The organism is Alcanivorax sp. 24 (assembly GCF_004360225.1).
GTDB classification, from domain to species: Bacteria; Pseudomonadota; Gammaproteobacteria; order Pseudomonadales; family Alcanivoracaceae; genus Alloalcanivorax; species Alloalcanivorax xiamenensis.
Genome location: NZ_SNUA01000011.1, coordinates 57,672 through 173,014, shown reverse-complemented (window position 1 = coordinate 173,014; position 115,343 = coordinate 57,672). Strand labels below are relative to the sequence as shown.

The 115,343-nt window shown below is 62.9% G+C and carries 101 protein-coding genes (1 of these 101 only partly in view); 38 read left to right on the top strand and 63 right to left on the bottom strand.

Annotated elements, in window-relative coordinates; all coding sequences use genetic code 11:
• Positions 1 to 640, bottom strand: the 5' portion of a protein-coding gene (locus E0L37_RS15355; RefSeq protein WP_133492595.1) for an ATP-NAD kinase family protein. 503 nt of this gene lie to the left of the window's left edge; the window shows 640 of its 1,143 coding nt (coding positions 1-640); the start codon lies at positions 638 to 640; its stop codon lies off the left edge, out of view.
• A 107-nt stretch (positions 641 to 747) separates the two neighbouring features.
• Here E0L37_RS15355 and E0L37_RS21545 point away from each other — a divergent pair, with 107 nt between their 5' ends.
• On the top strand, positions 748 to 921 hold the full coding sequence (locus tag E0L37_RS21545) for a PA1571 family protein (RefSeq protein WP_166643077.1): 174 nt from the start codon (positions 748 to 750) through the stop codon (positions 919 to 921).
• On the opposite strand, the gene E0L37_RS15350 is transcribed toward E0L37_RS21545, so the two are convergent.
• The 3 genes from E0L37_RS15350 to E0L37_RS15340 form a co-directional block, all read right to left on the bottom strand.
• Complete coding sequence (locus E0L37_RS15350) at positions 854 to 2,020, bottom strand: 4-phosphoerythronate dehydrogenase (protein ID WP_133492583.1); 1,167 nt, start codon at positions 2,018 to 2,020, stop codon at positions 854 to 856. The two genes, E0L37_RS21545 and E0L37_RS15350, sit on opposite strands and share 68 nt — an antisense overlap.
• 38 nt (positions 2,021 to 2,058) lie before the next feature.
• Positions 2,059 to 2,925, bottom strand: coding sequence for a fructosamine kinase family protein (locus E0L37_RS15345; protein ID WP_133492582.1), 867 nt, complete (start codon positions 2,923 to 2,925; stop codon positions 2,059 to 2,061).
• 182 nt (positions 2,926 to 3,107) lie between these two features.
• Positions 3,108 to 4,175, bottom strand: coding sequence for an AraC family transcriptional regulator (locus tag E0L37_RS15340; protein ID WP_133492581.1), 1,068 nt, complete (start codon positions 4,173 to 4,175; stop codon positions 3,108 to 3,110).
• A 201-nt stretch (positions 4,176 to 4,376) separates the two neighbouring features.
• On the opposite strand from E0L37_RS15340, the gene E0L37_RS15335 reads away from it, so the two are divergent.
• Complete coding sequence (locus E0L37_RS15335) at positions 4,377 to 4,805, top strand: SRPBCC domain-containing protein (RefSeq protein WP_133492580.1); 429 nt, start codon at positions 4,377 to 4,379, stop codon at positions 4,803 to 4,805.
• 94 nt (positions 4,806 to 4,899) lie between these two features.
• Positions 4,900 to 7,530: an RND family transporter gene (locus tag E0L37_RS15330; protein ID WP_133492579.1), complete on the top strand. Its 2,631-nt coding sequence runs from the start codon at positions 4,900 to 4,902 to the stop codon at positions 7,528 to 7,530.
• 499 nt (positions 7,531 to 8,029) lie between these two features.
• Here the strand turns inward: E0L37_RS15330 and E0L37_RS15325 are convergent, their stop codons facing one another.
• The 29 genes from E0L37_RS15325 to rpsB all read right to left on the bottom strand — a co-directional run bounded on the left by E0L37_RS15325 (position 8,030) and on the right by rpsB (position 39,508).
• Positions 8,030 to 8,965 carry a cation diffusion facilitator family transporter gene (locus E0L37_RS15325; protein WP_133492578.1) on the bottom strand — a complete coding sequence of 312 codons (936 nt, stop codon included), beginning with the start codon at positions 8,963 to 8,965 and terminating at the stop codon, positions 8,030 to 8,032.
• Positions 8,962 to 9,690 carry a peptidoglycan DD-metalloendopeptidase family protein gene (locus E0L37_RS15320; protein ID WP_133492577.1) on the bottom strand — a complete coding sequence of 243 codons (729 nt, stop codon included), beginning with the start codon at positions 9,688 to 9,690 and terminating at the stop codon, positions 8,962 to 8,964. Before E0L37_RS15320 ends, E0L37_RS15325 begins: the two co-directional genes overlap by 4 nt.
• A gap of 49 nt (positions 9,691 to 9,739) precedes the next feature.
• The gene (locus tag E0L37_RS15315; RefSeq protein WP_133492576.1) at positions 9,740 to 10,663 is read right to left on the bottom strand and encodes a DUF368 domain-containing protein; all 924 of its coding nucleotides are present in this window, start codon (positions 10,661 to 10,663) and stop codon (positions 9,740 to 9,742) included.
• A complete protein-coding gene (locus tag E0L37_RS15310; RefSeq protein WP_133492575.1) occupies positions 10,660 to 11,319 on the bottom strand; it encodes a protein-L-isoaspartate(D-aspartate) O-methyltransferase in 660 nt (219 codons plus the stop codon). Before E0L37_RS15310 ends, E0L37_RS15315 begins: the two co-directional genes overlap by 4 nt.
• A 305-nt stretch (positions 11,320 to 11,624) precedes the next feature.
• Positions 11,625 to 12,701 carry a tRNA pseudouridine(13) synthase TruD gene (truD, locus tag E0L37_RS15305; protein ID WP_236564196.1) on the bottom strand — a complete coding sequence of 359 codons (1,077 nt, stop codon included), beginning with the start codon at positions 12,699 to 12,701 and terminating at the stop codon, positions 11,625 to 11,627.
• Entirely contained in the window at positions 12,694 to 13,176 is a 483-nt protein-coding gene (gene ispF, locus E0L37_RS15300) for a 2-C-methyl-D-erythritol 2,4-cyclodiphosphate synthase (protein WP_205655632.1), read from the bottom strand. The genes truD and ispF overlap by 8 nt, the downstream gene beginning before the upstream one ends.
• Positions 13,173 to 13,907, bottom strand: a complete 735-nt coding sequence (gene ispD, locus E0L37_RS15295; RefSeq protein WP_240687481.1) for a 2-C-methyl-D-erythritol 4-phosphate cytidylyltransferase — start codon at positions 13,905 to 13,907, stop codon at positions 13,173 to 13,175. The genes ispF and ispD overlap by 4 nt, the downstream gene beginning before the upstream one ends.
• Entirely contained in the window at positions 13,891 to 14,205 is a 315-nt protein-coding gene (locus E0L37_RS15290) for a septum formation initiator family protein (RefSeq protein ID WP_133492573.1), read from the bottom strand. Before E0L37_RS15290 ends, ispD begins: the two co-directional genes overlap by 17 nt.
• 43 nt (positions 14,206 to 14,248) lie before the next feature.
• Positions 14,249 to 15,538, bottom strand: coding sequence for a phosphopyruvate hydratase (eno, locus tag E0L37_RS15285; protein ID WP_133492572.1), 1,290 nt, complete (start codon positions 15,536 to 15,538; stop codon positions 14,249 to 14,251).
• A gap of 25 nt (positions 15,539 to 15,563) precedes the next feature.
• Positions 15,564 to 16,400 carry a 3-deoxy-8-phosphooctulonate synthase gene (gene kdsA / locus E0L37_RS15280; protein WP_304503120.1) on the bottom strand — a complete coding sequence of 279 codons (837 nt, stop codon included), beginning with the start codon at positions 16,398 to 16,400 and terminating at the stop codon, positions 15,564 to 15,566.
• Between the two features lie 15 nt (positions 16,401 to 16,415).
• Positions 16,416 to 18,041 (bottom strand): CTP synthase, encoded by a 1,626-nt coding sequence (locus tag E0L37_RS15275; protein WP_133492570.1) that lies wholly within the window; start codon positions 18,039 to 18,041, stop codon positions 16,416 to 16,418.
• Between the two features lie 454 nt (positions 18,042 to 18,495).
• On the bottom strand, positions 18,496 to 19,761 hold the full coding sequence (gene tilS / locus E0L37_RS15270; protein ID WP_133492569.1) for a tRNA lysidine(34) synthetase TilS: 1,266 nt from the start codon (positions 19,759 to 19,761) through the stop codon (positions 18,496 to 18,498).
• The gene (gene accA / locus E0L37_RS15265; protein ID WP_133492568.1) at positions 19,761 to 20,732 is read right to left on the bottom strand and encodes an acetyl-CoA carboxylase carboxyl transferase subunit alpha; all 972 of its coding nucleotides are present in this window, start codon (positions 20,730 to 20,732) and stop codon (positions 19,761 to 19,763) included. Before accA ends, tilS begins: the two co-directional genes overlap by 1 nt.
• A 294-nt stretch (positions 20,733 to 21,026) precedes the next feature.
• Positions 21,027 to 24,530, bottom strand: coding sequence for a DNA polymerase III subunit alpha (gene dnaE / locus E0L37_RS15260; RefSeq protein WP_133492567.1), 3,504 nt, complete (start codon positions 24,528 to 24,530; stop codon positions 21,027 to 21,029).
• A gap of 38 nt (positions 24,531 to 24,568) precedes the next feature.
• Positions 24,569 to 25,207 (bottom strand): ribonuclease HII, encoded by a 639-nt coding sequence (gene rnhB, locus E0L37_RS15255; RefSeq protein WP_133492566.1) that lies wholly within the window; start codon positions 25,205 to 25,207, stop codon positions 24,569 to 24,571.
• A 2-nt stretch (positions 25,208 to 25,209) separates the two neighbouring features.
• Complete coding sequence (gene lpxB / locus E0L37_RS15250) at positions 25,210 to 26,349, bottom strand: lipid-A-disaccharide synthase (protein WP_133492565.1); 1,140 nt, start codon at positions 26,347 to 26,349, stop codon at positions 25,210 to 25,212.
• 1 nt (position 26,350) lies between these two features.
• The gene (lpxA, locus tag E0L37_RS15245; protein ID WP_133492564.1) at positions 26,351 to 27,121 is read right to left on the bottom strand and encodes an acyl-ACP--UDP-N-acetylglucosamine O-acyltransferase; all 771 of its coding nucleotides are present in this window, start codon (positions 27,119 to 27,121) and stop codon (positions 26,351 to 26,353) included.
• A 116-nt stretch (positions 27,122 to 27,237) separates the two neighbouring features.
• Positions 27,238 to 27,675 carry a 3-hydroxyacyl-ACP dehydratase FabZ gene (fabZ, locus tag E0L37_RS15240; RefSeq protein ID WP_201303825.1) on the bottom strand — a complete coding sequence of 146 codons (438 nt, stop codon included), beginning with the start codon at positions 27,673 to 27,675 and terminating at the stop codon, positions 27,238 to 27,240.
• Positions 27,676 to 27,753: 78 nt separating this feature from the next.
• On the bottom strand, positions 27,754 to 28,782 hold the full coding sequence (gene lpxD / locus E0L37_RS15235; protein ID WP_133492563.1) for a UDP-3-O-(3-hydroxymyristoyl)glucosamine N-acyltransferase: 1,029 nt from the start codon (positions 28,780 to 28,782) through the stop codon (positions 27,754 to 27,756).
• A 3-nt stretch (positions 28,783 to 28,785) separates the two neighbouring features.
• Positions 28,786 to 29,283: an OmpH family outer membrane protein gene (locus E0L37_RS15230; RefSeq protein ID WP_133492562.1), complete on the bottom strand. Its 498-nt coding sequence runs from the start codon at positions 29,281 to 29,283 to the stop codon at positions 28,786 to 28,788.
• Positions 29,284 to 29,359: 76 nt separating this feature from the next.
• Positions 29,360 to 31,723: an outer membrane protein assembly factor BamA gene (gene bamA, locus E0L37_RS15225; protein WP_133492561.1), complete on the bottom strand. Its 2,364-nt coding sequence runs from the start codon at positions 31,721 to 31,723 to the stop codon at positions 29,360 to 29,362.
• Positions 31,720 to 33,033, bottom strand: coding sequence for an RIP metalloprotease RseP (gene rseP / locus E0L37_RS15220; RefSeq protein WP_133492560.1), 1,314 nt, complete (start codon positions 33,031 to 33,033; stop codon positions 31,720 to 31,722). The genes bamA and rseP overlap by 4 nt, the downstream gene beginning before the upstream one ends.
• Positions 33,034 to 33,102: 69 nt before the next feature.
• Positions 33,103 to 34,275, bottom strand: coding sequence for a 1-deoxy-D-xylulose-5-phosphate reductoisomerase (gene ispC / locus E0L37_RS15215; protein ID WP_133492559.1), 1,173 nt, complete (start codon positions 34,273 to 34,275; stop codon positions 33,103 to 33,105).
• Positions 34,272 to 35,096 carry a phosphatidate cytidylyltransferase gene (locus E0L37_RS15210; RefSeq protein ID WP_133492558.1) on the bottom strand — a complete coding sequence of 275 codons (825 nt, stop codon included), beginning with the start codon at positions 35,094 to 35,096 and terminating at the stop codon, positions 34,272 to 34,274. Before E0L37_RS15210 ends, ispC begins: the two co-directional genes overlap by 4 nt.
• Positions 35,090 to 35,878 (bottom strand): polyprenyl diphosphate synthase, encoded by a 789-nt coding sequence (gene uppS, locus E0L37_RS15205; RefSeq protein WP_133492557.1) that lies wholly within the window; start codon positions 35,876 to 35,878, stop codon positions 35,090 to 35,092. The genes E0L37_RS15210 and uppS overlap by 7 nt, the downstream gene beginning before the upstream one ends.
• A gap of 142 nt (positions 35,879 to 36,020) precedes the next feature.
• On the bottom strand, positions 36,021 to 36,578 hold the full coding sequence (gene frr, locus E0L37_RS15200) for a ribosome recycling factor (RefSeq protein WP_133492556.1): 558 nt from the start codon (positions 36,576 to 36,578) through the stop codon (positions 36,021 to 36,023).
• A 51-nt stretch (positions 36,579 to 36,629) separates the two neighbouring features.
• Positions 36,630 to 37,391, bottom strand: a complete 762-nt coding sequence (gene pyrH / locus E0L37_RS15195) for a UMP kinase (RefSeq protein WP_236564142.1) — start codon at positions 37,389 to 37,391, stop codon at positions 36,630 to 36,632.
• 397 nt (positions 37,392 to 37,788) lie between these two features.
• Positions 37,789 to 38,670, bottom strand: coding sequence for a translation elongation factor Ts (gene tsf / locus E0L37_RS15190; protein WP_133492554.1), 882 nt, complete (start codon positions 38,668 to 38,670; stop codon positions 37,789 to 37,791).
• A 76-nt stretch (positions 38,671 to 38,746) separates the two neighbouring features.
• On the bottom strand, positions 38,747 to 39,508 hold the full coding sequence (rpsB, locus tag E0L37_RS15185) for a 30S ribosomal protein S2 (RefSeq protein ID WP_133492553.1): 762 nt from the start codon (positions 39,506 to 39,508) through the stop codon (positions 38,747 to 38,749).
• Positions 39,509 to 39,953: 445 nt separating this feature from the next.
• Between rpsB and map the strand changes: the two genes are divergently transcribed.
• The 7 genes from map (at position 39,954) to E0L37_RS15150 (ending at position 49,213) form a co-directional block, all read left to right on the top strand.
• On the top strand, positions 39,954 to 40,748 hold the full coding sequence (map, locus tag E0L37_RS15180) for a type I methionyl aminopeptidase (RefSeq protein ID WP_133492552.1): 795 nt from the start codon (positions 39,954 to 39,956) through the stop codon (positions 40,746 to 40,748).
• 117 nt (positions 40,749 to 40,865) lie between these two features.
• Positions 40,866 to 43,589, top strand: a complete 2,724-nt coding sequence (locus E0L37_RS15175) for a [protein-PII] uridylyltransferase (protein WP_133492551.1) — start codon at positions 40,866 to 40,868, stop codon at positions 43,587 to 43,589.
• A gap of 20 nt (positions 43,590 to 43,609) precedes the next feature.
• Complete coding sequence (dapC, locus tag E0L37_RS15170; protein WP_133492550.1) at positions 43,610 to 44,791, top strand: succinyldiaminopimelate transaminase; 1,182 nt, start codon at positions 43,610 to 43,612, stop codon at positions 44,789 to 44,791.
• Between the two features lie 34 nt (positions 44,792 to 44,825).
• Complete coding sequence (locus tag E0L37_RS15165; RefSeq protein ID WP_133492549.1) at positions 44,826 to 45,170, top strand: ArsC family reductase; 345 nt, start codon at positions 44,826 to 44,828, stop codon at positions 45,168 to 45,170.
• 64 nt (positions 45,171 to 45,234) lie between these two features.
• Positions 45,235 to 46,269: a 2,3,4,5-tetrahydropyridine-2,6-dicarboxylate N-succinyltransferase gene (gene dapD, locus E0L37_RS15160; RefSeq protein ID WP_014994263.1), complete on the top strand. Its 1,035-nt coding sequence runs from the start codon at positions 45,235 to 45,237 to the stop codon at positions 46,267 to 46,269.
• Positions 46,270 to 46,292: 23 nt separating this feature from the next.
• Positions 46,293 to 47,423: a succinyl-diaminopimelate desuccinylase gene (gene dapE, locus E0L37_RS15155; protein WP_133492548.1), complete on the top strand. Its 1,131-nt coding sequence runs from the start codon at positions 46,293 to 46,295 to the stop codon at positions 47,421 to 47,423.
• Positions 47,424 to 47,641: 218 nt separating this feature from the next.
• Positions 47,642 to 49,213, top strand: coding sequence for an aldehyde dehydrogenase family protein (locus E0L37_RS15150; RefSeq protein ID WP_133492547.1), 1,572 nt, complete (start codon positions 47,642 to 47,644; stop codon positions 49,211 to 49,213).
• Between the two features lie 242 nt (positions 49,214 to 49,455).
• Here E0L37_RS15150 and E0L37_RS15145 read toward each other — a convergent pair whose 3' ends face one another.
• Both E0L37_RS15145 and E0L37_RS15140 read right to left on the bottom strand, forming a co-directional pair.
• Positions 49,456 to 50,373, bottom strand: coding sequence for a DMT family transporter (locus tag E0L37_RS15145; protein ID WP_133492546.1), 918 nt, complete (start codon positions 50,371 to 50,373; stop codon positions 49,456 to 49,458).
• Entirely contained in the window at positions 50,355 to 51,218 is an 864-nt protein-coding gene (locus E0L37_RS15140) for a Dyp-type peroxidase (protein WP_133492545.1), read from the bottom strand. Before E0L37_RS15140 ends, E0L37_RS15145 begins: the two co-directional genes overlap by 19 nt.
• Before the next feature lie 211 nt (positions 51,219 to 51,429).
• Here E0L37_RS15140 and plsB point away from each other — a divergent pair, with 211 nt between their 5' ends.
• A complete protein-coding gene (gene plsB / locus E0L37_RS15135; RefSeq protein ID WP_133492544.1) occupies positions 51,430 to 53,940 on the top strand; it encodes a glycerol-3-phosphate 1-O-acyltransferase PlsB in 2,511 nt (836 codons plus the stop codon).
• Between the two features lie 168 nt (positions 53,941 to 54,108).
• On the opposite strand, the gene E0L37_RS15130 is transcribed toward plsB, so the two are convergent.
• The 9 genes from E0L37_RS15130 to trxA all read right to left on the bottom strand — a co-directional run bounded on the left by E0L37_RS15130 (position 54,109) and on the right by trxA (position 65,225).
• On the bottom strand, positions 54,109 to 54,837 hold the full coding sequence (locus E0L37_RS15130) for a class I SAM-dependent methyltransferase (protein ID WP_236564143.1): 729 nt from the start codon (positions 54,835 to 54,837) through the stop codon (positions 54,109 to 54,111).
• Positions 54,834 to 55,649, bottom strand: a complete 816-nt coding sequence (locus E0L37_RS15125) for an undecaprenyl-diphosphate phosphatase (protein WP_133492543.1) — start codon at positions 55,647 to 55,649, stop codon at positions 54,834 to 54,836. Before E0L37_RS15125 ends, E0L37_RS15130 begins: the two co-directional genes overlap by 4 nt.
• Positions 55,650 to 55,654: 5 nt before the next feature.
• Positions 55,655 to 56,092, bottom strand: coding sequence for a thioesterase family protein (locus E0L37_RS15120; RefSeq protein ID WP_133492542.1), 438 nt, complete (start codon positions 56,090 to 56,092; stop codon positions 55,655 to 55,657).
• Complete coding sequence (tsaB, locus tag E0L37_RS15115; RefSeq protein WP_133492541.1) at positions 56,092 to 56,769, bottom strand: tRNA (adenosine(37)-N6)-threonylcarbamoyltransferase complex dimerization subunit type 1 TsaB; 678 nt, start codon at positions 56,767 to 56,769, stop codon at positions 56,092 to 56,094. The genes E0L37_RS15120 and tsaB overlap by 1 nt, the downstream gene beginning before the upstream one ends.
• 49 nt (positions 56,770 to 56,818) lie before the next feature.
• On the bottom strand, positions 56,819 to 58,738 hold the full coding sequence (locus E0L37_RS15110; RefSeq protein WP_133492540.1) for an ATP-dependent DNA helicase: 1,920 nt from the start codon (positions 58,736 to 58,738) through the stop codon (positions 56,819 to 56,821).
• A gap of 1,610 nt (positions 58,739 to 60,348) precedes the next feature.
• A complete protein-coding gene (locus tag E0L37_RS15105; RefSeq protein ID WP_133492539.1) occupies positions 60,349 to 60,735 on the bottom strand; it encodes an SCP2 sterol-binding domain-containing protein in 387 nt (128 codons plus the stop codon).
• 138 nt (positions 60,736 to 60,873) lie between these two features.
• The gene (locus tag E0L37_RS15100) at positions 60,874 to 61,689 is read right to left on the bottom strand and encodes a polyphosphate kinase 2 family protein (protein WP_133492538.1); all 816 of its coding nucleotides are present in this window, start codon (positions 61,687 to 61,689) and stop codon (positions 60,874 to 60,876) included.
• Positions 61,690 to 62,004: 315 nt separating this feature from the next.
• On the bottom strand, positions 62,005 to 63,318 hold the full coding sequence (locus tag E0L37_RS15090) for an ammonium transporter (RefSeq protein WP_205655631.1): 1,314 nt from the start codon (positions 63,316 to 63,318) through the stop codon (positions 62,005 to 62,007).
• A gap of 1,037 nt (positions 63,319 to 64,355) precedes the next feature.
• Positions 64,356 to 65,225, bottom strand: a complete 870-nt coding sequence (gene trxA / locus E0L37_RS15085) for a thioredoxin (RefSeq protein WP_133492537.1) — start codon at positions 65,223 to 65,225, stop codon at positions 64,356 to 64,358.
• Positions 65,226 to 65,647: 422 nt separating this feature from the next.
• On the opposite strand from trxA, the gene E0L37_RS15075 reads away from it, so the two are divergent.
• The gene (locus tag E0L37_RS15075) at positions 65,648 to 68,107 is read left to right on the top strand and encodes an acyl-CoA dehydrogenase (RefSeq protein ID WP_205655630.1); all 2,460 of its coding nucleotides are present in this window, start codon (positions 65,648 to 65,650) and stop codon (positions 68,105 to 68,107) included.
• 96 nt (positions 68,108 to 68,203) lie between these two features.
• Here E0L37_RS15075 and E0L37_RS21930 read toward each other — a convergent pair whose 3' ends face one another.
• Together E0L37_RS21930 and E0L37_RS15065 are read right to left on the bottom strand one after the other, a co-directional pair.
• Positions 68,204 to 68,356 carry a hypothetical protein gene (locus E0L37_RS21930; protein ID WP_205655629.1) on the bottom strand — a complete coding sequence of 51 codons (153 nt, stop codon included), beginning with the start codon at positions 68,354 to 68,356 and terminating at the stop codon, positions 68,204 to 68,206.
• A gap of 476 nt (positions 68,357 to 68,832) precedes the next feature.
• Positions 68,833 to 69,303 carry a Dps family protein gene (locus tag E0L37_RS15065; protein WP_133492535.1) on the bottom strand — a complete coding sequence of 157 codons (471 nt, stop codon included), beginning with the start codon at positions 69,301 to 69,303 and terminating at the stop codon, positions 68,833 to 68,835.
• A gap of 640 nt (positions 69,304 to 69,943) precedes the next feature.
• Here E0L37_RS15065 and minC point away from each other — a divergent pair.
• From minC to minE, 3 genes are all read left to right on the top strand, one after another.
• Positions 69,944 to 70,672 carry a septum site-determining protein MinC gene (minC, locus tag E0L37_RS15060; protein ID WP_133492534.1) on the top strand — a complete coding sequence of 243 codons (729 nt, stop codon included), beginning with the start codon at positions 69,944 to 69,946 and terminating at the stop codon, positions 70,670 to 70,672.
• Positions 70,673 to 70,742: 70 nt separating this feature from the next.
• Complete coding sequence (gene minD / locus E0L37_RS15055) at positions 70,743 to 71,555, top strand: septum site-determining protein MinD (protein WP_014994241.1); 813 nt, start codon at positions 70,743 to 70,745, stop codon at positions 71,553 to 71,555.
• Between the two features lie 3 nt (positions 71,556 to 71,558).
• Complete coding sequence (gene minE, locus E0L37_RS15050) at positions 71,559 to 71,819, top strand: cell division topological specificity factor MinE (protein ID WP_014994240.1); 261 nt, start codon at positions 71,559 to 71,561, stop codon at positions 71,817 to 71,819.
• Positions 71,820 to 72,234: 415 nt separating this feature from the next.
• Here the strand turns inward: minE and E0L37_RS15045 are convergent, their stop codons facing one another.
• The 6 genes from E0L37_RS15045 to E0L37_RS15020 all read right to left on the bottom strand — a co-directional run bounded on the left by E0L37_RS15045 (position 72,235) and on the right by E0L37_RS15020 (position 78,193).
• A complete protein-coding gene (locus E0L37_RS15045) occupies positions 72,235 to 73,029 on the bottom strand; it encodes a 3-hydroxybutyrate dehydrogenase (RefSeq protein ID WP_133492533.1) in 795 nt (264 codons plus the stop codon).
• 26 nt (positions 73,030 to 73,055) lie between these two features.
• Positions 73,056 to 74,294, bottom strand: coding sequence for a branched-chain amino acid ABC transporter permease (locus E0L37_RS15040; RefSeq protein WP_133492532.1), 1,239 nt, complete (start codon positions 74,292 to 74,294; stop codon positions 73,056 to 73,058).
• A gap of 10 nt (positions 74,295 to 74,304) precedes the next feature.
• Positions 74,305 to 75,366, bottom strand: a complete 1,062-nt coding sequence (locus tag E0L37_RS15035; RefSeq protein ID WP_133492531.1) for a branched-chain amino acid ABC transporter permease — start codon at positions 75,364 to 75,366, stop codon at positions 74,305 to 74,307.
• 12 nt (positions 75,367 to 75,378) lie between these two features.
• Complete coding sequence (locus E0L37_RS15030; RefSeq protein WP_133492530.1) at positions 75,379 to 76,104, bottom strand: ABC transporter ATP-binding protein; 726 nt, start codon at positions 76,102 to 76,104, stop codon at positions 75,379 to 75,381.
• Positions 76,101 to 76,880 (bottom strand): ABC transporter ATP-binding protein, encoded by a 780-nt coding sequence (locus E0L37_RS15025; protein WP_133492529.1) that lies wholly within the window; start codon positions 76,878 to 76,880, stop codon positions 76,101 to 76,103. Before E0L37_RS15025 ends, E0L37_RS15030 begins: the two co-directional genes overlap by 4 nt.
• Positions 76,881 to 76,969: 89 nt before the next feature.
• Complete coding sequence (locus E0L37_RS15020; protein ID WP_133492528.1) at positions 76,970 to 78,193, bottom strand: substrate-binding domain-containing protein; 1,224 nt, start codon at positions 78,191 to 78,193, stop codon at positions 76,970 to 76,972.
• Positions 78,194 to 78,581: 388 nt separating this feature from the next.
• Between E0L37_RS15020 and E0L37_RS15015 the strand changes: the two genes are divergently transcribed.
• The 8 genes from E0L37_RS15015 (at position 78,582) to E0L37_RS14980 (ending at position 87,460) form a co-directional block, all read left to right on the top strand.
• Positions 78,582 to 79,208: a TetR/AcrR family transcriptional regulator gene (locus tag E0L37_RS15015; RefSeq protein ID WP_159660882.1), complete on the top strand. Its 627-nt coding sequence runs from the start codon at positions 78,582 to 78,584 to the stop codon at positions 79,206 to 79,208.
• Positions 79,205 to 79,963 carry an enoyl-CoA hydratase/isomerase family protein gene (locus E0L37_RS15010; protein ID WP_133492526.1) on the top strand — a complete coding sequence of 253 codons (759 nt, stop codon included), beginning with the start codon at positions 79,205 to 79,207 and terminating at the stop codon, positions 79,961 to 79,963. Before E0L37_RS15015 ends, E0L37_RS15010 begins: the two co-directional genes overlap by 4 nt.
• A 145-nt stretch (positions 79,964 to 80,108) precedes the next feature.
• Complete coding sequence (locus E0L37_RS15005; protein ID WP_133492525.1) at positions 80,109 to 82,580, top strand: NHL repeat-containing protein; 2,472 nt, start codon at positions 80,109 to 80,111, stop codon at positions 82,578 to 82,580.
• 69 nt (positions 82,581 to 82,649) lie between these two features.
• Positions 82,650 to 84,167: a long-chain fatty acid--CoA ligase gene (locus tag E0L37_RS15000; protein ID WP_133492524.1), complete on the top strand. Its 1,518-nt coding sequence runs from the start codon at positions 82,650 to 82,652 to the stop codon at positions 84,165 to 84,167.
• Positions 84,154 to 84,540, top strand: a complete 387-nt coding sequence (locus E0L37_RS14995) for a MaoC/PaaZ C-terminal domain-containing protein (RefSeq protein WP_133492523.1) — start codon at positions 84,154 to 84,156, stop codon at positions 84,538 to 84,540. The genes E0L37_RS15000 and E0L37_RS14995 overlap by 14 nt, the downstream gene beginning before the upstream one ends.
• Complete coding sequence (locus tag E0L37_RS14990; protein ID WP_133492522.1) at positions 84,537 to 84,920, top strand: hypothetical protein; 384 nt, start codon at positions 84,537 to 84,539, stop codon at positions 84,918 to 84,920. Before E0L37_RS14995 ends, E0L37_RS14990 begins: the two co-directional genes overlap by 4 nt.
• A gap of 17 nt (positions 84,921 to 84,937) precedes the next feature.
• The gene (locus E0L37_RS14985) at positions 84,938 to 85,891 is read left to right on the top strand and encodes an alpha/beta hydrolase (protein ID WP_133492521.1); all 954 of its coding nucleotides are present in this window, start codon (positions 84,938 to 84,940) and stop codon (positions 85,889 to 85,891) included.
• 282 nt (positions 85,892 to 86,173) lie between these two features.
• Entirely contained in the window at positions 86,174 to 87,460 is a 1,287-nt protein-coding gene (locus E0L37_RS14980; RefSeq protein ID WP_159660877.1) for a DUF1835 domain-containing protein, read from the top strand.
• Positions 87,461 to 87,636: 176 nt separating this feature from the next.
• Here the strand turns inward: E0L37_RS14980 and E0L37_RS14975 are convergent, their stop codons facing one another.
• From E0L37_RS14975 to E0L37_RS14965, 3 genes are read right to left on the bottom strand one after another with little or no spacing between them, the layout of a single operon-like run.
• A complete protein-coding gene (locus tag E0L37_RS14975; protein WP_133492519.1) occupies positions 87,637 to 88,512 on the bottom strand; it encodes an alpha/beta fold hydrolase in 876 nt (291 codons plus the stop codon).
• Positions 88,509 to 88,778 (bottom strand): acylphosphatase, encoded by a 270-nt coding sequence (locus tag E0L37_RS14970; protein WP_133492518.1) that lies wholly within the window; start codon positions 88,776 to 88,778, stop codon positions 88,509 to 88,511. The genes E0L37_RS14975 and E0L37_RS14970 overlap by 4 nt, the downstream gene beginning before the upstream one ends.
• A gap of 38 nt (positions 88,779 to 88,816) precedes the next feature.
• The gene (locus E0L37_RS14965; protein ID WP_133492517.1) at positions 88,817 to 90,118 is read right to left on the bottom strand and encodes a YihY family inner membrane protein; all 1,302 of its coding nucleotides are present in this window, start codon (positions 90,116 to 90,118) and stop codon (positions 88,817 to 88,819) included.
• 200 nt (positions 90,119 to 90,318) lie between these two features.
• Between E0L37_RS14965 and arsC the strand changes: the two genes are divergently transcribed.
• The 10 genes from arsC to betT all read left to right on the top strand — a co-directional run bounded on the left by arsC (position 90,319) and on the right by betT (position 100,721).
• Positions 90,319 to 90,675, top strand: coding sequence for an arsenate reductase (glutaredoxin) (gene arsC / locus E0L37_RS14960; protein WP_133492516.1), 357 nt, complete (start codon positions 90,319 to 90,321; stop codon positions 90,673 to 90,675).
• Positions 90,672 to 91,271, top strand: coding sequence for an NAD(P)H:quinone oxidoreductase (wrbA, locus tag E0L37_RS14955; RefSeq protein WP_014994221.1), 600 nt, complete (start codon positions 90,672 to 90,674; stop codon positions 91,269 to 91,271). The genes arsC and wrbA overlap by 4 nt, the downstream gene beginning before the upstream one ends.
• Positions 91,268 to 91,603 carry a DUF2069 domain-containing protein gene (locus E0L37_RS14950; protein ID WP_133492515.1) on the top strand — a complete coding sequence of 112 codons (336 nt, stop codon included), beginning with the start codon at positions 91,268 to 91,270 and terminating at the stop codon, positions 91,601 to 91,603. Before wrbA ends, E0L37_RS14950 begins: the two co-directional genes overlap by 4 nt.
• Positions 91,587 to 92,270 (top strand): RDD family protein, encoded by a 684-nt coding sequence (locus E0L37_RS14945; protein WP_240687480.1) that lies wholly within the window; start codon positions 91,587 to 91,589, stop codon positions 92,268 to 92,270. Before E0L37_RS14950 ends, E0L37_RS14945 begins: the two co-directional genes overlap by 17 nt.
• A complete protein-coding gene (locus E0L37_RS14940; RefSeq protein ID WP_133492514.1) occupies positions 92,267 to 93,232 on the top strand; it encodes a stage II sporulation protein M in 966 nt (321 codons plus the stop codon). The genes E0L37_RS14945 and E0L37_RS14940 overlap by 4 nt, the downstream gene beginning before the upstream one ends.
• Positions 93,219 to 94,712, top strand: coding sequence for a DUF4129 domain-containing protein (locus E0L37_RS14935; RefSeq protein ID WP_133492513.1), 1,494 nt, complete (start codon positions 93,219 to 93,221; stop codon positions 94,710 to 94,712). Before E0L37_RS14940 ends, E0L37_RS14935 begins: the two co-directional genes overlap by 14 nt.
• Positions 94,709 to 96,064, top strand: a complete 1,356-nt coding sequence (locus tag E0L37_RS14930; protein WP_133492512.1) for a DUF4350 domain-containing protein — start codon at positions 94,709 to 94,711, stop codon at positions 96,062 to 96,064. Before E0L37_RS14935 ends, E0L37_RS14930 begins: the two co-directional genes overlap by 4 nt.
• Positions 96,061 to 97,032, top strand: coding sequence for a MoxR family ATPase (locus E0L37_RS14925; protein WP_133492511.1), 972 nt, complete (start codon positions 96,061 to 96,063; stop codon positions 97,030 to 97,032). Before E0L37_RS14930 ends, E0L37_RS14925 begins: the two co-directional genes overlap by 4 nt.
• Positions 97,029 to 98,351 carry a DUF58 domain-containing protein gene (locus E0L37_RS14920; protein ID WP_133492510.1) on the top strand — a complete coding sequence of 441 codons (1,323 nt, stop codon included), beginning with the start codon at positions 97,029 to 97,031 and terminating at the stop codon, positions 98,349 to 98,351. Before E0L37_RS14925 ends, E0L37_RS14920 begins: the two co-directional genes overlap by 4 nt.
• A gap of 336 nt (positions 98,352 to 98,687) precedes the next feature.
• The gene (gene betT, locus E0L37_RS14915) at positions 98,688 to 100,721 is read left to right on the top strand and encodes a choline BCCT transporter BetT (RefSeq protein WP_133492509.1); all 2,034 of its coding nucleotides are present in this window, start codon (positions 98,688 to 98,690) and stop codon (positions 100,719 to 100,721) included.
• A gap of 168 nt (positions 100,722 to 100,889) precedes the next feature.
• Here betT and E0L37_RS14910 read toward each other — a convergent pair whose 3' ends face one another.
• Both E0L37_RS14910 and E0L37_RS14905 read right to left on the bottom strand, forming a co-directional pair.
• Complete coding sequence (locus E0L37_RS14910; RefSeq protein ID WP_133492508.1) at positions 100,890 to 101,573, bottom strand: ABC transporter ATP-binding protein; 684 nt, start codon at positions 101,571 to 101,573, stop codon at positions 100,890 to 100,892.
• Complete coding sequence (locus E0L37_RS14905) at positions 101,566 to 102,801, bottom strand: lipoprotein-releasing ABC transporter permease subunit (protein ID WP_133492588.1); 1,236 nt, start codon at positions 102,799 to 102,801, stop codon at positions 101,566 to 101,568. The genes E0L37_RS14910 and E0L37_RS14905 overlap by 8 nt, the downstream gene beginning before the upstream one ends.
• 199 nt (positions 102,802 to 103,000) lie before the next feature.
• On the opposite strand from E0L37_RS14905, the gene E0L37_RS14900 reads away from it, so the two are divergent.
• The 3 genes from E0L37_RS14900 to E0L37_RS14890 all read left to right on the top strand — a co-directional run bounded on the left by E0L37_RS14900 (position 103,001) and on the right by E0L37_RS14890 (position 105,595).
• Positions 103,001 to 103,510 (top strand): hypothetical protein, encoded by a 510-nt coding sequence (locus E0L37_RS14900; protein WP_133492507.1) that lies wholly within the window; start codon positions 103,001 to 103,003, stop codon positions 103,508 to 103,510.
• Between the two features lie 176 nt (positions 103,511 to 103,686).
• Positions 103,687 to 104,700, top strand: a complete 1,014-nt coding sequence (locus E0L37_RS14895; protein ID WP_133492506.1) for an agmatine deiminase family protein — start codon at positions 103,687 to 103,689, stop codon at positions 104,698 to 104,700.
• 1 nt (position 104,701) lies between these two features.
• Complete coding sequence (locus tag E0L37_RS14890; protein ID WP_133492505.1) at positions 104,702 to 105,595, top strand: carbon-nitrogen hydrolase; 894 nt, start codon at positions 104,702 to 104,704, stop codon at positions 105,593 to 105,595.
• Between the two features lie 196 nt (positions 105,596 to 105,791).
• On the opposite strand, the gene E0L37_RS14885 is transcribed toward E0L37_RS14890, so the two are convergent.
• Positions 105,792 to 106,538, bottom strand: coding sequence for an NUDIX domain-containing protein (locus E0L37_RS14885; protein WP_133492504.1), 747 nt, complete (start codon positions 106,536 to 106,538; stop codon positions 105,792 to 105,794).
• Positions 106,539 to 106,621: 83 nt separating this feature from the next.
• Complete coding sequence (locus E0L37_RS14880; RefSeq protein WP_236564095.1) at positions 106,622 to 107,128, bottom strand: DUF192 domain-containing protein; 507 nt, start codon at positions 107,126 to 107,128, stop codon at positions 106,622 to 106,624.
• Positions 107,129 to 107,308: 180 nt separating this feature from the next.
• On the opposite strand from E0L37_RS14880, the gene E0L37_RS14875 reads away from it, so the two are divergent.
• Positions 107,309 to 108,229: a LysR family transcriptional regulator gene (locus E0L37_RS14875; protein WP_133492503.1), complete on the top strand. Its 921-nt coding sequence runs from the start codon at positions 107,309 to 107,311 to the stop codon at positions 108,227 to 108,229.
• A gap of 392 nt (positions 108,230 to 108,621) precedes the next feature.
• Entirely contained in the window at positions 108,622 to 108,765 is a 144-nt protein-coding gene (locus E0L37_RS21540; RefSeq protein WP_159660869.1) for a hypothetical protein, read from the top strand.
• A 266-nt stretch (positions 108,766 to 109,031) separates the two neighbouring features.
• On the opposite strand, the gene E0L37_RS14870 is transcribed toward E0L37_RS21540, so the two are convergent.
• From E0L37_RS14870 to E0L37_RS14855, 4 genes are all read right to left on the bottom strand, one after another.
• Positions 109,032 to 111,734: a CehA/McbA family metallohydrolase gene (locus E0L37_RS14870; protein ID WP_133492502.1), complete on the bottom strand. Its 2,703-nt coding sequence runs from the start codon at positions 111,732 to 111,734 to the stop codon at positions 109,032 to 109,034.
• A gap of 331 nt (positions 111,735 to 112,065) precedes the next feature.
• A complete protein-coding gene (locus E0L37_RS14865) occupies positions 112,066 to 112,770 on the bottom strand; it encodes a polysaccharide deacetylase family protein (protein WP_133492501.1) in 705 nt (234 codons plus the stop codon).
• Positions 112,770 to 113,945 carry a glycosyltransferase gene (locus E0L37_RS14860; protein ID WP_205655628.1) on the bottom strand — a complete coding sequence of 392 codons (1,176 nt, stop codon included), beginning with the start codon at positions 113,943 to 113,945 and terminating at the stop codon, positions 112,770 to 112,772. The genes E0L37_RS14865 and E0L37_RS14860 overlap by 1 nt, the downstream gene beginning before the upstream one ends.
• A 118-nt stretch (positions 113,946 to 114,063) precedes the next feature.
• Positions 114,064 to 115,230, bottom strand: a complete 1,167-nt coding sequence (locus tag E0L37_RS14855; RefSeq protein WP_133492500.1) for a sulfotransferase — start codon at positions 115,228 to 115,230, stop codon at positions 114,064 to 114,066.
• Positions 115,231 to 115,343 lie beyond the last annotated feature (113 nt).

The following is a 115,343-nucleotide window of genomic DNA, read 5'->3' as shown; positions in this document are numbered from 1 at the left end:
CGCATTTCACCTGCTGCAGGTAACGCCCCTCCTCCGGCACCCTCAGGCTGCCATAGTAACGGGCGCGGACCTGGCCGTGGCGGAACGCCTCTTCGTCGATGTCACGGACCTCCGCGTCCCGCAGCGCCACCAGCCCACCATCGCGCAGGTCCGCCAGCAAATGGCCGGCGGCTTCCGGGTTCACCGCGTACACCGCCGAATGCATTTTGCAGCCAGCTGGCACGCCCAGCACGGGAATGCGCTGTCCCACCGCGTCCACCAGATCCCGGGCGGTGCCATCGCCGCCGGCGAACAACAGCAGGTCGACACCGGCCGCCACCAGAGCCGCCGCCGCCTCGCGGCTGTGCTCGGCTTCGCTGTCTGGCGGCGACCGCCCGACGATCTCCGCCGGGAGGCCGGCGTCCCGGCAGCTGTGCTCGCCCATGTCGCCGCCCCAGGTCAACCAGCGCAGCGGTCGCGCCGCCGATCCCAACGCTTGCAGAGCCCGGGTCATGCGCTCCACCGCCATCGGCCGGGCACCCCGGCGCAGCGCCTCGGCGCGGGTTTCAGCGCCGTCACTGCCTTTCAGGCCCACGGCACCGCCGATGCCGGCGAACGGATTGACCAGCACCCCCACGGTGAGCGGGGATTTTTCCTCCATCGTCATAAAATCATCATATCCAACAACAAGAATGGCCGTGCCGGGGGAGATCACCCCGAACCCAAGGTCAGCCCTCCATGGAGGGTCGGATTAACGGAGAGACTACCATGAGCCGCACTACCCTCTCCCGCTCGCCGGGATCCGGAGATTTCAACGACGCCGCCCTGGTGGACGAACAGGGGCGCGAGATTCCGATCACCGAAGCGATGATTCTCAAAGCCTGTCGAGAACTGGAGCAGGCATGGCGCTACCCGCGCCAGGCGGATCGCAAAGCAGGCTGAGCAAGGCTCTCAGCGCCGGCGCCACCTCACCCTGGTGACGCCAGTAATGCAGTTCGTGGCGCGGCGGATAGTCGCGCCGCAAGGCATCAAACGCCGCCCCCGGGTCGGCTTCCCCGACACTGGCACGCAGGCGACGATCATCCTCGTCAATCCGGTAGACCCGCTGCAACAACGCCAGCAAGTCACCCTCATCCGCCACCGGATGCTCCAGTATCGGCCGCTCCCCGGCCATCACCGGAACCCCGGCACTTTCCCCCCGCCACAGACGGAAGGCCTGGTGGAGCATGGCGGTGCCCAGCCACTTCCCTTCCACGCTGTAACCGGCCACATGCGGGGAACCGAGGCGCACCCTCGCCAGCAGCCCTCCATCGATTCGCGGCTCCCCTTCCCAAACATCCAGCATTACCAGCGGCGCGTCGGCGCCCGCCAGTCTCTCCCGCAACGCCGGGTTATCGATCACCGCGCCCCGGCAGGTGCTGAGCAGCGTTTGCCAGGCACCGAGACGAGCCAGACGTTCCTGGTCGAGCAGATGGAACGTGGCATCCGGTCCTTGACGGGTCAACGGCACGTGTACGGTGATCAGGTCCGCCGCCAGCACCGAGTCCAGGTCGGTCAGCGGCACCACGGTATCGGCTCCAGCGCGTTGCAGCGGCGGATCACAGGCCAGGACCGTCACTCCGAGGGCGCTCAGCCATTGCGCTACCCGGCTGCCCACGTTACCCAGACCGACAATGCCCACGCTGCTGTCGCGCAAGACCCGGCCCTGCTCCCGGCAGGCCAGCAACAGCGCCTGCAGCACGTACTCCGCCACCGCCCGGGCATTACAGCCCGGCGCGTGGGCAAAGGCCACGCCCATGTCCTTGAGCGCCGCCCGGTCCACGTGATCCGTGCCAATGGTGGCGGAGCCAACAAAACGCACCGGTGTTCCCTCCAGCAAGGCCCGGTCCACCCGGGTCACGGAACGCACCAGCAACACCTCGGTGTCGGCCAGGTCGTTCCGGGTCAAGCGGCGGCCATCCACGCGGCGCACCGTTCCCTGCTTTTCAAACAGGGCCAGCCCCGGCATGTTTTCATCAGCGACAATACGAATAGGAGTCAAAGCTCAACACCATCAACAAGACATCATGGATCGCGCTGTCAGTAGGACAGCAAGGTCCGGCAGCTGCGGGTGATGGCATTGAGGTAGCCGCTCCCGAACAGCACGAAATGGTTGAGCAGATGATACAGGTTATAGAGGGTCTTGCGCTGCACCACGGCGGGATCATGGGGATCGATGCCATAACCACGATGGCATTCTTCCGGCACCACGCCAAACAACTCCAACATGGCCAGGTCCACCTCCCCATGGCCGTAGTACACCGCCGGGTCGAACAGCACCAGAGTGCCGTCGGTGAGCGTGCCCAGGTTACCGGACCATAAATCACCGTGTACCAGCGACGGCGTCACCGTCACTTCGGCGAGCCAGTCCATGGCCATCGCCATCACCGCTTCCACCTGACCCGCCTCCGCCGCCGGCAGCCCGCGCTGACAGGCCCGGCGCCATTGTGGCGCCAACCTTTGGTTGACGAAGAAGGTGGCCCAATCCGGCGACGGCGTATTGTATTGGCGGCTGCCGCCGATCCAGTTATCACGGTGGTACCCGAACTGGTCCGAAGAAACGGAATGCAGACGTCGCAACAGCTGTCCCAGTTGCCACCACTGTCCAGCGGACAGGGATTGCCCCAGTTCCAGCCATTCCAAAATCAGAGCCTGGCCGCCCGCCAGCGGGCCGAGGTAGCGCCAGCCCGGCACTCTTACCACTGGCGCCAGCCGGATCAACCCGTCCTGCTCCGCCTCCAACGGGTCGCCGTCACGCATCCATTTGAGGAAGAAACGTTGCGCCGGCGTATGGATGATCGCGGTCAGTCCGGTGTCGCTTTGCCCAAGAAGCCGCAGCCGGCAATCCCGGCCCGGCAGCGACCATAGTATTTCCAGTTCCCGGGCGGCGGCGTCGATATCGATCATAGGCGTTCAGGTTATCGATCCAGGTGATAAAGCCGTTCTCACAGACCGTGCCACGAAGCCGCTGTGGGAAGCTGCCTTGGCAGCGAATGGGTCTGGGATATCACTTACACTGTATTCGCTGGCAAGCCAGCTTCCCACAGCGACTTCGGCGCCACCTTTAAATCCCTGTATCCGGTGCCGTTTCAGCGCTCCATCCGATGGATCGCCATCCGTTCGTTGCGGGCCCGTTCGGTGAATTGCCGGCGCCGGTATTCCCCCGGCGCGCAGCCCTGCCAGCGACGAAAAGCGTGGTAGAAATTGGCGATATCCGAAAAGCCCAGATCCTGGGTCAGTTGCTGCATATCACAGCACGGTTCCACCAGTTTACGGCAGGCGTGCTCGTGCCGCACCTGGTCGCGCAAGTCGGCGAAGCGCAGTCCTTCCTGACGCAGTCTCCGCTGTAGCGTGCGGGTGGTCATATTCAATGAGGAAGCCACCTTCTCCACCGACCAGGCATCTTGTCCCAGCGTTTCATACAGCCGCTCACGCACCTGCAGGCTCACCGCCGCCGCCCGGGTCAGTGCGCCAAGCAGACGATCCGCGGCGCGCTCCAAACGGCGGCGGTAGTCCGGATAAGCGCCGGGCAACGGCGAGGTCAATGCCGCTTCATCGAACAACACGGCATTGCAGGGCGCTTCAAAAACCAGTGGACACTGGAAGAAGACGCGGTACTCGTTCAACTGTGGCGGTGGCGGTGCCGAATGGCGGAAAGCCACTTCCCGCACGGGAAAACGACCACCGGTGAGCGAGCGGCCGATGGCGACGATGGTGGCCACCACCAGTTCGTTATGGGTACGGGTCTGGGTAAATTCCAGGTCCGGATAATGCGGGAAAACTTCCAGGGCCACGGCATCGGCCTCATGTCGCAAGGCGAACCCCAGGTACGGGACCAACAGGTCCTTGTAGCGAAACAGCAGCGCCAGCCCCTGATCCAGGGACGCGGAGGCCGCCATCAGGTTACCGATGATGTCCAGGTTACCGTAATGATTGTCCCTGCCCACATGCAGGCCGAAGAGCGGATCCCGGGTTTCGGCGAAGGCGGTGCTGAACACGGTATCGATCTGCTCCACGCGCACATAGCACTCGGCGCGTCCGACCATATCCGCGTCGATCCCGGCCTTCTGAAACAATGCCTGCACATCCAGACGGCTGCGCAGCGCGATCTCCATTAATGCCGGCAGGTTGGATGCCGGGAACAATTTGCTCGCCATGTGGTTTCCTTACATAGTGGCTTTCGCCTTTGTTATTTTTGGTGCCTGCCGTCATCATTCCCTATGATTTTTTGTTCACGCTAGGCAGAGCGGCCTCTCCGGTCAAGCTCCCCGTGGATAATGGCCCGATTCGCCTCGGCAGTTAACTGGCCGTACCCCATCACGACGGGTACTCTTGGCGCAAACCCTGAAGAGCCTGTCATGCTGAAACGCTATTTCATCGACGACGTCACCGACACCGCCGCCTCCCGCCGTCAGGCTTTTTCGCTGTTCACCCGCGTGGACGACTGGGCCGACTGGTGTTCGGTGGTTCGCTATGCCAGATTGTTCGGCGGATGGCGACCCGGCGCCACCCTGCTGTTCGTTATCGACCTGCCCGGCCTGCCACCCGCGCCGGTGGCGGTAAAAGTGCTGGAAGTGGTGGAGAACGAGCGCATCAGTTGGGGACTGGCGTTGCCGTTGGCACGGATTCAGCACCGCTTTTCCTTCATTGACGACGATGACGGTGGCTGCCGGTTGCATCAGGAAGAATGGTCCGAGGGCGCCATGACATTGCTCACGCTCCCTTTCGGTAAACTGATTCATCGCTTTGATCGCCGTTTCGCCGCCGAATTCGCGGCGATGTTTTAGGGCCTGTTCACGCTATTTGCGTCCCGCCTGCTGGATGCAAATAGCGTGAACAGGCCCTAGAAGGCTGTTAATAATAACCGGTCCGAGAGGTTCCATGACCCACCGACTGTTCTTGAGCTATTGCCGGGTGGTGCTGCGCCATCCGCTGTTCTGGCTACTGATCGTGGCTTTGCTGAGCGCCACCGCCGCCTGGCAGGCACGGCACTTCAAACTGGATGCCTCGGCGGATTCTCTGGTGCTGGAGAACGATCAGGCACTGCAGTATTACCGTGGTATCGCCAAGCGCTATGGCGGCAGCGATTTTCTGGTGGTGACCTACACCCCCAAGGATCGCCCCCTGTTCCAGCGCGACACCCTGGAGCACCTGTCACGGTTGCAGGACAGTCTGAAGAAAGTGGATCGGGTGGCTTCGGTTTACAGCATGCTGGATGTGCCGTTGCTGTTCAGCCCACAGGTGGAATTCACCGACCTGGCCAGCGGCTACCGCACCCTGCTTGAACCGGACACCGACCTGGCCCTGGCGAAGCAGGAATTCACCGAGGAAAACCCTCTCTATCAGGATCTGCTGGTCAGCCGGGACGGCAACACCACCGCGCTGCTGCTGACACTGGAAGACGATCAGCATTACCGCGACTTGCTGGCACAACGTACCGAACTGCGCGAGAAGCGACGTGAAGGCACGCTCAGCGCCGAAGAAGAGAAGCGGCTGGAGACGGTCTCCCGGGAATTCAGCGACTACAGCAGCCAGCTGCAGGCGGAGAGCACCCAGCGTATCGAGCAGGTGCGCGGCATCATGGACCAGTATCGCGATCAGGCAGGGCTGTTCCTCGGCGGTGTGCCGATGATTGCCAGCGACATGGTCAGTTTCATTCGCGCCGATCTGGAGATCTTCGGCATTGGCGTTCTGGTCTTTCTGATCCTGGCCCTGTTTCTGATTTTCCGCCGACCCCGCTGGGTGGTGGTGCCACTGATCTGCTGCGGACTCACCGTGCTGCTCGTCACCGGCTGGCTTGGTTTCATGGACTGGAAAGTCACCGTGATCAGCAGCAATTACATCTCGTTGTTGCTGATCATCACCATGTCCATCGCCATTCACCTGACCGTGCGATACCGGGAACTGCACGAGGAAAACCCTTCCGCGACCCAGGCCTGGCTGGTCCGGGAAACCGCCGCTCACATGATGCGGCCCTGTGTATACATGATCCTGACCACCATCGTTGGCTTCTCCTCCCTGGTGATCAGTGACATCCGCCCGGTGATCGACTTCGGTTGGATGATGACCATTGGCCTGGCGGTGGCGCTGGTGGTGTGTTTCCTGGCGTTCCCCGCCCTGCTGCTGCCGCTGCAACCGGGCACCGCGCCCGGCGGCGGTGATCTGACCCGAAAGCTGACGCTGGGCTTCGCCAACATCACCGAAAAGAGCCGGCTGCCACTGCTGCTGGCGGCGCTGGTAATCATTGCCCTGGCGGTGTGGGGGATGAGCCGCCTGACGGTGGAAAACCGCTTTATTGATTACTTCCAGAAAGACACGGAAATTCACCAGGGCATGCTGCAAATCGACCGTAAGCTGGGAGGTACCACACCACTGGACATCATCATTGATGCACCGCCCAGACCGGAACCCAAAGTACAAAACAACCAGACCGCCTCCTCCGGGCCGGCGTCCGACGATGGTTTCGGCGCGGTGGACGAGGATCCCTTCGCCGCCGGAAGCGACGGCTTCGGCGCGGGCGATCCCTTCGCCGACGACAACACCGACCCGTTCAGCGCCGACCCCTTCGGTGCGGACGACGGCGGCGATCCGTTCAAACAAGCTTCCGCCGGTGAGCGCCGTCTACGCGATGCCTACTGGTATACCCCGCAGCGGCTTGGCCAGTTGATCGAGATCGAGGAATATCTCAAATCCCTGCCGGAAACCGGCAAGGTGCTGTCCATCGCCACCACTTACCAGGTGGCGGAAAAGCTCAATGGTGGCCCTCTCAGTTACATGCAATTGATGCTGCTGGCGAGCTTCATTCCCGATGATCTGCGTTCACAGCTGGTGAATCCATACATGTCCGAGGACGGCCGCCAGGTACGCATCAGTGTGCGGGTGATCGATTCGGACAAGAATCTCAATCGCGATGACCTGCTCAAGAAGATTCGCGGCGATCTGCTGGAGAAGTTTGACCTGCAGCCCGGGCAGGTGAACCTTACCGGTGCCATGGTGCTTTACAACAACATGCTGCAAAGTTTGTTCGATTCCCAGATCAAGACCCTCGGCTATGTGTTCGTGGCGATAATGGTGATGTTGCTGCTTCTGTTCCGCTCGCTGCCGGTGGCATTGATCAGCATGGTGCCGAGCCTGGTCAGCGCGGCGCTGGTACTGGGTTTGATGGGCTGGATCGGTCTGCCGCTGGATTTGATGACCATCACCATTACCGCGATCACCATCGGCATCGCCGTTGACGACACCATCCACTACATACACCGGTTCCATGAGGAGTTGCCGAAGGACAACGACTATGTGGCCACCATGTACCGCTGCCACGGTTCCATCGGCAAGGCGATGTACTACACCTCACTGGTGATTATCGCCGGCTTCTCGATCCTGGCGATATCCAACTTCAATCCCACCGTGTATTTCGGGCTGCTCACCGGCCTGGCCATGCTGGTGGCGCTGCTCAGCAACCTGACCTTGTTGCCAGCCTTGCTGATCAGTGTGAAACCGAAACTGAGGGTGTGAGGTTGGGCCGGACGCCGATAATGCAAAACCAGACCCAACGCCCTGGTAAGCACTAGAACACCTTTTTAGGTTCATCGCGGTTTAGCGGGACACGGCGCTTCAATCACGGGCATGGGTCTGTAACGGAAGCGGTTACCAGCCGCTGTATTCGCCAGCAAGCTGGTCTCCCACGGATCAAGCTACGAAACCGCCGTGGGAAGCTTGCTGGCAAGCGAATATCCCAACACCGGAGGGCCGGAATTCGCCAGCAAGCTGGCCTCCCACAGGTCCGCCACGAAGCCGCTGTGGGAAGCGGCCCGGGCGGCGCTCCCTTTGGCCGCGAATGCCCTGAGCCGTTGGCGATTCGCTTGCCAGCAAGCTTCCCACAGCGGCGCTGTAGCCACCTCTGAAGGGAGGTCTTCGAGGTAACCGGGCAATACGGGAGCCCCGCCGGAGCGACCCTTCCCGCTAAACCGCGATGAACCTTATTTATATCCGCAATGTTCGAAGAGGCGGTGCTCTAAAGCGTCCGGCCTCTGGCGTGCGGCGTCCGGCGCTCATCCACCGGCACCCGGGGCGCTCCGGGTACCGGGTCCTGGTGGATGATCACCTCGGCGTTGGGAAACGCCTTGCGAATATCCAGACGAATGCGCTCACCGAGGGCATGGGCATCGAGCAGGGACATGGTCTGGTCCATATCCACATGCAATTGAATAAACAGTGTGCGCCCCGAGAGACGGGTACGCAGATCATGGAACCCGAGCGCGTCGGTATGGGCTCCGACGATGGCGCCAATACGATCACGGGTATCCCCTTCCACCTCCCGGTCCAGCAACAGCTGGCTGGCTTTCCAGCCGATGTGCCAGGCGGAACGCAGCACGAACACGGCGATCAGCAATGCCACGATGCCGTCCGCTTCCGGAAAGCCCAGCCAGACGATCAGCAGAGTGCCGATAATGCCCAGGTTCACCGCCAGATCGGAAAAGTAATGCAGGCTGTCCGCCTCGATCGCGGTGGAGCCGGTGCGTCGAATCACGTAACGCTGAAACAGCACCAGCGCACCGGTCAGGACAATGGAAAACACCATCACGCCGATCCCCAGACCGGTGGCCTCCAGAGGTTGCGGATCCAGCATTTTGAGGATCGCTTCGCGCCCCAGAAACACCGCCGAGCCCGCCACCAGGACCGCCTGGCCCAGTCCCGCCAGTGCCTCCGCCTTGCCGTGTCCGAAGCGGTGCTCCTCATCCGGCGGCACCAGCGAATAGCGAATGGCGGCAAAGTTCACCAGCGAGGCCAGAGAATCCATCGCCGAATCCACCAGCGAAGCCAGCAGGCTGACCGAGCCGGTGGCGCTCCAGGCCAACGCCTTCACCACGATCAGCACCAGGGCCACCGCCACCGAGGCGGAAGCGGCGAGAAGCAGTAGGCGGTGGGAAGCACGGGCATGATCAGTCATGGTTTCTTCGGCAACAGGGGAAGCGGGTCCACCGGTTGTCCGTCCCGGCGGATTTCAAAATGCAATTGGGTGCGGAAAGTGCCGCTCGATCCCATGGTGGCGATCTTCTGCCCGGATTTCACCTGCTCCCCCTCCTTCACCAGCAAGTCATCATTGTGGGCGTAGGCGCTCAACCAGCGATCATTGTGCTTGATGATCAGCAACTTGCCGTAACCGGTCAGGCCCACGCCTTTATACACCACCGTCCCGTCCGCCGCGGCCACCACCGACGCGCCGCGACGCCCGGCGATGGCGATTCCGCGAGGGCCTCCGCCAGCGGAAAAACGCTGCACCAACTCGCCCTCCGTTGGCCAGCGCCAACGTACATTGCTGACCACTTTAGGGGCCGGTGGAGGGGCCGGTTTAGCCACCGGTTTGACGGCCGGCTTCGCCGCCGGTTTGCTGCTTGAGGCGGTACTGCGTGGACGGGCTTTTGGCGCCGGCGCGGCGCGGGAGGAAAAACGGATCACTTGTCCGGGGTAGATGGTGTAAGGCGCCTTGATGCCATTGGCGCGCGCCAGCGACTTGTAGTCCCAGCCGTAGCGCCAGGCGATCGAATACAAAGTCTCGCCGCGAGCCACCTTATGGCTGCCGGAAGTCACCGGCTGGGAACGGGATGACTTGCCGTACAGGTCAACCACCGGCGGCGGATTGCTTACCGCGCACCCGCCCAACAGCAGTGCCATAGCCATACAGAAGCTGAATATACGGACCCAAACGCGCAAGAACAGGCTCTCAGTCGGTGGTCTCCTTGGCGACATTATGCACAGGTGCGGCCAGGGAAAGTAGCCAGACCACGGCCACCCCCAACAAAGTAGCGACCACGGCGATAAAAATCTGCGTCCCCTCGCCGGTGACCTGGGCGTATTGACCAGGCGTCAGCCAGTGTTCTCCCAAGCCACTTTCGGCACCCACACGCCAGGGCCAGAGTTTGACCAGCGAACCGGCCATGAAGCCGCCAAGCAGCGCCATTACCGTGTCATGGTAGCGATTCAGCAACCACTTCAACAAATGCACGAAGCTCAGCAGCCCCACCGCGCACCCGCCGGCGAAGGCAAACAGCAATGGCCACTGGCCATCACGTACCGCCTGCAGAACCGGCTCATAAAGCCCGAGTAAAAGAAGGATAAAACTGCCGGAAATGCCCGGCAGAATCATCGCGCAGATGGCCACGGCGCCACCGAGGAAGAACACCAGCGGACCGACACCAGCGCTCTGCAATCCCGGCGCCAGCGATATCGCCACCGCCGCCAGGGTGCCAATCAGAAACGCGGCCCACTGGGGCGGGCCCCGGCGGACCAGCGGCTTGAGGATCATTGGAATACTGGCGGCGATCAAACCGGAAAAGAACGCCCACACCGGCACCGGGTGGTGTTCCAGAAACCAGGTAATCAAGCGTGCCAGCAAAGCGATGCTGGTGAGAATGCCGGCCAGCAGAGAGATCAGGAAGGTGAAGTTGCCGGCACGCCAGAAGGCGGCGAACCCCTGCCGGCGCCAGACGGTGATCAACCCGGGGCGAACTCCGCCCAGGGTGCCGATCAGTTCCTCGTAGATGCCGGTGATCAACGCCAGGGTGCCGCCGGAAACGCCGGGCACCACATCGGCGGCGCCCATGGCGATGCCCCGGCAGTAGATGCCGGGGCGAAACAAAGTGGTCATTGCACGCCTCTCTGAAAGGGCACGAACCGCACCGGGTCCAACGCCCGCGATACCAGCTCGTTGCCATGCCGGTCCACCACGGTCAGCCGTTGTTGGCGATCCCCCACCGGCATCACCAGACGGCCGCCCTCGGCCAGTTGGGCCAGCAGTTCCTCGGGAATCTCCGGGCGGGCGCAGGTCACCAGGATGCCATCGAATGGTGCCGCCGAGGACCAGCCGAAGCCGCCGTCGGCATGGCGCAGCTGCACCCGGTTGGCCAGCCCCAGTTCACGCAGCCGTCGCCGGGCGGCATCCTGCAAAGGGCGGATCCTCTCCACCGAACAGACCTGGCGGGCAAACGCGGCCAGCACCGCGGTCTGGTAACCGCAGCCGGTTCCCACCTCCAGCACCTTCTCCGGAATCGCCTGCTCGATCAGCAGCTCGGTCATGCGCGCCACCACCCAGGGCTGGGAAATGGTCTGCCCGTGACCGATGGGCAGGGCGGTATCGTCGTAGGCCTGATGGGACAGTGCTTCGTCCACGAACAAATGCCGTGGCGTGGCGCGAATGGCTTCCAGCACCCGCTCATCGGTGATCCCCGATTCCCTTAGCCGGCTGATCAGCCGTTCCCGGGTACGCGCGGACGTCATGCCAATCCCACTTCGTCGGTCTGTCATGCTACTAAGAGCCTGTTCATAATCTTTACGTCACCGCGCCGGAGTTCATTTTGTCGTCAGCTCGTGATTTCGATTGTGCAGTGTAGTCATTCTACATAAACAAGCGTAATCGCGGGCTGGCGGCAAAAGGGGCCGGCCCTTCGGGTTGCGCTGGAAAAGCCGCCAGAGGACGCTGTGGCCTTTGCCTTTGGCCCACCAAAGCCTTCAGTCCCCAACGCCCTCTGGCGGCTTTTCCAGCAGCAACGCGGCGATGTAAAGATCATGAACAGGCTCTCCTCCCAATGGGGCCAGACGCCCCCCTGATATCAAAGCCTTTCCCGCGAGCGCCGTTCCGGCCCGCGAGTCTCCAGCAACTCCGCCAGCACGGTGGTGGCGAAGGCCCCGGCCGGCAGGTGGAAAGATAAATGCAGGGTATCGTCCCAGCTGTCCCAGTCGAGGCCGGACACCGGCAGACGGGTGGCGCGGCGGGCCGCGTCGACGCCCTGCCCCGCCAATCCCTCGATGACCGCGGCCCAAGGGGCCAGCACGGTCTGTTCCAATATCTGGCAAGCGCCCGATGATGCCATGCCCCCGGCGCCGGGCAAAGGCCCGGTGGGATGAACGTCCCCGGCACTCAAGCGGGTTTCGGCGCCCGGTTCATCGGCGGCGGCGAATAATCCACGGCTGCCGTCCGGTTGCAAAAGATCGCCGTCCAGCAGCCGGTCCCAGCAGCCACCACGCACCCGCTCCGCCAGCACCGCATTGAACAGCCCCGAGCGCACCGCCGACAGCCACAGGCCGCGCAGGGTGCGTTTGCGGGGCGCCTCGCCCTCTCCGCTCAGCCACGCCAGTCCACGCTGCCAGTTACTGTCGTCACGGCCAAAGCGCTGCTCACCGAAGTAGTTGGGCACGCCCAGGCGGGCGATCAGCGCCAGACGTTCCGCCAGCGCCGCCGGATCCGCCTGGACCTGACGCAGACACAGTTGGAAAGCATTGGCGCGATGGGTACCGCGATTCAACTTGCGCCGGTGGCGGCGAGCCTGCAACAGCCTCACCCCCGGCGGGCAGTCCAGGTCAGGGTCCGGTTTGCCGGGTAGATGGAGACTGAACCACTGGCGGGTAATGGCCCGGCGGTCCTTAAGCCCGCTATAGCCCACCGAGAGACGATGAATGCCGGCCTGGCGGGCCAGCCACAACGCCACGTCCTCGGTATTCCAATCGGTTTTCTCAATCTCCAGCCAGAGGTGCTCGCCCTCTCCTTCCGGCGTCACTGTCATGATCTCGTCGACGCGAAAGTCAGCGAACTGCTCCCGCATCAGGGCACGTCCCAGCGGCGCGCCATGGGCCGGCGGCCGCGCCGGGGCGCCGACGTTGTTCAAAACGGCGCCATTCAACTCAGTCACGTTCAAGCAACACCACCGCCTGCACCGCGATACCTTCGCCTCGTCCGGTGAAGCCCAGCCATTCCGTGGTGGTGGCTTTCACCGATACCGCGTCCAGAGCCAGCCCCATCAGGCCAGCGATACGTTCACGCATGGCCTGAACATGGGGAGCGATCTTAGGCTGCTGGCAGATCACGGTCAGATCCAGATTGAGCGGCCGCCAGCCACGGCCGGTCACGTCCTCTATCACCGCTTTGAGCAAAACCGCGGAATCAGCCCCTTTCCAGCGCGGATCGGTGTCCGGAAAATAATGGCCGATATCTCCCAGCGCCAGGGCGCCGAGCAGCGCATCACTGAGCGCATGCAGCGCCACGTCGCCATCGGAATGAGCCTTCAGGCCGCGTTCATGGGGAATGCGAATACCGCCGAGCATGACGTGATCCCCTTCACCGCTAAAGGCGTGAACGTCGAAACCCTGACCGATACGCAGGTTCATGATGACTCCTCCAGACCGGCTTCCTGCCCCTGGCGGCGCAGATAAAAGCGTGCCAGTGGCAGGTCTTCCGGTACCGTGATTTTGATGTTGTCGGCGTTTCCGGCCACCAGCCTGGGTCGCCAGCCGCGCGCTTCCATGGCCGACGCTTCGTCGGTGATGGCGTCATCCGGCACCGCCAGCGCCTCGGCCAGGGCCGCGGCTGGGAACAGTTGCGGGGTCAGGGCCCGCCAGATCAGGTTGCGATCCACGGTGGCGTCGATGCATTGGCCGGGATCCGCCCGTTTGATGGTATCCACCACCGGACAGGCCAGAATCCCGCCCTGCTCTGCGACACCGTCGAGCAGCTTCTGGATATCCGACAGGCGCACCAGAGGGCGCGCCATGTCATGGACCAGCGCCCAGGCGTCCGGCGCCTGCTCCAGCACCGCCTGGAGCCCGGCGCGTACCGACTCCGCGCGGCTGGCGCCGCCGGTGACGGTGCGGATACGCGGATGATCATGGAGCGACATTCCGTTGAGCGACAATCGCGGCCACCAGGGGTCGCCCTCGGCCACCGCCACCACCACGCCGGACAGAGGCGCGAATGCCAGCAGCCGCTGCAGGGTATGTTCCGCCAGGGTACGGCCTTCCAGCGTCAGGTATTGTTTCGGCAGGCTGGCGCCCATACGCGCGCCGACGCCGGCGGCGGGCACCACCGCGTACAAAGGGAAAGGCTTAACGCTTGTCGTCACGGGGCGCGTCCGGTTCCAGGATCAGGAAGAAGGTCTCGCCATCACGGATCATACCGAGATCCTTGCGCGCCAGCTCCTCCACCGCATCGCTGCCTTCCTTGAGGTCACGCACGTCCGCCGCCATCAGGCGGTTGCGTTCACTGAGGGACTGGTTCTGTTCGGAGAGCGCCTGAACCTCCTTTTTCAGGGTCGCCACATGGCGCAGGCTGCCCTCCCCGAACCACAGGCGCACCTGCAGTACCACCAGCAGCAAAGCCAGAACGGCGAGCATGACCTGGCGGGCCGGGGACAGTTTCATGGGCAATCCTCATCACGGGCGGCCGCCGGCCGCCCGCCGCTCCTCACAGGAATTTGAACTCTTTGCGACCTTTGTAGGCGGCGCGGCCCAATTCCTCTTCGATACGGATCAGACGATTGTATTTGGCCACCCGGTCGGAGCGGCACAGAGAACCGGTTTTGATCTGGCCGGCGGCGGTGGCCACCGCCAGGTCGGCGATGGTGGTGTCGGCGGTTTCACCGCTGCGGTGAGAGATCACCGCGGTGTAGCCGGCGTCCTTGGCCATCTTGATGGCGTCCAGCGTTTCCGACAGGGAGCCGATCTGGTTGAACTTGATCAGGATGGAATTGGCCACGTTCTGGTCGATGCCCTGCTTGAGGATCTTGGTGTTGGTGACGAACAGATCGTCTCCCACCAATTGCACCCGGCTGCCCAGGGTCTGGGTCAGAATCTTCCAGCCTTCCCAGTCGGACTCATCCATGCCGTCCTCGATGGAAATGATCGGGTAACGGTCACACAGTTCGGCCAGATAATCACTGAAACCGGCGGCGTCCATGCTGCGCCCTTCACCAGCGAGCACATACTGACCGTCCTTGTAGAACTCGCTGGAAGCGCAGTCCAGGGCCAGCGTAATGTCCTCGCCAGCTTTGTAACCGGCCAGGTCTATGGCCTTCATAATCGCTTCCAGGGCTGCCTCGTTGCTGGGCAGATCCGGAGCGAAACCGCCCTCGTCCCCCACCGCCGTGCCCAACCCTTGCTTCTTCAGCACACTCTTCAAGGCGTGGAACACTTCGGCGCCGTAGCGGATCGCCTCGGCCACGGTGGGAGCGCCCACCGGTTGAATCATGAATTCCTGGATGTCGACGTTGTTATCGGCGTGCTCACCGCCGTTGATGATGTTCATCATCGGTACCGGCAGGGAGTACTCGTTGTCATCGTCCTGAAGATCGGAAATGTATTCGTACAACGGCTTTTGCTGGAACCGCGCGGCGGCCTTGGCCGTCGCCAGGGACACCGCCAGAATCGCATTGGCGCCAAGGCGGCCTTTGTTGTCGGTGCCGTCGGAGTCGATCATCAACTGATCCAGCTCACGCTGGGCAACCGCGTCACGGCCCACCAGCAATTCACGGATCTCGGAATTGACGTTGCCCACGGCCCGGGTCACGCCCTTGCCCAGATAACGGTCTTTGTCACCGTCACGCAGTTCCAGTGCTTCGCGGGAGCCGGTGGAGGCACCACTGGGGGCGCAGGCACTGCCGCTGGCGCCGGATTCGAGAATCACATCGGCTTCAATAGTGGGGTTGCCGCGGGAATCCAGAATTTCGCGGGCCTTGATGTCGACGATCTTGGACATGGGAGAGCTACTCCAGAATTTCAATTCAGTCGTTGTCGAAGGCGGGGAATGCCTTGACCGTATTATCCAGGGTTTGCAACTGCGCCAGGAATGGCTCCAGGCGATCCAGACGCAGGGCGCAGGGGCCATCACATTTGGCGTTGTCCGGGTCGGGATGGGCTTCCAGGAACAGGCCGGCGATGCCCTGGCTGATACCGGCACGTGCCAGTTCCGCCACCTGGGCGCGGCGGCCACCGGCGGAGTCGCTGCGGGCACCGGGCATCTGCAGGGCATGGGTGACATCGAAGAACACCGGATAACCGAACGTCTTCATGATGCCGAAGCCGAGCATGTCCACCACCAGGTTGTTGTACCCGAAGCTGGAGCCCCGCTCACAGAGGATCAGCTGGTCGTTACCGGCTTCCTCGCACTTGTGCAGAATGTGGCGCATCTCTTGGGGCGCCAGAAACTGGGGCTTCTTGATATTGATGATGGCCTCGGTTTTTGCCATCGCCACCACCAGATCGGTCTGCCGGGCGAGAAACGCCGGCAATTGAATGATGTCCGCCACTTCCGCCACCGGCGCCGCCTGATAGGGCTCGTGTACATCGGTGATCACCGGGCACTGGAAGGTCCGTTTGATCTCCTCGAAGATCTTCAACCCTTCTTCCATGCCCGGCCCGCGAAAGGAATGCAGGGAGGAGCGGTTGGCCTTGTCGAAGCTGGCCTTGAACACCCAGGGGATCCCCAGCTTTTCGGTGACCCGGGCGTAATGCTCCGCCACCCGCAGGGCCAGGTCCCGGGACTCCAGCACGTTCATGCCGCCGAACAAGGCCATCGGGGCGTCGTTGGCGAAACGCAGACCGTCAAGCTGGATAGTTATCTGGCTGCTCACGGATTAACTCTCCTTGTGGGCCAGCGCCGCTTCCACGTATCCCTTGAACAGGCCGTGGCCGTCGCGGGGCGTGGAGGTGAATTCCGGGTGGAACTGGCAGGCCACGAACCACGGATGATCCGGCACTTCGATCACTTCCACCAGTTCGCCGTCATGGGAGCGGCCGGCGATGCGCAGGCCAGCGCCTTCCAATTGCGGCAGGTAATTGTTGTTGACCTCGTAGCGGTGCCGGTGTCGTTCAACGATATGAGAACGACCGTAGCACCGGGCCGCCACGGAATCCTCTTCCAGCACGCATTCCTGGCCACCCAGACGCATGGTACCACCCAGATCGGAGGTTGCCGAACGCAACTCCTTGCCGCCGTCCTCACGGGTCCACTCGGTGATCAACGCCACCACAGGCTCCGGCGTGTCCGGTCTCAGTTCGGTGGAATGGGCGTCTTTCAGGCCGGCCACGTGGCGGGCGTATTCGATCAACGCCAGTTGCATACCCAGGCAGATCCCCAGATACGGCACGTTGTTTTCCCGGGCATAGCGGATCGCCGCGATCTTGCCCTCGGTGCCCCGGTCGCCGAAACCGCCGGGCACCAGAATGGCGTCCACCGACGCCAGTTCACCGGTGCCGTTGCGTTCGATGTCCTCGGCGTCGATATAGCGGATGTTGACGCGCGCATGGTTGGCGATGCCGGCGTGCATCAGCGCTTCGTTGAGCGACTTGTAGGCGTCCGCCAGTTCCACGTACTTGCCCACCATGCCGATGGTGACTTCGTGCTGGGGATGCAACTGGGCCTCCACCACCCGGTCCCATTCGGACAGATCCGGTTGCGGCAGGTCGAGCCCGAATTTTTCCACCACGATGGCGTCCAGTCCCTGTTCGTGCATGCCACGGGGAACCTGATAAATGCTCTTGCAGTCCGGCGAGGAGATCACCGCCCGGGCTTCCACATTAGTGAACAGCGCGATCTTCTCACGGGCGCTTTGCGGAATCGGATTATCAGCGCGGCATACCAGAATGTCCGGCTGCAGGCCGATGGAGCGCAGCTCTTTGACCGAGTGCTGGGTCGGCTTGGTTTTGATCTCACCGGCGGTGGCAATGTACGGCACCAGCGTCAGGTGCACCAGCAAGGACCGGCTGGAACCCAGTTCCACACGCATCTGCCGCACCGCTTCCAGGAACGGCAAGGACTCGATGTCGCCGGCGGTGCCGCCGATCTCGACGATGGCCACGTCGGCGTCGCCAGCGCCTTCCTGGATCTTCAGTTTGATTTCATCGGTGATGTGCGGGATCACCTGCACGGTGGCGCCCAGATATTCGCCACGGCGCTCCTTATCCAGCACGTCCTGATAGACACGGCCGGTGGTGAAGCTGTTGCGGCGGCTGAGCCGGGTACGGATGAAGCGCTCATAGTGCCCCAGATCCAGGTCGGTCTCGGCACCATCCTCGGTAACGAACACCTCCCCGTGCTGATAGGGGCTCATGGTGCCTGGATCCACGTTGATGTAGGGGTCCATCTTGATCAGAGTGACCTTAAGGCCACGGGCCTCGAGCAACGAGGCCAGGGACGCCGAGGTAATCCCCTTGCCAAGGGAAGACACCACACCGCCAGTGACAAAAATATAACGTGCCATGCACCCACCAGAATCAGTCATGGATTGAACGTGCCCAAGCCGTCACCGGCTATTTCATTTTCATCGACCGTGCCACCGATCTTTCCACAACCTGCCGCGGGCCCCAAGCCCCGGAGGTGAGAAAGCGCCAACCAGACACCAAAAAAATACCTTTGCTCACCACGGTGGGCAAAGGTGTGTTCTGTTTCGTCTTGGAACGGACGTACCGCCGGGTCTCGGTATTCCTGAAATATCAGGGAGTTGGGCTACGTCAGGATGGGATGAAATAGTAACAGAACGGCTGCCGCCAGGGAACCACCGCCGCACCGTGAAAACGGGTAAAAACGTAAAAGGCGGCACTGTTGTTGGCTACCTGATACGTGGAAAGACAGGCTATTCGCGAGTTAACCCGCTTCCCACGGCAGCTTTGCAGGCCCGCCCGTGGGCAGCGAGTTCACTCGCGAATGCCGACCTATCAGCGCAACTGCCACGGCCGGCAGCGGTGCCGGTCCACGCCGTCGGCGACGCCGATCATTGGCACCGACATCAACTCATCATCCTGATACAGCAGGGGCCATTGGCGGCGTCGCCAGGGCGGCACCCCGGCCACGCGCCATAATTCCGATACCTGCTGGCGCTGACCGTGACGGCGCAAACGCTCACCGCCAACGAAAGGCCGTAGTTGCACATCACCGGGCGGAACCCACAGCGTCACCTCACCCTCCCCCGGCAGCAAGCGCCAGAGACCGGAATCTGGTGGCTCGTCACCAGCCCGCCAATGCAAAGAGCCGCTGAGCGGTTGCAGGTCACCATCACGGAGCAGGTAAAGATCACCGCGATAACGGCGCAGAGTGTGTCCGCCCCAGCTCACCCGGGCTTCGCGGTCCGACGGTGCCCGCAACAGGCCACGGATTTGCCCGGTGATGGCCACGGAGGGCGGTGGCGCTCCCGCCTGGTCCAACCACCAGCGCAGCAGATTATCCCGGCGTTCACGGCTCAATGCCGCCAACTCCCGTAAAGGCAACCGATCCCGCTGCGCCGCCAGCGCCCGGGCATCCTCCGCCGCCCTCTCGTCCAGCAAGGTGGCGGCATCCGCCATTACCCCGGCGGTGCGGGCCAGGATCGTCGGAGCGCCTGGCCAGGTAGCGGCCAGGCGGGGCAGGATTTCATGGCGCAGCCGGTTCCGGCGCAGACCGACATCAGCGTTACTGGGGTCCTCTACCCAATCCAGGCCCCGACGGCGGGCTTCACGTTCCAGTTGCCCCCGCCCGAACGCCAGCAACGGCCGCCACAAACGCATCCCCTCCAGCGAGGAATGTTCGGTCATCGCCGCCAGCCCCTGCACGCCGGCGCCACGCAGCAGGTTCAGCATGACCGTTTCGGCCTGGTCGTCGCGGTGATGGGCGGTGATCACGGTGGCGCTGGCGGCATGTTCAGCCAGCGCCTGGTAACGGACGGCGCGGGCGCCGGCCTCCAGATTCGCGGCCGCCGGCACCGTCACCCGGACTTCCTCGAACGGCAGCTTCAGCGCCGCCGCCCGGGCCCGGCAGAACGCCGCCCAGTCCGCTGATCGCGCTTGTATTTGGTGATTGACGTGCAGCACCCGTAAGCGGGGGCCGAGACCGGCCTCCACCAGCAGGTGCATCAACAGAGAGGAATCAAGACCGCCGCTGAACGCCAGCAGCAAGGGCCCCGGCGGGGCCTGGGCCGCCGACACGCGGGGGACGGCGGCATCGGACATCACTCATCCACGGGGTCGCTGACGAAGTTACCGTAGCTCATCAGGCGCTCATAGCGGCGCTGAATCAGTTCCGGCTGCTCCAGGGCGTCAAGGCTGTTGAGCGCCGCGATCAGGGAGCGGCGCACGGCGTCGGCGGCCTGGTCGTAATCACGATGGGCGCCACCCAGCGGCTCCTGCACCACCTCATCGACGATGCCCAGCTCATGCAGACGGTTGGCGGTCAGCCCCATTGCTTCCGCCGCTTCCGGCGCCTTCTCGGCGCTGCGCCAGAGGATCGAGGCGCAGCCTTCCGGGGAAATCGTCGCATAAGTGCTGTACTGAAGCATTTGCAAGTGGTCGCAAACGCCCAGAGCCAGCGCGCCGCCGGAACCGCCTTCGCCGATCACCGTGGCGATGATCGGCACTTTCAACTGGGACATCACCCGCAGATTACGGGCGATTGCCTCGGACTGGCCGCGCTCTTCCGCGTCGATGCCGGGGAAAGCGCCAGGGGTGTCGATGAAGGTGAAGATCGGCATCCGGAACCGCTCCGCCAGCTCCATCAGGCGCAACGCCTTGCGGTAGCCTTCCGGGTTGGGCATGCCGAAGTTACGACGCACTTTTTCCTTCACTTCCCGGCCCTTCTGGTGGCCGATCACCATGACCGGACGGTCGTCCAGACGGGTGATGCCGCCAACGATGGCCGGATCATCAGCAAAGCTGCGGTCGCCGTGCAGTTCGTCGAAGTCGCCGAAGATGCGCTTGACGTAATCCAGCGTGTAAGGGCGCTTGGGATGCCGGGAAAGCTGCGAGATCTGCCAGGAGGTCAGCTTGCTGAAGATGTTCTCGGTAAGCGTGATCCCCTTCTCCTGCAGCTTGCCGATCTCGTCGGAGATACTGACCTCGCTGCCGGTGCCTACGAGTCGCAGTTCCTCGATTTTGGCTTCCAGTTCCGCAATAGGTTGTTCAAATTCGAGGAAATTCGGATTCATGTGCTACCCCTTGTCACAGTGCGCTCAAGTGTAGCCGCAATACAATGACAGCGTCGAGATACCTGGCTGGGTGTAAAGTTGCAAGTTGTTACCGGACGCCGGCGCGGCGGCGCAAACACGCTTGCACGCAACACGCTAAACCCGAAGCCTGATCCTCGGCAAACAATAGCAAGCGTATTTGCGCACCTGCTATGTATGACTGACTTCCCAAGCAATCCACCCTCCCCGTCTCGCTACAGCGCCAGCAAGCATGGCGTGCAAACGTGTATGCGTGTTGCGTGTAAGCGCCCTTCTTCAATACTCCAACCGCACCGACGTCTCACCGAAGCGGTTGCGCAGCTCATCCACCAGCGCTTCGTGGGGGCTGATTTTCCACTCATCGCCAAGCGGCATGGCCACCTCCGCGTCCTTGTGAGCGAGCCTTAGCGTCACCGGGATCGCACCGCCCCGGTATGGGGCCAGCAGCCGATCCAGGGTGTCCGGCAGTTGTTGTTCCACCGGTACCGACACACACAAGCGGCGGGCGAACACCTCACGGGCCTGGCGCATATCCATCACCTCGTCGGCCACCAGATTGAAGCCACCGGAGTAATCGTCGTTGCGCACCCCGCCGCGCACCACCAACAGGATGTCCTTCTGAATCCGCTCGCCGAACTGGGCGAAGGTCTTGCCGAACACCGACACCTCCAGCCGCCCGGTCTTGTCATCCAGGGTGACGAAGGCCATACGCTCCCCGCTGCGCTTGCTGCGGGTGATGCGCAGTGCCACCACCAGGCCGGCCACGGTGGCGGCCTCGCCCTTGGCGGTGGGTTGCAGGGCATTGAAACGGGCGCTGACGAATTGACGCACTTCGTGCTCGAACTGGTCGATGGGATGACCGGTCAGGAACAGACCCAGGGTATCGCGCTCACCGTTGAGGCGCAGTTCGTCATTCCATTCGCGGGCCGGCTTCCACTCCACCACCGGCGTTTCGGCGGCCTGCATGGAGCCGAACAAATCCATCATGCCGGCTTCTTCGTTGCGGGCATCCTGTTCCGCCGCGGCGATGGCATCCGGCAAGGTGGCCAGCAGCGTGGCGCGGTCACGGAAATGACGGTTCGGCCCGAGCTTGTCCAGGGCTCCGGCACGCACCAGGGCTTCCAGGGAGCGGCGATTGATCTTCTTCAGGTCGATGCGGCGGCAGAAGTCGAACAGATCGTCGAATCCGTCGCTGTCGCCACGGGCGCTGACGATGGCGTCGATGGGACCCTCGCCAAGCCCCTTGATCGCCCCCAGCCCGTAGACGATGTCACCCTCGGGGTTGACGGTGAAGCGATAGCCACAGGAGTTCACGTCCGGCGGCAGCACCTTGAGGTCCATGGAGTGACATTCATCGATGAAGGTCACCACCTTGTCGGTGTTCTGCATATCGGCGGAGATCACCGCCGCCATGAATTCCGCCGGGTAATGGGCCTTGAGCCAGGCGGTCTGGTAGGCCACCAGGGCGTAGGCGGCGGAGTGGGATTTGTTGAAGCCGTAACCGGCGAACTTCTCCACCAGGTCGAAGATCTTCATCGCCAGGTCCGGGTCCACGCCCTTCTCTTTCGCGCCGCTTTCGAAGATCTCCCTCTGCTTGGCCATCTCCTCCGGTTTTTTCTTACCCATGGCGCGGCGCAGCATGTCGGCGCCGCCGAGGGTATAGCCGGCCAGGACCTGGGCGATCTGCATCACCTGCTCCTGGTAGAGGATCACCCCGTAGGTGGGCTTGAGGATCGATTCCAGCCATTCATGCTGGTACTGCGGATCCGGGTAGGCCAACGGCTCCCTACCGTGTTTCCGGTTGATGAAGTTGTCCACCATGCCGGATTCCAACGGGCCGGGGCGGTACAGCGCCACCAAAGCGATGATGTCTTCGAACACATCGGGCTTGAGCTTCTTGATCAGCTCCTTCATGCCCTGACTTTCAAGCTGGAACACGGCGGTGGTATCACCGCGCTTGAGCAGATCGAAACTGGGCGTGTCATCCAGCGGGATCCGTTCGATCTCCAGCGGCCCCTCTCCTTCCCGCTGGCGGCGCACGTTCACCGCCTTCATCGCCCAGTCGATGATGGTCAGGGTTTTCAGGCCGAGGAAGTCGAACTTCACCAGCCCGGCTTGCTCAACGTCGTCCTTGTCATACTGGGTGACCAGGTTTTCGCCGTGCTCGTCGCAGTGCAGGGGCGCGAAATCGGTGAGTTTGCCCGGCGCGATCACCACGCCGCCGGCGTGTTTGCCCACGTTCCGGGTCAGGCCCTCCAGCTTGAAGGCCATCTCCATGATTTCATTGACCGCTTCCTTGTCCGGGTTGCCGTCGTCCTCAAGGAAATCCCGCAGCGTCTCTTCCTGCTCCAGTGCTTTGGACAGCGTCATCCCCGGCGTGCCGGGAATCATCTTCGAGAGCCGGTCGGCCATGCCGTAGGGTTTGCCCTGCACCCGCGCCACGTCCCGCACCACCGCCTTGGCCGCCATGGTGCCAAAGGTGATGATCTGGCTGACCGCGTCACGGCCGTATTTATCGGCCACGTAATTGATCACGCGATCGCGTTTTTCCATGCAGAAGTCGACGTCGAAGTCGGGCATGGAGACCCGTTCCGGATTCAGGAAGCGTTCGAACAGCAGGTCGTAGGCGATCGGATCGAGGTCGGTGATCTTCAATGCGTAGGCCACCAGGGAGCCAGCGCCGGAGCCCCGCCCCGGCCCCACCGGCACCTGGTGTTCCTTACCCCACTGGATAAAGTCCGCCACGATCAGGAAGTAGCCGGGGAAACCCATCTGATTGATGATGTCCAGCTCGAACTTGAGGCGGTCGTCATAGACCTTGCGGTGTTCGGCGTAGTCCGGCGCCTGCGGATCAAGAATCTTGGCCAGCCGCTCCTCGAGCCCGTCCCGGGATACCTTTTCGAAGTACTGCTCAATGGTCATGCCTTCCGGCACCGGGAAATCCGGCAGGAAGTTCTTGCCCAGACGAATGTCGAGGGTACAGCGCCGGGCAATCTCAACACTGTTTTGCAGCGCTTCCGGCAGGTCGGAGAACAGCTCCGCCATTTCCTCCGCGCTTTTCAGGTACTGCTCCTCGGAATATTTTCGTGGCCGGCGCGGGTCATCCAGGGTGTTGCCGTCATGAATGCAGACCCGCGCCTCGTGGGCCTCGAAATCCTCGCGCTTGAGGAAACGCACGTCATTGCTGGCCACCACCGGGATGTCCAGCTCCGCCGCCAACGCCACGCTGGCGTGCAGGCAGTCCTCATCACCGGGGCGCTGGGTGCGCTGCACCTCCAGGTAGTAACGGTCACCAAACACGGCTTTGTATTCCAAGGCCCGTTCCCGCGCCAGATCAATCTTCTCCGCCAGCAGCCATTTACCCACGTCGCCAAAACGGGCGCCGGACAGCACGACCAACCCCTCGTTGAGTTCCAGCAGCCACTCACGCCGGATCAGTGCCCGTTCACGCACCTGATTGGTCTGCCAGGCCCGGCTGATCAGCAGGGTCAGATTGCGGTAGCCCTCTTCGTTCTGCACCAGACAGGTGATATAGCTGGGCTCGTCCTCGGGATCATCCGCCTGCACCCACAGATCGGCGCCCATCACCGGTTTGATGCCGGCGCTCTGGGCGTTGGAGTAGAATTTGATCAGGGCGAACAGATTGTTCTCATCGGTGACCGCCACCGCCGGCATGCCCTGGGCGGTGCAGGTCTTGACCAGTTCCTTCACCCGCACCACGCCATCCACCAGGGAGTAGTCGGTATGCAGTCGCAAATGGACGAAACGGGGTTCGCTCACGAAACAAGACTCCTAGATTCCCCGCCCACGACGGCGGGTCAGTTCGATTCGATCAGGGCCGCCACCGGGCCGAAGGAACGGCGATGTTCGGGCAAGGGACCGAGACGGCGCAACGCTTCCAGATGCACCGCGGTGGGATAGCCCTTGTGACGGTCGAAGCCGTAATCGGGGTGCTGCCGATGCAGCGCCACCATTTCCGCGTCCCGCGCCACTTTGGCGAGAATCGAGGCGGCGGCGATCGCCGGTACCCGGCCATCCCCTTTCACCACGGCTTCCGCCGGACAGGCGAAGGACGGGGTCCGATTACCGTCCACCAACACCGCTTCCACGTCAATGGGCAGTGCTTGCACCGCCCGGACCATGGCCAGGTGGGTGGCATGATAGATGTTCAGTTGATCCACTTCCGCCGCTTCGGCGCGGCCCAGAGCCCAGCCCAGGGCCCGCTCACGGATCAATTCCGCCAACTGTTCACGGCGTTTGGCGGTGAGTTTCTTCGAATCCGCCAGTCCCTCTATGGGCCTTGCCGGGTCCAACACCACGGCGGCGGTCACCACCGCGCCCACCAGCGGGCCCCGCCCCACTTCGTCGACGCCGGCCAGCACCATACCCGGTTGCCAGGCAAAAGCGCTGGGGACAAAAGGCTCGCTCAGAGCGTATTCCGCAAAGGGATGGTTCATCGCTAACCTTCCAACAGGCCGACAATGGCGTCCGCGGCCTTGACGCTGGCGCCGCCGCGCAGGGCCTCATGCACGCGGGCAAAATCCTCCCGCAACGCGGCCACCCGCCGTGGTTCATGCAGCCATCGGTTCACTTCCCGCGCCGCCGCCTCCCCGGACAACTGATGCTGAATCAGCTCAGGCACCATGGCCTTCCGGCACAGCAGATTGGGCAAGGCGACGAACTCGCTCTTCACCAGCCGCGACACGATGGCATAGGTCACCGCGCCCACCCGATAGCCCACCACCATGGGTTTTTTCAGTAGCAGGCCTTCCAGGGTGGCGGTGCCGGACGCCATCAACACCACATCGGCGGCGGCCATCACCGTGCGGCTGCGGCCGTCCATCACCGTCACCGGCAGTGCCGGCGCCGCCCCCAGCGCCACTTCAATTTGCTCACGGCGGGCCTGATTGGCGGCGGGGATGACGAAGCGCAGAGCCGGGTTGTCCTTGTGCAGACGTACCATGGCATCCAGGAACGGTGGCATCAGTTGAGACACTTCCCCGCCCCGGCTGCCCGGCAGCACCGCCAGCCACTTGCCCTCCTCGTCCAGATCCAACTCGGCGCGAGCGGCGGCGGTGTCCACATCCAGTTCGATCATGTCCGCCAGGGGATGCCCGACGAAGGCCACCGGCACCTCGTGCTCTTCGTAGAACAGCGCCTCGAACGGGAACAGTGTCAACATCAGGTCCACGTCCCGCCGGATGCCCTTGACCCGCCCCTGGCGCCAGGCCCACACCGACGGGCTGACGTAGTGAACGGTGCGCAGACCGGCGGCGTGAGCACGCTTGGCCACGCCCAGGGTGAAATCCGGAGAATCGATGGTGATCACCACCGCCGGGCGCTTTTCCAGCAGGGCGTCCACTAACTGGCGGCGCAGGCGGAACAGCTCCGGCAGGTGAGAAAGGACCTCGGTGATACCCATCACCGACAACTTTTCCATCGGAAACAGGGTTTCAAACCCGGCGGCGATCATGCGTTCGCCGCCAACACCGAAGAAGCGGGCCTCCGGGTAACGCGCCCGCAGAGCCTCGATCAGGCCGGCGCCGAGAATATCGCCGGAGGCCTCGCCAGCCACCAGGGCGATCAGCGGCGCGTCCATATCAGCGGGTGATGCCCCGAGTGGAATCGCGCAGGGAGTCCACGAACAGCTTCAGCTTATCGCACTGCCCGGCTTCCGGCTCCAGCTCCGCCAATGCCTGTTCCAGGGTCATGCCCTGGCGGTAGACCACTTTGAACGCCTTGCGCAGACGATTGATGACTTCGCTGTCCCAGCCGCGCCGGCGCATGCCCTCGAAGTTCATGCTGCGGGCGGAGGAAGGATTGCCGCCGACCATGACATACGCCGGAACATCCTTGACGATCAGACTGCAGCCGGCGGACATGGCGTAGGAACCAATGTGACAGAACTGGTGGATACCGGTCATGCCGCCCAGAATCACGTTATCGCCGATGTGCACGTGGCCGGCGATGCCGGTGGCATTGGCAAAAATATTATCGTTGCCGATCATGCAATCATGGGCCACATGCACGGTGGCCATTAGCAAATTGTTGTTGCCGATGCGGGTCAGACCCTGATCCTGCGCGGTGCCACGGTGAATGGTGACGTGCTCGCGAATAACGTTACCGTCACCGACCTCCAGACGGGTGGGTTCACCCTGATATTTCTTGTCCTGGCAGTCCTCGCCCACCGAAGCGAACTGAAAAATGCAGTTGTTGGCGCCGATGCTCGTCGGCCCCTTGATCACCACATGGGGGCCGATAACCGTGCCGGCACCGACAGTGACGTCAGGCCCGATCACGGAGTACGGCCCGACTTCGACGTCCGCCGCCAGCTCCGCTTTGGGATCGATAATGGCTGTGGGATGAATCATAGGTATGCGTGTCCACCCTGGGCTGGTATGTCGTTCCGAATAGTGCCATCGCCGCCAGTATAGCCAAGAGGCTGACAGGCGGCGATGGCCGTGACGCCCGCCCGAGCGGGCGTGAATCAGACTTTCTGTTCCGCCACCAGCATGTCGGCGGAGGCCACCAGTTGGCCCTCCACTTCCGCGCGGCAGGTGAACTTGAGAATACTGCGGCGCAGCATCACCCACTCGGCCTGCAGCGTGAGACGGTCACCGGGCACCACCTGGCGTTTGAAGCGGGCATTGTCCACGCCCACCAGCAGGTAGATGTAACCGTCCGCCGGGCGCTTGTTCTCGGTGACGAACCCGAGGATCCCGGCGGCCTGGGCCATCGCTTCGATGATCAGCACGCCGGGCATGATCGGTTCCTGCGGGAAATGGCCGTTGAAGAAGGGCTCGTTGATCGTGACGTTCTTGTACGCCTCGATGCGCTTGCCCGGCTCCACGTTCACCACCCGGTCCACCAGCAAAAACGGATAGCGGTGGGGCAAGTATTCCCGCACCTCGTTAATGTCCATCATGATATGTATTCCGAAAGCAAAAACCCCCTGTCGGGGGCGTGACATCCGATCATCGCTGGATCCGACGCGGCCTGGGATTCAGTCTTCGCTGTTCCCGCCCCGCGCCTTTTCCAGACGACGAACCCGCCGGGACAACTCGTCCAGGTGGCGAAAACGCGCCACATTCCGGCGGTAACGGTCCTGTTTGTCCACGGGCAGCGCCGACCCGTAAGTTCCCGGTTCCTTGATCGAACGGGATACCAGGGACATGCCGAGAATCTGTACCTGGTCACAGATTTCCAGGTGACCCGAGATTCCCACCGCGCCACCGATCATGCAGTAACTACCGATACGGCTGCTGCCGGCGATACCGACTTTGCCGGCCAGGGCGGAATGATCGCCGATCACCACGTTGTGGGCCACCTGAATCTGATTATCCAGGATTACCCCATTGCCGATCACGGTGTCCTCGATGGCCCCGCGATCAATAGTGGTGCCGGCGCCGATTTCCACGTCCGCGCCGATACGCACACCGCCAACCTGCGCCACCTTGGTCCAACCCGCGCCATTGAAGGCGAAGCCGAACCCGTCCGCGCCAATCACGGTATGGGAGTGAATGGTAGTCCGCGGTCCGATGGTAACACCATGATAAATTGTAACATTCGGCCAGATGCGGCCCTGTTCACCGATTCGGGTACCGGCGCCGATCACCGAATTGGCCATCACCACGGTGCCCTCACCAAGCACCACGTCGGCCTCGATCACCACATTCGGGCCCAGTGATACGGACTCTGGCACCGTCGCCGTGGGATCCACCACCGCACTCGGATGGACGCCGGCGGGCACCCGCGGCGCGGTATCAAAGAAATGGCTGGCTTTGGCGAACGCCAGGTACGGGTCCTTCACCACCAGAGCGGGTACCGGGCAATGCTCCCTTTGATCCGCGCTCAGCAACACCGCGCCGGCGCTGGTGTTCTCCAGAAAGGCGCGATAGCGGGGGTTGGCCAGAAAGGTGAGTTGGCGTGGACCGGCGGCACCGATGGTACCGAGACCACTGACCTCGGCATCCGCCGGGCCATGCAGCTCGGCTTCCAGCTCCCGGGCGAGAAATTCCAGAGTAACCGTCATCGATTATTTCATGCGATTGAGTTGTTGGGTGACATCCTTGGTGATATCCGGCTCATCGCCCTTCAGGTACACCACCGCCTGGCCGTTGAGGACCATGTCCAGATTACGCTTCTTGGACACCGCTTCCACCGCTTCACGCAGCTTCGGCTCCATCACATCCAGGATTTCCTGCTGACCGCGTCCCAGTTTCTTTTGCGCGGACTGACGCAGGTTCTGCACCTCGATCATCTTCTGCTGTCCCTGGGTTTGCAAACGCTGCCGTTCGTCCTCCCCCATGGTCATGCCTTCCTTGTCGAGGCGATCACGCAGCCCTTCCACTTCCTTACCCAGTTGTTCCAGCCGCGCCTGGTCACCCTGTAAAGAGGATTCCAGTTTGCTGTAGCGGGTCTTGAATTCGTCGGCCTCCTGCAAGGCACCGATCGGATCCACCACACCGATCCGCATTTCCGCGCTGGCCAGCATCGGCAACAGCATCAGCACAACAAGCAAGCTCTTCTTCATAAACCGCTCCTAACAGGTCCCTTCCCTATAACAACAAAGGCCCGGCATCGCCGGGCCTGCCTCTGGCCCATCTCTATCAGAACGTCTGCCCCAGGGAGAACTGGAACACCTCGGTATCGTCGCCGGACTCGTTGTTGATCGCCTTGGCCAGGTTGAAGCTGAGTGGACCGATGGCGGTGAGCCAGCTCAGGCCAATACCCACCGATGCCCGCAGATCCTGGACGGCGAAATCGGCGTCGATATCATCCCGTTTGGTCTCGAAAATATTACCCGCATCGGCGAACAGGAACGTCCGCACGCTACGGGATTCCGCCGCGAACGGCGTCGGGAAAATCAGTTCCACGCTGAGTTCGGTCAGCAGGTTACCGCCGATCGGATCGGGATCCGGGTCCACTTCGCCGCGTTGCGCATAATACAGCGCATCGGAACGGGGGCCCAGAGAGCGGGACTCATAGCCCCGGACCGAACCGATCCCCCCGCCGTAGAACGCTTCGAAGAACGGCAACACCTCGTTGTCGCCATAGCCATCCCCGTAGGCGACGCTACTGCGGGTACGCAAGGTCCAGCGGTTGGTGATCGGGAAGTACTTCTCGCCATCCCAACTCAGTTTATAGAACAGGTAATCAGAGCCGGGCACCGCCACTTCCAGATTCAGGGTGCTGGCCCAGCCACGGTCCGGCAGGATGCCCCGGTTCAGGGTACTGGTGCGCAAGGTGGCATTGGTCTTGATTTCGTCAAAGGTGCGCCCTTCTTCTTCCATGAAGCGGGCGATGTCCACGGCAATGAACTCACCATCGGAAATTTTGGTTCGCTCCAGACCACCGCCGAAACTCAGGCGCGTGTATTCGGAGATCGGATAGCCGAACGTCACCGAGCCACCGGCGCGGTCCGCGGCGTAGGAGGAGACCCGGGCTTCATCAAAATCAATCTTGGAGTAGTACAGACTGAAGCCACGGCTGACACCATCCAGAGTGTAGTACGGGTTGTAGTGGGAGAAGCTGTAGGCATCACGGATATCACTTCGGCTCAGTGCGAAGGACACCCGGTTACCGGTACCGCGGAAGTTGTTCTGACTGATGTTGGCGCCGAACACCATACCGGAAGCGTCGGAATAACCCACATTGGCGCCGATGGAACCGGACGGTTGTTCCTCCACCTGGTAATTCACATCGACCAGGTCATCGGAACCGGGCACCGGATCGGTGTCCGCCTGCACCGCGCTGAAGTAACCGAGACGCTCGAGACGCTGACGGGACAGATCGATCAACGCGGTGTTGGCCGGCGCCTGCTCGAACTGGCGCATCTCCCGGCGCATCACTTCATCGGCGGTTTTCTGGTTGCCGTTGTAATTGATACGGCGCACATAAACCTTACGGCCCGGCTCGACGTAAAAGACCACGTCGACGGTGTTGTCCTCATCATTGGTTGCCTGATCAATGCCGCGTACCTCGGCGAAGGTGTAGCCTTCATTACCAAGGCGGCGCTTGATCAAATCACTGGTATAGGTCACTTGTTGCTGGCTGAAGACCTGCCCCTCGTCCAGCACCACCAGCGAACGCAACTGCTCCTCGTCCACCACCAGGTCACCGGCCAGCTTGATGCTGTTGACGGTGTACTGCTCGCCCTCGTTGACGTTGATGGTGAGCGCCACTTTTTCCCGGTCCGGCGTCACCGCCACCTGGGTGGACTCAATGGAGAAGTTGATGTAACCCCGATCCAGGTAGTACGACCGCAGTTGCTCCAGATCACCGGCCAGCCGTTCGCGGCTGTATTTGTCGTCGCCCTTGATGAACGACCAGAAGTGTGACGGCCGCAAATTGAAGACGTTGAGCAACTCGTCGTCATCGAACACGGTGTTGCCAACAATGTTGATGTCGTTGATGCGCGCCGATTTGCCTTCGTAGATGTCGATCTTCAGCGCCACCCGGTTCCGCGGCAGGGGCGTCACTTCAGTGCTGATGTCCGCGCCGTAGCGGCCCTGAGCCACGTACTGCCGTTCCAGCTCGCCAGAGATCGCTTCCAGGGTGGAGCGCTGGAACACCTCGCCTTCGGCCAGGCCGGCTTCGGTCAGCCCCTTGCGCAGGGCGTCCTCCTCGATCGACTTGTTACCGGAGAGCTCAATACGGGCAATGCTCGGTCGCTCGGAGACCATCACCACCAGATCGTCGCCGTCGCGCCCCAGCTGCACGTCCTCGTAATTGCCAGTGGCGAACAGGGCCTGCACCGATTGCACCACGCTTTGCCGGGTCACGGTGTCACCGGGCTGAATGGGCAAGGTGGCGTATACCCGCTCGACGGGGATGCGCTGCAGCCCCTCCACGCGGATATCCCTCACTTGAAACGGCACGGCTTCCTGGGCTTGTACCAGCGCGGGGCTCAGCGCCCCCAGAGTCAGCACTACCCCGCCGAACAGGGTTTGGGTCGTTTCCCGGTATCTCATGAAAACTGTCGCACCAGATCGTTGTAGATGGCCAACAACATGAAACTCATCACCAGCGTCAACCCCACCCCTTGAGCGGTGGTCAGGAACCGCTCGGGCAGGCTGCGCCCGCGAATCATTTCGATGATGCCGAAAAGAATCCAACCGCCGTCCAACATCGGCACCGGCAGCAGGTTGATAATGCCCAGGGTGATACTGAGATAGGCCAGCAGCATCAGGAAGCTGAGAATTCCAACCTCCGCGCTTTGCCCGGCCACCTGGGCAATGGTCACCGGCCCACCGAGACTATCCAGTGGCAGATGACCAGTAAACAATTTGGCGATACTCGCCCACACCACGCCAGCCTGTTCGGCCAGGCGATCGCCAGCGGCGTCCAGCGCCGATAGCGGATTATAACGTTGTTCGACGATCCCGCCGGGCAGCACACCGAGCTGACCAACCACACGGTCCTCCAGCATCACCGGCTCGGGATGCAGGGTCAGGGAATGCTCGCGACCGTCACGCAGCACGGTGGCGGGCAGCGCCCGCCCCGGACTCTCCTGCAACTTCTGCCGCCAGGCGCTCCAGCCCGGCACCAGCTGTCCGTCGGTGGTCAGCACCTGATCGCCAGTCCGCACGCCGGAGCGCTGGGCCCCGCTACCCTCGGCGATCTCGCCAATCACCACCGCCGGGCTCAGGCCCAGAACCGGCAAGGGCGACTGTTCCGGATCCCGGGACCAGGCACTGATATCCAATTGCCGCGTCCGCTCCTGGCCCTGGCGGTCCCGCACTTGCACCGGCACCGGTTCGGCGTCGCCGAGGTGCAACACCAGCCGGCCCATCACATCCTGCCAGGTCCGCACTGCGCGACCGCCGACACTGAGCAGGTGATCACCAGGCTCGAAACCCGCCACCGCCGCCGGCGAGTCCACCGCCGGATTGCCCGCCACCGGCGCATAGCCACGCTCACCGGCGGTCATCATCAACAGCCAGTAAATCAGGAAAGCAAGAATGAAATTGAATATGGGGCCAGCGGCATAGACGATCACACGCTGCCAGGCGGGTTTGCCGGAGAATTCCTCATCCGGGGTGGCATCGTCCGGGAGATCGCCGTCCCGGCGATCCAGAGGCCTGACAAAGCCGCCCAGGGGAATCGCGCTGATCACCCAATCGGTGCCACGACGATCAGTGACACGGCACAGGCGCGGGCCAAAGCCCACGGAAAACGTCAAAACCCGCACGCCGAAAGCGCGCATGGCCAGAAAATGTCCCCATTCATGGAAGGCTACGATGACCAGAATGGTGACGATGAAAGCCAGAACCGTCAGCATCGATTGACCTCTGTACAAGCCATCAGCGGCGGCATCACTGTCTGTCCATCGCGTTTCACACCGTCTCCTTCATCGGCCCAGGCCCTGTACTTGTTGGCGGGCCAGATCCCGCGCGCGGGAGTCCAGGTCCATCACTTCGTCCACATCGTCACAGCGACCGCCGGGCAATGCGTCCAGGGTATTCGCCACCACGCTACCGATATGCTGGAAACCCAGCCCGCCGTCAAGAAAAGCGGCCACCGCCACTTCATTGGCGGCATTGAGCACGGCGGTGGCGGCACCGCCCGCCTGCATCGCCTGCCGGGCCAGGGCCAGACAGGGAAAGGCCTGTTCGTCCGGCGGCAGAAAACGCAGCTCGGCCAGGGTGGCGAAATCCAGTGACGGCGCGCCGGAGGCGATCCGTTGCGGCCACGCCAGGGCGCAGGCGATCGGCGTGCGCATGTCCGGTGTGCCCATCTGGGCCAGCACCGAGCCGTCCAGGTATTCGACCATGGAATGCACCACGCTTTGCGGGTGAATCACCACGTCCACCCGCTCGGGCGGCATATCGAACAACCAGCAAGCCTCGATGAATTCCAGCCCCTTGTTCATCAACGTGGCGGAATCCACGGAAATCTTCGGCCCCATGTCCCAGTTGGGATGGCGCACCGCCTGCTCCGGCGTCACCGACGCCAGTTGCTCCGCGGACCAGCCCAGAAACGGACCGCCGGAGGCGGTCAGCAGCACTCTGCGCACGCCCTGATCCACACCATCCCGGGGCAGACATTGGAAAATGGCGTTGTGCTCGGAATCCACCGGCAGCAGCGTGGCGCCATGGCGCTTCACCGCGTCCATGAACAGCGCGCCGGTCACCACCAGGGTTTCCTTGTTCGCCAGCAAAATTTTCTTGCCGGCGCCAACCGCCGCCAGAGTTGGACGCACGCCGGCGGCGCCGACGATGGCGGCCACCACCGTGTCCACCTCGTCCAGACCGGCGACAGCGCACACGCCCTGGTGCCCGGCCAGCACTTCGGTGTCTGACCCTGCCGCCTTGAGATGGTTCCGAAGCTCGACGGTGGCCTGCTCATCCGCCAGGGCGGCGTAGCGCGGACGCCAACGCAGGCACTGCTCAGCCAGCTCCCGCCAGCGATGGCCCGCCGTCAGCGCCACCACTTCATAGCGCTCCGGGTGCAGGGCCAGCACCTCCAGGGTCTGGCAGCCGATGCTGCCAGTGGCACCGAGGACGGTAATACGCTCCTTCACAGCACGCCTCCTGGCAGGGAGAACCAGTTAAGGCCGGCCAGCGCCACCGGCAAAGCGGCGGTGACACTGTCGATACGATCCAGCATACCGCCGTGGCCCGGCAATACCGAGCCACTGTCCTTGATACCGCGCTCACGCTTGACCATGCTCTCGAACAGGTCACCCAGCACCGAGGCCAGCACGGTCATTAACGCGACGATCAACAGCGCCGGCAAGGTCGCCCGCAGCCAGCCGGTGGCGTACACCAGGGCCACCACGGCCAGTGCCAGCAGAGCACCGCCGACCAGCCCTTCCACCGTCTTGCCGGGACTGACCAGCGGTGCCAGCTTATGCCGGCCAAAGGCCCGGCCGGCAAAATATGCGCCGGTATCGGCCGCCCATACCCACACCAGAATGAACAGCAGCGCCCAGGGACCGGCCAGACCAAGTGCCCCCCGATCCTGCAGTTCCACTACCGCGGCCCAGGACGGTATCAACAGCAGCCAGCCCACCACCACCATGATCGGCGTCCGGAACCACAGCCGGGCGTTACGCGGGTAGCCAAGCACCATCACCAGCGCCAGCAACCACCATAACGGCAGCGCGTTCAGCACCCAGGCCGGACGGCAGATCTCGACCGCCACCATCAGCAGCGCCAGGGACAAACACCACAGCAGACGACCGCCCTGGCCCAGGCCACGCATCATGCCGGACCATTCCCAGCCGCCGACGACGAAGAACACACCGGCGATCACCGCGAACGGCACCCGGCCGAGGCCAAAAACCGCGCCCAGCACGATCGGCAACAGAATCAGAGCGGTGATCACCCTCTGTTTCAGCATGAGGAGTCTCCATCGAGGCGACTGACTTCCTCGCCGGAGCGCCCGAAACGGCGCTGCCGGGAGGCGTAATCCGCCAGCGCCCGGTCCAGCGCCTGACCGTCGAAATCCGGCCACAGGGTTGGCGTGAAATAAAATTCACTGTAGGCGGCCTGCCACAACAGAAAGTTGCTCAGGCGTTGCTCGCCGCCGGTGCGGATCAACAGGTCCGGCGGCGGCAGATCGGCCAGGCTGACATGGCCGCCAAGTTCGGCGTCGGTGATCTCCTCAACCGTCAATTCGCCGTCAAGCACCCGCCGCGCCACACGCCGGGCGGCCTGCGTCAGATCCCACTGGCCACCATAGTTAACCGCGATGGCCAGGGTCATGCCGGCGTTATTGGCGGTCAGTTGCTCGGCCTCGGCCATGCCCCGGCGCAAGCCGTCATTGAAGGCGGAGCGCTCACCGATGAAGCGCAGGCGGATGCCGTTCTCATGCAGTTCGGCGACCCGCGCCCCGAGCGCGTGGACGAACAGCGCCAACAGATGCTGTACCTCGTCCTCCGGCCGGCGCCAGTTCTCGGAACTGAACGCGAACAGCGTCACCGCTTCGATACCGCGACGGGCGGCACGGCGAATCACTTCCCGTACCGTGGCTTCACCAGCCCGATGGCCTTCGACGCCGGGCAGATCGCGCTGGCGGGCCCAACGGTTGTTGCCGTCCATGATGATGGCGACATGACGCGGCAAGGCCCCGGTGTGGGAATCCAGGTCCGGCGCCGAGGAAACCGGTCGGGTTTCTTCCATCAAGAACCTCCGGGTTATCGTCCTTGTTGTTCGTCAGGCAACGAACGAATCTGATCCGTTTCGCCGTCCCGTACCACCCTAAACAACGCAGGCGCCGGTAACCGCCGGCGCCCGCACTGGCCGTTTGAGGATCCCGGGATCCTCAAACGGTCATCAACTCCTCTTCCTTGACTTTGAGCATCTTCTCCACCTCACCGACCATTCGGTCGGTCAGCTGCTGAATTTGCTCCTCGCCGCGACGGGCTTCGTCCTCGGAGATTTCCTTCTCCTTGAGCAAATCCTTGAAGTCACCATTGGCATCACGGCGGATGTTGCGGATCGCCACCTTGGCATGCTCGGCCTCGCCGCGCACCACCTTCACCAGATCCCGACGGGTTTCCTCGGTCAGCGGCGGCAGCGGCAACCGGATCACGGTACCAGCGGTGGAGGGATTCAGGCCCAGGTCGGACGTCAGGATGGCCTTCTCGACATCCGGCACCAGGCTCTTGTCGAACGGCGACACCAACAGGGTACGCCCCTCTTCCACACTGATGTTGGCCAACTGGCTCAACGGCGTGTCCGAGCCGTAATAGGACACATGGACAGTGTCCAGCAGACTGGGATGAGCGCGCCCGGTGCGCACTTTCTTCAGAGCCACGTCCAGAGCCTCCAGGCTCTTCTTCATACGTGATTCAGCGTCTTTCTTGATGTCCTCGATCACCTTTCGATTCCTCGCCTGTTCTCACTGGGCTGCGTTCCGAATGTTCGCCGACTACGCGGTTTCGGAGCCCGCCTCCTGTACTTCGGACGCCACCAGGGTGCCTTCATTGCCCCCCAGCATCAGATTCAGCAGCGCGCCCTGTTTGTTCATGTTGAACACACGCAACGGCATGTCGTGGTCACGACACAGACAAATGGCGGTCAGGTCCATCACGCCGAGTTTGCTGTCGAGCACCTGGTCGAAGGTCAGGCGGTCATATTTGCGTGCTTCGGGGTTCTTCACCGGGTCGTCGTCATAGACGCCATCCACCTTGGTGGCCTTGAGCACCACGTCGGCGCTAATCTCGATACCGCGCAGGCAGGCGGCGGAATCCGTGGTGAAGAACGGGTTGCCAGTGCCGGCACAGAAGATCACCACTTCGCCGTTTTTGAGATAGCGGATGGCGTGCCGGTGATCATAATGCTCCACGATACCGCTCATGGGAATGGCCGACATCAGCCGGGTACGAATATTGGAGCGCTCCAGCGCATCACGCATCGCCAGGCCATTCATTACCGTGGCCAGCATTCCCATGTGATCGCCCGCCACCCGGTCCAGACCGGCTGTTTGCAGGGCGGCGCCGCGAAACAGGTTACCGCCACCAATCACGATGCCGACCTGAACACCAATGCCCACCAACTGACCGATCTCCAGGGACAAGGTGTCCAGTACCCGGGGGTCGATACCAAACCCCTCATCGCCCGCCAACGCCTCACCGCTCAGCTTGAGAAGGATGCGGTTGTAGCGCGGTGAACGCTCCTTGCTCTTGGCCATATCATGCTCTCCGCCACTCATGGAATACCCGCCATTTGCTAATCGTCCGGTCCGTGCGCCTGAAATGGCCCGGCTCGCGAGCGTACCGCGGCCACAGGACTCTCGACACACTACCCGCCGCACGCGAGGATGCAACTGTTTAATCGCGCCGGCGGAGATTTGCTCACACGCTTCCCACGCCGCCTCCGCGAAATTCGCGAAAACCGGGCAGCCCTTATAAAGAGCACCGCCATCGGCGCGGAAGTCATCGGGTGCGCCGGTTGGCACCCGGTTTCAATAATCGATTCTTAAAAAAACGCCTTGCTGGGGAGCCCAACAAGGCGTTTTGGTGGCGCGGCGGCGTAAAGATAACGCGAGCTTTACGGCCGCCGCCCCGGCACGCCATGCGGCGCGCGATTTAGCGTTTCGCCTGAGCCATCACTTCGGCGGCAAAATCCACTTCTTCCTTCTCGATGCCTTCGCCCACCACCAGGCGTTCGAAAGCCACCACCTCGGCACCGGCGCCTTTCACCAGGTTGCCAACGGAGGTGTTGGGATCCTTCACGAAGGGCTGATCCAGCAGGCTCACTTCCTTCAGGAACTTGTTGATGCGGCCACCCACCATTTTCTCGACGATTTCCGCCGGCTTGCCTTCCATATCCGGCTGAGCGCGGATGATTTCACGCTCTTTATCCAGCGTCTCGGCGGGCACCTGGTCGGACTTGACCACCATCGGCGCCACCGCGGCCACGTGCATGGCCACGTCTTTACCCAGCTCGGCATTACCCGCGGACAGGGAAACCAGCACGCCGATTTTGCCGCCGTGCACGTAAGAAGCGACCACGCCGCCATCCACGTTCAGAGCCACGGCGCGACGCACCTGGATGTTCTCGCCAATTTTCTGCACCAGAGCCTGACGCGCTTCTTCCACGGAGGCGCCGTCTTCCAGCTTCAGCTCGGCGATCGCGGCGGCGTCGGTGGCACCGGCCTGCAGAGCGGCCTTGGCCACTTTATTGGCGAAACCGAGGAAGTTCTCATCGCGGGCGACGAAGTCGGTTTCGGAGTTGATTTCAACCATCAGCGCACTGGAATTATCATCGCTGGTGGCCACGACCACGGCGCCTTCGGCGGCGGTACGACCGGCTTTCTTGGCGGCTTTCGCCTGGCCGGATTTGCGCAGGTCATCAATGGCTTTTTCGATATCCGCGTCCGCTTCAACCAGCGCCTTTTTGCACTCCATCATGCCCAGGCCGGTGCGCTCACGAAGCTCTTTCACCATTGCAGCAGTTACAGCAGCCATGCTTACCTCTTGAATCTTTTTAACAGGGTGTTGAGTCAGGTGGCACGGGCCGGAGTTCTCCCCGGCCCGACGCGAATCAACCCTCGGCCTGGTCGGCTTCCGAGTCTTCCACTACCTCGACGAATTCATTCTCGCCGCCGGCACCACTGTTTTTCGCGTATTCCTTGCCTTCCAGGATCGCGTCAGCGGCGGCCTGGACATAAAGCTGAATAGCGCGAATGGCATCATCGTTGCCCGGGATGACGTAGTCGATATCATCCGGGTCGGAGTTGGTGTCCACCACCGCCACCACCGGAATACCCAGTTTGCGGGCTTCCTGAACGGCGATGTCTTCGTGGTCCACGTCGATCACGAACAGCGCGTCCGGCAGGCCGCCCATCTCCTTGATACCACCGATGGAGCGTTCCAGCTTGTCCATCTCACGGTGGCGCATCAGGGCTTCTTTCTTGGTCAGCTTGTCCAGGGTGCCGTCTTCGCTTTGCGCTTCCAGATCACGCAGACGCTTGATGGACTGACGGATGGTCTTCCAGTTGGTCAGCATGCCGCCGAGCCAACGGTGATCCACATAGGGCATGCCGCAACGCTTGGCTTCCTCGCGAATCGCTTTCTGAGCGGCGCGCTTGGTGCCAACAAACAGAACCTTGTTGTTGCTGGCGGCCAGTTTGTTCAGGAAGCCGATGGCTTCGTTGAACAACGGCAGGGTGGATTCCAGGTTAACGATATGAATCTTGTTGCGGGCACCAAAGATGAACGGCTTCATCTTCGGGTTCCAGTAACGGGTTTGGTGGCCGAAGTGCACGCCGGCCTTCAGCATATCGCGCATGGTTACGCTAGACATAATGTAAACTCCAAGGGTTAGGCCTCCACGCCCCCTCATGACCCAACCTCTGGTCTTCCCCGTAAAACCGGGAAAGCGCCGGGAGGCACCCCGAGCCATGTGTCGGAACGTGTGTGTCGTTGTTTACCCGGCCGGAACCCCCATTTCCCGTGATCGGGAAGGGTTGTCCGGCGCAAGGCTCCACTCCTCACCGCCGAACGGTTACAATGCGGCACCGCCGACGAGCGAGAAAGCGGGCGCTTTATACCACGACCGCCCCGTCGAGGCAACGGAAAAGACCCGGACGCTGCCCGGCCGGGTCCGCCCAAGTCTCTGAAAACACGGTATTTTTCCCTTGGTCTCCAGAGTAGACACCGGACTCACTCTCGACCTTTACTGACTCCGGTCTTTATTTACCGCGGTTTTCGCTGACGACAACACCTTTTACCACGAACAGGTTCCTGGCATGAATGTAGTGATCAAAACCCCCGAACAAATCGCCAAAATGCGCGAAGCCGGCCGTCTGGCCGCCGAAGTCCTGGAAATGATTGGCGAACATGTTCAGCCGGGGGTAACCACCGAGGACCTGGACCGACTCTGCCATGACCACATCGTCAACAAGCAGAATGCCATCCCCGCCTGCCTGGGTTACGGCGGCGCCCCCGGCCGAATCCCCTTCCCCAAGTCGATCTGCACCTCGGTGAACCACGTGGTCTGCCACGGCATCCCCAGCGAGAAAAAGGTGCTCAAAAGCGGTGACATCATCAATATCGACGTCACCGTGATCAAGGACGGCTGGCACGGCGATACCAGCAAGATGTATTACGTGGGTGAACCGTCGGTGCTGTCCCGCCGTCTGGTGGAAACCACCCGTGAATGCATGCTGGCCGGGATCAAGATGGTCAAGCCCGGGGTACGCCTGGGCGACATCGGTCACCGCATCCAGAAACTGGCCGAGAGCGAGCGCTTCTCGGTGGTACGCGAATACTGCGGCCACGGCATCGGCGAGGGCTTTCACGAGGAGCCCCAGGTGCTGCACTACGGCAAAACCGGCACCGGCCTGGAGCTGGTCGAGGGCATGGTGTTCACCATCGAGCCGATGATCAATGTCGGCAAGGCCTCCAACAAGGTGCTGCCGGACGGCTGGACCGTGGTCACCAAGGACCGCAAGCTGTCCGCCCAATGGGAGCACACCATCGCGGTCACCGCCGACGGCTACGAAGTACTGACCGCGCGCGACGAGGAACAGGACCTGTATTGAGCCGTTCGTGTCACCGGTGGTTTGTGTAGAATGATCGGACGGCACCCACCTCGGTGGCTCGTCCAACCCGGAGGCCGGCCCTGAGCCGGCCCCTTCTTTTATGTGGCAGGTTCCAGCATGACGTTGACGCCCCCTCTGAGTCAGTCAGACCTTCTTACCCGTCTGCGCGATGCCGACCAGCCCGGGCAAGCCGCCCGGGCCTACCTGGAGGAAGGGCAGGCCCGCCTGGACGCCGCTTTTGACCAGACCCCGATCGAGGATTTGGTGCACGGCCGCGCCACCCTGGTGGACCGGGTCCTGATCGCCGCCTGGTCCCTGTTCGGTCTGGACGGTTTGAGCGACGCCGCTCTGGTGGCCGTGGGCGGTTATGGCCGCGGCGAGTTGCACCCCTACTCCGATGTGGACCTGATGGTGCTGTTCCGTCAGACCCCCGACGAGCGGGCCTGTGGCTCCCTGGAAGGCTTTGTCGCCTTTCTTTGGGATATCGGCCTGGAAATCGGCCACAGCGTGCGCACCCTTGACGAGTGCGTGGCCCTGGCCGCCGAGGACATCACCGTCGCCACCAATATCATGGAAGCGCGCACCCTGGCCGGCGACGACGCGGTCCTGACCGCCCTGGCCGAGCGCACCGCCCCGGACCGGATGTGGCCGGCGGACCGCTTCTTCGCCGCGAAATGGGACGAGCAGACCGCCCGCCACGCCAAGCACAATGATACCGAGTACAACCTGGAACCGGATCTAAAGAACGCCCCCGGCGGCCTGCGTGACTTTCAGATGATCTCCTGGGTGGCGCGCCGGCATTTCGGTGCCGACAGCATCGACACCATGGTCGAGGCCGGCTTCATCACCCGCAAGGAGCACGCTCTACTGCGGAAATGGCTGGCCGAATTGTGGCGCATCCGCTGGGCCCTGCACTCTCTCACCGGGCGCAACGAGAACCGGCTGTTGTTCGATCATCAACGGCAGTTGGCGGACCGCCTGGGGTACCGGGATTCCGACGCCAACCTGGCGGTGGAGCATTTCATGAAAGGGTTCTACCGGGTGGCGCTGGCCATGTCGGTGTTCAATGAGATGCTGCTGCAATTGTTCGACGAGGCGATTCTGCGCGCCGGCCCCCCCAACCTCACCACCCCGGACCTCCCCACCCCGGAAAAGAAGCGCCCGCTCAACCGCCGCTTCCAGGCGCGTAATGATTACCTGGAAATCAGCGCCCCGGATGTATTCCAGAAGCACCCTTCGGCGATGCTGGAAATGTTCGTGCTACTGGCCCAGAACCCGGACCTGAAAGGCATTCGCGCGGAGACTATTCGCGCGCTGATCGAAGCCCGGCCCACCATCGACGATCAGTTCCGCAACGATCCCGCCAACACCGCCCTGTTCATGCAACTGCTGCGCAGTCCTCACTCGTTGTTCACCCAGTTGCGGCGGATGAAACGCTACGGGCTGCTCGGCAAATACCTGCCCGAGTTCGGCCGCGTCATCGGCATGATGCAGTACGACCTGTTCCATATTTACACCGTCGATGCCCATACCCTGCTGGTGATCAAGAACATGCGCCGGCTGCGTTATGACGACATGCGCGAAACGTTCCCGCTGGCCAGCGAGGTGTTTTACCGGCTGCCCAAACCGGAATTGCTGTACGTGGCCGGCCTTTATCACGACATCGCCAAGGGCCGTGGCGGCGATCACTCCGAACTGGGGGCCGAGGACGCCATCGCCTTTTGCCAACGCCATGGCCTCAGCAGCTGGGACGGTAAACTGGTGGCCTGGCTGGTCCGCAACCATCTGACCATGAGCGTCACCGCCCAGCGCAAGGATATTTCCGATCCGGACGTGGTACACGAATTCGCCCGCGTGGTCGGCGATCTGGTGCACCTGGACTACCTCTACGTGCTCACCGTGGCGGACATCAACGCCACCAACCCGAGTCTTTGGAATTCCTGGCGCGCTTCGTTGTTACGCCAGCTGTACGTGGAAACCAAGCGCGCCCTGCGCCGCGGCCTGAACAATCCGCTGGACAAACAGGACTGGATCGACGAGACCCACGAAGCGGCCCTCAAGATGCTGGTGGATCGCGATCAGGACCCACAAGCGGTGGAAGCACTGTGGGCCAACATCGGCGATGAGTATTTTCTTCGCGAAACCCCCTGGGACATCGCCTGGCACACCGAGGCCCTGCTCGGCCGCCCCAATCCGCAAGATCCACTGGTATTGATCCGCGAAAATCAGATGGGCCAGGGGCAAACCGAGGGCGGCTCGCAAATCTTCATCTACACGCCCGATACCCAGAATCTGTTTGCCGCCACCGTGAACGCGCTCGACGCCCTGGGCCTGACCATCATGGACGCCCGCATCATCACCAGCGCCGATGGCTTCAGTCTGGATACCTATATCGTTCTGGACGAGCATGGCACGCCGATTGGTGACGATTGGCCGCGCATTGAACACATCCGTCAGACCCTGACCGAGACGCTCAAGCACCCTGAGCAATTCGGCACCACGGTAAGCCGGCGCATGCCCCGCCGGCACAAGCACTTCGATGTGCCAACCCAGGTGGTGATCAGCAACGACATCGTCAATGACCGCACCGTGGTGGACATCCACACCCTGGACCGTCCCGGCCTGCTGGCCCACATCGGCCGCATCTTCGTGCAGTTCGAGCTGCTGGTGCAGAACGCCCGCATCGCCACTCTCGGGGAGCGGGTCGAGGACGTGTTCTTCGTCACCGACCTCAACGGCGATCCGGTATCCGACCCGGAGCTGTGCCAGCACCTGCAGGACACGCTCATGCGGGAACTGGACAAGCGCAATCAGAACGACACTTTTTCCACCACTATTTGATCAAGGAGCGCCGGCGCCTCATGAATCCGGATTTGGAGCAGCTGCACCCCTACCCTTTTGAAAAACTGGCGACGCTGTTCAATAACCTGCCCGCCTCGGACCAATCCCCGGTGTCGTTTTCCATCGGCGAACCACAGCATCCGGCGCCGGAATTCGTGCAACAAGTGCTACGCGAGAATACCGGTTTATTGTCCCGCTATCCGGCCACCAACGGCCTGCCGGAACTGCGCCAGGCCATCGCCGACTGGCTGGTACGCCGCTTCAAGCTGACCTCGGTGGACCACGACCGGCAGGTGATTCCGGTGAACGGTACCCGCGAAGCGCTGTTCGCCTTCACCCAGGCCCTGTTGGACCGGCAGCGCCGGCCGCTGGTACTGATGCCCAACCCTTTCTATCAGATCTACGAAGGCGCCACTCTGCTCGGCGGTGGCGAGCCGGTGTACCTGCCCTGCACCAGCGCCTCCGGCCTGCAACCGGATTTCGACGCGGTCGGCGAGGACGTATGGATTCGCACTCAGCTGCTGTTCGTCTGCACCCCCGGCAACCCCACTGGCGCCACCCTTTCCAAGGCACAACTCAAAGCGCTGATCCAACTGGCGGACAAGTACGATTTCGTCATCGCCTCCGATGAGTGCTACTCGGAAATCTATCAGGACAAGGCCCCCGCCGGCCTGCTGCAGGCCTGCGCGGAAATGGGCCGCCACGACTACCGCCGCTGCGTGGTGTTCCATTCCCTGTCCAAGCGCTCCAACCTGCCAGGGTTGCGTTCCGGTTTCGTCGCCGGTGATGGCGAAATCCTGCAACGGTTCCTGCGCTACCGCACCTATCACGGCTGCGCCATGCCGGTCCATCACCAGTTGGCCAGCATCGCCGCCTGGAACGACGAAAGCCACGTGCAAACCAACCGCGCTCTGTATGTGGAAAAATTCCGCGCGGTGCTGGACATTCTCGGTGACGTACTTAAGGTATCCGCCCCGGACGCGGGCTTTTACCTGTGGCCACGCACGCCCATCGACGACGAGAGTTTCGCCCGTCAACTGAAGGCGGAAGAGAACGTCACCGTGTTGCCCGGCCGCTACCTGTCCCGCACCGTGGACGGCCGCAACCCGGGCAGCAACAGAGTGCGCATGGCCCTGGTGGCGGAACTGGACCAGTGCGTGGAAGGCGCCGAGCGCATGCGTGCGCTGATCAAGCGTCTGTAAGAGCGTGTATTCGAGCACAGCAAGGAGTTTAACCGTGGCCACTACCCTTTACGGCATCAAGAACTGCGACACCATGAAGAAAGCCCGGGTCTGGCTGGACGACCAGGGCGTGGAGTACGTGTTTCACGATTACAAGAAGGAAGGCGTGCCGGAAGCGGCATTGCGCCGCTGGATCGATACACTGGGCTGGGAAACCGTCATCAACCGTCGCGGCACCACTTGGCGTAAACTGGATCAGGATGTGCGCGACAACATGGACGCCGAACAGGCGGTGGCCGTGGCTCGGGACAACCCATCGGTTATCAAGCGGCCGATCCTCCAGCACGGCGAAACCCTGGTGGCCGGCTTCAACGCCGACCAATGGCAAACGCTGTTTTAGAAGAGCTTTGTTTTAATCAGCGTCGGGCGCCCTGGTCTGACGTTCGACGCCAAAGGAGACTGTTATGAGCACGATTTTCGCCTTCGCCCTGGGTTGCGGCACCAAGAACCGCGACGACAACTGGCTGGAAGTGTTTTATCCGGATCCCTACCTGAACCCGGATCCCAAGCTGATCGAGGTCGTGCGCGAGGAAGTGGGATACCAAGGTGGCAATGCCGCCCTGGAACTGACCCATCGCCAGGTACAACATCTGGCCCGGGAATGGCGTGAAGCCGGTTTCGAACATGAGGCCAGCTACGCCGTGGCGTTCCAGGAATCCGAGCGCCCGGTGGTGCTCACCATCCTGGAAACCGACGCCGAGCCGGCCTCCACCCCGGAAGCCTATCTGAAGTTGCATCTGCTCTCCCATCGCCTGGTCAAACCCCATGGCGTGGTCCTCAGCGGCATCTTCCCGCTGCTGCCGAACGTGGCCTGGACCAACGAAGGCGCGGTGGATCTGGAAGAACTGCCGGAGCGTCAACTGCTGGCCCGCCTCAACGGCAAGCTGCTGGAAGTGAACAGCGTCGACAAATTCCCGAAAATGACCGACTACGTGATCCCCACCGGCGTGCGCATCGCCGACACCGCCCGGGTCCGTCTCGGCGCCTATGTGGGCGAAGGCACCACCATCATGCACGAGGGCTTCATCAACTTTAACGCCGGCACCGAAGGCCCGGGCATGATCGAAGGCCGTATCTCCGCCGGCGTGTTTGTCGGCAAGGGCTCGGACATTGGCGGCGGCGCCTCCACCATGGGTACGCTGTCCGGCGGCGGCAACATCGTCATTTCCCTGGGCGAAGGCTGCCTGCTCGGCGCCAACGCCGGCACCGGCATCCCGCTGGGAGACCGTTGCACCATCGAAGCGGGTCTCTACATCACTTCCGGTACCAAGGTGGAAGTGCTGGATGAAAACGGTGGCGTGGTCGATACCGTCAAGGCCCGGGATCTGGCCGGCAAGTCCGATCTGCTGTTCCGCCGCAACTCGGAAAGCGGCGCGGTGCAATGCCGGACCAACAAGAGCGCCATCGCACTGAACGAAGAGCTGCACAAGCACAACTGACGCCCACACCGACACGGGAGCCCATGGTGAGCAAAACCCTCGACTACGCCCGGGAACTGATCCGCCGCCCTTCCGTTACGCCGGAAGACCAAGGGTGCCAGGACTGGATGATTGAAAAACTGGAAGCCCTGGGTTTCCAGTGCGAAACCCTGTGGTTCGAAGAGGTGCGCAATCTGTGGGCGCGGCGCGGCAACGACGGTCCGCTGTTTGTGTTCGCCGGGCATACCGATGTGGTGCCCACCGGGGAGCGCGCGGAATGGACCCATGATCCGTTCGCCCCCACCATCGACGGCGACTTGCTCTATGGTCGCGGCGCGGCCGATATGAAAGGCTCCATCGCCGCCATGCTGGTGGCGGTGGAGGACTTCGTCGCCAGCCATCCCGATCACAATGGCAGCCTCGGTTTTCTGATCACCGCCGACGAGGAAGGGCCGTCGGTGAACGGTACCGTCAAGGTGGTGGAATACTTGCAGGGACGCAACGAGGCCATCGATTACTGCCTGGTGGGCGAACCTTCCTCCACCGACACCGTCGGCGATGTGATTAAAAACGGCCGGCGCGGCTCCCTTGGCGCCGTGCTCACGGTCAAAGGCATCCAGGGCCATGTGGCCTACCCGCATCTGGCCCGTAATCCGGTGCACCAGGCCGCGCCCGCCCTGGCGGAACTGGCCGCCGAGGAATGGGACCGGGGCAACGACTTTTTCCCCGCCACCAGCTTCCAGATTTCCAACGTTCAGGCCGGGACCGGGGCCACCAACGTGATTCCGGGCCAGTGCCGGGTGCTGTTCAATTTCCGTTTCTCCACCGAACTCACCGAAGCGCGGTTGCGCGAGCGCACCGAGGCGATTCTGGACAAACACGGCCTGGACTATGACTTGCAATGGACGCTGTCCGGACAGCCGTTCCTGACCGATCGCGGCGCCCTGGTGGACGCCACCGTGACGGCGATCCGCCAGGAAACCGGCCGTGACACCGAACTGTCCACCGCCGGCGGTACCAGCGACGGCCGCTTCATCGCCCCCACCGGTGCCCAGGTGGTGGAACTGGGACCGGTGAACGCCACCATCCACAAGGTGGACGAGCACACCAGTATCAGCGAACTGGATACTCTCACCGGAATCTACCGCCGGGTGCTGGAAAACCTTCTGGTCTGACTTATCAGGTCGCTACGAAGCCGCTGTGGGAAGCTTGCTTGCAAGCGAATATTGTCAACGCCCGAAGTAACCCCATTCGCTTGCAAGCAAGCTTCCCACGGCGGCTCTCATTCCTGGCGTCCAATCCGCCCCTCCCGGGCGCCCCGGCCATGGCATGGCTTTGCCGATCACTCCACCATGACCGTCAGTGATTCAATACCGCCGCCGGAGCCGTAGCCATGACCGTCGTGATCGACACCAACCCCGCCACCGGCAAAGCCGTAGCCGAGCTCAATGAAACCGACCTCACGACTCTGCCGGAGCGTTTCGAGAAGGCGCGTCAGGCGCAGCGGATCTGGGCCGCCAAATCGTTCAAGGAACGCGCCGTCCACATCAAGCGTATGCGCAATTACATTCGCGACAACGCCGAGGAACTGGCGCGAGTGGTGAGCGAAAGCAACGGCAAAACCCTGGTCGATGCCCTGGCCACCGAAGTGCTGCCCTGCGCCCTCGCCTGCCAGTGGTACAGTCGCAACGCGGAGAAAGTCCTGGCTCCGAAACGCCGCCCCGGTGGCAGTCTGTTGTTCGCCAATAAACGCACCGAGATCCGCCGCCTTCCCCTGGGTGTGGTGGGCATTATCAGCCCCTGGAACTACCCGCTGTCGATTCCGTTCGGTGAAATCATCATGGGCCTGATGGCCGGTAACGCCGTGCTGCTGAAGGTGGCCGCCGCCACCCCGGCGGTGGGCCGCGCCATCGAGGGCATCGTCGAGGCCGGCCGGTTGCCGGACGGGTTGTTCCAGCACATCGTCGGCTCCGGCTCGGCGGTGGCCACCGCCTTCTTTGAGAACGGCGTGGACAAGCTGTTCTTCACCGGCAGCGTCAACGCCGGCAAGGTACTGATGGCCCAGGCCGCGCAAACACTGACGCCGTTGTCACTGGAACTGGGCGGCAACGACCCGATGATCGTGCTGGCCGACGCCGACCTGGAGCGGGCCACCAACGGCGCCGCCTGGGCCGGTTACCAGAACGCCGGGCAAAGCTGCGGCGGCGTCGAGCGCGTCTATGTGGAAGCCTCGGTGTACGACGACTTCATCGGGTTACTGGCGAAGAAAACCCGCGCCCTGCGCCACGGTCCCGGCAACGATAAAAGCATCCCGGTGGACATTGGCAGCCTCACCACCGAAGGCCAGAAACGCACGGTGGAACAGCACCTGGAAGACGCCCTCGCCAAAGGCGCGCGCATCGAGGCTCAGTCACAACCGGTGGGCGAGGTGGAAAACGGTTATTTTCTGCCCGCCACGCTGCTCACCCAGGTCACCGACGACATGCTGGTGATGCGCGAGGAAACCTTCGGCCCGATCATTGCCGTCACCGCGGTGGCCAGCGCCGAGGACGCCCTGGAAAAAGCCAACGACTCCAAACTGGCCCTGACCTCCTCGATCTGGACCCGCGACAACAACAAGGGCCGCGCCCTTGCCGCCCGGCTGGAATCCGGCGTCACCACCCTCAATGACCACCTCTACAGTCATGGCCTGTCGGAAACGCCCTGGGGCGGCTGGAAGGAATCCGGCATCGGCCGCACCCACGGTCCGGAAGGCCTGGAGGAAATGACCCACGTCAAGGCCATAAACTGGGACCTGCTGCCGGCCAAACGCAACCTCTGGTGGTACCCCTTCGACCGCGCCACCTACAAAGGATTGCTCAACGCCCTGCGTTTCGCCTTCCCCAAAAACCCGCTGCAATGGCTCGGCGCCAGCCTGAAGCTGACTCCGTTCCTTGTCTGGAAAATGTTTGGGAAACAGAAATAAACAGAGTTGACAGTTGATAGTGGACAGTTGACAGCGGAAAACAAAAACAGGTGATCTTTAGCCGCTGTGGGAAGCTTGCTTGCAAGCGAATGGGGCTCGTTCAGGCGCTTGACGGCATTCGCTTGCAAGCAAGCTTCCCACAGAAAAGGCATGAATCGACTTTGTTGATACGCAAATGGCTTTTGCACTTCCGCATTTCTTTCCGCTGTCAACTGTCCACTATCAACTGTCAACAGCTCTTATCATTCCCAGATAACAATCAATAGTCCGCTGACCACGATCAGGCCAATACCGGCCCAGGTCCAGGCGTCGGGGAAGTCGCCGAAGATCAGCCAGCCCAGGGTAACGGCGGAGACCATTTCCATATAACTGACCGGGGACAACACCGGGGCACTGGCGTACTCGAAGGCACGGATGATGAGGAAGTGCGCCAATGCGCCCACCGACCCCATCAACAGCATCAGCCCCCAGCTGGCGGGCTCCGGCCAGCGCCAGACCAGCGGCACGACCAGACTGAGCACCGCCAGACCGAATACCGAGGTGTAAAACAGAGTCACCGAGGGGCGGCCGCTGCCGGACAGGCGCCGGGTGGTGAGTTGGTAAAGTCCATAGGACACGCCCGCCCCCAAGCCCAGCAAGGAAGCCCAGTGGAACTCCCCCCAGCCGGGACGGATCACCACCAGAGTGCCAAGAAAACCCACCGCCACCGCGATCCAGCGACGCGGGCCGGCGCTTTCCCCCAGAATCAGGGGTGCCAGAGCGGTACTGACCAGCGGCCCGAGAAACGCCAGAGCCAGGGCATTGGCGAGCGGCAAAAAGGCAATGGCACCGAAATAACAAAGAGTGGTACTGAGCAGGAAAGCACTGCGGATAACCTGCAGACCGGCATGGTGGGGAATCAACGCGGACAACGGCAGACGCCATAATAACAACGCGCCCAGCAGCAGAAAATGGAACAGATAGCGAGCCCAGGTGACCTGAACCACGTGGTACTCATCGCTGAGGTGTTTGGCCAGACTGTCCATCACCGGCAAGATGCCGACGCCGGCGGCCATCAGCAGGACGCCGGTAAGGGGGCGCGGAGCCGGCGCCGGTGCGGGCGGCGGCGCGACGCCGTCCTGCCCGCCCGCTTGGCGGCCGTTCAGAGTGCGCTCAGCCATTCCTGACTGGGCGCGTACCACCAGGAACCCGTGACCGGCCTGCTGTAATCCAGCAGGCGATCGCGGACGCCATCGATCATGCCGTACATCCGCCGCAGCAGGAACTCAAAACGTTCCCGTTCACAGGTGAATGCAATGAAGTAGGAACCGTGTTCGGTGGTGGTGCCATAAGGCACCGACCGGCGCCAGATTTTCTGTGGCACACCCTCATGATCCACGTCGGTGCGGCCCACATGGGAATTGTCCGGCATGCTCTCTTCATCGAACTCCACCGCGTCGACTTTGGTGCGGCCGAACACCTTTTCCTGCTCTTCCACCGGCAAAGCCTGGAAGTTTTCCAGCTTGTGCACCCATTTCTGCGTGATCATCCAACTGCCACCCGCTCCGGGTTGTCCCTCCGGAATCACCGCCGCGGCCAGGGCCTTGTCGCCGGTGGGGTTGCCGATGCCATCGACGAAGCCGGACAGATCGCGCATATCGTGGTAAACAAAACCCTGCACTTCCAGCTGCAACGCCAGGGCCGCGCGCAACCGCCGTGACGCCGCCAGGCCGGTATCGAACAGGTCACTGGGGTTCTCCGCCTGGATCCAGATCAGCAAGTCCCCCTGGGTGGAGGGCGCCTTGCCCTCCAGAGAAAACGGCGGGAAGGTGAAGGCCCGTGACAGCTTCCGCCATAACCCGGGACCGAACGCCATCAACAACGGGGTATTGGCTGGTGCCCGCGCCAGCACCTCGCGCAAAGCCAGGCGAATCTCGTCCATGTCGGCGCCCGCGCCGAGGGCAAACTCAAGAAAAAGATGATGGGTATAGTGACGGTCAAACAGGCCGGCCTGGTGCTCGAACACGGGTTACTCCTTTAATACGGGGGTATCGCGAATCAGGATGATCGCGGATTGCGAACGGAAATACCATACGAGCGGCAAGGTTAATCGATTCGGGCAAGGCCATGACCGCGGACGCGGCCGGGCGCCGCGCCAGTGCGAATCATCATGGTGGGCGCTCCCGGCCCCGGTCCGGTAGAATCGACCTCTACCCGGATACCCAAGAGCTCGCTTTATGAGTCCATGGCTAGGCCTCGACCGACTGTTGTTTTTGCTGATCCGCGCCTTCATGCGGCTGTGCACCCGTGCCACCGCGCTACCGGCGGATCCCGAAGAACTGCAACTGGACCCGAACAAACCGGTGGTCTATGTAATGCGCGACCGTTCCGTGGCGGACGCGGCGGTGGTGCATCAGGCCACCCGAAAGCAGAAACTGAGCCCCGCCAATTCCTCTCTCAGTCTGGGCAAACAGCATCTGCGCCGCAACTATTTCTACCTGTATAAGCGCGGAGTGACCGGCACTCGTCAACGGGATGCCCTGGTGCCGCCACGCCTGCGGAAACTGGTGCGCGCCCTGCACGACAACCCGGACATGGACGTGCAACTGGTGCCGGTGTCGGTGTTCTGGGGACGACAGCCGGAAAAAGAAAACTCCCTGTGGCGGATTCTGTTCTCCGATACCTGGGCACCACCGGGTTTCATCAAGAAGTTTCTTATCATCCTCACCCAGGGCCGGGATCTGTACCTGCAGTTCAGCCCGCCGGTGTCCCTGCGCGTGCTCGCCGACCAATCCGATGACGAGGATCAGGTGGTACGCAAGACCTCCCGTGTTCTGCGGGTGCACTTCCGCCGTCAGCAGGAAGCGGCCATCGGCCCCGACTTGTCTCACCGGCGCACCCTGACCAACGACATCATTCAGTCTCCGGCGGTACGTCAGGCCATCCAGGAGGAGATGGCCAGCAGCGAGGACAAGGAAGAGAAAGTCACCGCCCGCGCCCGTGGCTACGCGCTGGAAATCGCCGCCGATTATTCCCACACGGTAATCCGGGCGCTGGAGCTGTTTCTCAACTGGCTATGGAACCGCCTTTACGACGGCATTCGTCTCTACAATCTGGACAATCTGACCCAGGTGGCGCGAGACCACGAGGTCATCTATGTGCCCTGCCACCGCAGCCACATCGACTATTTATTGCTGTCGTTCGTGGTCTACCGGAACGGCCTGGTGCCCCCGCACATCGCCGCCGGCATCAATCTCAATCTGCCGGTGGTGGGCACCATTCTGCGACGTGGCGGCGCCTTCTTCATGCGCCGCAGCTTCCGCGACAATCCGCTCTACTCAGCGGTGTTCTATGAGTATTTGCACACCATCACCGCGCGCGGATTTTCCATCGAATACTTCATCGAAGGCGGCCGCAGCCGCAGCGGCCGCATGTTGCAGCCACGCACCGGCATGCTGGCGATGACATTGCGCAGTTTTCTCCGTGACGCCCGTAAGCCAATTGCCTTCGTGCCCGTTTATGTGGGTTACGAAAAGGTCATCGAAGGTGGTTCCTATATTGGCGAGCTGCATGGCAAGAAAAAGAAAAAGGAATCCGTTTTCGGTCTGCTGAAATCCGTGAAGGTGCTGCGCAGCCACTTCGGTCAGGTGCATGTGAACTTCGGTGAACCGATCAAGCTGGTGGACTTCCTTGATGACCACCGGGAAGGATGGCGCGCCGAGACCCTGAGCGCCCAGGAGTCACCAGACTGGTTCAAACACGCGGTCAACGCCTTGGGCCAGGAGGTGGCCACGCGCATCAACGCCGCCGCGGTGGCCAATCCGGTCAACCTGATCAGTCTGGCACTATTGGCAACGCCCAAACACACCATGGATCTGCAACAGCTGCGGCAGCAATTGCAGCTGTACATCACGCTGCTGAACGAAGCGCCCTACAGTGACACCGCCTGCCTGGCGGACACCGACGCCGATACCCTGATCGAATACGGGCTCAAGCACGAGTTTCTGCTGCGGGTGTCCCACCCTCTCGGTGATGTGGTCACCACGGATCCGGCCACCGCGCTGCAGATGGCCTACGTGCGCAACAACAGCCTGCATTTGTTCGTATTGCCGGGATTGATTTGTTCGCTGTTCTTCAATGCCCGCAGCCTGAGTCAGGATACCCTGCACCGCATGGTCGCCCTGCTCTACCCGTTCTTCCGTAACGAGTATTTCCTGCACTGGCAGGAAGGCGACGAACTGACCGACGCCGTCAATCGCATCGTCGGCATGCTGGAAGCGCACGGTCTGGTGGAACGCGACGGCGATTGTCTGCATGGCGCGCCGATTCACACCGTGGCGTCGGACATGCTGGCCCATCTCGGCCAGACGGTGATGCCCTCCCTGGAGCGTTATTATCTGACCATTCGCCTGCTGGTGCAATACGGTGGCGGCCGGCTGGAAGCGGAGCAACTGGCGGAACTGGCCAGCCGCACCACGCAAAGGCTGTCGCTGCTGTATGAATTCAACTCACCGGAGTTTTTCGACAAGGTGGTGTTGCGCACCTTCATCCAGCAGCTGCTGGATACCGGGCTGGTGTGGAAGGACGAGGCCGGCATGCTGCAGTTCGGCGACCATCTGCGAGCTCTCGATGACGAGGCCCGCCGTATCCTCAGTACCGACGTCAGCCAGGCGATCCAGCGGGTGACACGGGTCCCGGAGCTGGAACGCGCCCTGGCGGAGGAGCCGGACAGCCAGACGTCCGCTTAAAGAGGTCGCGGTCCGTAAACCAGTGACGTCCCACCGTTGCGGACCTGCTCTTTTGCGGGCAACCCCATTCGCGAGCAAGCTCGCTTCCCACAGAGGCTTCGGAACACCGCTGTGGGAAGCGAGCTTGCTCGCGAATGAGGGGTGACCTCGATCTCTTTTCAGCGCTCATCACGTGTAAACATCGAAGCGAACGGTCTTTCCCTCGAGACTGTGCGAAGCCGCCACCGCCGCCAGCGGCGGCGCCCGGCGCGGGCGCTTGACCACCACCTTGCGGGCATCCAATCCCCGCGCCAGCGCCAGTAGCGCCTGTTCTTCGTCCTGGTCCGGGTACCGGCAAAGCTGCTGTAACCAGCGCAGATCCTGTTTCACCGCCGCGCTTTTCTCCCTGGGCGGGAACATCGGATCAAGAAACACCGCGTGGAACGGCCCGGTCAACGCGGCCACCAGGTCCCGCGCATCCGATAGCGGCAACAGCGTGAGATGGGATGCCAACGGCGTGCCGGCGGCACGAGCCAAACCATCCACCAGCAAGGCGTGCAACACCGGCTCGCGTTCCACCATCAGAACCTGAAAACCGGCCTGAGCCATCAACGCGGAATCGCGCCCGAGACCGGTGGTGAGATCACAAACCCGCGCCGGCGTCCCGATGACTTTCCCCAGCGCCTTGATCAACCGCTCATGACGCACCCGGTCCGCCGCCAGGCGATACCCCTGGCGGCCACCGAGGAAATCCACGCACAAAGGCGCCGCCTTCCGTGCCGGCGCCCACAAGGAGAGACGGTCGTCGACGCGCCCCAACACCAGTTCAACGCCTTGCTCCCGGGCCCGCTCCGCATCCTCAAGACGGGGAACGTCCTTCAGATCCGGGGCGCCGGGGAGACAGGCCAGCGGTATCAAGACAGCACCGTTCCCGAATAAATAACGTAGAACAGCACGCCGCCGAGCAGCAGCCGATAAACCATGAACGGCAGCATGCCAATGCGATCCAGCAAGCGCAGGAAAAACACAATGGTCAGATAAGCGACTACCCCACTGACCGCCACGCCCAGGATCAGATGCAGCCAGTCCACCGGCACCGCACTCTCCGCCAGATCCTTGGCCTTGAGCAGGCCGGCGCCAAGAATCACCGGTATCGACATCAGAAAGGAAAAGCGGGCCGCGTCTTCACGGCGAAAGCCCAACGCCAGCGCCGCGGTGATGGTGACACCGCTGCGCGAGGTGCCAGGGATCAAGGCCAGCGCCTGCGCCACGCCAATCAGCAAGGCGCTGCCCACGCCCATCGTTTCGGTACCACGCCGACGCGCACCCAGCACGTCGGCGAGCCACAGCAGTACCCCGAAGAGCACCGTGGTGACCGCGATCACCGTGGCCGAGCGCAGCTCGTTTTCGATCAGATCCTTGGCCAGAAAACCGGCGGCCACCGCCGGAATCGTCGCCAACCCCACCAGCAGGGTCAGACGCAGCTCGTTGTTCATGGTGCCAGTGCGAACGCCCTTGAGGCTGCCGCCGGTCATCGCCACCAGATCCCGGCGGTAATACACCACCACCGCCAACAGGGTTCCCAGGTGCACCGCCACGTCAAAGGCCAGCCCCTGATCGGGCCAGCCGAACAACGCCGAGGGCAGAATCAAATGAGCGGAGCTGGAGATGGGCAGGAATTCGGTAAGCCCCTGAATCAGGGCCAGGATAACGGCTTGAAAAGCATCCATTCGGCTCAGTCTTCCCGGGCGGTAAGTTGGTAACCGGACAAAAATTCCGGCGGCATGCGGCGAGGTTTACCGGAATCCAACGCCACGCATACCCAGCGAGTGCGGCCACGCAGCAGCGTCAGGCCATCGGATTCACGGATGATTTGGTAACGGCGGGTAATGCTGATACGTTCGTCGTTCTCCACGATCCAGGTACCGATCAGCAATGACTCCCCTTCAAACGCCGGCGCCAGATAATCCACTTCGGTACGGCGCGCCACCATGCCCCGGTTGAGCTGCTGGTATTTATCCCAGCCCAGCCCCAGCGCCTGGGTGTGGTGCCAGGCGATCTGCTCCATGAAACGCAGATACTCGGTGTTGTTGACGTGGCCCATGACATCAATCGCCTGCTTCGGCACCACCACCTGCAGATGGTGCACGTCCGGCAAATCCCACTCGATCATTACTTTCTCCCTATCTGAACCACCCGATCGCGCAAATAAACCGGCTGCGCCTGCTCCGCCGGCACGGTGCGACCTTCCCGTACCGCCGCCACCGCCAGCCGGGCCACGGTGGCCGCGCGAGGCATCGCCTCGGCGTCCATTCCGGCCCAGGTCAGCCTGCCGCTCAGCGCGTCCTGATAAATCGCTCCGGAGCCAGCCAGCAGCCAGTCGCCGCCGTCCAGCACGGGAACCTGTTCCGGTGCGAATACGCCCTCGTCACACAGCGGTTCCGCTTCATCCCCGCCGCAGCGATAAGCGCCGAAATAGACTTCACCCATGCGTGCGTCGAACGTCGCGGCGATCCGCCGAAAGCGGGGCTGGAGATCATGGGCAGCCAGGGCACAGGATGCCAGGGTGGAGACCCCGACCACCGGCAAGTCCAGTGAAAAGGCCAGCCCCTGCACCACCGAGGTGGCGACGCGTACCCCGGTGAAGGAGCCCGGGCCCTGGCCAAACGCCAGCGCGTCCACCGAGGAGAGTTCGATACCCGCTTCCGCCAGGAGTTCCTCCACCATCGGCAATACCCGTTCGGTTTGCCGGCGCGCCCCGGGCTCGAACTTTTCCAATACGGCACCGTCCTGCCATAGCGCCACGGAGCAGGCGTCAGTGGCGGTTTCGATGGCGACAATACGGGTCATTGGCTGGCTACTCCCGAGAAGGCGGCTGAGCCGATGCGGCGGAACACGGTCAGCGATTCCTGATGTAATCGAAAAAACGTTTCACCACCTCCAGCTTGCGGGTGCGGGTCATGCCCGGCAAGCTGTCGATGAACATGCGCCCGTAGCCCTTGCCAAGCAGGCGCGGATCCGCCACCACCAGCAGGCCGGTGTCCCGCGGGTCGCGAATCAGACGGCCAGCCCCTTGACGCAGGGCCAATACCGCCTGCGGCAGCTGGTAATCACGAAAGGCGTTACCGCCATTGCGATTAATGTACTCGATGCGAGCCGCCGCCACCGGATCGCCCGGTGAGGCGAATGGCAGCTTGTCGATTATGACACAGCTGAGCGCGTCGCCCCGCACGTCGATGCCTTCCCAGAAGCTGCTGGTGCCGAGCAGCACCGCGTTGCCCAAACGCCGGAATTCGTCCAGCAATTCCCGCCGACCGGCCTCGCCCTGCACCAGCAACGGGTAACTCAGACGCTGGCGCAGAATACCGGCGGCTTCGCGCAACGCCCGGTGGCTGGTGAACAGAAAGAACGTCCGCCCTTCGGCGGCTTCGATCACCGGCACCATGGCTTCGGCCAGCGCGGCGGTATAGTTCGGCGACGACGGCGGCGGCAGGCCATCCGGGGCGTAGAACACCGCCTGGCGCTTAAAGTCGAACGGGCTCTCCAGACGCAGCGTCTCGGCCTCGTCCAGTCCCAGCCGCTTCTGTAAATGCTCGAAACGACCCGCCACCGACAGGGTGGCGGAGGTCAGCACCCAGGCGCACGGATGCTGCTCCCGCTGAGCCCGCAGTTGCGCCGCCACCGACAACGGCGTGCCGTGCAGCACCACGGTGCGGCGGAACGTCTCGAACCAATAGACCCGATTCGGTGCCTGCGCCTCCAACAAATTCTCCAGAGTACGCAGGTGCTCCCAGGCGCGCCGGGCACAGGCCTCCAACCCCCGGCTGGCCTTGGCATGGGGTTTGAGGAAAGCGTCCAGTTCCGAGGCGGCTTCGCGCAGCACCTGCCCCGCTTCCTGTACTACCTCCAACTCCGCCACCTCGGACCAGGGGGCACGGCGCTCCTGTTCGCCAAGAGCAAGCCGGAAGTCCTGGCAAGCCTTGTCCAGGGCACTGATGCGGCGATTCAGTTCGCCCACGTCCATGGCACTGCTGGACGCCTCCGACAGGCTGTCCCGACCCAATTCCTGCAATTGCCGGGTACTCAGCGAATCACCGAAGAAATTGGCCGCCACCTCCGGCAACTGGTGTGCCTCGTCGAAGATCACCGCGTTGACGCTGGGCAGCAGCTCGCTCACCCCTTCCCCACGCAGAGCCGCGTTGGCGAAGAACAAGTGGTGATTGACCACCACCAGATCCGCTTCCTGTGCTTCCCGCCGGGCATTCATCAGCGGACACTCGGAATGGCGCGGGCACTCCGTGCCCAGACAATTGTCCGCGGTGCTGGTGACCCAGGGCCATACTGGCGCATCCTCCGGAAGCTGCTTCAGCTCGGCAATGTCGCCGGTGCGGGTGCGACCGGCCCAATGGGCCACCACCTGTAATTGCTCGGCGGTTTCCCGGGTCAGGAAACGGGCCTCTTCCTGGTGCAGTTCCAGGCGATAGGGGCACAAGTAGTTGGCGCGTCCCTTCAGCAGCGCCACCTTGCGCGGTACCGGCAGTGCCTTGAGTACCACCGGCAGGTCCTTGAAGAACAGCTGATCCTGGAGACTCTTGGTGCCGGTGGAAACCAACGTCGGACCGTCGCCGAGCAACGCCGGCAACAGATAGGCCAGAGTCTTGCCGGTACCGGTTTCCGCCTCCACCAGCAAAGTGCCATGGGAACGGATCGCCGCGTCCACCGCGTCGGCCATGCGCAACTGGGGCTCACGGGGACGATAATCGTCCAGCAGGCGGCCCATATGGTCGGCATCGTTAAGCAATTCGCTGGCGCGAGTCACGGCGTATCCTTGAACCGGTCGGGAAAGGTCGCCGGGGCATGCCGGCAACATCGGGTCGGGTGGCAGAGGATAGCGGATATCGGAGAGAGAGGCCAAAGGAGGACGCCGGACGCCGATAACGCAAAACCAGACACAACGCCCTGGCAAGCACTAAAACGCTTTTTATGGTTCATCGCGGTTTGGCGGGCCACCGCGCTTCAATCATGGGCACGGGTCTGTAACGGAAGGGGCTACCAAGCCGCTATATTCGCTGGCAAGCCGGTCTCCCACGGATCTACCACGAAGCCGCTGTGGGAAGCTTGCTGGCAAGCGAATATCCCAACACCAGAGGGCCGGAACTCGCTAGCAAGCTGGCCTCCCACGGATCCGCCACGAAGCCGCTGTGGGAAGCTTGCTGGCAAGCGAATATCCCAACACCAGAGGGCCGGAATTCGCCAGCAAGCTGGCCTCCCACGGATCCGCCACGAAGCCGCTGTGGGAAGCTTGCTGGCAAGCGAATATCCCAACACCAGAGGGCCGGAATTCGCTAGCAAGCGGGTCTCCCACAGGTCCGCCACGAAGCCGCTGTGGGAAGCTTGCTGGCAAGCGAATATCCCAACACCAGAGGACCGGAATTCGCCAGCAAGCTGGCCTCCCACAGGTCCGCCACGAAGCCGCTGTGGGAAGCTTGCTGGCAAGCGAATATCCCAACACCAGAGGGCCGGAACTCGCTAGCAAGCTGGCCTCCCACGGATCTACCACGAAGCCGCTGTGGGAAGCTTGCTGGCAAGCGAATATCCCAACACCAGAGGACCGGAATTCGCCAGCAAGCTGGCCTCCCACGGATCTACCACGAAGCCGCTGTGGGAAGCTTGCTGGCAAGCGAATATCCCAACACCAGAGGACCGGAATTCGCCAGCAAGCTGGCCTCCCACAGGTCCGCCACGAAGCCGCTGTGGGAAGCTTGCTGGCAAGCGAATATCCCAACACCAGAGGGCCGGAACTCGCTAGCAAGCTGGCCTCCCACGGATCTACCACGAAGCCGCTGTGGGAAGCTTGCTGGCAAGCGAATATCCCAACACCAGAGGACCGGAATTCGCCAGCAAGCTGGCCTCCCACGGATCTACCACGAAGCCGCTGTGGGAAGCTTGCTGGCAAGCGAATATCCCAACACCAGAGGACCGGAATTCGCCAGCAAGCTGGCCTCCCACAGGTCCGCCACGAAGCCGCTGTGGGAAGCTTGCTGGCAAGCGAATATCCCAACACCAAAGGGTCGGAATTCGCCAGCAAGCTGGTCTCCCACAGGTCCGCCACGAAACCGCTGTGGGAAGCGGCCCGGGCGGCGCTCCGCTTGGCCGCGAATGCCCTGAGCCGTTGGCGATTCGCTTGCCAGCAAGCTTCCCACAGCGGCGCTGTAGCCACCTCCGAAGGGAGGTCTTCGAGGTAACCGGGCAATACGGGAGCCCCAGCCGGAGCGACGTTAAAATTGCTCCCAGCAATTTTTTTATTCCCGCAATGCCCGCAGCCCCGGGTTTTGACTTTAGCGTCCGGCGTCCGGCGTCCGGCGTCCGGCGTCAACAAAAAAACGCCCGGGCCACGAAGGCACCGGGCGTTTTGCTGAGAAGGCGGTGTCAGGCGGTGATGTCCTGAATCTGCTTCATCAGTTGCTTCTGATCGTCGGTGGGCTGGGCGGACTGCAGCGCCATCAGCTTGCTCATATCACCTTCGATACGGATCTGACCGCTCATGAAGCCCTGCATGCCGGCGGACTGGTCGCCTTCGATGAAGATGCGCTTGGCCAGATCGGCCGGCAGAATCAGGGTAGTAGGCGCTTCGTCCCGATGCCCTTCCTCGAGCATGCCGCCCACCAGTGACAAGGCTTTTTCGCCGCCGTCGCCGCTGACCGTGATGTTGATGACCAGATCGGCCAAGGCCGCCGGCGCGGACACGTCACCGGCCGCATCCCGGATTTCCTTCACTTTCGCGAACCATTCGTCTGACAGGAATTCAACGCTCATTATGTGCTCCTCGCTCTGGGGATAGGGCTTCGAGACGCGCCTTTCCTTTTCAAACGGGCGTTCGAAACTTTCCCGTACCTTATAGAAAGGCTCGGGGGGTGGCAATAGCCGTACGCGGGTCCATGAAGGCCAAAAAGGTCAATCCTCCGGCCCGGCCAGCAACGCCCGATACCGGTCGATGCATTCAATGTTCTCGCGCGGGTAATCCGGTGCCAGATACGCCAGGGTCTCCGACAATAAATACGCCACCCGGGCACGGGCGTCGTCCTTGTCATCATTGGGAATCAGATGCCACGGAGCATGCCCCGTATGAGTGGCGATCAGCGTTTCGTTGACCCGCTCCAGATACAGGTCGCGGGACAACCAGTTGTCAATGTCCGCCGGCTCGAATTTCCAACGCTTGCGTGGTTTATTGAGGCGCTTGAGCAGACGCTTGCGCTGCTCTTCCGCCGAGGTGTTCAGCCACACCTTGATGATGCGGGTGCCTTCGCGGTACAGATGATGCTCAAAATCGTTGATGGCCTGATAACGCCCCGGCCAGTCCGGTTCTTCCGGGACCTCCACCACCGGCCAGAGCCGCTCGGCCAGAACCGCTTCATAGTGGCTGCGATTGAACGCCACCACCTGCCCCCGCGCTGGCAAACGCGGCCATACCCGCCAGAGAAAGTCATGGTTGAGTTCATTCCCCAGCGGCCGGCCGAAGGAATAGGCACGAAACGCCGCCGGGTCCATGGCCCGCGCCAAAGTACGGATCAGGCTGTCCTTGCCGGCCGCGTCCAGCCCCTGCACCACCAGTAACACCCCATAGCGCTGGCAGGCATACAGCCGCCGCTGGTGCTCGTGCAATCGTTCCCTGCTCTCCTCCAGTGGTGGAGGCGGTTCACTGGCGAGAGTGGAAAGCTTGCGCACGTCCAGGGTGCCGGCGGCGGGCCAGCCGTAGGGATCGATTTCCATGCCGGGGTCTCCCGTTGCGATACTTCGAGCATAACGGTCCCGGCATGGCATTGTCGTTACGCCGGACGCCGGACGCCGGACGCCGGACGCCGGACGCCGGACGCCGGACGCCGGACGCCGGACGCCGGACGCCGGACGCCGGACGCCGGACGCCGGACGCCGGACGCCGGACGCCGATAATGCAAAACCAGACCCAACACCCTGGCAAGGATTAAAAACGCCTATTTATATCCGCAACGTTCCAAGATCCGATGTTCTAAAGCGTCAGGCGTCCAGCGTCTGGCGTCCGGCCCTTTGCCTCAAACGTCCAGCGCCTTACAGGTCATAGCCACGTTCCTCGTGCAGCGCCAGATCCAGCCCCTGGGTCTCTTCATCCGGCGTCACCCGTAGCGGCGAGAACAGTCCCACCAGCTTTAGAACACCCCAGGTCACCACGGCGGTGTAGACAAAGGTCACCACCACGCCCAGAGCCTGTACGCCCACCTGCTGCAGCATGCCGTAGTCCGGCTTGGCGAAGCCGAAACCGGAGAACACACCCAGTTCGGTGGATGCGAAGACCCCGGCCAGGAGCGTGCCGAGGATGCCGCCGACGCCGTGCACCGGGAAGACGTCCAGGGAATCATCGATGCGCCATTTCTGTTTCACCACCAGCACCATGTAGAAACACAGCACACCGGCGCACAGACCGATCACCAGCGCCGCGCCCGGGCCGACGAAGCCGGAAGCCGGCGTAATGGTACCGAGGCCGGCCACCATGCCGGTGGCGATCCCCAACGCCGAAGGTTTGCCAAACTTGAGATATTCCATGGTCACCCAGGCCAGTGAACCGGCGGCGGCGGAAATATGGGTCACCAGCATGGCCATGGCGGCGTTGCCATCGGCGGCCAGGGCGGAACCGCCGTTGAAACCGAACCAGCCCACCCACAGCATGCCGGCGCCGGTCACCGTCATGGTCATGTTATGCGGCATCATCGCCTGCCCGGGCCAGCCTTTACGGCGTCCCAGTTCCAGCGCCGCCACCAGCGCCGCCACCCCGGCGGTGATATGCACCACGGTGCCGCCAGCGAAGTCGTACAATCCCAATTCGGCCAGCCAGCCGCCGCCCCACACCCAGTGGCACACCGGCACATATACCAACAGCACCCAGAGGCCGCTGAACGTCAGCATGGCGCCAAAGCGCATGCGCTCGGCGAAAGCACCGACGATCAGCGCCGGGGTGATGATGGCGAAGGTCATCTGAAACAGCGCGTGCAGACTCAGCGGCAGCGATCCGGACAGGCTCTCACGGGTCATGCCAGCGAAGAAAGCCAGATCCAGACCACCGATCCAGGCGTTGGCGGCACCGCCATCGGTGAACGCCAGGGAATAGCCGGCCACCAGCCAGATCAGCGACACCAGACAGGCGATGGCGAAACACTGCATCAGCACCGACAGCACGTTCCGGCCCCGCACCAGACCGCCATAGAACAGGCTCAGCCCCGGCAGGGTCATGAACAACACCAGTGCGGTGGCGGTCAGAATCCAGGCGGTGTCGGCCTGGTTCAGGGTGTCGGCGGAAGCCACGCCTGGCAGCAGCAAAACCGCCATCCATCCCAGCCACCGCCGCGAAGAAATCAGAGATATGCCCATAGATCGAATTCCTGGTCCTCGAAGGCCGCCCGGGCGGCCGGTTGCACCAGCGGGAAGCAGCCCGCCCCAATTGCACCGGACAAGGGCATACAAGAATCGAGCCAGGCAGACACCGCCCGAAATTCGGGCATTACAGGGCATGAGCACCATTGTTTCGCACAATATCGGTGCCCCGGAAAAGCGGCTAGCACCGATATTGTGCACTTTCGGTGTTATCAATCAGTGCGGAATGGGGGCGGGATGGATGTCTTCCCCCTTGCCTGCCCGGCACCAGTGCAACGGGCGGGCATTCGCGGCCAAGGCCGCTTCCCACGGATGGCACTACGGCGCCGCTGTGGGAAGCTTGCTGGCAAGCGAACGGTTTTGCCCGGGAGGATTGACCATTCACGGCCAAGGCCGCCTCCCACGGATGGCACTACGGCGCCGCTGTGGGAAGCTTGCTGGCAAGCGAACGGTTTTGCCCGGGAGGATTGACCATTCACGGCCAAGGCCGCTTCCCACGGATGGCACTATGGCGCCACTGTGGGAAGCTTGCTGGCAAGCGAACGGTTTTGCCCGGCCGGGTTGACCATTCGCGGCCAAGGCCGCTTCCCACGGATGGCACTACGGCGCCGCTGTGGGAAGCTTGCTGGCAAGCGAACGGTTTGCCCGGCCGGGTTGACCATTCACGGCCAAGGCCACTTCCCACGGACGGCACTACGACGCCACTGTGGGAAGCTTGCTGGCAAGCGAACGGTTTTGCCCGGGAGGATTGACCATTCACGGCCAAGGCCGCTTCCCACGGATGGCACTACGACGCCGCTGTGGGAAGCTTGCCGGCAAGCGAACGGTTTTGCCCGGCCGGGTTGACCATTCACGGCCAAGGCCACTTCCCACGGATGGCACTACGACGCCGCTGTGGGAAGCTTGCTGGCAAGCGAACGGTTTTGCCCGGCCGGGTTGACCATTCACGGCCAAGGCCGCTTCCCACAGCGGCTTCACGGTGGGGCAGCCGTGGTCACGGACCTCGATTCGGGCGCTGCCTGCGAGCCCTCCCCTCAATACAGATAGGTGAACATCTTGCGACGGTATTCGCTGGCCAGCGGATCGCCCTTGGGCAGGCAGTCGAACACCTGCAGCAAAGCTGCCCGGGCGACTCCCTCCTCATAGTCACGATGATCCCGCAACAAGGTCAGCAAGGCTTCCAGCCCTTCACGGAACTGGCCGGCGGCGGCAGCGCGCAGCCCATAGGCATGCAGATCCTCCGGCTTGCCGTCGGCCTGGATGCGTTCGGCCAGCGTCTTCAGGCTCTCGTTGCCGGCCGGCAGCTTGTCCAGCAGGGCGAACCGGGCACGGAACGGGCGCAGTTCCTCCACGTCCTCGGCGATTTCCGCCAACACCGACTGCGCCTCGTCCTGACGGCCTTCGCCGAGCAGGAATTCCACCAGCAGGGCACGGAAGGCGTGTTTGTCCGGCTGTTGCTGCAGTGTCTGCCGCAGGGCCTGCTCCGCCTGATCGCCGTGGCCGGCATCGATGGCCATGCGTATCTGCTCAAGAAACCCTTCTTCCTGCTCTTTCTCGGCGGCTTCCGGATCCAGTACCGGCGCCAGCCATTGGCGCAGCGCCCCTTCGCTCTGGGCCCCCTCCAACTCGGCCACCAGTTGCCCCTGATACACCAGTTTCAGGGATGGCAGGCTGCGTACGCCGAACTGCGCGGCGATATTCTGCTGCTCATCGGCGTTGACCTTGGCCAGAATCAGCTTGCCCTGATACTCAGCGGCCAGTTTTTCCAGAATCGGTGCCATCTGCAGGCAGGGCTGGCACCAGGGCGCCCAGAAATCCACCAATACCGGCGTCTGCCGACTGGCTTCCAGCACCTGCTGAATATTTTGTTCGTTAACGTCGATGATCGAGGCGTTGTCTTGCACCGCAATGCTCCTGTCGGGGGTGTCGGGACCGGGGAGAGCGGCAATTGTACGTAATTCCGCGCGCCAACGACATCCGGGGACGCCGGACGCCGGACGCCGGACGCCGGACGCCGGACGCCGGACGCCGGACGCCGGACGCCGGACGCCGGACGCCGGACGCCGGTAATGCAAAACCAGACCCAACCCCCTGGCAAGCACCAAAGCGCTTTTTTATTTCCGCAACGCCCGCAGCTCCGGGTTTTGACTTTAGCGTCCGGCGTCTAGCGTCCGGTGCCATCTCGTCAAATACGGTTAAAAGCCCCCGCGAACACAGGTATAAAGGTAGACTCAAGTCGTCCCCGAGTGTCGTCGCGGGGGAGCGCACACGGACGGGACAACACCGGATGCCACCGGTGCCATTCACGTTGGCAAAGGAGATGACCATGTTGAGTCTGCTGGCCTTGCTGATTCTGGCCGCCACTCTGATCACCGTTTTCTATTTACAACTGTCGCTGACCGTCGGCTCCATCACTTTCGTGGTGGCGTATCTGCTGTCTGGCGTGCTGTTCGCCGGCTGGTTGTTGAATCCTCTGCTGCTGATTCTGGTGGCGGCGGCCCTGGTGGTGCTCAACCACCCGGGACTGCGCCGCAAGCTGATCGTACAGCCGGTATTCAACAGCCTGGGCAAGGTGATGCCGCCGATCGGCGACACCGAGCGCGAAGCCATCGAAGCCGGCGCCACCTGGTTCGAGGCCGAGCTGTTCAGCGGCAAGCCGGATTGGGATGATTTTTCCAAGACCCGCTTCACCACCCTCAGCGAGGAGGAGCAGTCCTTCATCGACAACGAGGTGGAACAGCTCTGCGGCATGCTCAATGAATGGCGAATTTATCATGAGCTGCGCGACCTGCCCGAGGAAGTCTGGCAATTCCTCAAGGACAAAGGCTTCTTCAGCCTGATCATCCCCAAGGAGTATGGCGGCAAGGATTTCAGCCCCTACGCCCAGAGCAGGGTGATGAGCAAGATCGCCACCCGTTCACTGACCGCCGCCGTCACCGCCATGGTGCCCAACTCCCTCGGCCCGGGCGAACTGCTGGCCAAATACGGCACCGACGAACAGAAACAACGCTGGCTGCCGGATCTGGCCGCCGGCAAGGAAATCCCCTGCTTCGGCCTGACCGGCCCGGAAGTGGGCTCCGACGCCAGCAACCTGCCGGATCGCGGTGTGGTTTGCACCCAGGAAGTGGATGGCGAGGAAGTGCTGGGCATGCGCCTGAGTTTCGCCAAGCGCTGGATCACCCTGGCACCCATCGCCACCGTGGTGGGGCTCGCCTTCAAACTGTATGACCCGGATCATCTGCTTGGCGACGAGGAAGAGCTGGGCATCACCTGCGCCCTGCTCCCCGCCAACACCCCCGGCGTGGAAATCGGCCGGCGCCACAACCCCGGCGGCTCTCCGTTCATGAACGGGCCGATCAACGGCACCGACGTATTCGTGCCCCTGGACGCCATTATCGGCGGCCCGGACATGGCCGGCAAAGGCTGGCGCATGCTGATCGAATGTCTGGGCGCCGGGCGCGGCGTCTCCCTGCCGGCTCTGGCCACCGCCAGCGCTGAGATGGGCTACCAGACCGCCGGCGCCTTCGGCCGCATCCGCCGCCAGTTCAACACCGCCGTGGGGCAGTTCGAGGGGGTACAGGAAGCCTCCGCCGAAGTGGCCGGCCTCGCCTACACCCTGGAGGCCTACCGCCATCTGGTCACCCGGGGCCTGGAGGAAGGCACCATCTCGGTGGTCACCGCCATGGCCAAGTACCATTCCACCGAAATGATGCGCCGCCTGATTAACCGAGGCATGGACATCGCCAGCGGCCGCGCGGTGCAGGCCGGGCCGCGCAACTTCATGGCGCTGCCTTATCAGGCCATCCCCATCGCCATCACCGTGGAAGGCGCCAACATCCTCACCCGCTCGCTGATGATCTTCGGCCAGGGCGCGTTGCGTTGCCATCCGTTCCTCTACGACGAGCTCAACGCCCTGCAGGACGAAGACAAAGAGCGCGGCCTGGAGACCTTCGAGACGCTGTTCCTCAAGCACGCCGGCCACACCATCGGCAATATGTGCCGGGGCCTGGTCCATGCGCTGACCGGCAGCCGTCTGGCGGATATCCCCGCCAACGCGGACAGCTTCAGCACGCCCTGGTACCGTCTGATCAGCCGTTACAGCGCGGTGCTGGCGAGCACCTCCGATGCCGCGTTCGCGCTGCTCGGCGGTGACCTCAAGCGGCGTGAGTTGCTCAGTGCCCGGCTTGGCGACGCCCACAGCCAGTTGCTGATCGCCTGTGCCGTGCTCAAGTACCACGGCACCCTGCCCCGGGACGAAGCCAACGACGCCCATGCCACCTACGCCCTGCACCACGCCCTGAGCCAGGCCCACGAGGCCCTGGAAGCGTTCTACCGCAATCTGGGCGTGTTCGGCGTCGGCTGCCTGCTGAAAGGCTGGTTCTTCCCGCTCGGCCGCCCGGCCGGCGCCCAGCGTCCCGGTGACGATCTGATCCGCACCGTGGGCGATCAGATCATGGAGCCCACCAGCGTGCGGGAATCCCTGGCCAGCTTCACCTACCGCTGCGAGGACCCGGAGGACGCCATCGGCCGGGTGGAAAACACCTATCGCAAACTGCTGGAAGTGGAACCCGCCTACCTGGCCTTCCTCAAGGCCGACGGCAAGGGCGAACTGGATGGGGAAACCCTGGAGGAACGGCTGCATGTGGCCGTGGCCAAGGGTGTGATCGCCGGCGACAAAGTGAACGAGTTGCTCGAATACGACGCCTTGCGCTACGACTGCCTGCTCACCGACGCTTTCGACTTCGAACTCAAAGAGGTGAAAATGCACACCGAACGGCCGGTGTGAGTCGCGGCCCGGACGCCGGGAGACCGGCGTCCGGCAGCATTTCGCCAATCAGACACAAAAACAATAAATCCTGTATGGCCAGACCGCCGGTAACGACTACCTGGAAGCGCCATTCACCTTCGTGACCTCCAGACTGAATGGATCGATGCCCTGTAAACACCCTGTGTTTATACCGTACTTACCGGGTAAAGTGCGGGGCTTATGGTGCGTATGGATCCCACAGGTCCTGCAGAAATAATGCTCGGCCACTTTATGAACTGATAGCACCCCAGACTGTGCTCTCCCCTTAACAGCTTAAAATCGGCTTGTTCCGCGTAGACCATTCCCGCCCCTTTCCTTGAGCAGATGGAGCAGTCACACATATAGGCCATGTCCAGGCTGCACCTGACCTCGAATACCACTGACTGGCAATGACAGCTTCCTTGATACGTATTCATGATTCGAAGACAACCCAGGCAGTGACCTTTAAGGCAGGTGCTGTTGAATCCCTGTCTTGAGCCTATCGTCCTCGGGCAATCATAGCCCGGCCAGATTCGGAGCGAGAGCCCGTGGAGCTCGTGGAGAGTCGGCGGTCAGCGTGCCAGGACCGTGCTTCTCCCGCGTCCTGGCACGCTGACCGCCGACTCTCCCCCGTGCGTGAGAAGGGGCGGGTCTTGCCCCGTGCCTGCCCGTCTGCTTCGACGCTTATCAGGCAGAGAGCAAGATACTCTGACTCACTTTCGGACTCACTTTCGGGTGGCACGCAGCATCCACGCGGTTTTTTCGTGGATCCGCATACGATCCGAGACCAGCGCCGCGGTTGATTCGTCATCCGCTGATTGCGCCAACGTCAACACCTCTCTCGAGGTCCTCACCACCTGCTCATGGCCTTTCGTCAGCAAATCCACCATTTCTTCCGAACCGGGCACGCCCTCCACTTCCTTAATGGAGCTCAAGCGCGAAAACTCCTTATAGGTGCCCGGAGCCGCCACCCCCAAAGTGCGGATACGCTCCGCTATGTCATCCACGGCCACCGCCAATTCAGTGTAATGCTCTTCAAACATGAGATGCAGTTCTCTGAACTGGGGGCCGGTTACATTCCAGTGAAAGTTGTGCGTTTGTAAATACAGGGTATAAGAATCCGCCAGAAGACGTTTCAGCCCTTCGGCGATTTTCTCTCTGTCTTCAGGCCCTATTCCTATATTGATTTCAGTCATTCCAATCTCCTCTTGAAAACCAACACCCGCTCAGCCGTCATCACCAAATATGGCAAATCAGGGGATAATCCGTCCACCAGTCATTCGCTGCCGCGGTACTCAATCAGCCACGGACCAGGGTACAAGGCCGCCCTTCGGGCCGTCGCTGGCGCGACGTCAAAAATCGCTCCCGGCGATTAGTGTCCCACCATCCGCTGGCACGCTGACACGCAACACGCCGGCACGCCAAACCCAAGGCCCGCTGGCCGGCCTTGGGGACACGAAGTCAAAGCAACCCCGTCATGCCGGACTTGATCCGGCATCTCCCGCTACGACGTTGTGCGCCCTGTAGGGAGAGGTCCCGGGATGCCCGAGTGTTTTCAAAGCGTGTTAGCGTGCCGGCGTGTTGCGTGTTAGCGGCCCGTTCCACAACTGTGGGGCAGCAATCGCTCCCGGCGATTTTTTGATCGACGGGTCCCAACATTGGCAAATTTAACAATGACCGTGGGTCGCGCGTCTTTCGCCGCTTGTCGGTTTCGTCTACGCTTTGCCGGATATGTCGAGTGCCCTCCAAAGGCCCGCTCATCGGCGAGCTCCCCCGGGGCCGGGACCGCTCCGGCGGCCGCCTTCGACCCAATAAGCAGGTAAAAAGACCCAGTCAATGACAGTTTCCATCGAGGAAAAGGCAAGTTTCGAATTCAAGGGCCGCATGCTGATGGCGACGGTCCTCTATCTCAAGGATCTGGACTCCCGCAGTCTGCATCAGCAAATCTCCCAACGCCTGGAAGACGCCGCCCAGTGGCTGCTGGACGCGCCGGTGGTGGTGGACGTGGCCCATCCGGAAGACGCCTCCCAGGTGGAGCTGCTGACCGCCGTGGACACCTTGCGCGGGCTGGGCGTCAATCTGGTCGCCCTGGCCCGCCACCCGGAGCTGGACGACCAGGTGGCCGCCATGCTTGGCCTGGGCAGCATCAACCTGGCCAATGGCCGCGATGTGGCCCGCGGTGAGCCGCCGGCACGCTCCGGCAACAGCAAGGCCGCCCCGGCCACCGCCGAGGACACCCTGGTAGTGGAGCAGCCGGTGCGTTCCGGGCAGCAGGTCTACGCCCGCGGCGATCTGATCGTGCTCGCGCCAGTAAGCACCGGCGCCGAATTGCTGGCCGAAGGCAATATCCATATTTACAACACGCTGCGCGGACGGGCTCTGGCCGGCGTGCGAGGCAATGAGGCGGCGCGGATCTTCTGTCAGGATCTGGACGCGGAACTGGTGTCCATCGCCGGCCATTACCGGGTCGCCGAGGATCTGCCGAACGCCTATCGACGCAAACCCGTGCAAATGAGCCTGGACGGCGATGCCATGAGCTTCGCCGATCTGATGGGCAAAAGTTGAGAACCCGTCGTTGCCGGTGTCCGGCAGCGGCTCGCACCTACGTCTGCAAGGACTTCGAGGAGAAGAGATCGTGACAAAAATCGTGGTCGTGACATCCGGCAAGGGAGGAGTGGGCAAGACCACCACCAGCGCCGCCCTGGCAACCGGTCTCGCCATGCGTGGCCATAAAACCACGGTAATCGATTTTGATGTGGGGCTGCGGAATCTGGACCTGATCATGGGTTGCGAGCGCCGCGTGGTTTACGACCTGGTCAACGTGATCAACGGTGACGCCAACCTCAAGCAGGGTCTGATCAAGGACAAACGGGTGGAGAATCTGTTCATCCTGCCCGCCTCCCAGACTCGCGACAAGGACGCTCTGAGCCAGGAAGGCGTGGAGAAAGTGCTCAACGGCCTGCGTGACATGGAAATGGAATACGTGATCTGCGACAGCCCGGCGGGGATCGAGAAAGGTGCGCTGATGGCCGCCTATTTCGCCGACGAAGCGATCGTGGTGACCAACCCGGAAGTGTCCAGTGTGCGCGACTCCGACCGCATTCTGGGGATTCTCTCCAGCAAGACCCGCAAGGCCGAACTGGGCGAAGGCGACATTCCCGCCCGGTTGCTGCTGACCCGCTACTCTCCGGAACGCGTGGAGCGAGGAGAAATGCTGTCCGTGGAGGACGTGCAGGAAATTCTCGCCGTGGACCTGCTCGGTGTGATTCCCGAATCCCAGGCCGTGCTCAACGCCAGTAACTCCGGCGCGCCGGTAATCCTGGATCTGGAATCCGATGCTGGTCTGGCTTACGCCGATGCCGTGGCGCGGTTCATTGGCGAGGAACGTCCCCACCGCTTCCTCACCGCCGCCAAAAAAGGGTTGTTTGGACGACTGTTCGGAGGCTAAATCATGGGCATCTTCAGTTACTTGCTGCCTAAGAAGCAGAACACCGCCTCCACCGCCAAGGAGCGGCTGCAAATCATCGTTGCCCGCGAACGCAGCGGACGCGGCGGTCCCGACTACCTGCCACAACTGCAGGAAGAGCTGCTGGCCGTGGTGCGCAAATACGTCCCGGTGAGCCCGGAGGCAGTGAATGTGCAAGTGGACCGGGAGTCCGGCTGTGAGGTTCTGGAACTGAACATCACCCTGCCGGAAGGCGAGGACGATTGATCGCCATCGCCGAACCTTGACACACTGTCCTTTCGTACAGTATCTTTGCGGTTCGGCGAGCCCCCTTCAGATTCCCTTCTGTGACCCCTTGAAGGCCTGATCGATCTCCAGGTTCCACGGATGGAACCGGGCTCCCGTTAAGGGAGTTGACAGTTGACAGTTGACAGTTGACAGTTGACAGTTGACAGTTGACAGTTGACAGTTGACAGTTGATAGTTGACAGTGAAAAGAAAAAGACATTGCTTTTCCGCAAGGCGTATTTGCATATACGCAACCCGCTGCTCATAGTTGAACCTAATCGTTTATACGCAAGGAGGCCGCGCCCAAGCCTTGGACGCGGCCTCCTTGTTTTTCAGATTAATCTATCGTGTCCCGCGAGCTGTCAACTGTCCACTATCAACTGTCAACTCCCTTCTCATCCCATATGCCACCCATGGCTGACCACCACCGATTGCCCGGTGAGGGCCGCCGAGGGGAAGGCCGCCAGTTGCAGGGCCAGTTCGGCCACGTCTTCCACGGTGGTGAATTCGCCGTCCACGGTGTTCTTGAGCATGACGTTGCGGATCACCTCGTCCTCGGAGATGCCGAGCTCTTTCGCCTGCTCCGGGATCTGTTTATCCACCAGCGGGGTGCGCACGAAGCCGGGACAGATGATGTTGCTGCGCACACCGTGGGCGGCACCCTCCTTCGCCACCGAGCGGCACAGGCCAAGCAGGGCGTGCTTGGCGGCCACATAGGGCGCTTTCAGCGGTGAGGCTTCCAGTGAATGCACCGACCCCATGTACAGCATGGTGCCCCCGCCGCTGGCATACATGGCCCGCAGCGCCTCCCGGGTGAGCAGAAAAGCGCCATCCAGATGCACCGCCATGACCTTGCGCCAATTGGCGAAGGACAACTGATCCAGCGGGTCGATGTGCTGAATGCCGGCATTGGCGAACGCCACGTCCAGACCGCCCCAGGCGGTCACCACGGCGCTGACACCGTCGCTGACCGCCGCTTCATCGGTGACGTCCATGGTCACCGCCATGGCCTCGCCGCCGGCGGCCCGAATCGCCGCCGCCGTTTCTCCAGCGCTGTCACCGTCCAGGTCGGCCACCGCCACCCGCGCGCCTTCCCGGGCATAGCGCTCGGCGATGCCCTGGCCAATGCCGCGAGCGGCGCCGGTGATCAACGCCACCTTGCCGTGCAGACGTCCCGCTTGCTCTCCCATTCCACTACTCTCCTTTCCTGCCGCGTTCATGACACCACCGGACCATCCTTGCCCTTGTTGCCGCTTTCCTGCTCGCCGGTCACCGTGGTGTCATCGCCGTTGTCCTGTTTCCGCGATGACGACCGCCCGGCCCACAACCGTAACTGACCAACGATGCCGGCGGGAAAAAAGTACACGCTGAGCACGAACAGCAGACCGAACCACAGCAACCAGCGCTCCGGTCCCACCAGCTCCGCCAGCAGCGTGCCCGGCTCCAGACCACCGCCCAGCCACTTGAGCACATCCTGCAGATAATTCTGCGCCAGCAGGAACAATACCGCGCCCACCACCGCGCCATACAGTGTGCCCATGCCGCCAATCACGCACATCAACAGAATGAACACCATCAGTTCGAAATTCAGCGTGTTCTCCGGGTTCACATAGCGGTTGATCAGCGCGAACAGCACCCCGGCCAACGTCGCCAGCAGAGCGGAGATGATCACCACCGCGGTACGGTAGAACACGGTCCGGTAACCAAGCGCCTGGGCACGGAATTCATTCTCCCGAATCGCTTGCAGTACCCGCCCGAATGGCGAATTCACCAAACGCAGCAGAAACAGGAACACGCCGACGGTGACGAAGAAAGTGATGTAATACATCAGATCCCGGCCCGTGATACGCGCCTTGAACACGGATTCCCGCCACACCTCACCCAGATTACCCGGATCGGTAAACAATCCGCCCAGGAAAGTGGTGATACTGAAACCGCGCAGTTCGCCATCAAAAGGTTTGAACGCCGGGCCCAGTTCACGCGGTACCCGTACACGCAACCCATCCTCACCGCCGGTGAGGTGATACAGCTGGGTCACCAGACTGAGAAACGCGAACGCCATCGCCAGTGTCACCAGCGCGAAGAAGATCGCCTTCACCCGCAACGACAACAGCCCCAGTAACAACGCCAACAACAAGCTGACCAGCAGGGACGCGCCCAGACCGATAAAGATCGGAGCAAAGCCTTTGCCCATGGCCTCCATGGTCATTGCCACGCCATAGGCGCCGATGCCGAAAAACATGGTATGAGCGAAGGACACGATGTGGGTATACCCCAGCATCAAATCGTAGGAGGCCACCACGATCACAAACACACAAATCATGCCCAGCGTGGAAAACGCCCGGGTACCAGGGAACAGGAACGGCCCCAGTGCCAGACACAGGAACATCAAAACCAGCACCACGGCAAGTGGACGGCTGCGCGGATAATCTCCGGAAAGCAAGGTCTTCAGCATGTTTCTCTCCTCACACCTTGATGACCGGAATCAGGCCCTGGGGCCGCCACATCAACACCGCCACCATAAGACCAACGGTGGCCACCGCCGCCAGGCGCGGCTCCAGAAAGCCCACGTAGAGATTGATCAGGCCCACCAGCATGGCGCCATAAAAACAGCCCCGCACCGAACCGAGCCCCCCAAGAATGATCACCACGATCACTGAAATCATCAGTTCCTCACCCATGTGCGCGGTGATGATTTCCCGGTACATGGCCCACATGGCGCCACCGATGCCGGCCAGGGCGGAGCCGGCCACGAACACCGCCAGGAACAGCAAACGGATGCGGTAGCCGTGCACCTCCACCATCTCGCGGTTTTCCACCCCGGCGCGGATCAGAATGCCCAGGCGGGTACGGTCGATCACCCACAACATCAGCGCGTACACCGCCAACCCCAGCACCACCGCCAGCAGACGGTATTTTTCCAGGGCGATGCCGCCAATAACGGGAATCGCATCTCTGATCAGCAGCGCGCCGCGCAGCGCCTCCGGCCGCGGCACCGGAATTTCGTTGGAGCCCCAGATCACCTGCAGCAGCTCCATGACGATGATGGAGCCGCCCACGGTGACCAGAATCTGCTTGAGGTGATCACCGTAAACCGGACGGATCACCAGCCGCTCGAACAACACACCGAGCAACCCCGCCACCACCAGCGCGAACAGCAGCGCCGGAACCACCGCCACCAGATTGACCCACAGTGAACCGCTGGTGTAATCGTTCAGCCACATGGTGAGCACGGTGGCGCCGGCGAAGGCGCCAAGGGAAATAAAGGAACCGTGGGCCAGATTCAGTACGTTCATCAGGCCGAAGGTCAAGGTCATGCCGGATGCCATCAAAAACAGCATCGCCCCCATCGCCAGACCACTCAGAGTGAGCACGGCCCAGGTGGAAGGGTTCATCAGGAACAGCGGGACCATCACCATGATCAACAGCAGGAACAGGTGCGGCTTGTCCTGCTGGAACGCGCGCAGTCTCTCCCACCACGACCTGTTACTGGTGTCGGCGTCAAAAGTATCTTGAGGAGCGGACATGCTCTGTTCTCCTTATTGGTGCGCGCCGAGGCCCAGACCCAGCAACTCGTGCTGCAGATCCTCGTCCTCGGCGAGTTCCGCCATGGTGCCCCGGTGTACGATGTGTCCGTCGCTCATCACCGCCACGGACTGGCCAAGACGCCGGGAAAAGTTGAAGTTCTGTTCCACCAACAGGATCGACACCTGTTGTTGTTTGAGTTGCTCGAAGGCATCGGCGAGATCATTGATGATGGCCGGCGCCAGCCCCTTGGTGGGCTCGTCCACCAGCAACAACTCACGCGGTTCGATTACCGCCCGGGCGATCGCCAGCATCTGTTTTTGTCCGCCGGAAAGATTACCGGCGGCGCGGTTCCAGAATTTTTTCAACGGCGGGAACACTTCGAAAATCCAGTCCAGGCGCTGCTCGTCCATGACACCGCTGACCGCCGCCAGAACCATGTTTTCCCGCACCGTGAGCTGACCGAAGATGCCCATGTTTTCCGGTACGAAAGCAATGCCGCCACGGGCGATGGCCGGCGTCGCCGTACCGCCAATGTCACGCCCCTGGAACCGCACCTGCCCTTTGGTCAGGGTGGTCAGGCCCATGATGGTGCGTAGCGTGGTGCTCTTGCCGGCGCCATTACGCCCCAACAGCACGGTCAGTTCCCCCGCCGGCACGTCCAGATCAACGCCATGCAGAATGTGGTATTGGTCGATGTCCGCGTGGACATCCCGCAGAGACAGAATCGGCTCGCTCATGCGCCCTCCTCCGTTTCCGCCGCCACGCCCAGATAGGCTTCCTGCACGATCGGCGAGGCGATCACCTCGGCGGGCTCGCCATCGGCCACCAGTTCGCCGTTGTGCAATACCACGATGCGATCCGCCAGGGAGCGCACCACATCCATTTTGTGTTCCACCAGCAACACCACTTTGTCTTCGCGCTGTTTGATCTGGGCTATCAGATCCAGGATCACCGGCACTTCGTCAACGCTCATACCGGCGGTGGGCTCATCGAACATGAACACGGTGGGTTCCAGCGCCAGCATCAGAGCCACTTCCAGCTTGCGCTGATCACCGTGGGACAGGTTGGCCACCACGTCATCGGCGCGGTGCTGCATGTTGACCTGCCGCAGATAGTCGGCGGCGCGCTCGGTGATATCCCGGCGCTTCGACGCCATCTGCCAGAACACATGGCCGATACGGTGACGCGAGGCCACCGCCAGGCGCACGTTTTCCAGGGCGCTGAGATCGGGAAACAAATTGGTGAGCTGAAACGCGCGCCCCAGCCCCTTGTCCGCCCGGGCGGCCACGCCCAGACCGGTGATGTCTTCATTAAACAGATGGACACTGCCGGCGCTGGCCCGCAGTTGCCCTGAGATCAGATTGAACCAGGTGGTTTTACCCGCCCCGTTGGGACCAACGATGGCGGTCAGGGTGCCCGCCTGAAAGGCGCAGGACACCCGATTCACCGCCACATGACCACCGAACTGGATGGTCAGGTCGCGGGTTTCGAGAACGGCGGTTGGTGACGCCATGACAACTTCCCCGTACGCAAACTCAAACCGTGGAGCGAGACTCCGTGAACGACCCGGACGGCGTGCCAGGGCACGCCGTCCGGCGGTGATCAGCGCTGATTGCGCAGCGGAATTTTCATCTCGTCCATGGGGATTTCCCGCACCAGCACCGGCACGCCGGCGGTGACGGTACGGTCCGCGAACCAGTCATCACGTTCTTGCGATTCGATACGGAAGTGGTACATGGCCTGCATCGCCTGATGGTCTTCCGCGCGGAAGGTCATCTTGCCCTTGGGCGTGTCGAAGCTGAGCCCTTCCATGGCTTCGATCAGATCCTCGCTGTCGGTGGACCCTTCGGTCTTGCGCAGCGCGGCGGTGATCGCCATGGCCTGGGCGAAGCCCTGGGCGGTGAAGAAATCCGGTGCCGCGTTGAAACGCTTGAAGTGTTCCTTCACGAACCAGTCATTGATCTCGTTCTTCGGCGATTCAAAGTAATAGAAGCCAGCCCCTTCCATGCCGGGGAAGGCGGAGTAGCTGGCCAACGCGGGCAGGATATTGCCGCCAGTGGCGATCTTGATGCCGTGACGCTCCGGGTGCAGATCCTGAATCCGGCTGAGCGGATTGGCGCTGCCGGCCCAGATAGCAAAGATGTACTTGCCCTTGTCACAACCGTCACGATCCTTCAGCGCGCCGAACAGACGCTGAGCCGCGGCGGTGAAGTCGGTGGCATCGGTGGGCAGATATTCCTCATGAACCACCTTGCCGCCGGTGGCGGTCATGGCCTCTTTATAGGCGGCCACGCCATCCCGGCCAAAGGCGTAGTCCTGGGCGATGGTGGCCACGCAAACACCGGGCTGACCCAGTGCCACCGCATTGGAGACGGCGTCCTGGGAGGAATTACGACCCACCCGGAAGACATAGCGGTTCCATTGTTCACCGGTGATGGCATCGGCCACGCCTTCCGGCATGATGATGCGCTCGTATTCCTCGGCGATCGGCAAAGTGGCCAGGGCCACGCCGGAGGCCACCGGCCCCACCACGATGCTGACATCGTCTTCGGCGTAGGCTTCCTCCACCAGGGAGCGGGCCCGGGCGGGGTCGTTCTGGGTGTCTTTATCGATGATCTCGATCTTGCGGCCGGCCACTTCCATGGAGCCGTCGGTGGCGTATTCGAAGCCCATGCTCATGCCGTCGCTCAATTGCTTGGCGTAGGCGGAGAGCGGACCGGAGAATCCGGTGACGTGGGCGATGCGGACACTATCGGCCTGGGCGACAGCGGAAAACGACAGGGTACCCAGGGTGAACGCCGTTACGGCGAGCAGACGCTGCTTCATGTTATCTCTCCCTTTCTATCTTCATCGTCTGCACGGCAGCGCGATGAGTGAGCTTGTTGTTCGGTTGTTGTCATTGGGTCGAGAACCGCCCCGGCGCGGCCGGACGGCGTGGCACTTCGCCTTGTCCAAACAGGGCGAACTGCATTGACTCACAATATGACAACTGAATCAGGTTTCTTCAAGCACCAAGATGGAGACAAAATTGATTATTTCGTCTACCCGGCTATTCCCCCCTCCCTTAAAACTCCCAAAAAACCCTATAAAAAAGCCATTAACGGCAATTATCCAGAAATCCTCCGAGGCACGGTTCAACTTGACACCGTGACGTTCCGGTCGTAATTTTTATGACTACCGATTCAGTTTTCAAATAACAAAACAGGATTTGCCCATGAGTTCCGCCGCCAAGGACATCGCCCCCAGCGCCCCGAAAACCGCCCGCGGTGCCCGCACCCGTGCCCGGATTCTGAAAGCCGCCGAGGACACCTTTGGCACTCTTGGCTATCACCGCGCCGGCATCAGCGATATAACCCGTGCCGCCGGCGTTGCCCAGGGCACGTTGTATTGCTACTTCTCCGGCAAGGAGGAAATCCTGCGCGAACTGGTGCGCGACATGGGACACAAGGTGCGGGCCCATCTGGCCGCCAGCGTGATCGGCGCCCGCGACCGGCTGCAGGCGGAGGAGCTGGGGCTGCGGGCTTTTCTTGAATACGTCAGCGCCAACCCGTCGCTGTATCGGGTGCTGCAGGAAGCGCAATTCGTCGACGAAGCGATCTTCCGCGAATACTACGAGGCGTTCGGCAAGGGCTACATGCGCATGCTGGCCGACGCCACCCGCAAAGGCGAAGTGCGGCCCGGCAACGATGAGATCCGGGTCTGGGCCCTGATGGGCATGTCCAATTTCCTCGGCCTGCGTTTCGCCCTGTGGGACCAGGACCGCTCCTTCGACGAGGTCGTCGCCACCATATCCGATCTGTTCCGCAATGGGCTGGCCCTGGACGGCAAGGAGAAGGCATGAACGAGTTGGTGCTTTATCAGAACCAGGAAGGCCTGGCGCGGCTCACCCTCAACCGCCCGGAGCGGCATAACGCCCTGGTGCCGGAATTACTGGATGCCCTTGCCGATGCTCTGGCCCGCGCCCATGGCGAAGCCCCCAGGGCTCTGCTACTGGACGCCAACGGCCGCTCCTTTTCCACCGGTGGCGACGTGGCCGGCTTCTATCAAACACCGCGATCCCAACGCCGCGACTACGCCCATCGAGTGGTAGGCCGCCTCAATGACGTCATCCTGGCCCTGCTGACCTTGCCCTGCCCCACCGTGGTGGCGGTACACGGCACCGTGACCGGCGGCTCCCTCGGACTGGTACTGGGCTGCGACATCGCCGTGGCCGGACCGCGCGCCAGCTTCGCCCCCTGGTACACGGTGGTGGGCTACAGCCCGGACGGCGGCTGGACCGCTCTGATGCCGGAGCGCATCGGCCGCGCCCGCGCCCTCGACATCCAGTTGCTCAACCGGCGAGTGAGTGCCGAGGAAGCGCACCGCATCGGTTTGGTGCAGCACCTGGTGAACGAGGGCGAGGAGCAGGATCAGGCGCTCGCGCTGGCACGGCGGCTGTGCCGGGCGCAACCCTCCAGCGTCCGTCACACCCTGGCATTGACGCGTCCGGATCCACACCGGGTTCGCGCCGCCCTGGATGACGAGCGTCAGCACTTTCTGGAACAGATCGACAGCGACGAAGCGGACAGCGGCATGGCCGCCTTCCTCGCCCGCTGATACGGAAACACCGAAGCGCAGCGAATCAAACGGGAGAGCGAACCGCCGGAACACCCTTCTTTTCCGGCGCAACCGCCCAAGCAGCAAGAGCGAGCCCGTTCACGGGCTCCATCAGGGCATAACAACAACAATCAGGAGAACCACAATGATCAGAAACACCCTGCTATACCGGCTTGGCCAGGCCGCGCTGATCAGCGCCCTGCCGCTGTCGGCCAGCGCCTTCCAGACCTTCGCCGACGAGGACCGTTCGGCGGAGTTGAGCAGCGAGCCCGCGCATCAACGCTATCAATTCAACACGCCCACCACCGTCACCTATGATCGCGACACCGTCGCCCTCGGCGCCGCCCAGACCCGCGTCTACGTGGCGGATATGGGCGACTACAAGATCCGCGTGCTCAATCTCAACGGCGCCGCCATCGGCACCCTCGACGACGCCGACCAGACCCTGGCGACGGACAGCCCGGCCAGTGCCGTTCCGGATATCCGCGCGCCACTGGGTATCGCCTTTCTGTCGAAAAGCGAAGCGGATGACGATCGTCTGGCCGGTCTTTACGTCAACGACGTGGGCCGTCAGCAGGTGCATTTTTTCCGCACCGTCGCCGGCAGCGCCGATAATTTCGAATACGTCACCTCCATCGGCCAGCCCGGCCACGGTGGCGGCGAGGATCTGTATCTGCCGCGCAACATGACGATCACGCCGCAAGGGTTCATCTACGTCTCCGATGAATTCAACCATCGCATCAAGGCGTTCAGCATCGACCCGGACAATAACTACCAGGTCAGCCTGATCCAGACCGTCGGCTGGCAGGACGGCAGCGGCCAGTACGTCGGCGCCGGGCCGATCCTGCGCGGCGTCGATAAAAACTACGGCACCGATTCCACCCACTACGACGACTACGCCGGTGAACCGGAAAAACGCGACGGCTTCCGTATTCCCCAGGGCATGACCTACTACCAGTCACCGGACAACGGCGCTACCTATCTCTACGTGGCCGACAACGGCAACAATCGCATCAAGATTTTCCGCGTCGATACCGCCACCGGGCAATTGACGCTGGACGATATGCTCGGACGCATCCGTGACGACGACGGCAATGCCGATCATCTGAAACGCCCCCGTGGCGTGCGCACCGACCTGCGGGGCAACCTGTACGTGGCGGATACCTACAACGGTCGCATCCTGCGCTTCCCCAACCTGGCGGCCACCACCGACGCCAACCCGGTGAAGTACCGCGGCAGCGGCAGCGCCGACGCCCAGGCCACCTGGGTCTACGGCCATCTTGGTATCCATCAGGTGGAGATGCGTGCCCCCACCACCGCCGCCAATGAAGATGCCGCGTTCCAGTTGCCCAACGATCTGGTGCCGGTGATCGATGCCAACGGCAATTTCCATCGGGAAAACATCTGGTCCTGGGGCGCCTACTACAGCAACGCCCGCGTACACCTGGTCAGCGACGCCGGCAATAACCGCATCAAGAAATGCTGGACCAATTCCAGCGGCACCACGCTGCTGCGCTGTTCCGTTTCCGCCGGCGTCGGCGGTGAGACCACCCACGAATTCTGGGGTCACCCGCGCACCCTCGCCGGACAACTGCACTCCGCCAGCGGCATGGCATGGCTCGGCGGCAAGAACCGCCTGCTGGTAAGCGACACGCCCAATACCCGCATCAACATGTACGACGGCAGCGGCAACTTCCTGGGCCGTTTCCCCGGCACCAATATCAGCTACGGGGTCACCGGTATCGCCACCTTCAACGACAGCAACCACGGCGAAATGGTGGCCGTTCTGGTCGGCGCCGATGCCACCCTGCCCTGGCCCTACACCGGCGACGCCAGCGTTCGTATTTACGACGCCGATGGCAACCTGGAAGAGCTGTTCAATCTGAGCTATCGCACCGGCGGCCTGTCGGCGCCGCGCATCGCTCTGACCTCCAGCAACATCAACTACCCGGTATCGATCTCGGTACGCGGCGGCGGCGACCAGCATGAGTTGTACCTCACCAGTTTCGCCAACTACGCCTGGCGGTTCGACTATGACAGCAGCAGCAGCACGTTGAACCGGATCTGGTACGCCGGTGGCGCCGACAGCAGCAAAGGCAGTGACCTGGGTGATAGCTGGAGTCTCGGCCCGGCGTTCTTCGACCAGGGCGCGCCCGGCACCTTCGATCAGATCGGCAGCGTGCTGGCTCTGTCCGACCGTATCTACGTCACCGACCGGCGCAACCAGCGGATCCAGGCCCTGTCGCCGGCCAACGGCGGCCTGCTCGGGCAGGTGGGTGTCGGTGGCGGCACCTACGACCATCCGGAAAACCTGGAAGCGGATCGGCTGTTCCTGCCCGCCGGCCTGGCCTACGACGCGCAGCAGGACAGCCTGCTGGTAGCCGATGGTTTCAACATGGCGGCGCGAGCCTGGGCCAACCCGGACGACAGCACCCCGGACGGCAACGGCGTGATTCGCCCGAACTATCTCGGCCACTGGCTGGACCGCTCGCTCGGCAGCCGTCCGGGCGGGCTGTTCGACGCCGAACAGGTGGCCGTGGGTGACGGCTCGGTATTCGTGTTCTCACTGATCAGCAACCGCGTCACCCGCTTCAGCTGGTCGGAACTGAACCCGTAAAAAAGGTGGGAGCGGGGATCCGGCCAGTGGACGGCCCCGCGCCCATGGAACAAGAAACCGGAGGCATCAATGGAAATGTTCGACCTGCTGGCCCAACGCGCCCGGGTAACCCCGGACCGGCTGGCATTGGAAGATCTGCACGACGGCGAACGCTACGACTATGCGCGACTCAACGAGCGGGCCGCGCGGCTGGCGGCGGCGGCCCGTGAGCATTGGGGACTGCGGGAAGGCGACCGGCTCGCCTGGCTCGGTCACAGCCGCGCGGAGTTCTTCGCCATGCTGTTCGGCTGCGCCAAGGCCGGCCTGATTCTGGTGCCGCTGAACTGGCGCCTGGCGGTGCCGGAACTGGAAGTTCTGTTGGAAGACTGCCAACCCGGGGCCTTGATCTTCGGTGACGAACTGGCCGACGCGGCCCGCGCCTTGGGAAACGTTTTCAGCGACCTGACGCTGGTGGCGCTGGATCAGCCGGTCGGCTCGGAACGCCACTATCACCAGGATCTTCAACAGGTGGCCCCGGATCTCAGCGCGCACCCGGAAAAGAGTCCGGACACGCCCTGGTACCTGCTCTACACCTCCGGCACCACCGGCCGGCCCAAGGGCGTGGTGCAGACGTTTCGCATGATGCTGGCCAATTACCTGAACATCGGCCTGGCGGTGAATCTCACCGGCGAGGATGTATTGCTGAACGTGCTGCCGCTGTTCCACACCGCCGGCATCAATCTCTATTCCAGCGCGGTGTTTTTTGTCGGCGGCGCCGTGCTGGTGGCGCGCAATTTCGAGCCGCGACAGGCACTCGACGTACTGGAACAGCGGGCGACGATTTTCTTCGGCGTACCGGCGGTATATCAGGCGCTGCTGGAGCAGCCGGGATTCAGCGGCGAGCGGCTGCGCCGGGTGCGTTCCTGGGGTTGCGGCGGCGCCCCGCTGTCCCTGCCCGTGGCACAGCGTTATGTGGATCAGGGTATTCATGTGCGCACCGGCATGGGCATGACCGAAACCGGGCCCACCGTGTTTTTGCTCGACGAAGACAAAGTGATTGAGAAAATCGGCTCCGTGGGCCGTCCGCAATTGCTTACCGAAGTCCGCATCGTCGACCGCGACGGCCGTGACGTGCCCGACGGCGAAGCCGGCGAACTGCTGATCCGCGGCCCCAACATCACGCCGGGTTACTGGAACCGGCCCGACGCCACCGCCGAAGCCATCGAAGCCGACGGCTGGCTGCACAGCGGCGACGTCGCCCGGCGCGACGAGGACGGCTTCTATTACATCGTCGATCGCTGGAAGGACATGTACATCTCCGGTGGCGAAAACGTCTATCCCGCCGAGGTGGAAAAAGCACTTGAGCAACATCCGGCCATCGCCGAGGTAGCGGTGGTGGGCATCGCCGACCAGCGCTGGGGCGAAGTAGGCAAGGCCTGCTACGTACCGCGTCCGGACAGCAACGTCGACGAGGACGCCTTGCGCGCCCACTGCCGCGAACGGCTGGCCGGCTACAAGGTTCCCAAGGTTTTCCAGTGCCTGGAGGCACTGCCCCGTAACGCCCTGGGCAAAGTCACCAAACAGGAGTTGCGCAATGGCGCTGAATAAAGCACGGCTGGAGCAGGCCGTGACCTTGTCCCAACAGGACTTTGATCACTTCGCCGGGATCAGCGGCGACCACAATCCCATTCACGTGGATCCCCAGTACGCCTCGGTGACCCGCTTCGGCGCCACCGTATCCCATGGCATGCTGTTGTTTTCCCATCTGCGCGCGCTGATCGCCCGGTCCTGGCCCGGCGCCACCCTGTCCATGCAGGAACTGATGTTCCCCGCCCCCGCCTATGCCGGCGAAGAGTTGACGATGATCGTCGAGGCGCGGCAACAGGACGATCTGTTCACCACCCGCGTGATCAAGGCCGATGGCAGCGTCTGCCTGGAAGGCCGCGCCCGTATTCACAGCGCCGAGGAGAACACCCCGTGAGCGAGACTCTGCCCCGTTTTCACGCCCTCAAGGTCGGCGACCAGGCCACCGTTTCCCGTCAGTTCAGCGCCGCGGACCTGAACCGCTGGTGCGCGCTGGTCGACTTCCCGGAGGCCCGGTGCGCCACCGTGCCGGAGCCGCTCATTGCCGGTCTGTTTTCCTATCTGCTCGGCGAGGAACTGCCCGGCCACGGCACCAACTATCTCAAGCAGAGCCTGCACTTCGAACAGGACGCGGATGTGGGCGAGGCGATCACCGCCAAAGTCACCGTGACCCGTCTGCGCGCCGATAAGGCGCTGGTCAATCTGGCCACCGAATGCACCGGCGCCGATGGCCGGATGATCTGTTCCGGTGAAGCCCTGGTGCTGTTTCAATGCTGAGAGGAATGTTGAGAGGCATGCTGAGCAAGACTCTCCACCCCGGTCTGTTGCCCTGGCTCACCCGGCTCAACCACCTGCTCGAGGAACAGCGCCACAAAGGCATCGACGCCACCCCCGCCATGGTGCGCGACAGCCTGGCGGGGATGACCGAAACGCTGGTCACGGATATTCCCGACATCGCCGAAGTGCGCGATCTGGTTGTGGACGCGGACGGGCACGCCATCACGGTACGCGCCTATGATCCGGCACCGGGCCGGCGCAAGCCGGTGTGTGTGTTTTTTCACGGCGGCGGCCACATGGCCGGCAGCGTCCAGGTGTACGACCCGATCTGCCGCAAACTGGCCGAGGCCAGTGGTCATCTGCTGCTGTCGGTGGAGTACCGGCTGGCGCCGGAACACCCCTACCCGGCGGGTCTGGAGGACTGCCTGGCGGTGACACGCGGACTCTACCCGCTGCTGTCCCGGGAAGGTTATCCGGTACAGCGGTGGCTGACGCTGGCCGGCGACTCCGGCGGCGGCGCTTTGGCCGCCACGATTTCCGCCCTGTTGCAGGACGACACCGAACATCGCCCGCAACGACAGGTACTGATCTACCCGAGCCTGGATTACACCCTGGAACAGCCATCATTGACGGAAAACAGCCACGGCTATTTGTTGGAAACACCACGTATTGAATGGTATGTGGACCATTACTTCCAGCACGGCGAGGACCGGCGCGCCCATTCTCCGCTGTACATGCCCATGGGCGCGGGCATGCCGGAGACCCTGGTGATCACCGCCGGCCTGTGCCCGCTGCGTGATGAGGGCCTGCGCTACCGCGATCGTCTGGATCAAGTCGGCGTCCCTCACCAGCACGTACATTTTCCCGACATGATTCACGCTTACCTGAATCTGGAGGATCTGGTGCCGGAGGCGTGCGAGGAAACCTATCGGTGTATCGGTGAATTCCTGGGCCGGATGCCCCGAACTTGAATCGCGGTTCGTGAGCCGGTGGTGCCCCATGATTCGCTGGCAAGCCAGCTTCCCACAGAGGGACCACGAAGCCGCTGTGGGAAGCTGCCTCGGCAGCGAATACGGTGCGAAATCATGTCCGCAAGGCTGAGCTAGCGAGCCAAAGGCGAATCAGCGTGTCTGTGTTATTTGATTGGTAAAACTTATGAAAACCTGGCCGTTCCCGCCGGTATGCATATTGACCGTTTCCCTCACCGATTTATGGTGGAGGAACCGGTTTGAAGAATGTCCAGGGACCATGACATGTCTTCCGCAGTACCCGCTCCATCCAGCCCCTTTGTACACGGCCATCTAACGCTGGAAAGACAGGAACGCCGTGCCTGCAATCTGCTTCGCGGAGCGCGCCGACATCACACCCCGGCGGTGTTGAGGCTGGCCGCGCGACGCCGTGTACAACGTCAACCCTTCACCCTGGCCGATGCCCGGCGCGCCATCGCTCGAGAACAGGGTTTCGCGGACTGGGCCTCGCAGAGCCACCACATTCGCGAGCTGGAACACAGCCAGCCGCTGTACGGCCTCAGCCCCGACGGCGATGAGGCCACTCTGCATCTGTGCGGCGCCATGGACCTGACCCCACGTCTACGTGAAGCCGGCTTCGTCGGTGAAATAGTGAGCCTGGCGGACCCGTACAGTCTCGGCCCCCTGCGTAACGAACCGATACCGCTGTTCCGGCAGCGGCGCAGCCGCTTTCTGGCCAATCTGCGGCAACAGGACTGGCAACGGGTGGCACGGGAGCAGCAAGAGATTCAGGACCGGCTGGCGCAAGTCGCGCGCGGACGGCGCGTGGTATTGTGGTTCCAGCACGACAGTCAGGACCAACTGATTCTGGCCCGGCTGTTGCACCAGTTCAGCCATAATCCCCATGGCGGTCCGCTGCAATTGATCGCGGTGGAATCAGTGCCGGGGGTCAAGCGTTTCCGCTGTCTTACCCAACTGGCGCCCTTTGTCCTCAACTGGTTGTGGCGACGACGGTACACCGTCAATACCGCGCAATTATCGCTGGGCGAAGCGGCCTGGCACGCGGTGACCGCCAACCACCCCGAAGCGCTTTACCGCCTGTCCCGGCACACTACCTCGGCGTTGCCCATGCTCGGCCGGGCGCTGCGCCGTCACCTGTTGGAACTGCCGGACCCGGCCACTGGCCTGGGACTGAGCGAACAACTGGCGGCTCAACTGGTGGCGGAACGGGGCCCGATTTCCGTGCGCGGGCTGTATCACGCCTTGCAGGAGGAGCGTGAACCTCTTCCCTATTTATCTCCACAAATGTTCCGTTGGGTTTTAAAACCCCTGCTGGAAGGCGAACGCGCGCTGCTGGAATACCAGCGCACGCCGGGGCATTCCTGGGATGAGGGCCTGCTGGATGTCACCCATGCCGGCCATGGTGTGCTTAGTGGCTACCGTAACTGGCTGGACAGTCGTCCACCGGTACGCTGGGTCGGCGGCATCCCCATCGGCGGCACCCACGCCTGCTGGTGCATTGACAAGAGTAGTGGACAACCGACAAGGCAATTAAGAGTGAACAGTGAATAGTTAACAGTGAAAAAATGAAAAACCAAAACAGGTGAGCCTTAGCTACTGTGGGAAGCTTGCTTGCAAGCGAATGGAGTTTGCCCAAGTTTTCAGTAATATTCGCTTGCAGGTAAGCTCCCACAGAAAACGTATGAACCGCACTTTTTTTTTCGCTATTAACTATTCACTATTCACTCCTAACTGCCTTCTTCTCTGCGAATGTGCTCCACCAAAAGCTCCGCCACGGCGCCCGGTTGTTGCAGGTGCAGGAAGTGGCCGGCGTTCTCCACGGTATGAGCGTACAAGCCCTCGGGAAAATCGGCGGGGTATATGGTGTGGTCCAACAGGCGCGGGCTCATGCAGCCGTCGCTTTCGCCCAGTAGAACCTGAGTCGGTACCCGGGTTTCTCCCAGCAGTGTTTTGCTGGCCTGACGCAGGTCCCGCCGCCATAGCCGGGGCAAGTGCCGGTACCAGCCCAAGGCGGCGGCCAGGACGCCGGGCTGGGCCAGAGTGTGCTTGGCCTGTTCCAGATACCGTCCCCCTTCCCAGCCCGGCGACCAGCGCCGCCACAGCGTGGCGACACCGTCCAGATCGTTGCGGTTGAGCCAGGTCTCCGCCGCCAATGGCAGTTGGAAAAACGGAATATAGGCGCTCAAGCCCAACTGCTCCGGCACCCGCAACAGCGCCTGGGGCAAGCGCTTCAAAGGCGGGATCGCCAGCGCGGAAAAAGAGCTGAAGGTTTCCGGGTAACGGGCACAGGCCAGGTAGCCCAGCACCGCGCCCCAATCATGGCCGACCAGGTGCAGGCGTCCGCCCAACTGGTCGGTGAAGGCCATCAGATCCTCCAACGCGGCGGTCAGCGCATAGTCACCGCTGCCGGGCTGACAGGACGGCGCATAGCCGCGCAATGCCGGGGCCACGGCGGTATAACCGGCGCCTGCCAGCCGCTCCATGATATCCGCCCAGTTCTCATGGGTATCCGGAAAACCATGCAGCAACAATACCGGCTCGCCATCACCGGCCAGCAACGCCGGAAAACGCAGATCGCCGTTCACCAGTTCAACTCGTTTCACCGGGATACCTCGAAGTCCTCGTAGCCTTTCGGGCTGCGTTCGGTTTGCGTCACTTCAGTGACCCGCGCCCGGGTCGGGCCGCGGCGCATCCAGGCCAACAAGGCACTGACCGCTTCCTCGCTGCCCTCCAGCCAGGCTTCCACACCGCCATCGTCCAGATTGCGGACCCAGCCCACCACGCCGCGTTGGCGGGCTTCATCACAGGTGCTGGCACGAAAATACACGCCCTGAACACGGCCACGCACCACCACTTGACGGGCAATCATGATCCCTCATCCCTTCTTGCCAAGAGCCTGTTTACGATCTATTCACCGCCGTGCCGGTCACCAGCCCGCGGAGGGCCGTCGTCGGTTTCCGACAACTGGTTCTCGAACAGCGTTTCCAGAGCAAACGACAGTGGCGCGCGCATGCCCTCGCGCGCCTGATCGCATCGTGCCTTGAGCACCGCCTCCCAGGGTTCCAGCCCCTGGGCATTGACGCTCAGTTGCTGTTCGCTGGTCCAGGGTAACATGGCGAGCAGCTCCGCCAGGGTCAACGAACGTAAATCCCCGCTCAACATATAACCGCCCTCGTCGGTGCGGCAAATCAAGCCGAGGTCATCGAGCAGATTACGGAATTCGTCCCAGTGCGTGACGCCGGCCTCCCGCAGCACACGCTGCACCTCGTTATCACGTAGCACTTCTCCGTTACGTTGTCGTGTCCACAGCACACACAGCAAGCGCAGCAACGATTGGGTGCGCGGCACCCGGCGACGAAACTCCTCGAACACCACCAGGCCACGCACCAGCTCGGCGCCGGCGAGAACGATGATCCAGGAGATATAAATCCATAACAAAAACACCGGCACCATGGCGAAGGCGCCGTAGATGACCTGATAGCTGGGCACCTGCCGGATAAAGAAAGCGAAGCCGCCCTTGGCCAGTTCGAACGCCAACGCCGCCAGCACCGCACCGAGCACGCCCTGGCGAATCGGCACCGAGGTGTTCGGCACCACGATGTACAGCAACGATAGCAAACCGGTGGTCATCACCACCGGCAAGGCGCGCAGCCAGAAACGGTCTCCCCCCAGATAAGCCACTGTGTCGGTGACCAGGGAAACGGAAGTGAGATAGGAACTGATACCCAGGCCCGCACCCAGCAGGATCGGGCCCAGAGACAACACCGCCCAGTACATCATCAGACTGGTCAGCCCCTTGCGCGGCTTGCCAATCCGCCAGATGCGATTCAACGACTGCTCGATGGTGCGCAACATCAACACCGAGGTCACCACCAGAAACAAGGCCCCCACCACGGTGAGATTGGTGGCCTGCCGCGAGAAGCCTTCCAGATGGCTGAGGATCTGATCTCCGGCGGACGGCACGAAATACTGGAACGCCCACTGACGAATCGCCAGCCCCCGTTCGTTGAGCGCCGGGATCGCCGATATCACGGTGAACATCACCGTCATCACCGGAACGATGGCGAACAAGGTGGTATAGGTGAGCGCCGCCGCCGATGACAGACAACCGTCCTCGACGAACTGGCGGCGCAGCAGGCGCAGGAACGACACCAGGGATTGCATGCGCACGCGAAAGGGAATCAGAGGTGTATCGTCCTGGTCCGTCATCGGTTTTCTATGTCCTGATAATTCGCTGGCAAGCCAGCTTCCCACGGAGGGGCCTCGAAGCCGCTGTGGGAAGCTGGCTTGCCAGCGAATCGGTGGAATCTCCCACAAACACGGCTCACTGCCGTACAATCGGGGGCTTTCGCGCGCGCCGCCTGACACGGAGACGGCAGCGCCCATATATTCGCAAGGGGAGCGAGGCCATGGCCGACTACAGCATCTATCATAATCCGCGCTGTTCCAAATCCCGCCAGGCGCTGGCGCTGTTGGAAGAGAACGGTATCGAGCCGAACGTGATAAAGTATCTGGACAACCCGCCGGATGCCAATACCCTGCGCGATCTGGTCCGACAACTCGGATTGACCCGCGCCCATGATCTGGTGCGCGTCAAGGAAGCGGAATACGAAGAAGCGGGGCTGCATGCGGACGCCGACGACAACACCGTCATTGCCGCTCTGGTTCGCTACCCCAAGTTGCTGGAACGGCCGGTGGTGGTCCACGGCAAACGCGCGGTCATCGGACGGCCGCCGGAAAAAGTGATGGAGCTGATCGAATCGTGAGTGCTTATATCCTGGTTCTCTACTACAGCCGCACCGGCGCGGTGGCGGAGCTGGCGCGCCAGGTGGCGCGGGGCGTGGAGAGCAGCGGCATGGAAGCGTGTCTGCGCACCGTGCCGCCGGTGTCCGCCGATCACCAGGCCACGGCGCCGGCGGTACCGGACAGCGGCGCCCCCTATGTTACGCTTGACGACCTGCGCGGCTGCGCCGGGCTGGCACTGGGCTCACCCACCCGCTTCGGCAACATGGCGGCGCCGCTGAAGTATTTCATCGACCAGACCAGCGATCTGTGGATGTCCGGGGACCTGATCGGCAAACCCGCCGGCGTGTTCACCGCTTCCGCCAGTCAGCACGGCGGCCAGGAAAGTACCCTGTTATCGATGATGCTGCCGCTGTTTCACCACGGCATGGTACTGGCCGGCGTACCCTACAGCGAAGCGGCCCTGACCCGCACCCGCGACGGCGGCACCCCCTACGGCCCAAGCCATGTGGCCGGCATCGACAACCGCACCCAGCCCAGTGACGACGAGATCACGCTGGCGCGGGCGCTGGGCCACCGCCTTGGCGGACTCGCCCGGGCGCTGGAGCGGCGCCGATGATTCTGCTGCTACGGCTCACCTATGCCCTGCTGCTGTTGATCGGGCTGGCCAACCAGTTCTGGCTGGGACCGCCGGACGCGCCCTGGATGGCGGCGGTGATCATGGGAGTCGGCTTGTACCTGCCATTGCTGTTGATGATGCCGGCGGTGATCAGCGCCGATAAGCGCGGACTGACCTGGCTGTGTTTTCTGTTGCTGTTTTATTTTTGCGGCTACGTGGTACAGGTTCTGGACCCACCGCCAGTGCGCACCCTGGCCATCGTCAAGGTGAGCCTGACCACGGTGCTGTTCGTACTGTCCATGCAAGTGATCCGGGGTGGACGTGCTGATTGATGAACGTCTGCATATCGATACGCCGGAAGGCGCGCGGCTGACCTTGTCCCTGGCCGGGCCGCTGCCGCGCGGCATGGCCTACGGCATCGATTTGATGATCCGTGCCCTGATCCTGGTGATGGTGGCCACTCCCCTGATGTTATTGGGCCGTGGCGGCTCCGGTCTGTATTTGTTGCTGCTGTTCCTGCTGGAATGGTTCTATCCGGTGCTGTTCGAGGTATTCCGCCAGGGGCGCACGCCCGGTAAGGCCGTGATGGGCCTGGCGGTGGTGCACGGCAACGGTGCGCCGGTGGGTTTCAGCGGCTCGCTGGTGCGCAACCTGCTGCGCACCGCCGACCTGTTCCCTTTTGCCTACCTGACCGGCTTCATCGTCATGCTGGTGTCCTCCCGCCAGCAACGGCTGGGCGATCTCGCCGCCGATACCCTGGTGATTCACGTGCCCGCGCCGCAAGCCCGCCCGGCCCCCGGTGACGGTGGCGGCGAACCGCCGGATTGGCCGCTGAACCGGGACGACCAGTTGGTGCTGCTGGCCTTCCATGATCGCGGCCAGCGGCTGTCCGAGGAGCGCCAGCGGGAACTGGCCCGGCTGGCTTACCCGGAACTCGCCGACGAGGCCGCCCTGGCGCGCTTGCGCCGGGTAGTCAATCACGTGCTGGGGGCGGCATGAGACAAAGTCAGTTCGAACAGCGCTATCAGCCCCAGTGGCATCGCCTTGAGCAGGGCCTGACCGCACTGGAGAAAAAGCAGCGCCCCAAGAAGGTGGATTTGGCGCGCTTCACCGGTGATTACCAGGACCTTTGCCATCAGTTGGCGCTGTCGCGGGAACGGGGCTACAGCCTGGTGCTGCAGGACTACCTGAACGACCTGATGCTGCGCGCCCATCGCCAACTCTACCGCCACCGGGCGCCGCTGATGCCGGGGCTGGCGGCGTTCCTGCGCGGCGGTTTCCCGAGAGCGGTGCGCGCCATGTGGCGCTGGCATCTGATCAGTGCCCTCGCCTTCGTGCTGTCCGCCGGGGTGGTGGCGGCCATGATCCTGCATGACCCCGAGCTGGTGCACACGGTGGTGGACGGCAACGGCATCAGCGATCTGGAAAACATGTACCATCCGGATCTGCGTGACAGCAGCGACCGCAACCGGGCCGACGATCTGATGATGTTCGGCTACTACATCTACAACAACATCGGCATCGCCTTCCGCACCTTCGCCGGCGGGCTGCTGTTCGGCATCGGCGCCCTGGTGGTGATGCTGTTCAACGGCAGTTTCCTCGGCGCCGCCGCCGCCCATCTGACACTGGTGGGCGCTGGCCAGCCGTTCTATACCTTCGTCATTGCCCATGGGGCCCCGGAGTTGACCGCCATCGTGCTGGCCGGCGGCGCCGGGCTGCGCCTGGGCTGGTCGCTGGTGGCGCCGGGCTCCTGGCGACGGGTGGACGCCTTGCGCCGGGCGGCGCGGGAAACACTTCCGGTCATGTACGGCGTGTTCCTGCTGCTGGTACTGGCGGCGATGATCGAGGCGTTCTGGTCCTCACGGGAGCTGGATGCCCAGATCAAATACACCGTCGGCGGCATCAGTTGGGCCCTGCTCTATTTCTATTTGCTGTTCGCGGGGCGTCATGGATCTGAATAACCTGTGCGCCCGTCTGGCCCCCCGTTCCCCCTGGCAGGCCATGGATCTGGGCACCCGTTTCTACCGCCGCTGGTGGCGCCAGGTCACCCTGGTATGGCTGTTGTTCACGGCCCTGCCCTACGCCCTGCTTTGCGCCCTGTCCATCAGTCTGGAAAGTCTCTGGCCGATAGTGGTGTTCTGGTGGTTGAAGCCACTGTGGGAAAGACCACTGCTGGCGTTCTTCAGCCATGCCTTGTTCGGTGATTACCCCAACGCCTGGGCCCTGCTCAAACGCTTTCCCGGCTATGGCCTGAACGGCCTGGCGGGGCAGCTGACCTGGCGCCGGCTGAGCCCGTTCCGGGGCCTGCTGACCGGCATCTGGCAGTTGGAAGGATGCCGTGGCGCCCAGGCCTCGGCCCGCATCCAGGTGCTGTTACGTCCGCCGGGACAGCGGGCCGGCACGCTCATGGGTTTGATGGTGGCGCTTGAGCAGGTGCTGCTGACCGGCTTGCTGGTGCTGGCACTGACGCTGGTGCCCTGGGACTTCAATATGGAGTTCAGCGTCTGGTTCAGCGAGCAGAGTGATCTGCACCTGAGCCTGGCGGCGCTGGCCTGGTATCTGACGCTGACCATCACCGAGCCGCTCTACGTGGCGGCCGCCTTTTCGCTCTACCTCAACCAGCGCACCTGGCTGGAAGGCTGGGATCTGCAACTGGGGTTGGACCGTATTGGCCAACGGCGCCGCGCGCTCGGCGTCACCACCCTGGCGTTACTGGTGATGCTCACCCTGGTGCCGCATCCGGCACCCGTAATGGCGGCCGAACCGGAAAACCCCAAACAAGCGGCCACCGAACTGCTCGCCGACGAACGGTTCATGCCAATGGAAATCCGCGAGGAGCGCCAACTGCGCCCATCCTTGCGCGGCGATGACAAGGACAGCCTCTGGAACCGCCTGCTCGATGGGTTGTTCAACAACGACAACGCGGATCGCGACCGTGCCGGCGATGACTGGCAAATGCCGGATCAACTGGTCACGGTCCTCTCCACTCTGGTGCTGGTGGCCCTGATCGTGTTCCTGCTGCTGGCCCTGTTCCGCAACCACGGCGCCCTGAAAGGCGGCCGCTCCAGGTCCCTGGAGATGCCGGTGAGCGTGGCGGGCCTGGATACCCGCGCCGAGTCCCTGCCGGACGATCTGGGTAACGAGGTGGAACAGGCGCTGGCCGGTGACGATGTGCGCGCGGCGCTGGCGTTGCTGTTGCGCCATGCTCTGGTGACCCTGTTTCAGAGCCACCCCACCCGGCTCACCCCCGGCGCCACCGAGCGGGATTGTCTGAACGCCTATCGCCGCCAGCTCGGTGATGACGCCAGGGTCACCTATCTGGAAGAGCTGGTGCGGCAATGGACACGCGTTGCCTGGGCCCACCAGCCGGTGACACCGGATCAGGCGCGCCAGTTGCTGCTGCGCTGGCAACAGCTGCACAGCGCGGAGGTGGCACCATGAAGCGCCGGTGGCCCTACCTTGTTCTGGTGCTGTTGGTGGCCCTGGTGGCGGGCTACTTCTGGGCCACGGTACCGGTGCAATACGCCGCGCCGGCCTCACCGGACGCCGGCGTGCGCAACAACCCGTATCTCGCCGCGCAGCAGCTGCTGGACCGCTGGGGACGGCCCAGCCGCCGCATCTTCAGTACCCGGGCGTTGTTTCCATTACCGGACACCGATACCACCCTGATCCTCGACGGCGACCGTGGCTCCCTGGGCTATGAACGGCAGTTGGATCTGCTCAACTGGGTTCACGACGGCGGCAATCTGATTATCGCCGGCCGCTACCAGCCGCCCTTGGACGCCTGGTTCGACGAGGCGGACGAGGCTGAAGAGGCTGAAGAGGCGGAAAGCGAGCAGCACGAAGCCGAACAGGGACAGCAGCGCGATCCCGACCCACTGCTGTCCCTGTTCGGGGTGACGGTCGAGGCGCTTCCCCTCGAGGACACTGAAGACGACCCGCTGGTGCAGCTGTTCGACCGTTTCCGGCCGATGGAAGACTGGTTTTTGGAGTATTGCCTCAGCGGCGACGCCTCCGAGGAACGGCTGCATCAATGCGAGGTGCTTACCTGCGAGGCACCAGGGCACTGGCAACCACCGGCGGTGACCCACAACCTCGGAGACCACCCCCGGCGGTTGCAAAGTGAGACGCCGAGCCGTCTCCTGTACACCCCCTTGCCGGAGGACACCGCTACCGGCGGGCCGGATCAGTGGCTGGCGGCCTCGGCCAGCAACGATACCGGCGAAACCCTGCTGCGCTTCCGGGCGGGCGCCGGCACCGTCACCGTGCTGACCGAACTGGGGCTGTGGGACAACCAGCACCTGCACCACTTCGATCACGCCCGTCTGCTGGCGGATCTGACCGCCCCGGGGCCGGTGTGGTTCGTGCGGGGAATCGATATCCCACCGCTGCCCATATGGCTGTGGGAGCGATTCTGGCCCGCCATTTTCGCTTTGATACTGGCGCTGGCGTTCTGGTTATGGCGGCGACTGCCGCGACGCGGCCCGTTGTGGCGCGATCCCGCCCGGCAGCACACCGATTACCTCGGCCACTTACGAGCGATTGGCCATTTCCATTGGCGCACCGGCCAAAGTGACCGGTTGCTGGCCTCCCTGCGTCAGCAGATTCAACGTCGCATCGCCCTGCAACACGCGGACCCGGCCCGGGCCCTGGCGCTCGCCGCCAAACGTCTGGACATCCCCGAACACACGCTTTCCCAAGCCCTGGAGCAAACCCCCACCGACCGCGCTCAGTGCGTGGCCATGGTGGCGCTGTTGCAACAGGTCAGGCAGAGGATCAGGAGTCAACCATGAAGACCGCCGAAACCCTGGAACAGGCCACCACCCTGGCCGCCGAGATCGAGGCCCAGCTCAACCGGGTGCTGATCGGGCAACCCGAAGTCACCCGCCAGGTGCTGATCGCCCTGATCACCGGCGGGCACGTGCTGATCGAAGGCGTGCCGGGGCTGGGAAAAACGCTGCTGGCGCGGAGCCTGGCGCGGGTGCTCAAGCTCGATTTCCAGCGCATCCAGTTCACCCCGGATCTGATGCCCACCGACGTCACCGGCCACGCTATCTATGACGCCGGCAACGCCACCTTCCATATCCGCAAGGGACCGGCCTTCACCAATCTGCTGCTGGCGGACGAGATCAACCGGGCGCCGGCCAAGACCCAGGCAGCCTTGCTGGAGGTGATGCAGGAGCGGCAGATCACCATCGAGGGCGAAAGCTTCAGTCTGGCGCCGCCGTTCGTGGTCATGGCCACCCAGAACCCGCTGGACCAGGAGGGGACCTACCCGTTGCCGGAGGCGGAGCTGGACCGTTTTCTGTTCAAGATCCTGATCGGCTATCCGGAACAGGACGACGAGGCCCGGATGCTGCGCATGGTGCTGGACGGCACCCTGGCGGACAGTCTCGACAACGCCGGGCTCAGTGCCGTCACCGACAGCGCCGGCGTGCTTTCCTTGAGCCACTGGGCGGAGCAGGTGCTGCTGGACGACGCCATCCTCGATTACCTGCTGCGCCTGGCCCGCGCCACCCGCGATCACCCGGCCCTGGTCCAGGGCGCGAGCCCGAGGGCCAGCATCGCCCTGGCCCGGGCGGCGAAGAGCTATGCCCTGCTGGACGGCCGCGATTTTGTCATTCCCGATGACATCAAGGCGGTGGCGCCGCCGGTGCTGCGCCACCGTCTGCGCCTGGGCGTGGACGCGGAACTGGAGGGCCAGACCGTGGAGACCGTGCTGGCCCATTTGCTGGAGCAAGTGGAGGCCCCGCGTCAATGAGACCCGGGTCACGACTGCTGTTGCTGCTGCTGGGTTGGGCGGCGCTGGGCCTGCTACCGGTACTGGCGGCGGCCTTCGCCCCTGGATGGCGCGACAGTGCCTTGCTGGGCTGGGTGCTGGCCGGGCTGGCGCTGGCCTTATGGGCGACGCTGGACGCCCTGCGCCTGAGTGCACGGCCGGCCCCTGCCGCCGAGCGCTCGCTGCCCGCCGCCCTGTCGGTAGGGGTGCCGCAGACCATCACCCTGCGCCTGAGCGGCGGCAAACCCGGCGAGGTCTGGAGTCTGGCCGATCATCACCCCGATGATGACAGCCATACCGGCCTGCCCCGGGACGTGACCCTCGCCGCGGACCTCACCGAGGTCCGTTATCGCTACCGTCCCTCCCGGCGCGGCCCGGTGGCGTTCGGCGATATCGAAGTGTGGCTGCCGTCCCCGGCGCGTCTGTGGCAAGGCCGCCGCCGGGTGGCCGCCGCCCGCACCGTGCCGGTGTATCCGGACTTCTCACCGATCGCCCGGGCGGCCCTGGCGGTGGACAAAAGCCAGTTGCGTTTCGGCAATCGCCAGCAGCCACGCCGCGGCCAGGGACTGGAGTTCCACGAGCTGCGGGAATATCAGCCCGGCGACAGCCCGCGCCGCATCGACTGGAAAGCCAGCGCCCGCCGCCGTCACCTGATCACCCGTCACTATCAGGATGAACAGAACCAGAGCCTGTGGGTGCTGTTGGACGCCGGGCGGCGGATGAAGCTGCCAGTAGGTGATCTGACCCTGTTCGACCACGGGCTCAACGCCACCTTGTTGCTGGCCTGGTCGGCGCTTCGTCAAGGCGACCGGGTGGGCAGCCTGTTGTTCTCCCGGGACACCCCGCGCTGGCTGTCACCGGTGCACGGCCCCGATGGCATTCAAACCCTGCTGAAAGGCTTTTATGACGTTCATCCCCAGGAACACGCCAGTGATTTCAGCCAGGCCGCCCGCTACTTCCATGGCCGCTGGCAACGCCGCTCCCTGGTGGTGCTGGTCAGCCGGCTGCACCCGGAGGACGCCGACGATCTGCTTGCCGCGGTGACGCTGCTGAGTCGACGCCATCTGGTGATGGTGGCGGACATCCGTCCGCCGGAGCAGGAAGCATTGCACCAGGCGCCGGTCCAGGACCTGGACGATGCTCTGCGGCTGGCGGCGGACGCTCAGGAACAGGAACAGCGGAGAGCCCTGCATGTGCGCCTGCGCCGCGCCGGCGCCAATATCGTCGCCGCCACCCCGGAGCACCTCGCCGAACGCCTTGGGCAGACCTATCTGGCTTTGAAACGGGCGGGGAGACTGTGAAAAGCAGTTAATAAGGAACAATGAATAGTGAATAGTTTCGCGTGGCGGATCCTTCCACGCAGATAGTACAGAGGCCGCGTCCAAAGCCTTGCGCGACATTATCGTCATCAAGAAAACAAGCCGCTTCTCGGCTGCGGCCAGACGTTATCGATACGCAATCGTCCCCCGGCTACGCAATGTTTTTGATTTTCGCTGTTAACTATTCACTGTTCCCTATTAACTGCCTTCATTCGACGCTCCCACCTCAAATTGTTACCCTGTTCCAGGGTACGAACTATTTTTCTGATTGTTAAGAAAAAATCGCAGTACTGATTTTCTCCAGGATAAGGAACCTGCATGGACTCCAATCCCACTGAAGAGGTTTCCTCGAACCTCAAAATTAATCCGCCGGTTTTTATCACCTCCGTCGTCATTATTGTCGGTCTGGTGCTGTTTTCGGTTTTATTCAAAAAACCCGCCGCTGAATTCTTCGGTGATCTCAAGACAGGTGTTACCCAATACGCCAGTTGGTTTTACATTCTCACCGTTGCAATTATTCTCGCGTTGGTGGTGTTTTTAATCGTCAGCCGCTACGGCGATATCAAGCTCGGGCCGGATCATTCCGAGCCGGACTACAGTTACGCGTCCTGGTTCGCCATGCTGTTTTCCGCCGGCATGGGTATCGGCCTGATGTTCTATGGCGTGGCCGAGCCGGTGTTGCATTACATGTCGCCACCAATGGCCGAACCCGGCACCATCGATGCCGCCAAGGAGGCCATGCGCATCACCTTCTTCCATTGGGGGTTGCATGCCTGGTCCATCTACGCCGTGGTGGCGATGATCCTCGGTTACTTCAGCTTCCGTCACGGTTTGCCTCTGACACTACGATCCGCGCTATACCCCCTGATCGGCAAACGCATTTACGGGTTCTGGGGGCACCTGGTGGACATCTTCGCGGTGGTCGGGACGGTGTTCGGCGTGGCGACGTCTCTCGGCCTTGGCGTGGAACAGGTCAACGCCGGCCTCCACTACTTGTTTGATCTGCCCGACACCGAGAACATGAGGGTGGTGCTGATCATCTCCATCACCGCGCTGGCCACCTTATCGGTGGTCACCGGCCTGGATGCCGGGATACGCCGGCTCTCGGAACTGAATCTGGCGCTCGCCTTCCTGCTGTTGATGTTCGTGCTCTGTCTGGGCCCGACCCTGTTCCTGCTGAAAACCTACGTGCAGAACCTGGGTTCCTATCTGTCCACTCTGGTGGATATGACCTTCAACCTCTACGCCTACCAGCCCGTGGCCGAGGACGGTGGCGGACCGCAAGGCTGGATCAGTGGCTGGACCCTGTTCTACTGGGGCTGGTGGATTTCCTGGTCGCCGTTCGTCGGTATGTTCATCGCCCGTATCTCGCGCGGCCGCACCATTCGCGAATTCGCGCTCGGCGTGATGCTGGTCCCCGCCGCCTTCACCCTGTTCTGGATGACCGTGTTCGGCGATACCGCCATCAATATGATTCTCACCGGCGTCTACGAAAACCTGGGCGCCCAGGTGAAAGCGGACGAAGCGGTGGCGTTGTTCCACTTCCTGGAACAGTTCCCCTGGTCCGGCCTGGTGTCCTCCATCGCCACTCTGATGGTGGTGGTGTTCTTTGTTACCTCTTCCGATTCCGGTTCCATGGTCGTCGACATGCTCGCCTCCGGCGGACACGACGACACACCGGTATGGCAGCGGGTGTTCTGGGCCAGTTCCGAGGGGATCGTGGCCATCGCGCTAATGCTCGCCGGCGGCCTCGGCGCGCTACAGTCCGCCACCATTGCTCTGGCGCTTCCGTTCTCGGTAGTGCTGCTGGTGGCCTGTGTCGGCCTGCTGCGGTCACTCAAGGTGGAAGGCATTCGCAAGCTCAGCTTCCAGGCCTCGCTGGCACCGCCGCCCGCCGTGCACATGGGCCACAGCACCCCCACCGGAGGCTGGAAGGCGCGTCTGCGCGGCGTGGTCAGCTTCCCGGACAAGGCACGCGTGATGCAGTACGTGGCGGAGGTCGCGGCTCCGGCCTTGCAGTCAGTGGCCGACGAGTTGCGTGGCCATGGTCTCAAGGTCGAGGTCAGCGAGAGCGACGAAGGGGATCGGGTTTATCTGACCGTGGACCTGGGGCAGGAAATGGACTTTGTCTACGGTGTGCGGGTACGCGGCTATACCCGGCCGTCCATCAGCATGCGTCAGTTGGAGCACTCCAAACGCAAGGCGGAAAGCGATCGCTACTATCGCGCCGACGTGTTCCTCAGTGAAGGTGGTCAGGATTACGATCTGATGGGCTTTACCCGTGAGCAGGTGATCGGCGACGTGCTCGATCAGTATGAGAAACACATGCACTTCCTGCACATGATGCGGTGAGGTGGTGGGCGGGCCTTCGGGCCCGCTTTTCCATCACGGAAACATCACGCTCCATGAACGTGGAGACATGAAATCACGCCATTCGCTGCCAAGGCAGCTTCCCACAGCGGCTCCGTAGCCCTTTCCGTGGGAAGCTGCCTTGGCAGCGAATGGCGTGCGTGTAAAAGCTCAATCCAGTGGTCTGAGCAGACCGTCGTGTAATTCATGGCGGGTATGACAACGGCTGGCGAAATCCGGCGCGTGGGTCACCAGCAGGAAGGCCGTTCCCAACGTTTGATTGAGTTCCAGCATCAAGTCCTGGACCTGGGCGGCGGTGCGCTCGTCCAGATTACCGGTGGGCTCATCCGCCATCACCAGTGCCGGATCAGTGACCAGTGCCCGGGCAATCGCCACCCGCTGACGTTCACCGCCGCTGAGCATGGAAGGCTTGTGCCGCAGCCGCTCACCCAGCCCCACTCGGGACAACACCTGCTCGGCACGCTCGGTGGCCTGTTTGGGCAACTCGCCACGAATCAGCAACGGCATGGCCACGTTCTCCAGAGCGGTGAACTCCGGCAATAAATGATGAAACTGATAGACGAAGCCAAGATAGCGGTTGCGCACCTGCCCCAGCGCCCGCTCGTTCATCCCCGCCAACGGCTGGCCACCGATGGTGACACTGCCGCGGGTGGGAACATCCAGGCCGCCGAGCAGGTTCAGCAGAGTGGATTTGCCGGAACCGGAAGCGCCGATGATGGCCGCCATGTCGCCGCGCCGCACATGCAATTCCACGCCATTGAGCACCCGCAGCTCACCCCGTCCTTCCTGATAGCTCTTGATCAGCCCTTGGGCATGCAACACGGTATCATTCATAACGCAGTGCCTCCGCCGGGTGCACCCGGCTGGCGCGCCAGGACGGATATAAAGTGGCCGAGAAACTGATCAGCATCGCGATACCGACGATGATGCCGACATCACTCCACTGCAATTCGGACGGCAGATAATTAACGAAATAGGCGTCAAACAAATGGGCGTTGAAGGTACTCTCGATCCATTGCGCCAAGGCACTGACATTTTTCGCCAGCCCGATCCCCAGGGCGGTACCAAGAAGAGTCCCGACCATACCCACCACGGTGCCCTGCACCATGAAAATTCGCATGATCGCGCCAGGCGACGCCCCCAGCGTGCGCATCACCGCGATGTTGCCGCGTTTCTCGGTGACCAGCATCACCTGACTGGAAATGATGTTGAAGGCGGCCACCGCGACGATGAAGCTGAGCAACAGCGTCATCATGGTTTTTTCCATCTTGATGGCCTGGAACAGATTACCGTGGGTGCGGGTCCAGTCACTGGTGTAGTAGCCATAGCCGAGGCTCTGCTGCAGCTCCCAGCCTACCTGGGGAGCGGCGAACAGATCCGTGAGCCGCAAATGCACCCCTTCGACGGTGCCTGGCTGGCGGGCCAGGCGGGCGGCGTCGTCCACATTGACGTAGGCATAGAGTGAATCCACCTCGGCGCGGGCACGGAAAATACCCGCCACGGTGAAGCGTTTGAAGCGCGGCATCACGCCCGCCGGCGACACCGTCGCCTCGGGCAGCACCAGAGTGACCTTGTCCCCGACTTCCGCGCTCAGCTTACGCGCCAGGCCGTAGCCCAACACCACGCCGAAACTGCCGGGCTCCAGGGCATCGAACTCCCCTTCCCACATCATGTCACCGACGATCGACACCTGGCGCTCCGCCTTCGGCTCGATCCCGGAAATCAGCGCCCCGGCCACATTACCGTCAAAGGTCAGCATGCCCTCCAACTGCCGAAACGGCGCCACCGCCTCCACTCCGGGGTAACCCTCGATCTGATCCGCCAACTGCCGCCAGTCATTGACCGGTTCGCGCCCGTAGACCGACAGGTGCGTCACCATGCCGAGGATGCGGGTCTGCAATTCCCGGTCAAAGCCGTTCATCACCGACAGCACGGTGATCAGGACCGCCACTCCCAACATCAGCCCCAGGGCCGAAATCAGCGTGATAACGGAAATAAAACTGTTGCGGGCCCGGGCACCGGTATAACGCAGGCCAACATAGAGAGAGAATGGTCGAAACATGGCGCGCATTTAAGCACTATTGCTGATATGACGAAACTGCTTTCGGTCTCGTCCCCTGGTCGGATCACCTCAACTCGCTTTGTGACCAGTATCCTCGACCACGCAAATCACAATTGATTCAATGATCCGCGTTTTTATTGATCCGGCGGCCTCCGTCGCCAGGCCGGATTCCTTTTTTAAGTTGTTGGGGGGATACACCATGATAAGAATCGTCGTGGCGCTGTTGGCGCTGGCGGGGAGCGGCCCGGTGCTGGCCGGAGAAGCGCCTCAACGTGGCATGACCCAGGCCCAGGTGCGGGCGCAGTTCGGCGCCCCGCGGGACACCAAGGGGCCGGTGGGCCAACCGCCAATCAGCCGCTGGGTTTATCCGGACTACACCGTTTACTTCGAGAATCAGGTGGTGCTGCACAGCGTCACCCGGTCATTGAGCGAAACCACGGACACCGCCAGGCCGGCCGATGGCATCGACGATACCGAAGACAAGGATTCCAGCGACGCCGCCGGCAACGAGCAATCCTCTCCCCCGCCGCTCGCTCCCGAAACCGCCCGGGACAGCACCGCCCCATCGACGGCGCCGCGCGATGATGCCGCCAGCGATACCGGGGACGGCGGTGACGACGGCCAATTCCGCTTCGACCCGGTCACCGGGCGCATTGTCATGGACGACCGTCCGGCCACGGATCAGGGCGGCGAGGCGGCGCGCCAGTAAAACCGTCGACCGATACTCACCAGCGGGCTGGCTCCCACGGTTTGCGCCACGGGGCCGCCGTGGGAGCGGGCCGGCAAGCGATTACCCAACACCGGAGGCCACCACATCGCGGCCAGTTGACGGCGCCTTCAGGCGATACCACAATCGCGGGCCATCCCTTCTTGGAACCCGATATCATGCGCCGCCTGCTTCCTGAATGGCATCCTCAATGGGGCGTGCTCCTGGCCTGGCCGGACGTCAATACCGACTGGGCCGGGCAGCTGGAAGAGGCCGAGCAGAGCTTCACCGCTCTGATCGGCGCCATCCTCGGCCACGAAAACGTGCTGCTGCTGTGCCGCGACCTGGCGGCGGAAGCCCGCGCCCGCGAGAGCCTGAGCGCCGCCGGCGCCAATCTGGCGCGGCTGCACGTGATCCACGCCGACTACGACGATACCTGGGCGCGGGATTTCGGCCCCATCGCGGTGACCGACGATGGCGCCCCGCGATTGCTGGATTTCCGCTTCAATGGCTGGGGTGACAAGTTTCCGGCGGAACGCGATAACGCCCTCAATGGCCGGCTACCCTGGCGGGTCCCCCTGGAGGGGGTCGAGCTGGTTCTGGAAGGCGGTTCCATCGATACCGATGGCCAGGGCACGCTGCTCACCACCCGCCACTGCCTCAGCCATCCCAACCGCAATCCGGATCTGGATCAGCAGTCCCTGGAGACTGCCCTGCGCGAACATCTCGGCGTGGAGCGCATCTGGTGGCTGGAACATGGCCATCTTGAAGGCGACGACACCGATGCCCACGTGGACACCCTGGCCCGCTTCGTCAATCCCACCACCATTGCCTATGTGCAGTGCCAGGACGACAGCGACAGCCACTACCCCGCCCTGGCTGCCATGGAACGGGAACTTCAGGTACTGGCCGAGCAGAATGGTTTGACGCTGGCGCCGTTGCCGATGGTGTCGTCGCAGTACAATGACGACCGCGAGCGGTTGCCGGCCACCTACGCCAACTTCCTGATCACCAACCAGGCGATCCTGATGCCCACCTATCAGTGCCCCACCGATGAAGCGGCGCTGGCCGCGCTGCAACTGGCGGCGGGCAGCCGCCCGGTGATCGGCATTCCCTGCCGTGCGCTGATCGAACAGGGCGGCAGCCTGCATTGCGTTACCATGCAATTACCGGAAGGCGTGCTGGAGGACTGACATGCGGATCGCTATCGTTCAACAAAGCAACGGCAACGACCTGGAAGCCAACCTGGAAAAATCCCTGGATCTGGTGCGGCGGGCCGCCGCCGACGGGGCGGAGTTGGTACTGCTGCAGGAGTTGCACCGCAGCCTCTATTTCTGCCAGACCGAGGACACCTCGGTATTCGACCTGGCCGAGCCGATCCCCGGCCCCGGCACCGAACGGCTCGGCGCTCTGGCCCGGGAACTGAACATCGTCATCGTCGGCAGTCTGTTCGAAAAACGCGCCGCCGGCCTCTACCACAACACGGCGGTGGTACTGGAACGGGACGGCACCCTGGCGGGCATTTATCGCAAGATGCACATTCCCGACGACCCCGGCTTCTACGAGAAATTCTACTTCACCCCCGGCGACGCCACTTTCAATGACGGCCACTCCGGTTTCACGCCGATTCAGACCAGCGTCGGCAAGCTGGGCGTGCTGGTGTGCTGGGACCAGTGGTATCCGGAAGCGGCCCGGCTGATGGCGCTGGCCGGCGCCGAACTGCTGCTCTACCCCACCGCCATCGGCTGGGACCGCAATGACGATGACGCCGAGCAACAACGTCAGTTGGACGCCTGGATCACGGTGCAGCGCGCCCACGGCGTCGCCAACGGCGTGCCGGTGCTGGTGGCCAACCGCACCGGCTTCGAGAGCAGTCCGAACGGCGATGACGGCATTCAGTTCTGGGGCAACAGTTTTGTCTGTGGCCCGCAGGGTGAATTCCTGGCCCGGGCCGGCGGCGACGAGGAGACCGTGCTGGTGGTCGATGTGGACACTCGCCGCAGCGAAGCGGTGCGGCGAATCTGGCCATACCTGCGTGACCGCCGCGTGGATGCCTACGGCGATCTCACCAAGCGCTACCGGGACTGAAATAAAATCGCGATCAAGGCGTTTGAGCACTTCTTCGTTGCCAAGGCAGCTTCCCACAGCGGCTCCATAGCTCCCTCCGCGGGCAGCTGCCTTGGCAGCGAATAAGCGTGTAAGCGACCTGCTCCGTCACCGTGTGACGCCCGGACCTCGCTCTTTTTTCGCCGTCAACTGTCCACTATCAACTGTCAACTCTCTTTCAGCTCTGCGAGACGAAGCGCTCGGCGGCGTCTTCTTCGCTCAGTGGCGCCATCCGCCGCGGGCTGTGCACGCTGGCGTATTCCAGCACCGCCGTCACCGAATCGAACTGTCCAAGACGACGCAGCACGCTCAACGTCGGGGTGGCGAACTGCCGCTTGCCGCCACCATGGTAGTCCAGCGCCAAACGGGGGTTGACCCAGCAATGGTCGATGGTTTCCTGGCCGTCATGGCGCGGCTGCTGGAACGGCGGCGCCTCGGCCACGAAGAAACGGGTGTCGAAGCGGCGCGGCGGCCCCGGCGGGGTCACCCAATGGTCGAAATACCCCAGAGTCTCCAGCGGCACACGCAAATCGTGACGGCGGCACAGCGTCAGCCAGTCCAGCTCTCCGTTCATGACCGCATCCCGGTCATCGGCCAGTACCGGATGGTGGGGCTCCGGCCAGTCGGCATCGCCGGGCCGCGCCAGCAACACACCGGCCTCCTCGAAACACTCACGGATCGCCGCCACCAGATACCCCAGACCGCCCGCTTCCAGATTCAATAAGCTGTTGGCGGCGGCCTCATCGATACCGCCCAGATGGGGCATCAGCGCCGGATCGGAATCGGCGCGATCCACCGCGCCACCAGGAAAAACATAGAAACCGGGCATGAACACCGCTTTGTGGGTGCGCTGCAGCATAAGTACTTCGAGGCCCTCACGGGCGTCCCGAAGCAGGGCCAGAGTGGCCGCGGGACGTGGTTGCATAGATCAGCTCGCTTGATTCTTCTTTCCCTTCACCATAGCCGGTCCTTGAACGGAATGCGACGTCCGGCAAGGTTCTTGTTTCCCTATCCCGCTGGAGCGCATTCATTGCCGTCACCGGCCGGTCCGACCCGGCTGCCCGGCGCCACCCCATGGCGCTGGAAAAAGCCCGCGTTCACTTCCAGAGCACTGGCATAGGGGGCATCGGAGCGGTACACCGGGCAGGCGAAGGACTCCCGATGCGCACAGGGCGCCATGGTGCGGATGGTCAGAATCTCGCCACGCGGGTTCAGGAAGGCGATATCCAACGGGATGCGTGTGTTGAACATCCAGAATCCATTCGCCATTGGCTGCGGCCGCTCATACCGGAACCACATACCTTCAAACTCACCCAGCCGGTCCCGCTCCATCAATCCCCGGGTCCGGGCCTCGCGAGTGCTCGCCAGCTCCACCTGAATCGGCCGGGGCACGCCCTCGACGCACAGCGTGACCTGCTCCGCCGGCGCCACCGCCGGCGCCAGCAGACCCGACAACAGCCAGACCGCCCCAACCCGGCGGCCCCGCTGGCGCCACTTGATAGCACTTGCTCTCACCGCCTGATTTCTCCTATGGTTAACTTCCGTGCACAATCGTATTCAAAAAGTTGATTTGTGATATAGTCGACTGAATTCGCTTTCCTGAGGTGTGCATCAAGGACTCTCGGTCGGAGAAAGGCTTCTCCGTCGGCACACCTCCGCGCATAACAAAAAACAAGTGCGGAACGAAGGACAAGAATGATGAAACGGACGCCAGACTTCAGCCTATTTCTCGCTGTGGTAAAAGCCGGCACCCTGTCGGAAGCTTCCAGGGTTCTCGGCATGTCCGCGGCGGCGATCAGCAAGTATCTCTCACAACTGGAACAGCACATGAAGCTGCGCCTGCTGGCCCGCAGTGCCCGCGGCTTCCATCTTACCGAGCATGGTCGTGAACTGTTCGAAAGTCTCGATCACATGCTGCCGGAGCTGACCCCGATCCTTGGCGAGCCGATGTCTCGGCTGGACCATCCCAGCGGCACTCTGAAAGTGGTCTCCTCCATCGCGCTGGGGCGCCAACGGGTGGCACCATTGCTGTCCGAATTCAGAGCCCGCTATCCGCAAGTCTCGATCCAACTGCAACTCGGAGACGCGCCGGAAGATCTGTTCCGCTCCGGTGTGGACGTGGTGATCTCCCCCGGTGAACCCACCGACCAGTCCCTGGTGGCGCGCAGGTTGATTACCCACCCATGCTGCCTGTGCGCCGCGCCGGACTACCTGGCCCGGCGGCCCGCGCCCCGCCACCCGCGCGAGCTGCATCGGCACGACTGCCTGATTCTCGATTGCCACGGCGCCTTCCGCGACCGTTGGGTGCTGCGTGATCCTCGTGGTGGTACCCACACCATCAAGGTAGCCCCGCACAAGGTTACCGATAACAGCGAACAGCTCAAGCAGTGGCTTCTGGACGGCCACGGGCTGGCCCTGAAAAGCGAATGGGACATCGCCGAACACCTGCGGCGGGGCGAATTGGTCAAGGTCCTGCCCGATTACGAGATGCCTCAATTGAGTTTCTACGTGATCTACGGCGGCCGCCAATTGGTGCCGGCGAAAACCCGGGCGTTCGTGCAGTTCATCGAGAATCAGCTGCGCCCCCGGGAAGATCCGGAACGCCTGCGCGCCTGAACACCGGCTTAAGGTGCCACCCCGGTGGCCTGACCCGGTTACGGGGTCGGTGATCATTTTTTATTCTTTTTGCTTTTCTTTATCCCTCCATAAGCGTAGTTTCAAGAGCAGAACCTTCGGTTAGAGGCCGGAGGTCGCGCCCGAGGGATCGGGCGATACAGGTTGCAGCAAGACCCGACTGAAAATGGCGCACGGGCGATACGGGAGCTGATGGGCTCCCCAAGCAGGTCCCGGAGTTTTACCAACTCCCGAGCCGGCACTACCCCCGCCGGAGCAGTCTCGAAGGAATCCGGCCGGATCCACTGGAGATGGCAAGACGGTTCCGTTCGATGCCCCCATGCGCAGCCCATTACCGGCCCCCCAGAAGGAGGCCTCACAGGGAGGTTCATACCATGACTGACCGTTTGCTTTACAAACTGCTGCTGGCATCCGCGCTGATCTACCTGCTCGGCGCCACCACCTCCACGCGTGCCCACGAACCCGACTCATCCTTTTCTTTACCCTTCTCCCAAAGCGCTGTCGTTTTCTCTGCCTGACGCCAATCGGGGGCTCTGGCCCATCGCTTCGCGGTGGGCTTTTTTACGACCGGGCCGTTGCTGGCACGCTTACACGCAACACGCTGGCACGCTAAAGTCCGAGCCTGCTTGCGGGTTTTGATCACATGACTTCAGAGGTGGCCTCGAAGTCCCGTCTGCGGGAGCGGCCTTAGCCGCGAATGGCTTGTTAGCCCGCCTGCGTGTTGCCGCGTTGCCGCGTTGCGTACCAGCGAGCACCAATGGCTCCCGACGACTTATTTTCCCCCTCAGTGCGGATGGGGATGATCATGATCCCGCGTTTCCGGCGAGGGCATCGCCCGGGCCCGGTCCAGCCAGCGCTGCCGCCAGCTCGCCAGGGTGTCGGTGGTGACGCTCCGGGTTCCGCTCAGCAGCGACGGCGTCTCGCCCACCACGCTGTCGGTGACGCGATGGAATACCCGCCAGGTAGGATCCCGCTGCGCCAGGGCGCCCCGGTCCGATGCGAACACCACTTGATCGCCCATCGCCCGGGGCCAGACCGCGTTACCTTTACCGGACAGTCTCCGCGCCGCGCTCCAGCCGGTCTCCTCGTGCCAGGTGCTGCCCCACAAACGATGACGCCAGTCACTGTCCCGGCTGTCCATCCAGATCGCCTGGACACCACCGTCGCCGCGCACCGACAGTGTCGGCCGCTGGCTCATGGCCTGATCATTGGCCCCCACCGGTACCGGCTCCGACCAGCTCAGCCCCCCATCCTTGGAAACGCTGGCGAGAATCGCGCTGTTGACTCCGGCGCTACGCAAGACCTTGGCATCCCAGGCGGCGACCAGTCGGCCGTCGCCGTCGGCGATCAGACTTGGGTGGCGATCCGCCAGCGCGGTCTCGATGAACGCATCGTCCGGGCTGCCGTTATTGGAGACCCGGACCAGCGGCGACCAGACGCCGGTTCGCGGCTCCCGGCTGCGGGCGACGATCTCCCAGTTGTCCGGATCGGTGCGGTCAAGCCCTTCCAAGCCATCATGAAACCCGGTCTGTCCGGTCCAGCCCGGATTGACGTCGAAGCGGTTGTCCTGGAACACCACCACCACGGTATCGTCCGCCAGCACCGTCAACGCCGGGTGCACGGAGGCGGGATCACGAGTACTGCGCGTGTCCAGCGCATGGCCGCCGTCGCAGCTTTTTTCGCCGCTGAGAGATTCCGTGGTGGCGTCGACACCAACCCGTATCATCAGATCGAAGCAGCGCCGGCTATTGTCGCTCCATGCCACCACCGGGCGGCCGTCGCCCAGCACCGCCAGAGCCGGCCGGATCGCCCTCGCCTCACCATCGCTCAAGTGCACCTCCGGCTCCCATGTCAAACCACCGTCGGCGGAACCGCGCAAAATGATCTGTGGCCGACGGGGCTGTTGCCCGCGACGCTCATCCTGCCAGACCACCCATACCCGGCCGCCTCCGGTGGCGATGCGCGGGAAGCGCGCGGCGCCCGCCAACGCGTTGAGCACCACCGGGTCAGCCTGATCGCCACGCCGGAACAGGATGTCGGTGCCTTCGGCACCGTGTTGTTCAGCCACCACCAGCGGCACGCCGTCGGCCGTTTCGGCCACATCGGCGAAGCCGGTGAACACGCCTCTGCGGCCCAACGCCAGGGCGCCGTTATCGTCCCAGTCCCGGGACGCCGGCACCGCCCGTTCGCCCCGAGGTGACGGCCCCTCGGCGGCGGCTCTCAGGAACAGCGGGGAAGTCAGCGCCTTGCGTATCCCGAACAAATCCGTAACCTCGGCGTAAACCCAGTAAGGCGCATCGCCCTCGGGCCGGTTCACCGTGGTCACGAAGGTGTCATCGGAGGAGGCAGGCCGGAAGGTGGCCAGCGCACCGGCGTCCCTGCCCGGTGCCGCGTACAGCCGCAATCGGTGCGCCAACCCCCGTCGCACCCGTAGCCTCAGCGTCACCGGCTGCCCCGCCGGCGCCACCACCGCGTCACCGGGTAACGCCTCGAAGACACCGTCACCCTGGGCATCCGCTTCCAGCGTCAGAAACGGCGCCAGAGCCCCCCCCTGGCTCAGCACCGTGTGGCCGCGCCGGAGTGCCCCGAGAATCCCCCGCTCGGTAACCACCGGAGCAAACACATGGGTTTTCACCGTACCCGGGCCGAACCCCAGCCACAGTTCGCGAAAATGGTTGTCGGAACTGGCGGTGACGCCGGTTTCCATACCCAGATTCCAGCGACTCTCGGCGTAGGCCAGTTGGGCGTCCTTGTCCTGGGCGATGTTCCAGACCTCGATCAGGTCACCGCCAATCAGGCTGGCGTGATCGTTGGGTGTGCCGTTGTCATCGCTCCAGTCCCGATCCGGGTGGTTCGACTGCCACACCGCGCCCTGGCCGTGGGCGTCCCAAAGGCTCTGCTGGGTAGGCCGGTGCTCGGCGCTTTCAGCGCCGTCCATGCCATCCAGGACAGTATCCACGGCGCCGAGAATGTTGGCATGGGGGCGGCCATTGGCTTCCTCTCCGGGAATCAACAGCAGATCGCTGGAGGTCCATAACGGATCCCAGTGCTGGTCATAGGTACGATGGTCGGTGAGCGCCAGGAAATCCAGCTCCTGGCGCACTGCCTGGCCGATTTGATCGGCCACCGCCACGTTGCCGGGCAAGGCGTCATCACTGGCCTGCCGCCACATGGAGCCATCCGAGGAATGATCGGTATGAACGTGGGTATCGGTGGCCAGCCACTGCCCCCGGGGGGCGTTCAAGGACGCCGCGGGCAACGGCTCGTCGGACCATTCCGGGTCGAAATAAACGGGTTCCGGTTCCGGCTCGGGTTCGGGTTCAGGTTCGGGATCCGGATCTCCCTGTCCCGGAGGCGTGCCGGGATCACCACCGCCATCGCCCGGCGAATCCACGCCCCCCGAGCCACCCCCGCCTCCGCAACTGGCCAGCGCCAGTAGCAACAGCCCCAGGCCAAGCCATTGATTGATCCCGCTACCTTGTTCCACCGCCGCTTACTCCTTGCCTTGTGAGGCACCATGGTTCCAGGTTTGAACCCGCGGCACTTTAAGCGCGCCCCATGTTGCTTCGATGACAGCAGGGTTATCGCAACCGGTAACTGTGTTGTGAAAATGTAAGGTTCATCGCCAAATAACGGAGATAATTACCTCCATCGAGACGCGGCTCTGTACAGAGGCCTTCCGGGATCGCCGTGAATACGTCCCTGTAGGCTTCCGGTCGAACGTCCCTGTTCGACAGGGTCCCGCAAAAGCGTAACGCGCCTCCGCTGTCCCCGATGCAGGGAAACGAACCAACAGCAAACAGAAGACGCCTGGGGCCTCAGCGTGACCAGACCGAGGCGTCGTAGGCCAACGGCCGCTCGACCCTGGCGATGTCGGCGAGCAGGTCGCCGCGCAGATGGTATTCCAGATCAAACGGGTGAATGGACAACCGCAACGGCGTACCGGTGACAGCGGCGAGGCCGCGATTAACCGCATTGCACAAACGCAACACGCGGGCACGGCCGGGGGTATCCGCTTCATACCCCAACAGCGGCAACAACCGGAAACGATCCTCGCGCAGATCATGGATACCGGTGAGCGTCTCGATGTAGCGGAACGGCAAATCCGCCCTGCTCGCCCGGGGCAACGGACCGAGCGCCCAAGCCGGCGGCACGTACAGATCACCAACTGGAATCCGGTGCCGCTCAAACCAGTCATGGCAGTCCCGGATCAGGGCGGCCACACCCTCACCATCCAGGGACAAATGCTCCGCCACATCACGCGACAGCAAGGCACTGTGCGCGCGGTGATAAACACTGCGTGGCGGATCGCAGCGGTGGCGCCAGCCATGGCCCGCCAGTGGATAGCCGCGCCCCGCCAGATCACGCAGCCAGCACAGATCGTCCTCGCTCCAGTCCCGGCCGGGCACCACCAGCAGGGTCACCGCCTCCGCCGGCAGCCCGTCCAGAACGGCCAGCAGCGACGACACCGTGGCGCGGGTTTCCGGCATCACGTCATGCACCGAAACCAGAACCGGAGCCATCACCCCACCCGGACCTGAGTGGACAGCCGCCGCAACAGCGCCAGGGTCGGCGACGGCCACGGCTTCGGCAACGAGTTGGCCTGGCCGGCGCACTGTTCCAGGACGCGCAGCCAGTGGCCCACCGCCTGTTCGTTCATCAGCACCGCGGCGGAACGGCCGCTGCGGGCACGCAGTGCGCGGCTGCTGGCGCTTTTCGATTCCAGCTCCGCCAACGCCCGCGCCAGACTCTGCTCGCGCCCCTGCACCACCAGCGCCGCCCCCAGTGCCGGCCATTGGTTGATGCCGCAGGCCGGCGCCGTGATCACCAGGCGCTCCCGGGCCAGAGCTTCCAGTGCCACGGTGCCGAACGCTTCCACCGTGGAAGGCAGGATCAGCACCTGGGCCTGGTCCAATGCCCGCACCACGGTGGCGCGATCACACCAGCCCAGATAGCGCAGGTTCGGATAGCGTTCGGCGGCGGCTTCCACTTTGTCCCGCTGTGGGCCGTCACCGGCCACGGTAAAGGTCAGTTCCGGGCGCTCGGCGGCCAGCTCCAGGAAGCGGTCAATGTTCTTCTCCGCCGCCAGCCGGCCCACATACAACACCGAGGACACCGTGTCCGCCAGCGGCGTCACCGGCGTGTGCACGAATTCCGGCGCCAGCGGCGTACCCACCAGTTGCGGGTGACGGGCGCCGGCCTGCCGCGCCTTGCCCAGCATGTCCTCGCTGATGGTCACCACCGCGCTGCTGCCCCGGAACAGTGTCCGGTTCAACCAGTTCAGAAAGCCGCCGGCCAGACGCGCCAGGCGCGACCCCCAATAAAGCCGCACCAGCTTGTCGTAATCGGTCTGAAAGGTGACACAGACGGGGATACCCAGTTTGCCGGCGGCCCAGTAGGCTCCCAGGGAAAAGATCCCGGGACCGGGAATCACCACCACATGGGGTTTCATCTCCCACATCAGCGCGGTCAGTTCGCGCATCTTGGGGAAGAACAGTCGCTGGGTGGCATCGCCGGGAATGGGGATGGACGCCCCCTGGCAGGGGTGCGGCTCCTCGAGGCTGGGAGAGACCAGCTCCACCCGCGCCACCCGGTCCTGCAAATGCGCCACCAGATCCTGAAAATAGGCGCCGACCCCATTGCGGCCTTTCATGGCGTCGACGACGAACAGCACGCGTAAATCGCTTTGTTTCACCATGGGACTTTGCCTCGTGAATACGCATCGCGCTGGCAGATCACGATGATGATACCAGGGCGATGCGTGTTCGCGGGCACAGTATGGTAAGAGCCGATGTCGCTTTTGTGACAACCCGGTTTCATCCACTCTCTCCTTCCGGCAGCGGAAACGAAAAACGCTGATAGACCCAGCCGAAGGTGCGCCGCAACGGCTCCGCCTCCAGCCCCAGTTGGCGGGCATCGTAATGATGGCCACTGCGATAGCGCCGGGCGCTCTCTGACTCGGCGGCGAGGTAGCGTTGATACTCCGGCGAAGGCGTCCAGTCAAAACGCCGATAAAATGCTTCCACCGTGCCCCGCGGATCGGCGGCGAGCGTTTCCATCACCGACAGCGCCTGGCGCGATGACGGCAACGCCTCGAGACTCTCGAGCAGGTGGCGGTAGTAATAGTCGAGCATCGCCATGAAGCCCTCGCGCCAATAGGCGGCGGTGTCACGGCCGTCGACCAGGCGGGCTCCAACGATGATGGAGTTGATCTGTGAGGGCACCGACTGAGTGGGGTTACGCAGGCAACCGATAAAACGGGCGTCCGGGAACGTCTCCGCCAGTGCCTCGATCCAGGGCGTGAACGAAGGGTTCTTGGACAGGAACACCCGATCCGCGCCATGAAAATAAAGGTGTCGCTGCACGAACCGGCGGTAGGCCGACATGATCCGGCGTTTCTCCGCCGCCGGCAGGTCGCGGTCGGCGAACGTCAGGCGCCACAGGCGCTCATCCGGCACCACCAGCACCAGCAGAAAACACCCCAGCACCGGCAGCAACGCCAGATAATCCTCCTCCGGATCACGCAGCCCGGTCTTGTGAATATCATCCAGACCACCAAGCAGCCGCCGTTCCAGCCAGGCCAGCAGCCGTCCCAGCGGCTGGCCAAGCCGGCGATCAAGACGGCCGATGCCGTGGAACAGGTAACGCTGGCTGATGGAAGGCGCGAAAATCAGCTCCCACAGGGAGGTGGTGGTGAAACGCTGGTGGTCACCCGCCAGCAGGCGATGCAGGAAAGTCGTGCCGCTGCGCGGAATGCCCACCACGAACAATGGCTCGCGCACGGCGATGTCGGAGAAGCGTGGGAACAGCACCCGATCCAGCAACATGGCCAGACCGTTAACCGTTTGCAGCAGGACGAAAGCGGGCCAGAACAGTGCCATGATCAGCAGCCGTCGAGGCGACCAACCACCCACCTTGCCCTGATAATCCGGGTTCCAGGATTTCAGGAACAACCGCCCGTACAGTTTGGCCACATGCCACATTGGAGGTTTCCCGATTCACGCTGTTCGCGGTGATCCTAGGGTTAAAGAATGACCGTTTTATGACGTTTTGCAACCCCACGGCGCCGCTTGCGGCGTTCCCCGGAGCGCTGCAC

What these genes read in the sequence shown, in the direction of transcription:
- E0L37_RS21545 (WP_166643077.1), top strand. Translation starts at nt 748, where the DNA reads ATGAGCCGCACTACCCTCTCCCGCTCGCCGGGATCCGGAGATTTCAAC.
- E0L37_RS15345 (WP_133492582.1), bottom strand. Translation starts at nt 2,925, where the DNA reads ATGATCGATATCGACGCCGCCGCCCGGGAACTGGAAATACTATGGTCG.
- E0L37_RS15340 (WP_133492581.1), bottom strand. Translation starts at nt 4,175, where the DNA reads ATGGCGAGCAAATTGTTCCCGGCATCCAACCTGCCGGCATTAATGGAG.
- E0L37_RS15335 (WP_133492580.1), top strand. Translation starts at nt 4,377, where the DNA reads ATGCTGAAACGCTATTTCATCGACGACGTCACCGACACCGCCGCCTCC.
- E0L37_RS15330 (WP_133492579.1), top strand. Translation starts at nt 4,900, where the DNA reads ATGACCCACCGACTGTTCTTGAGCTATTGCCGGGTGGTGCTGCGCCAT.
- E0L37_RS15325 (WP_133492578.1), bottom strand. Translation starts at nt 8,965, where the DNA reads ATGACTGATCATGCCCGTGCTTCCCACCGCCTACTGCTTCTCGCCGCT.
- E0L37_RS15320 (WP_133492577.1), bottom strand. Translation starts at nt 9,690, where the DNA reads ATGGCACTGCTGTTGGGCGGGTGCGCGGTAAGCAATCCGCCGCCGGTG.
- E0L37_RS15315 (WP_133492576.1), bottom strand. Translation starts at nt 10,663, where the DNA reads ATGACCACTTTGTTTCGCCCCGGCATCTACTGCCGGGGCATCGCCATG.
- E0L37_RS15310 (WP_133492575.1), bottom strand. Translation starts at nt 11,319, where the DNA reads ATGACAGACCGACGAAGTGGGATTGGCATGACGTCCGCGCGTACCCGG.
- ispF (WP_205655632.1), bottom strand. Translation starts at nt 13,176, where the DNA reads ATGAACCTGCGTATCGGTCAGGGTTTCGACGTTCACGCCTTTAGCGGT.
- E0L37_RS15290 (WP_133492573.1), bottom strand. Translation starts at nt 14,205, where the DNA reads ATGAAACTGTCCCCGGCCCGCCAGGTCATGCTCGCCGTTCTGGCTTTG.
- eno (WP_133492572.1), bottom strand. Translation starts at nt 15,538, where the DNA reads ATGTCCAAGATCGTCGACATCAAGGCCCGCGAAATTCTGGATTCCCGC.
- E0L37_RS15275 (WP_133492570.1), bottom strand. Translation starts at nt 18,041, where the DNA reads ATGGCACGTTATATTTTTGTCACTGGCGGTGTGGTGTCTTCCCTTGGC.
- tilS (WP_133492569.1), bottom strand. Translation starts at nt 19,761, where the DNA reads ATGTCCGATGCCGCCGTCCCCCGCGTGTCGGCGGCCCAGGCCCCGCCG.
- accA (WP_133492568.1), bottom strand. Translation starts at nt 20,732, where the DNA reads ATGAATCCGAATTTCCTCGAATTTGAACAACCTATTGCGGAACTGGAA.
- rnhB (WP_133492566.1), bottom strand. Translation starts at nt 25,207, where the DNA reads ATGAACCATCCCTTTGCGGAATACGCTCTGAGCGAGCCTTTTGTCCCC.
- lpxB (WP_133492565.1), bottom strand. Translation starts at nt 26,349, where the DNA reads ATGGACGCGCCGCTGATCGCCCTGGTGGCTGGCGAGGCCTCCGGCGAT.
- lpxA (WP_133492564.1), bottom strand. Translation starts at nt 27,121, where the DNA reads ATGATTCATCCCACAGCCATTATCGATCCCAAAGCGGAGCTGGCGGCG.
- fabZ (WP_201303825.1), bottom strand. Translation starts at nt 27,675, where the DNA reads ATGATGGACATTAACGAGGTGCGGGAATACTTGCCCCACCGCTATCCG.
- lpxD (WP_133492563.1), bottom strand. Translation starts at nt 28,782, where the DNA reads ATGACGGTTACTCTGGAATTTCTCGCCCGGGAGCTGGAAGCCGAGCTG.
- E0L37_RS15230 (WP_133492562.1), bottom strand. Translation starts at nt 29,283, where the DNA reads ATGAAGAAGAGCTTGCTTGTTGTGCTGATGCTGTTGCCGATGCTGGCC.
- bamA (WP_133492561.1), bottom strand. Translation starts at nt 31,723, where the DNA reads ATGAGATACCGGGAAACGACCCAAACCCTGTTCGGCGGGGTAGTGCTG.
- rseP (WP_133492560.1), bottom strand. Translation starts at nt 33,033, where the DNA reads ATGCTGACGGTTCTGGCTTTCATCGTCACCATTCTGGTCATCGTAGCC.
- E0L37_RS15210 (WP_133492558.1), bottom strand. Translation starts at nt 35,096, where the DNA reads ATGCTGAAACAGAGGGTGATCACCGCTCTGATTCTGTTGCCGATCGTG.
- uppS (WP_133492557.1), bottom strand. Translation starts at nt 35,878, where the DNA reads ATGGAAGAAACCCGACCGGTTTCCTCGGCGCCGGACCTGGATTCCCAC.
- pyrH (WP_236564142.1), bottom strand. Translation starts at nt 37,391, where the DNA reads ATGGCCAAGAGCAAGGAGCGTTCACCGCGCTACAACCGCATCCTTCTC.
- tsf (WP_133492554.1), bottom strand. Translation starts at nt 38,670, where the DNA reads ATGGCTGCTGTAACTGCTGCAATGGTGAAAGAGCTTCGTGAGCGCACC.
- rpsB (WP_133492553.1), bottom strand. Translation starts at nt 39,508, where the DNA reads ATGTCTAGCGTAACCATGCGCGATATGCTGAAGGCCGGCGTGCACTTC.
- map (WP_133492552.1), top strand. Translation starts at nt 39,954, where the DNA reads ATGAATGTAGTGATCAAAACCCCCGAACAAATCGCCAAAATGCGCGAA.
- E0L37_RS15175 (WP_133492551.1), top strand. Translation starts at nt 40,866, where the DNA reads ATGACGTTGACGCCCCCTCTGAGTCAGTCAGACCTTCTTACCCGTCTG.
- dapC (WP_133492550.1), top strand. Translation starts at nt 43,610, where the DNA reads ATGAATCCGGATTTGGAGCAGCTGCACCCCTACCCTTTTGAAAAACTG.
- dapD (WP_014994263.1), top strand. Translation starts at nt 45,235, where the DNA reads ATGAGCACGATTTTCGCCTTCGCCCTGGGTTGCGGCACCAAGAACCGC.
- dapE (WP_133492548.1), top strand. Translation starts at nt 46,293, where the DNA reads ATGGTGAGCAAAACCCTCGACTACGCCCGGGAACTGATCCGCCGCCCT.
- E0L37_RS15150 (WP_133492547.1), top strand. Translation starts at nt 47,642, where the DNA reads ATGACCGTCGTGATCGACACCAACCCCGCCACCGGCAAAGCCGTAGCC.
- E0L37_RS15145 (WP_133492546.1), bottom strand. Translation starts at nt 50,373, where the DNA reads ATGGCTGAGCGCACTCTGAACGGCCGCCAAGCGGGCGGGCAGGACGGC.
- plsB (WP_133492544.1), top strand. Translation starts at nt 51,430, where the DNA reads ATGAGTCCATGGCTAGGCCTCGACCGACTGTTGTTTTTGCTGATCCGC.
- E0L37_RS15125 (WP_133492543.1), bottom strand. Translation starts at nt 55,649, where the DNA reads ATGGATGCTTTTCAAGCCGTTATCCTGGCCCTGATTCAGGGGCTTACC.
- E0L37_RS15120 (WP_133492542.1), bottom strand. Translation starts at nt 56,092, where the DNA reads ATGATCGAGTGGGATTTGCCGGACGTGCACCATCTGCAGGTGGTGGTG.
- tsaB (WP_133492541.1), bottom strand. Translation starts at nt 56,769, where the DNA reads ATGACCCGTATTGTCGCCATCGAAACCGCCACTGACGCCTGCTCCGTG.
- E0L37_RS15105 (WP_133492539.1), bottom strand. Translation starts at nt 60,735, where the DNA reads ATGAGCGTTGAATTCCTGTCAGACGAATGGTTCGCGAAAGTGAAGGAA.
- E0L37_RS15100 (WP_133492538.1), bottom strand. Translation starts at nt 61,689, where the DNA reads ATGGAAATCGATCCCTACGGCTGGCCCGCCGCCGGCACCCTGGACGTG.
- E0L37_RS15090 (WP_205655631.1), bottom strand. Translation starts at nt 63,318, where the DNA reads ATGGGCATATCTCTGATTTCTTCGCGGCGGTGGCTGGGATGGATGGCG.
- E0L37_RS15075 (WP_205655630.1), top strand. Translation starts at nt 65,648, where the DNA reads ATGTTGAGTCTGCTGGCCTTGCTGATTCTGGCCGCCACTCTGATCACC.
- E0L37_RS15065 (WP_133492535.1), bottom strand. Translation starts at nt 69,303, where the DNA reads ATGACTGAAATCAATATAGGAATAGGGCCTGAAGACAGAGAGAAAATC.
- minC (WP_133492534.1), top strand. Translation starts at nt 69,944, where the DNA reads ATGACAGTTTCCATCGAGGAAAAGGCAAGTTTCGAATTCAAGGGCCGC.
- minE (WP_014994240.1), top strand. Translation starts at nt 71,559, where the DNA reads ATGGGCATCTTCAGTTACTTGCTGCCTAAGAAGCAGAACACCGCCTCC.
- E0L37_RS15045 (WP_133492533.1), bottom strand. Translation starts at nt 73,029, where the DNA reads ATGGGAGAGCAAGCGGGACGTCTGCACGGCAAGGTGGCGTTGATCACC.
- E0L37_RS15040 (WP_133492532.1), bottom strand. Translation starts at nt 74,294, where the DNA reads ATGCTGAAGACCTTGCTTTCCGGAGATTATCCGCGCAGCCGTCCACTT.
- E0L37_RS15035 (WP_133492531.1), bottom strand. Translation starts at nt 75,366, where the DNA reads ATGTCCGCTCCTCAAGATACTTTTGACGCCGACACCAGTAACAGGTCG.
- E0L37_RS15030 (WP_133492530.1), bottom strand. Translation starts at nt 76,104, where the DNA reads ATGAGCGAGCCGATTCTGTCTCTGCGGGATGTCCACGCGGACATCGAC.
- E0L37_RS15025 (WP_133492529.1), bottom strand. Translation starts at nt 76,880, where the DNA reads ATGGCGTCACCAACCGCCGTTCTCGAAACCCGCGACCTGACCATCCAG.
- E0L37_RS15020 (WP_133492528.1), bottom strand. Translation starts at nt 78,193, where the DNA reads ATGAAGCAGCGTCTGCTCGCCGTAACGGCGTTCACCCTGGGTACCCTG.
- E0L37_RS15015 (WP_159660882.1), top strand. Translation starts at nt 78,582, where the DNA reads ATGAGTTCCGCCGCCAAGGACATCGCCCCCAGCGCCCCGAAAACCGCC.
- E0L37_RS15010 (WP_133492526.1), top strand. Translation starts at nt 79,205, where the DNA reads ATGAACGAGTTGGTGCTTTATCAGAACCAGGAAGGCCTGGCGCGGCTC.
- E0L37_RS15005 (WP_133492525.1), top strand. Translation starts at nt 80,109, where the DNA reads ATGATCAGAAACACCCTGCTATACCGGCTTGGCCAGGCCGCGCTGATC.
- E0L37_RS15000 (WP_133492524.1), top strand. Translation starts at nt 82,650, where the DNA reads ATGGAAATGTTCGACCTGCTGGCCCAACGCGCCCGGGTAACCCCGGAC.
- E0L37_RS14995 (WP_133492523.1), top strand. Translation starts at nt 84,154, where the DNA reads ATGGCGCTGAATAAAGCACGGCTGGAGCAGGCCGTGACCTTGTCCCAA.
- E0L37_RS14985 (WP_133492521.1), top strand. Translation starts at nt 84,938, where the DNA reads ATGCTGAGCAAGACTCTCCACCCCGGTCTGTTGCCCTGGCTCACCCGG.
- E0L37_RS14980 (WP_159660877.1), top strand. Translation starts at nt 86,174, where the DNA reads ATGTCTTCCGCAGTACCCGCTCCATCCAGCCCCTTTGTACACGGCCAT.
- E0L37_RS14970 (WP_133492518.1), bottom strand. Translation starts at nt 88,778, where the DNA reads ATGATTGCCCGTCAAGTGGTGGTGCGTGGCCGTGTTCAGGGCGTGTAT.
- E0L37_RS14965 (WP_133492517.1), bottom strand. Translation starts at nt 90,118, where the DNA reads ATGACGGACCAGGACGATACACCTCTGATTCCCTTTCGCGTGCGCATG.
- arsC (WP_133492516.1), top strand. Translation starts at nt 90,319, where the DNA reads ATGGCCGACTACAGCATCTATCATAATCCGCGCTGTTCCAAATCCCGC.
- E0L37_RS14950 (WP_133492515.1), top strand. Translation starts at nt 91,268, where the DNA reads ATGATTCTGCTGCTACGGCTCACCTATGCCCTGCTGCTGTTGATCGGG.
- E0L37_RS14940 (WP_133492514.1), top strand. Translation starts at nt 92,267, where the DNA reads ATGAGACAAAGTCAGTTCGAACAGCGCTATCAGCCCCAGTGGCATCGC.
- E0L37_RS14935 (WP_133492513.1), top strand. Translation starts at nt 93,219, where the DNA reads ATGGATCTGAATAACCTGTGCGCCCGTCTGGCCCCCCGTTCCCCCTGG.
- E0L37_RS14930 (WP_133492512.1), top strand. Translation starts at nt 94,709, where the DNA reads ATGAAGCGCCGGTGGCCCTACCTTGTTCTGGTGCTGTTGGTGGCCCTG.
- E0L37_RS14925 (WP_133492511.1), top strand. Translation starts at nt 96,061, where the DNA reads ATGAAGACCGCCGAAACCCTGGAACAGGCCACCACCCTGGCCGCCGAG.
- E0L37_RS14920 (WP_133492510.1), top strand. Translation starts at nt 97,029, where the DNA reads ATGAGACCCGGGTCACGACTGCTGTTGCTGCTGCTGGGTTGGGCGGCG.
- betT (WP_133492509.1), top strand. Translation starts at nt 98,688, where the DNA reads ATGGACTCCAATCCCACTGAAGAGGTTTCCTCGAACCTCAAAATTAAT.
- E0L37_RS14910 (WP_133492508.1), bottom strand. Translation starts at nt 101,573, where the DNA reads ATGAATGATACCGTGTTGCATGCCCAAGGGCTGATCAAGAGCTATCAG.
- E0L37_RS14905 (WP_133492588.1), bottom strand. Translation starts at nt 102,801, where the DNA reads ATGTTTCGACCATTCTCTCTCTATGTTGGCCTGCGTTATACCGGTGCC.
- E0L37_RS14900 (WP_133492507.1), top strand. Translation starts at nt 103,001, where the DNA reads ATGATAAGAATCGTCGTGGCGCTGTTGGCGCTGGCGGGGAGCGGCCCG.
- E0L37_RS14895 (WP_133492506.1), top strand. Translation starts at nt 103,687, where the DNA reads ATGCGCCGCCTGCTTCCTGAATGGCATCCTCAATGGGGCGTGCTCCTG.
- E0L37_RS14890 (WP_133492505.1), top strand. Translation starts at nt 104,702, where the DNA reads ATGCGGATCGCTATCGTTCAACAAAGCAACGGCAACGACCTGGAAGCC.
- E0L37_RS14885 (WP_133492504.1), bottom strand. Translation starts at nt 106,538, where the DNA reads ATGCAACCACGTCCCGCGGCCACTCTGGCCCTGCTTCGGGACGCCCGT.
- E0L37_RS14875 (WP_133492503.1), top strand. Translation starts at nt 107,309, where the DNA reads ATGATGAAACGGACGCCAGACTTCAGCCTATTTCTCGCTGTGGTAAAA.
- E0L37_RS21540 (WP_159660869.1), top strand. Translation starts at nt 108,622, where the DNA reads ATGACTGACCGTTTGCTTTACAAACTGCTGCTGGCATCCGCGCTGATC.
- E0L37_RS14865 (WP_133492501.1), bottom strand. Translation starts at nt 112,770, where the DNA reads ATGGCTCCGGTTCTGGTTTCGGTGCATGACGTGATGCCGGAAACCCGC.
- E0L37_RS14860 (WP_205655628.1), bottom strand. Translation starts at nt 113,945, where the DNA reads ATGGTGAAACAAAGCGATTTACGCGTGCTGTTCGTCGTCGACGCCATG.
- E0L37_RS14855 (WP_133492500.1), bottom strand. Translation starts at nt 115,230, where the DNA reads ATGTGGCATGTGGCCAAACTGTACGGGCGGTTGTTCCTGAAATCCTGG.